General features: G+C 66.3%; 91 protein-coding genes and 2 tRNA genes. 38 read left to right on the forward strand and 55 right to left on the reverse strand.

Annotated elements, in window-relative coordinates:
• Positions 1 to 505: 505 nt before the first annotated feature.
• Positions 506 to 775 (forward strand): hypothetical protein, encoded by a 270-nt coding sequence (locus EPO41_RS04915; protein WP_296321261.1) that lies wholly within the window; start codon positions 506 to 508, stop codon positions 773 to 775.
• 20 nt (positions 776 to 795) lie between these two features.
• Here the strand turns inward: EPO41_RS04915 and EPO41_RS04920 are convergent, their stop codons facing one another.
• The gene (locus tag EPO41_RS04920; RefSeq protein WP_296321263.1) at positions 796 to 1029 is read right to left on the reverse strand and encodes a hypothetical protein; all 234 of its coding nucleotides are present in this window, start codon (positions 1027 to 1029) and stop codon (positions 796 to 798) included.
• An 86-nt stretch (positions 1030 to 1115) separates the two neighbouring features.
• On the opposite strand from EPO41_RS04920, the gene EPO41_RS04925 reads away from it, so the two are divergent.
• The 5 genes from EPO41_RS04925 to EPO41_RS04945 all read left to right on the forward strand — a co-directional run bounded on the left by EPO41_RS04925 (position 1116) and on the right by EPO41_RS04945 (position 4727).
• Positions 1116 to 1751, forward strand: coding sequence for a helix-turn-helix transcriptional regulator (locus tag EPO41_RS04925; RefSeq protein WP_296321265.1), 636 nt, complete (start codon positions 1116 to 1118; stop codon positions 1749 to 1751).
• Positions 1748 to 2527: an ImmA/IrrE family metallo-endopeptidase gene (locus EPO41_RS04930; RefSeq protein WP_296321266.1), complete on the forward strand. Its 780-nt coding sequence runs from the start codon at positions 1748 to 1750 to the stop codon at positions 2525 to 2527. The genes EPO41_RS04925 and EPO41_RS04930 overlap by 4 nt, the downstream gene beginning before the upstream one ends.
• Positions 2528 to 2628: 101 nt before the next feature.
• Positions 2629 to 3090 carry a hypothetical protein gene (locus EPO41_RS04935; protein ID WP_296321267.1) on the forward strand — a complete coding sequence of 154 codons (462 nt, stop codon included), beginning with the start codon at positions 2629 to 2631 and terminating at the stop codon, positions 3088 to 3090.
• A 23-nt stretch (positions 3091 to 3113) separates the two neighbouring features.
• Positions 3114 to 3830 (forward strand): hypothetical protein, encoded by a 717-nt coding sequence (locus EPO41_RS04940; protein WP_296321269.1) that lies wholly within the window; start codon positions 3114 to 3116, stop codon positions 3828 to 3830.
• A gap of 213 nt (positions 3831 to 4043) precedes the next feature.
• Complete coding sequence (locus EPO41_RS04945; protein WP_296321271.1) at positions 4044 to 4727, forward strand: hypothetical protein; 684 nt, start codon at positions 4044 to 4046, stop codon at positions 4725 to 4727.
• Between the two features lie 31 nt (positions 4728 to 4758).
• Here the strand turns inward: EPO41_RS04945 and EPO41_RS04950 are convergent, their stop codons facing one another.
• On the reverse strand, positions 4759 to 5067 hold the full coding sequence (locus EPO41_RS04950; RefSeq protein ID WP_296321273.1) for a hypothetical protein: 309 nt from the start codon (positions 5065 to 5067) through the stop codon (positions 4759 to 4761).
• 14 nt (positions 5068 to 5081) lie between these two features.
• Here EPO41_RS04950 and EPO41_RS04955 point away from each other — a divergent pair, with 14 nt between their 5' ends.
• Genes EPO41_RS04955 through EPO41_RS04965 form a run of 3 tightly spaced genes read left to right on the forward strand, consistent with a single transcriptional unit; the run spans position 5082 to position 6725 of the window.
• Positions 5082 to 5339, forward strand: a complete 258-nt coding sequence (locus tag EPO41_RS04955) for a hypothetical protein (RefSeq protein ID WP_296321275.1) — start codon at positions 5082 to 5084, stop codon at positions 5337 to 5339.
• Positions 5311 to 6465 (forward strand): tyrosine-type recombinase/integrase, encoded by a 1155-nt coding sequence (locus EPO41_RS04960; protein ID WP_296321278.1) that lies wholly within the window; start codon positions 5311 to 5313, stop codon positions 6463 to 6465. Before EPO41_RS04955 ends, EPO41_RS04960 begins: the two co-directional genes overlap by 29 nt.
• A complete protein-coding gene (locus EPO41_RS04965; protein WP_296321282.1) occupies positions 6462 to 6725 on the forward strand; it encodes a hypothetical protein in 264 nt (87 codons plus the stop codon). The genes EPO41_RS04960 and EPO41_RS04965 overlap by 4 nt, the downstream gene beginning before the upstream one ends.
• Positions 6726 to 6861: 136 nt before the next feature.
• Here EPO41_RS04965 and EPO41_RS04970 read toward each other — a convergent pair.
• From EPO41_RS04970 to infA, 5 genes are all read right to left on the reverse strand, one after another.
• Positions 6862 to 6937: transfer RNA gene (locus EPO41_RS04970), tRNA-Phe, on the reverse strand.
• A 35-nt stretch (positions 6938 to 6972) separates the two neighbouring features.
• Positions 6973 to 7197 (reverse strand): DNA gyrase inhibitor YacG, encoded by a 225-nt coding sequence (gene yacG, locus EPO41_RS04975; protein ID WP_296321285.1) that lies wholly within the window; start codon positions 7195 to 7197, stop codon positions 6973 to 6975.
• A complete protein-coding gene (locus EPO41_RS04980) occupies positions 7190 to 8374 on the reverse strand; it encodes a ribonuclease E/G (RefSeq protein ID WP_296321287.1) in 1185 nt (394 codons plus the stop codon). The genes yacG and EPO41_RS04980 overlap by 8 nt, the downstream gene beginning before the upstream one ends.
• Positions 8371 to 8952: a Maf family protein gene (locus EPO41_RS04985; RefSeq protein WP_296321290.1), complete on the reverse strand. Its 582-nt coding sequence runs from the start codon at positions 8950 to 8952 to the stop codon at positions 8371 to 8373. Before EPO41_RS04985 ends, EPO41_RS04980 begins: the two co-directional genes overlap by 4 nt.
• A gap of 3 nt (positions 8953 to 8955) precedes the next feature.
• Positions 8956 to 9174 carry a translation initiation factor IF-1 gene (gene infA / locus EPO41_RS04990; protein WP_296321292.1) on the reverse strand — a complete coding sequence of 73 codons (219 nt, stop codon included), beginning with the start codon at positions 9172 to 9174 and terminating at the stop codon, positions 8956 to 8958.
• Between the two features lie 190 nt (positions 9175 to 9364).
• Between infA and EPO41_RS04995 the strand changes: the two genes are divergently transcribed.
• From EPO41_RS04995 to EPO41_RS05005, 3 genes are all read left to right on the forward strand, one after another.
• The gene (locus EPO41_RS04995; RefSeq protein WP_296321295.1) at positions 9365 to 10138 is read left to right on the forward strand and encodes a hypothetical protein; all 774 of its coding nucleotides are present in this window, start codon (positions 9365 to 9367) and stop codon (positions 10136 to 10138) included.
• Positions 10139 to 10155: 17 nt separating this feature from the next.
• Positions 10156 to 10740 (forward strand): hypothetical protein, encoded by a 585-nt coding sequence (locus EPO41_RS05000; RefSeq protein ID WP_296321297.1) that lies wholly within the window; start codon positions 10156 to 10158, stop codon positions 10738 to 10740.
• Between the two features lie 150 nt (positions 10741 to 10890).
• On the forward strand, positions 10891 to 11205 hold the full coding sequence (locus tag EPO41_RS05005; RefSeq protein ID WP_295137451.1) for a hypothetical protein: 315 nt from the start codon (positions 10891 to 10893) through the stop codon (positions 11203 to 11205).
• Between the two features lie 10 nt (positions 11206 to 11215).
• Here the strand turns inward: EPO41_RS05005 and EPO41_RS05010 are convergent, their stop codons facing one another.
• From EPO41_RS05010 to EPO41_RS05075, 14 genes are all read right to left on the reverse strand, one after another.
• The gene (locus tag EPO41_RS05010; RefSeq protein WP_296321300.1) at positions 11216 to 11659 is read right to left on the reverse strand and encodes an arsenate reductase ArsC; all 444 of its coding nucleotides are present in this window, start codon (positions 11657 to 11659) and stop codon (positions 11216 to 11218) included.
• Positions 11660 to 11673: 14 nt separating this feature from the next.
• Complete coding sequence (locus tag EPO41_RS05015) at positions 11674 to 12162, reverse strand: UPF0262 family protein (RefSeq protein WP_296321303.1); 489 nt, start codon at positions 12160 to 12162, stop codon at positions 11674 to 11676.
• Positions 12163 to 12164: 2 nt separating this feature from the next.
• Positions 12165 to 13463, reverse strand: a complete 1299-nt coding sequence (gene hisD / locus EPO41_RS05020) for a histidinol dehydrogenase (protein ID WP_296321306.1) — start codon at positions 13461 to 13463, stop codon at positions 12165 to 12167.
• Complete coding sequence (gene hisG, locus EPO41_RS05025; protein ID WP_296321309.1) at positions 13453 to 14133, reverse strand: ATP phosphoribosyltransferase; 681 nt, start codon at positions 14131 to 14133, stop codon at positions 13453 to 13455. Before hisG ends, hisD begins: the two co-directional genes overlap by 11 nt.
• Positions 14134 to 14181: 48 nt before the next feature.
• Positions 14182 to 14607 carry a DUF2948 family protein gene (locus tag EPO41_RS05030; RefSeq protein WP_296321311.1) on the reverse strand — a complete coding sequence of 142 codons (426 nt, stop codon included), beginning with the start codon at positions 14605 to 14607 and terminating at the stop codon, positions 14182 to 14184.
• A 5-nt stretch (positions 14608 to 14612) separates the two neighbouring features.
• Positions 14613 to 15896: a UDP-N-acetylglucosamine 1-carboxyvinyltransferase gene (gene murA / locus EPO41_RS05035; protein WP_296321314.1), complete on the reverse strand. Its 1284-nt coding sequence runs from the start codon at positions 15894 to 15896 to the stop codon at positions 14613 to 14615.
• A 12-nt stretch (positions 15897 to 15908) separates the two neighbouring features.
• Positions 15909 to 16463: a dCTP deaminase gene (dcd, locus tag EPO41_RS05040; protein WP_295137439.1), complete on the reverse strand. Its 555-nt coding sequence runs from the start codon at positions 16461 to 16463 to the stop codon at positions 15909 to 15911.
• Positions 16464 to 16497: 34 nt separating this feature from the next.
• On the reverse strand, positions 16498 to 16674 hold the full coding sequence (locus EPO41_RS05045) for a hypothetical protein (RefSeq protein ID WP_296321318.1): 177 nt from the start codon (positions 16672 to 16674) through the stop codon (positions 16498 to 16500).
• A 69-nt stretch (positions 16675 to 16743) separates the two neighbouring features.
• The gene (locus tag EPO41_RS05050) at positions 16744 to 19842 is read right to left on the reverse strand and encodes an efflux RND transporter permease subunit (RefSeq protein WP_296321322.1); all 3099 of its coding nucleotides are present in this window, start codon (positions 19840 to 19842) and stop codon (positions 16744 to 16746) included.
• 23 nt (positions 19843 to 19865) lie between these two features.
• Positions 19866 to 20996 (reverse strand): efflux RND transporter periplasmic adaptor subunit, encoded by a 1131-nt coding sequence (locus tag EPO41_RS05055; RefSeq protein ID WP_296321325.1) that lies wholly within the window; start codon positions 20994 to 20996, stop codon positions 19866 to 19868.
• 58 nt (positions 20997 to 21054) lie between these two features.
• Complete coding sequence (locus tag EPO41_RS05060) at positions 21055 to 22590, reverse strand: efflux transporter outer membrane subunit (RefSeq protein WP_296321329.1); 1536 nt, start codon at positions 22588 to 22590, stop codon at positions 21055 to 21057.
• A gap of 22 nt (positions 22591 to 22612) precedes the next feature.
• Positions 22613 to 23299 carry a CerR family C-terminal domain-containing protein gene (locus EPO41_RS05065; RefSeq protein ID WP_296321332.1) on the reverse strand — a complete coding sequence of 229 codons (687 nt, stop codon included), beginning with the start codon at positions 23297 to 23299 and terminating at the stop codon, positions 22613 to 22615.
• A 245-nt stretch (positions 23300 to 23544) separates the two neighbouring features.
• A complete protein-coding gene (locus EPO41_RS05070; RefSeq protein WP_296321334.1) occupies positions 23545 to 25344 on the reverse strand; it encodes an acyclic terpene utilization AtuA family protein in 1800 nt (599 codons plus the stop codon).
• 21 nt (positions 25345 to 25365) lie between these two features.
• Positions 25366 to 26151 carry an enoyl-CoA hydratase gene (locus EPO41_RS05075; protein WP_296321337.1) on the reverse strand — a complete coding sequence of 262 codons (786 nt, stop codon included), beginning with the start codon at positions 26149 to 26151 and terminating at the stop codon, positions 25366 to 25368.
• Positions 26152 to 26229: 78 nt separating this feature from the next.
• On the opposite strand from EPO41_RS05075, the gene EPO41_RS05080 reads away from it, so the two are divergent.
• The gene (locus EPO41_RS05080) at positions 26230 to 27120 is read left to right on the forward strand and encodes a PaaI family thioesterase (protein ID WP_296321339.1); all 891 of its coding nucleotides are present in this window, start codon (positions 26230 to 26232) and stop codon (positions 27118 to 27120) included.
• 174 nt (positions 27121 to 27294) lie between these two features.
• Here EPO41_RS05080 and EPO41_RS05085 read toward each other — a convergent pair whose 3' ends face one another.
• Positions 27295 to 27618 (reverse strand): Hpt domain-containing protein, encoded by a 324-nt coding sequence (locus tag EPO41_RS05085; RefSeq protein ID WP_296321342.1) that lies wholly within the window; start codon positions 27616 to 27618, stop codon positions 27295 to 27297.
• The gene (locus tag EPO41_RS05090) at positions 27615 to 29690 is read right to left on the reverse strand and encodes an ATP-binding protein (protein WP_296321345.1); all 2076 of its coding nucleotides are present in this window, start codon (positions 29688 to 29690) and stop codon (positions 27615 to 27617) included. The genes EPO41_RS05085 and EPO41_RS05090 overlap by 4 nt, the downstream gene beginning before the upstream one ends.
• A gap of 155 nt (positions 29691 to 29845) precedes the next feature.
• On the opposite strand from EPO41_RS05090, the gene EPO41_RS05095 reads away from it, so the two are divergent.
• The 3 genes from EPO41_RS05095 (at position 29846) to EPO41_RS05105 (ending at position 31295) form a co-directional block, all read left to right on the forward strand.
• Positions 29846 to 30553: a response regulator gene (locus tag EPO41_RS05095; protein WP_296321348.1), complete on the forward strand. Its 708-nt coding sequence runs from the start codon at positions 29846 to 29848 to the stop codon at positions 30551 to 30553.
• A 65-nt stretch (positions 30554 to 30618) separates the two neighbouring features.
• A tRNA-Ile gene (locus EPO41_RS05100) sits at positions 30619 to 30694 on the forward strand.
• Positions 30695 to 30827: 133 nt separating this feature from the next.
• The gene (locus tag EPO41_RS05105; RefSeq protein ID WP_296321352.1) at positions 30828 to 31295 is read left to right on the forward strand and encodes a hypothetical protein; all 468 of its coding nucleotides are present in this window, start codon (positions 30828 to 30830) and stop codon (positions 31293 to 31295) included.
• Positions 31296 to 31401: 106 nt separating this feature from the next.
• On the opposite strand, the gene EPO41_RS05110 is transcribed toward EPO41_RS05105, so the two are convergent.
• Both EPO41_RS05110 and EPO41_RS05115 read right to left on the reverse strand, forming a co-directional pair.
• The gene (locus EPO41_RS05110) at positions 31402 to 32229 is read right to left on the reverse strand and encodes a DNA-binding domain-containing protein (protein WP_296321355.1); all 828 of its coding nucleotides are present in this window, start codon (positions 32227 to 32229) and stop codon (positions 31402 to 31404) included.
• Entirely contained in the window at positions 32213 to 33058 is an 846-nt protein-coding gene (locus tag EPO41_RS05115) for a DUF692 domain-containing protein (protein ID WP_296321358.1), read from the reverse strand. The genes EPO41_RS05110 and EPO41_RS05115 overlap by 17 nt, the downstream gene beginning before the upstream one ends.
• Positions 33059 to 33218: 160 nt before the next feature.
• On the opposite strand from EPO41_RS05115, the gene EPO41_RS05120 reads away from it, so the two are divergent.
• From EPO41_RS05120 to EPO41_RS05130, 3 genes are read left to right on the forward strand one after another with little or no spacing between them, the layout of a single operon-like run.
• Entirely contained in the window at positions 33219 to 33467 is a 249-nt protein-coding gene (locus EPO41_RS05120; protein ID WP_296321360.1) for a DUF2282 domain-containing protein, read from the forward strand.
• Positions 33468 to 33525: 58 nt separating this feature from the next.
• Positions 33526 to 34002: a DoxX family protein gene (locus tag EPO41_RS05125; RefSeq protein ID WP_296321363.1), complete on the forward strand. Its 477-nt coding sequence runs from the start codon at positions 33526 to 33528 to the stop codon at positions 34000 to 34002.
• Positions 34003 to 34019: 17 nt separating this feature from the next.
• Positions 34020 to 35270, forward strand: coding sequence for an NAD(P)/FAD-dependent oxidoreductase (locus EPO41_RS05130; protein WP_296321365.1), 1251 nt, complete (start codon positions 34020 to 34022; stop codon positions 35268 to 35270).
• On the opposite strand, the gene EPO41_RS05135 is transcribed toward EPO41_RS05130, so the two are convergent.
• From EPO41_RS05135 to EPO41_RS05145, 3 genes are all read right to left on the reverse strand, one after another.
• Positions 35248 to 36426 carry an MFS transporter gene (locus tag EPO41_RS05135; protein ID WP_296321369.1) on the reverse strand — a complete coding sequence of 393 codons (1179 nt, stop codon included), beginning with the start codon at positions 36424 to 36426 and terminating at the stop codon, positions 35248 to 35250. The genes EPO41_RS05130 and EPO41_RS05135 overlap by 23 nt on opposite strands.
• Before the next feature lie 30 nt (positions 36427 to 36456).
• A complete protein-coding gene (locus EPO41_RS05140; RefSeq protein ID WP_296321372.1) occupies positions 36457 to 36915 on the reverse strand; it encodes a cupin domain-containing protein in 459 nt (152 codons plus the stop codon).
• Between the two features lie 114 nt (positions 36916 to 37029).
• Positions 37030 to 37911, reverse strand: a complete 882-nt coding sequence (locus EPO41_RS05145) for a LysR family transcriptional regulator (protein WP_296321496.1) — start codon at positions 37909 to 37911, stop codon at positions 37030 to 37032.
• A 125-nt stretch (positions 37912 to 38036) separates the two neighbouring features.
• Between EPO41_RS05145 and EPO41_RS05150 the strand changes: the two genes are divergently transcribed.
• The 3 genes from EPO41_RS05150 (at position 38037) to EPO41_RS05160 (ending at position 40583) form a co-directional block, all read left to right on the forward strand.
• Complete coding sequence (locus EPO41_RS05150; protein ID WP_296321375.1) at positions 38037 to 38708, forward strand: peroxiredoxin-like family protein; 672 nt, start codon at positions 38037 to 38039, stop codon at positions 38706 to 38708.
• 68 nt (positions 38709 to 38776) lie between these two features.
• Complete coding sequence (locus EPO41_RS05155) at positions 38777 to 39559, forward strand: 3-hydroxybutyrate dehydrogenase (RefSeq protein ID WP_296321378.1); 783 nt, start codon at positions 38777 to 38779, stop codon at positions 39557 to 39559.
• Between the two features lie 10 nt (positions 39560 to 39569).
• On the forward strand, positions 39570 to 40583 hold the full coding sequence (locus tag EPO41_RS05160) for a patatin-like phospholipase family protein (RefSeq protein ID WP_296321380.1): 1014 nt from the start codon (positions 39570 to 39572) through the stop codon (positions 40581 to 40583).
• 67 nt (positions 40584 to 40650) lie between these two features.
• On the opposite strand, the gene EPO41_RS05165 is transcribed toward EPO41_RS05160, so the two are convergent.
• On the reverse strand, positions 40651 to 41388 hold the full coding sequence (locus EPO41_RS05165) for an alpha/beta family hydrolase (RefSeq protein WP_296321499.1): 738 nt from the start codon (positions 41386 to 41388) through the stop codon (positions 40651 to 40653).
• Positions 41389 to 41450: 62 nt separating this feature from the next.
• On the opposite strand from EPO41_RS05165, the gene EPO41_RS05170 reads away from it, so the two are divergent.
• Positions 41451 to 45029 (forward strand): autotransporter domain-containing protein, encoded by a 3579-nt coding sequence (locus EPO41_RS05170; protein WP_296321384.1) that lies wholly within the window; start codon positions 41451 to 41453, stop codon positions 45027 to 45029.
• Between the two features lie 40 nt (positions 45030 to 45069).
• On the opposite strand, the gene EPO41_RS05175 is transcribed toward EPO41_RS05170, so the two are convergent.
• From EPO41_RS05175 to groL, 3 genes are all read right to left on the reverse strand, one after another.
• On the reverse strand, positions 45070 to 45582 hold the full coding sequence (locus EPO41_RS05175) for a host attachment protein (RefSeq protein WP_296321386.1): 513 nt from the start codon (positions 45580 to 45582) through the stop codon (positions 45070 to 45072).
• A gap of 106 nt (positions 45583 to 45688) precedes the next feature.
• Positions 45689 to 46801 carry a hypothetical protein gene (locus EPO41_RS05180; protein WP_296321388.1) on the reverse strand — a complete coding sequence of 371 codons (1113 nt, stop codon included), beginning with the start codon at positions 46799 to 46801 and terminating at the stop codon, positions 45689 to 45691.
• 10 nt (positions 46802 to 46811) lie between these two features.
• Entirely contained in the window at positions 46812 to 48437 is a 1626-nt protein-coding gene (gene groL, locus EPO41_RS05185) for a chaperonin GroEL (protein WP_296321390.1), read from the reverse strand.
• Between the two features lie 168 nt (positions 48438 to 48605).
• Between groL and EPO41_RS05190 the strand changes: the two genes are divergently transcribed.
• Together EPO41_RS05190 and EPO41_RS05195 are read left to right on the forward strand one after the other, a co-directional pair.
• The gene (locus EPO41_RS05190; RefSeq protein WP_296321392.1) at positions 48606 to 49043 is read left to right on the forward strand and encodes a universal stress protein; all 438 of its coding nucleotides are present in this window, start codon (positions 48606 to 48608) and stop codon (positions 49041 to 49043) included.
• A gap of 49 nt (positions 49044 to 49092) precedes the next feature.
• Positions 49093 to 49782: a protein-L-isoaspartate(D-aspartate) O-methyltransferase gene (locus EPO41_RS05195; RefSeq protein ID WP_296321394.1), complete on the forward strand. Its 690-nt coding sequence runs from the start codon at positions 49093 to 49095 to the stop codon at positions 49780 to 49782.
• Between the two features lie 4 nt (positions 49783 to 49786).
• Here EPO41_RS05195 and EPO41_RS05200 read toward each other — a convergent pair whose 3' ends face one another.
• On the reverse strand, positions 49787 to 50380 hold the full coding sequence (locus tag EPO41_RS05200) for a hypothetical protein (protein WP_296321397.1): 594 nt from the start codon (positions 50378 to 50380) through the stop codon (positions 49787 to 49789).
• A gap of 222 nt (positions 50381 to 50602) precedes the next feature.
• On the opposite strand from EPO41_RS05200, the gene EPO41_RS05205 reads away from it, so the two are divergent.
• The gene (locus tag EPO41_RS05205; protein WP_296321399.1) at positions 50603 to 51313 is read left to right on the forward strand and encodes a YbaY family lipoprotein; all 711 of its coding nucleotides are present in this window, start codon (positions 50603 to 50605) and stop codon (positions 51311 to 51313) included.
• An 11-nt stretch (positions 51314 to 51324) separates the two neighbouring features.
• Here the strand turns inward: EPO41_RS05205 and EPO41_RS05210 are convergent, their stop codons facing one another.
• Positions 51325 to 52044: a CBS domain-containing protein gene (locus EPO41_RS05210; RefSeq protein WP_296321401.1), complete on the reverse strand. Its 720-nt coding sequence runs from the start codon at positions 52042 to 52044 to the stop codon at positions 51325 to 51327.
• Positions 52045 to 52200: 156 nt separating this feature from the next.
• On the opposite strand from EPO41_RS05210, the gene EPO41_RS05215 reads away from it, so the two are divergent.
• From EPO41_RS05215 to EPO41_RS05235, 5 genes are read left to right on the forward strand one after another with little or no spacing between them, the layout of a single operon-like run.
• A complete protein-coding gene (locus EPO41_RS05215; protein WP_296321402.1) occupies positions 52201 to 52827 on the forward strand; it encodes a TetR/AcrR family transcriptional regulator in 627 nt (208 codons plus the stop codon).
• Positions 52824 to 54566, forward strand: a complete 1743-nt coding sequence (locus EPO41_RS05220; protein WP_296321404.1) for an acyl-CoA dehydrogenase family protein — start codon at positions 52824 to 52826, stop codon at positions 54564 to 54566. Before EPO41_RS05215 ends, EPO41_RS05220 begins: the two co-directional genes overlap by 4 nt.
• Entirely contained in the window at positions 54553 to 55305 is a 753-nt protein-coding gene (locus EPO41_RS05225; RefSeq protein ID WP_296321407.1) for a glucose 1-dehydrogenase, read from the forward strand. Before EPO41_RS05220 ends, EPO41_RS05225 begins: the two co-directional genes overlap by 14 nt.
• A 17-nt stretch (positions 55306 to 55322) precedes the next feature.
• Complete coding sequence (locus EPO41_RS05230; protein WP_296321410.1) at positions 55323 to 56222, forward strand: hypothetical protein; 900 nt, start codon at positions 55323 to 55325, stop codon at positions 56220 to 56222.
• Positions 56223 to 56233: 11 nt separating this feature from the next.
• Complete coding sequence (locus EPO41_RS05235) at positions 56234 to 57853, forward strand: long-chain fatty acid--CoA ligase (protein ID WP_296321413.1); 1620 nt, start codon at positions 56234 to 56236, stop codon at positions 57851 to 57853.
• Between the two features lie 14 nt (positions 57854 to 57867).
• Here EPO41_RS05235 and EPO41_RS05240 read toward each other — a convergent pair whose 3' ends face one another.
• From EPO41_RS05240 to EPO41_RS05260, 5 genes are all read right to left on the reverse strand, one after another.
• Positions 57868 to 58851, reverse strand: coding sequence for a zinc-dependent alcohol dehydrogenase family protein (locus tag EPO41_RS05240; RefSeq protein ID WP_296321416.1), 984 nt, complete (start codon positions 58849 to 58851; stop codon positions 57868 to 57870).
• A gap of 34 nt (positions 58852 to 58885) precedes the next feature.
• Positions 58886 to 59365 (reverse strand): Hsp20/alpha crystallin family protein, encoded by a 480-nt coding sequence (locus EPO41_RS05245; protein ID WP_296321419.1) that lies wholly within the window; start codon positions 59363 to 59365, stop codon positions 58886 to 58888.
• Between the two features lie 171 nt (positions 59366 to 59536).
• Entirely contained in the window at positions 59537 to 60598 is a 1062-nt protein-coding gene (torT, locus tag EPO41_RS05250; protein WP_296321422.1) for a TMAO reductase system periplasmic protein TorT, read from the reverse strand.
• A 45-nt stretch (positions 60599 to 60643) separates the two neighbouring features.
• Entirely contained in the window at positions 60644 to 61426 is a 783-nt protein-coding gene (locus EPO41_RS05255) for an ATP-binding cassette domain-containing protein (RefSeq protein ID WP_296321424.1), read from the reverse strand.
• Position 61427: 1 nt separating this feature from the next.
• Entirely contained in the window at positions 61428 to 62471 is a 1044-nt protein-coding gene (locus EPO41_RS05260; protein WP_296321427.1) for an ABC transporter permease, read from the reverse strand.
• A 141-nt stretch (positions 62472 to 62612) separates the two neighbouring features.
• Between EPO41_RS05260 and EPO41_RS05265 the strand changes: the two genes are divergently transcribed.
• Positions 62613 to 63659, forward strand: coding sequence for a LysR family transcriptional regulator (locus EPO41_RS05265; RefSeq protein WP_296321429.1), 1047 nt, complete (start codon positions 62613 to 62615; stop codon positions 63657 to 63659).
• Here EPO41_RS05265 and EPO41_RS05270 read toward each other — a convergent pair.
• From EPO41_RS05270 to EPO41_RS05285, 4 genes are read right to left on the reverse strand one after another with little or no spacing between them, the layout of a single operon-like run.
• Positions 63641 to 64645, reverse strand: a complete 1005-nt coding sequence (locus tag EPO41_RS05270; protein ID WP_296321432.1) for an FAD-binding oxidoreductase — start codon at positions 64643 to 64645, stop codon at positions 63641 to 63643. The genes EPO41_RS05265 and EPO41_RS05270 overlap by 19 nt on opposite strands.
• Positions 64646 to 64653: 8 nt before the next feature.
• Entirely contained in the window at positions 64654 to 65691 is a 1038-nt protein-coding gene (locus EPO41_RS05275; RefSeq protein WP_296321436.1) for a hypothetical protein, read from the reverse strand.
• 24 nt (positions 65692 to 65715) lie between these two features.
• Positions 65716 to 66342, reverse strand: coding sequence for a flavin reductase family protein (locus EPO41_RS05280; protein ID WP_296321437.1), 627 nt, complete (start codon positions 66340 to 66342; stop codon positions 65716 to 65718).
• A 10-nt stretch (positions 66343 to 66352) separates the two neighbouring features.
• On the reverse strand, positions 66353 to 67522 hold the full coding sequence (locus EPO41_RS05285) for an aromatic ring-hydroxylating dioxygenase subunit alpha (protein WP_296321440.1): 1170 nt from the start codon (positions 67520 to 67522) through the stop codon (positions 66353 to 66355).
• A gap of 206 nt (positions 67523 to 67728) precedes the next feature.
• On the opposite strand from EPO41_RS05285, the gene EPO41_RS05290 reads away from it, so the two are divergent.
• Together EPO41_RS05290 and EPO41_RS05295 are read left to right on the forward strand one after the other, a co-directional pair.
• Positions 67729 to 68040: a non-heme iron oxygenase ferredoxin subunit gene (locus EPO41_RS05290; protein ID WP_296321443.1), complete on the forward strand. Its 312-nt coding sequence runs from the start codon at positions 67729 to 67731 to the stop codon at positions 68038 to 68040.
• A 41-nt stretch (positions 68041 to 68081) separates the two neighbouring features.
• On the forward strand, positions 68082 to 68879 hold the full coding sequence (locus EPO41_RS05295; RefSeq protein WP_296321446.1) for an alpha/beta fold hydrolase: 798 nt from the start codon (positions 68082 to 68084) through the stop codon (positions 68877 to 68879).
• A 7-nt stretch (positions 68880 to 68886) separates the two neighbouring features.
• On the opposite strand, the gene EPO41_RS05300 is transcribed toward EPO41_RS05295, so the two are convergent.
• The 7 genes from EPO41_RS05300 to EPO41_RS05330 form a co-directional block, all read right to left on the reverse strand.
• On the reverse strand, positions 68887 to 70191 hold the full coding sequence (locus EPO41_RS05300; protein ID WP_296321449.1) for an NtaA/DmoA family FMN-dependent monooxygenase: 1305 nt from the start codon (positions 70189 to 70191) through the stop codon (positions 68887 to 68889).
• Positions 70188 to 71006, reverse strand: coding sequence for a GntR family transcriptional regulator (locus EPO41_RS05305; protein WP_296321452.1), 819 nt, complete (start codon positions 71004 to 71006; stop codon positions 70188 to 70190). The genes EPO41_RS05300 and EPO41_RS05305 overlap by 4 nt, the downstream gene beginning before the upstream one ends.
• A 22-nt stretch (positions 71007 to 71028) precedes the next feature.
• Positions 71029 to 71871, reverse strand: a complete 843-nt coding sequence (locus tag EPO41_RS05310; RefSeq protein ID WP_296321455.1) for an ABC transporter permease — start codon at positions 71869 to 71871, stop codon at positions 71029 to 71031.
• Positions 71872 to 71876: 5 nt separating this feature from the next.
• Positions 71877 to 72791, reverse strand: coding sequence for an ABC transporter permease (locus EPO41_RS05315; protein ID WP_296321458.1), 915 nt, complete (start codon positions 72789 to 72791; stop codon positions 71877 to 71879).
• Between the two features lie 18 nt (positions 72792 to 72809).
• Positions 72810 to 74279: an ABC transporter substrate-binding protein gene (locus EPO41_RS05320; RefSeq protein ID WP_296321462.1), complete on the reverse strand. Its 1470-nt coding sequence runs from the start codon at positions 74277 to 74279 to the stop codon at positions 72810 to 72812.
• A gap of 79 nt (positions 74280 to 74358) precedes the next feature.
• Positions 74359 to 75039 (reverse strand): DUF1028 domain-containing protein, encoded by a 681-nt coding sequence (locus tag EPO41_RS05325; protein WP_296321465.1) that lies wholly within the window; start codon positions 75037 to 75039, stop codon positions 74359 to 74361.
• Positions 75036 to 75770 carry a DUF1028 domain-containing protein gene (locus EPO41_RS05330; protein WP_296321469.1) on the reverse strand — a complete coding sequence of 245 codons (735 nt, stop codon included), beginning with the start codon at positions 75768 to 75770 and terminating at the stop codon, positions 75036 to 75038. Before EPO41_RS05330 ends, EPO41_RS05325 begins: the two co-directional genes overlap by 4 nt.
• Positions 75771 to 75892: 122 nt before the next feature.
• Between EPO41_RS05330 and EPO41_RS05335 the strand changes: the two genes are divergently transcribed.
• Complete coding sequence (locus EPO41_RS05335) at positions 75893 to 76867, forward strand: ABC transporter ATP-binding protein (protein ID WP_296321472.1); 975 nt, start codon at positions 75893 to 75895, stop codon at positions 76865 to 76867.
• Positions 76864 to 77826: a dipeptide ABC transporter ATP-binding protein gene (locus EPO41_RS05340; protein WP_296321476.1), complete on the forward strand. Its 963-nt coding sequence runs from the start codon at positions 76864 to 76866 to the stop codon at positions 77824 to 77826. The genes EPO41_RS05335 and EPO41_RS05340 overlap by 4 nt, the downstream gene beginning before the upstream one ends.
• 3 nt (positions 77827 to 77829) lie before the next feature.
• Here EPO41_RS05340 and EPO41_RS05345 read toward each other — a convergent pair whose 3' ends face one another.
• Genes EPO41_RS05345 through EPO41_RS05360 form a run of 4 tightly spaced genes read right to left on the reverse strand, consistent with a single transcriptional unit; the run spans position 77830 to position 80243 of the window.
• Positions 77830 to 78375 carry a hypothetical protein gene (locus EPO41_RS05345; protein ID WP_296321479.1) on the reverse strand — a complete coding sequence of 182 codons (546 nt, stop codon included), beginning with the start codon at positions 78373 to 78375 and terminating at the stop codon, positions 77830 to 77832.
• Between the two features lie 52 nt (positions 78376 to 78427).
• On the reverse strand, positions 78428 to 79165 hold the full coding sequence (locus tag EPO41_RS05350) for a L,D-transpeptidase family protein (protein WP_296321481.1): 738 nt from the start codon (positions 79163 to 79165) through the stop codon (positions 78428 to 78430).
• Between the two features lie 5 nt (positions 79166 to 79170).
• A complete protein-coding gene (locus EPO41_RS05355; RefSeq protein ID WP_296321484.1) occupies positions 79171 to 79980 on the reverse strand; it encodes a universal stress protein in 810 nt (269 codons plus the stop codon).
• A 14-nt stretch (positions 79981 to 79994) separates the two neighbouring features.
• Positions 79995 to 80243 carry a ChaB family protein gene (locus EPO41_RS05360; RefSeq protein ID WP_296321488.1) on the reverse strand — a complete coding sequence of 83 codons (249 nt, stop codon included), beginning with the start codon at positions 80241 to 80243 and terminating at the stop codon, positions 79995 to 79997.
• 205 nt (positions 80244 to 80448) lie between these two features.
• Between EPO41_RS05360 and EPO41_RS05365 the strand changes: the two genes are divergently transcribed.
• Together EPO41_RS05365 and EPO41_RS05370 are read left to right on the forward strand one after the other, a co-directional pair.
• On the forward strand, positions 80449 to 80682 hold the full coding sequence (locus tag EPO41_RS05365; RefSeq protein WP_296321490.1) for a hypothetical protein: 234 nt from the start codon (positions 80449 to 80451) through the stop codon (positions 80680 to 80682).
• A 160-nt stretch (positions 80683 to 80842) separates the two neighbouring features.
• Entirely contained in the window at positions 80843 to 81031 is a 189-nt protein-coding gene (locus EPO41_RS05370; RefSeq protein ID WP_296321492.1) for a hypothetical protein, read from the forward strand.
• A gap of 73 nt (positions 81032 to 81104) precedes the next feature.
• On the opposite strand, the gene secD is transcribed toward EPO41_RS05370, so the two are convergent.
• Positions 81105 to 83115: protein translocase subunit SecD (gene secD, locus EPO41_RS05375; RefSeq protein WP_296321494.1), on the reverse strand; the 2011-nt coding region annotated here is incomplete at its 5' end.

The raw sequence follows: 83115 nt of genomic DNA on the forward strand, positions 1-83115 counted from the left end.
GCTCTTCCGATCTCGCTGTGGCGGACAGGCCCGCCACATCAGGTCAGGGATTTGGGCGTTAGATTCCACGGCCTTGGACTCCTGGTCCAACCTCTTGGACATGCATGCTCCTAGGTTCTGGTGCATGCACAGCAGTCACCCCGAAGGAGATCGCGAAGGTCGGTTCGTTTCCGTTGGAGAGATCGCGCGGCGCCTGGTTGGAAGCCTGAAAGCGCAGCGTGAAGAGACAGCGGCCCGATGGCCGCACGCGACCACCCGGCAAGGTGGCGCAAAATTCGAGACTGCGACGCCCGGCAATAGCTGCCACAGCGCGTCGCATACGGGAGGCGTCGCCGCCATTGGTCCCCGCCTTAAAGCCGCGGCGCCTCCCAACCCATCCGATGGCCGTTGATCGAGCCGCCTTGGCCAAGAGCCCGCGGCCCACCATCGGACCGTGCATGTGCCGCGGTCGTCTTACGGGATCCGAAGAGGCCTCCCGCTCCTGCAAACAAGTCGAGGCGTGATCATGCCGAGGAAGAAGAAAGACACGTCGGCCGAGTCCTTCGCCGTCGATTTTGCCGTCGGCTTGTGTGGGTGGCTGTTGATCGTCGAGATGATGGGGACGCTGGAGCGACGCGGCGTCCTCAAGGAGAAAGACTCGCTCCGGGTCATCGCCAACGCCACGACGGCATTGGAAGCTCTGGCCAGCGAGAACCCGAGCCATCCGACCTTCCGGATCGCCAAGGTGATCATGGATTCGCAGCTTGTCGGCTGGAATCGAGAAGACCTGAAGTAGAGGCGGCCGCCCGAACGCGCTCATGCAGCCAACTTCGGAAAGAGCTGCAACATGGCGCCTTCGGGAAGGTTGATTCGACCTTCGGCGGCTGCCCGGCGAATTTGATCTTCGCGGTAATGCGGGATTCGGCCGCTTGTCGACCAGTTTTTCACCAGATTGGGATGCTTCTCGCGTAGTGCGCGTTGCATCGCCCTTATTCCGCCGAAGGCTCCAATGATCTGATCGGCGGGCGACTGTCCGGTGTCGGTTTGCATAGGACAGATTTGTACACATCCCGCCGGATTTGTCAAAATTCATTGTGCAGCATTTGTACAGACCACAGACCGACAATGGTCGGGCCATGAGTCGATCAGAAAATGCCCGAAAATTGAAGACGATCCGCGAGCGCGCCGTCGGTTTGCGCGAACTCGCGCGGCTGATCGGCTGGGACGCCAGCAGGTACCAGTACTACGAAGATTCGTACAAAAAGCCCTACATGCCGGTCGAACTGATCGACCTTATCCGCCCCCATCTGGTCGGCCGGGGGGACCCCCCTATAACTCACGCGGAACTCGACGGCCTCCTGCCGCCCCAGCGAAAGCCCGCAATTGCTCCTCCGCCCACACGATCGGGCCACGTCGATGACGCAGCACGGCTCGGCGCGTACATTCGAGCCACGCGAGAGGCACGGGGCATAGACGTTGAAATTCTCGCCAAAATAGTAGGCCTCAAGGCCGCGCTGCTTTCTAAAGTGGAGAGCGATGATCACCGGCCAACAGACGATGTTCTACGCAAGATTGCTCGGACGCTAGGACTTGAAGGAGAGGATCTAGTAGCTCGCGCTCGCCGCGACGCCGAATGGTTTGCCCTAATTAGAAACCCCAATTCTCGACCTGTTGTGGAGGCGCTTTTGCGCACAACGCGTGACCTGCCACCCGAGAAGGTGGCGGAACGCCTAGAACAGATCGCGGAAGAGGTGGCAAAATCTAAGCCATGATCCAAGTACCATCACTCACCCTTCCACAGGTTGAGCAGCGAGCAAACGTGCTGTTGGGGGAGTATGCGGACACGATTGGATCGAATGTGCCATCACCGGTTCCCGTGACAGACATCGCGACAAATGAGCTGGGGCTTACCCTCGAATTCATGGATCTCCACGCCTACTTTAAGAGACCAAAATCAGGTGCCTCGTCGGAAATTCTTGGTGCGATGGAATTCTCGAACAATCGAATTCTAATTGACCACAGCCTTGATCCCAGCCTCTTCCCACATCGCCTCGGGCGCTTTAGGTACAGCGTGGCGCACGAGATTGGCCATTGGCGTCTACATCGCGGCAAGGTGCTTCAGAGCCAGAAAAAGAGCAAACAGCCGCCTATTATCTGCAGGGATCCTGGACGTCAGAAGATGCCCACCATAGAGCGTCAGGCTGAGTATTTTGCTTCTTTTCTTCTGCTCCCAGGAGATCGTGTGTCGGACGCTTGGGGATCGAAGCCTCCTTTCGTATTCGATGTTTTCGGGCACGGCTCACCAGAGCTGCGATCACTGTGGATGAGCACCAGAGCGGATTCGATCCTTACCCGAAGCCTTTTTGCCAGCGAATGCGAGAAGCGCTTCGAGGAAATTGCCGCGCCACTTGCCTGGAAGTTCGAGGTCTCGAAGCAGGCAATGTGCATTCGGCTTGAGGGCATGGGCTTGATCCGTCGCAGCGCCGCTGGATCTAAAATTCTCTCGACCAGCCGCGGTGATTTTTTACACAGCCCGATGAATTCGTAAGGCGACTGTACAAATTCCTTTGACACTACTGTACAGTATTTGTACAAGGGTTGCGAGACGGCGGGACGTTTGGCCCGCGGTCACTCTCTCGAGAGGCAACCATGCCCGACACGCTTTTCACCGCCCCGGCCACTTTCACAGTCGCCCAGCGCATCGCGCTTCACCGCCGCCCGCTGCCGTCTCACGAGCTGACCGGCCAGAACTTCCGGACATGGGCCGTCGCGGTCTGTCACGCCGAGGTCCAGCACCGCAGCCGTGACTTCGCCCGGATCGAGCGCGAGCTGAACATCTCCTTCGACCGCATCGAAGACCCAAGCTGCGAAGAGCGCGGCCAGTATCCCCACGAGGCGAAGGCAGCCACGGCGCTGATCTGGCTGTCCCACCTCCAGACCCATGAGAGCGAGAAGCGCGCGCCCTTCGACGCGAAGGCATGGCGTGACTGGCCGGCTGCCCGCCGCGCCGCATGGCTCGCCCGCCGCCGCTACCTCTGGGCCGGCTTTCTGAAAGCGGTCCGCGCCTATCGCGACGCCCGCGCCCTCATCGACCAGCCCCTCGCCGCCTAGTTCACAACCGAAGGAGAACCGCCGTGCCCGATTCATTGATCAGCCTGACCTCGCCTGCAGAGCCATCCAGCAAGGCTGGCTGCCGCAAGAAGACCCCGAAGCACGGCAGGCAGGCAGGCCCGTCCGCCACGATCGCGGCCCTCGCCAGCGCTGAAACGGCCCGCGTACTGCCCAGCATGATCTTTCACGAAGCCGACCAGATCGAGATCGGCATGCGCCGCGCCAAGACGTCCTGCGATTTGGTGTGGGGCTTGGTTGACGAACTGGACGTTATGGCCGAGGACGCCAAAAAGAGGAGCGGAGATATCCGCCTGGACGGCATCTCCTCCAAACTCTACCTGTTGCTCGGCATCGCCAGCGACGAGCTTGATGCCGCCCGTGGACGCGCCGACAAGATCACCGACGCCGCGCGCGAGCTGAAGCACCCCACGCACGCGCAGCCGCTTGGAACGGGCGAAGACCTGCTATCCCTTCGCCTTCAGCTCAAGGCCGCCGAGGATGCGGTGAACGAGGACGGCGCACCCGAGGATGGCCCCCTCGTCGACGCTTATCACGCGGCAAACGAACGGTTCCTCGAGGCCCCGGCGCGCACCCCGTCCGAGATGCTGCTGAAGCTCGAACGCCTCGCCGAAATCGAGGAGATCGAGGAGGACTCGCCGCGGGCTGCCGAGCAGATCGTCCTCAACCTGATCCGTGACCTGCGCGCAGGCTTGGGCATCGACAGGCAGGCAGCGGCGTGAAGAGCTGCCCCTTTTGCCAGCGCGCCGGCGGCCTTCGCCAGAAGTCCGCCCGCCAATACTTCGTCGAGTGCATCGCATGTGGCGCCGGCTCCGAGCCGAAGCCCACGCCCGTCGAGGCCGAGGCCGAATGGGTGCGCCGGGTCCGCGCGCCCGAGGCACGACCGAGTGAATGGACCCAATCCGCCAAACAAGCTGCCTAGCGAGGAGAGAACGATGCCCGATACCTTGACCGCCTTTCACCCGATCCCAGGCCAGTCCGTCGCCCAGCCGGCCCCGCTGCTCAGCGGCGCCCAGATGCGCGACCTCTGGACCGCCTACGAGGCCGCCCGCGCCGGCTACAACGAGGACGACGAAGAGCGCACGAGCGCGATCTACGCCGAGGCGGTGGACCGTATCCTGCAGGCCCGCACGGTCGAGCCCGAGGGCATCGCCATCAAGGTGAAGCTGCTCGACGAGCGCGGCGACTGTCCCAAGGGCCTGCTGCCGGACGTCTTCAAGGACGTGCTCAAGCCCCAGGACGCGCCCGCCCCCCAGCCGCGCCGCCGTGTCCAGTCGCGCCTGCGGCCCCTGTGGGAAGCTTACGTGAAGGGCTGGAAGGAGGTGTGCGATGCGGGCGACGCCGAGGATGCCGCAATGCTCGCGAGGCCCAAGGAGGCGCCTCGGGACAGCACCCAAGCCGAGAAGGACGCCGACGCCCGGATGGAGCGCGCAAAGCAGGCCTTCGATGCGGCATCCAACGCGCTCGTCGCCGCGCCGACGCGTACGGTCGACGATGCCCTTTGCCGGATCGAGCACGCGATCGACCTCGCCGACGAGAGCACGAACGCCGATCTCATCAGCTCGCTCAACAAGGCCCTTCGCGTGCTGCGCAAGGCCTACGCCACGGCGGCGAACTAAGCAGTCCGTGCCGACCCCGCCGTCCCTACAGTTAGCGAAGAGGCCTGTTCTCGGCCTCTTCGAAGCTCGCCCGCACCTCGGCAATCGTGACCGTCGGGCTACCACTGAAGGCGATTTCGGCCGCCTTGGTCCGATAGAGTTGCGGCCGGCAGGCCCTAAAGGCGGCATCGATGGCCAGCGCGTAGTTACCCGTCTGGAGGTAGGCCAAGGCTCGCGCGAGGGTATCCGACTGCCAGGCATCGAGCGGTTCTCCGATCTCATGGAGATGATCGATGCTGTCCCGGATTCGGTCTGCGGCCGAGTCGAAGGTCGTGGGAACCACTTTCTCATAGCCGGCCATGAAGCAAGCATACCATGAGCAAACCCGTCCGCGACTGGCCCGCCCTGATGAAGCCGCTGACGGCGCGCGCCTATCTGGACAACATGCCGGCCGCCAAGTTCGTGGCTCTGGTCGTGCCTCACCTCGACACCCGGACCACCGGGGGCGAGCTGAGGTTCACCCGCAAGTCCCTGGACGACTGGATTGACGCCAGCGGCGGCCCGCGGGAGGTTCAGACCCCGGAGGCGCTGGGAAGGCTGCTGGATGACGACGGTCCACATCTCGGGCATTAAGCGCTACGTCAGCAACGGCACGACGTACTACTACCTGCGCGCCAGCGGCGAGGCGATCACCGACGAGGCCGGGCACCGCCTCGATCCCAACAAGCAGCCGCAGGAGTTCGCCGCCCGCGTCGAGGCGATCAAGGCGAAGCTGGCGGCGCTTCCGAAGCCCAAGGCAAAGGCCGGCTCTCTCCTCGACCTGATCGAAGCGTGGCGCGGCATTCCCGGTACGGACGGCCGGCCGAAGCGCGATCCCTCCCCCGAATGGCTCCAGCTCTCCCCGGCCACCCGCAAAAGCTACGAGCGCATGATCGACCCGAAGCAGGGCTATCTGCGCCGGGCTCTCAAGCTCGACCTCGGGACGCTCATGCTGCCGGCGATCGACACGCCCAACGTGGTGAAGATCCGCAACAAGGTCGGCAAGGCGTTCGGCTTCTGGACGGGCAACTATGCGGTCACCGTCCTCTCGACGATGTTCTCGTGGGGCATCCTCTACGGCCACCTGACCGTGAACACCGCCAAGGGCGTGCCCGACCTGGAGCGACCTGAAGACCTCGAGGCGCAACACCGTCCCTGGGCGGATACCGAGTTCGCCGCGATGGTCGACGGCGCCCGGGAGCGCGGATGGCGCGGAATCGTCCTGGCGCTGGGGCTGGGGCGCTTCGCCGGCTGGCCGACGGGAGACATCACCCACCAGCCGCCTTCCGTCTGGCAGCGCCCGCGGCTGATCTACACGCGCCGCAAGACAAGGAAGGGCAGGAAGATCACCAACGTCCTCGCCCCGGACCCGCTCATCGCCCTGCTGGACGAAGTGGGCGTCAATCCCGAGGCCAAGACGCTGGTCGTGAACGAGGCCGGCGAGCCCTACACCGCGGACGGCCTACGGACGATGATCAACCGGCTATGTCGGGAGCTGGCCGAAGAGGGCAAGGTCAAGAAGGGCCTCAACATCCATGGGCTGCGCCACTCCCTCGGAAACGAACTCTACGACCTCGGAATCGAGCGCGAGGCCCGGAAGCGCATGATGGCCCATGAAAGCGACGCCGCGAGCCTAATCTATGAGCAGGGCGGCAATAAGAGCCGGCAGGCCGACAAGGCGACGCGGGCACTCAATCGGAAACATCGGAGCAAGCGATGAGCGACAACGAAGAGCGGAAGAAGCGACTCGAAGAGGCCTTTCCCTGGTGGGCAGAAGGCAAGGCGAAGCACGGTTGGACGATGAAGGTGGAACTCAGGCGGGGAGCAAAGGAGATCCGTCGCGGCGGCATCTTGCTTGCCCTCGAACACGATCCGGCAAAGGACGGCGTTTCGATCGATGTCGACATGCCGGGAGCGACCAAGGAGCAGGAAGACGCCGTCATCGCGTGGGCCAAAGCAGAATACGGTCCGCTGCTATAGAAGCCTCGGCAGGAACGTGAACAGAACAAGACCGATGTCTAAAACGGCGAGCGAAGGTGTCTAAAATGCAAAACCGCCCCTCAAGGGCGGCTTCGGAGATGAGACCTAAGTCTCTGATCTAACGGCACAAAACGAATGGTGCCCAGGGGCGGAGTCGAACCACCGACACTGCGATTTTCAGTCGCATGCTCTACCAACTGAGCTACCTGGGCACATCGTTCGTTGGCGGCCGGGCTTATAGGATGGGCTAGCTCCGCTGTCCAGACGCACCGCCGCCCCTCTCGTCGAGGTCTTCCTCGCCGGGCGCCTCGTCGGTCGGCACGCGGTAGCCTTCCTTCAGCCAGCGGCCGAGATCGATGTCGGCGCAGCGCTTGCGGCAGAACGGCTTGTACTTGGGGTCCGAGGGCTTTCCGCAGGTCGGGCATTTCGGTTCGATGCGCACGGCGCGCAGCGGCGGGGATCGGTCAGTCATCGCTCTTTTCCAGCGCTTCGAGCTGGGCCGCCAGGGTCGGGCCGCGCCGCGCGCGGGTCAACTCGAACAGGCCGAGCCGGGTGAAACCGTAGATCTGGGTGGGCACAGGGTCGCTCGCCAGATGCTCGGCCAGCACCGCCTGCACCTTGTCGCGGTCGTAGGCGCTGCGCATCGTCACGAAGTCGATCACCACCGCGCCCGCGATGTTGCGCAGCCTGAGCTGCTGGGCGATCGCCGGCGCCGCCTCCAGGTTGACGTCGACCGGCCGGCGCGGCGCGCGGCCCTGACGGCCGCCGGCACTGGCACTGTCGACGTCCACGGCGCACAGCGTCTCGCCCGGTTCGAACAGCACTTCAACGCCGCTCTGCAAGGCGATGCGCGGCGCCAGCGCGGTGTCGATCTGCCCTGCGACATCGTCGATGTCGAAGGCCGGCATGGTCCCGTTGTGCCAGCGCACGCGGATCTTCTCGCCCAGCCGGTCCATCCTGTCCTGCAGCGTGCGCGCCATGGCGCGGTCGTCGAGGATGACCTCCTCGAGGCCCGCGCCATGATCGCGCAAGGCCCGCGCAATCGGATCGCCCTCGCCCGGGATGCGCGACGACAGGTCGGCCGGCGGCTCGACGTCGAGGGCCAGGCGCCGGATCTTCTCCCACCGTTCGAGCACGCGCGTGGCGTCGGCCTGCAGCACGCCGGCGGTGGCACCCGCCGCGGCGGTGCGCAGCACGATCCCGCCGTCCAGCAGCCCCTCGACATGGCCACGCAGCCGGTCGCGCTCCAGTTCTCCCTCGATGCGGCGGGAGAAGGTCACGCCGGCACCATTGGGATGGTAGACGAGATAGCGACCGCTGATGGCGACGTTCATCGAAAGGCGCGGACCCTTGTCGCCGTCACCGTCATTGCGCACCTGCACGAGGATCGGCGCGCCGAGCGGCGGCCAGCCATCGATGCCGGAAAGGTCCTCGGCGCGCAGGAACCCCGCGCGATCGATGCCGATGTCGACGAAGGCCGCATCGAGATCGGGCATCACGCGCTCCAGGCGGCCGAGGAAGATGCTCTCGACCCTCGAAGGCCTGTCGCGGCGAGCGACCTGCAGCTCGACCAGGCGGCCCTCCGTCACCAGCGCCATCAGGAACGCCGTGGGCAGCACATGGCAGACAAGACGATCGACGCCGCTCACGGTAGAGCGACCTTGAGGAGCGCCACGGTTTCGAACAGCGGCAATCCGACGACGTTGCTGTAGGAGCCGGACAGGAAGGCGACGAAGGCCGCGGCCCGGCCCTGGATGGCATAGCCGCCGGCCTTGCCCTGCCACTCGCCGGTCGCAAGATAGGCATCGATCTCGGCCGCCTCGAGGCGCTTGAAGCGAACGATGGTCTCGACGAGGCGCGTGCGCACACGGCCGTCGGGACCGGCCGCGGCGACGCCGCCCAGCACGCGATGGCGGCGGCCCGACAGCCTCGCAAGGCAATCCCGTGCCTCGGCCTCTTCCTCCGTCTTCGGCAGGATGCGGCGACCGCAGACCACGACGCTGTCGGCCGCCAACACGAGGGCGCCGGCATGGCGCTCCCTCACAACCGCAAGCTTCGCCCGCGCCATGCGCAGCGCATAGGCGCGCGGCAGCTCGCCCGTCCCGGGCGTCTCGTCGATGTCGGCAGGGTCGATTATCGCAGGCTCGAGGCCGACCTGTCGCAACAGGTCGAGCCGTCGCGGAGACGCGGAGGCCAGTACGAGCGGGGGGATCGGCGAGGCGCGCAACGCCTACTTGAAGCGGAAGGTGATGCGGCCCTTGGTCAGGTCGTAGGGCGTCATCTCGACGGTGACGCGGTCGCCTGCCAGAACGCGGATGCGGTTCTTCCGCATCTTGCCCGAGGTGTGGGCGAGAATGACGTGGTCGTTGTCGAGCTTCACGCGGAACATCGCATTGGGCAGCAACTCTGACACGACGCCCGTAAATTCGATCAAGTCTTCTTTGGCCATCCGGCCTCCGGCTGGGGTGAAATTCTGGGAAAGCGGCCGGAAAATGGGCCGCAGGAAGGGCTAAGTCAATGGCGGCGCGGGTGGCGCGGCGGGGATGGCCGGCCTTCTCACGAGAGCCCTGCTCCCTTATACAGGGCGCGGCTGCGGACGCCCGGGAAAGAAGGACCAGCAAAAGATGAACTCAACGTGCATGTCGGGCCTTGTGGCCGCCCTGCTCCTGGCGCCGGCGCTGGCATTCGCCCAGACGTCGCCGGCTCCCGCGGCGGCGCCCAACGCGATCACCCATCCGGCCCAGAAGACGATCGGCAAGCCGGCCAAGCGGCAGTATTCGTCGGCCCTGATCGTCATCAATGCCCGCGCCGCGAAGCTCGACGGCCAGAAGCTGGTCCTCGACGGCGTGTTGCCCACCGCAACCCTGTTCACCAGCCGGCCGAAGCGCTCGGTCGGTCACATGGTGACACCCGACATGGCCGACATCTGGCGCACCGGCAGCTTCGCCAAGGATCCGCCGAACGCCACGGTCTCCGTCTTCAACAAGGACGGCGGAAGCGTGTCGGACCTGGTGGTGACCCTGAAGACCGCGAAGCTCGAGGGCGAGAAGCTCACCTTCGACGTCGAAGTGCTCGAGGGCAGCCTGGGCGCCGCGGACGGTCCCGCCTCGGTGTTCATCGACACGATCTGGTTCGGCATCGGCTCGCACGGCGCGCAGTACTACGGCCAGAGCCAGACGACCGGCGGCGAGACGCCGGCGATCGGTGATCCGAATGGCACGAGCACGTTCAGCGGCTGGTCGAATCCCTCGCCGACGGAACCCGTCAATCCCTATCCCTATGCCGGTGGCGGAGGCGGCGGTGGATACAACAGCGGCGCCGGCGCGCCCCCGCCGCCCGACATCGATCCGCGCTACCAGCAGCGCTACAATGCGCCGAGCTGCGGCAAGCCGCCTCTCCTGCCCTGCTACTGAGCCGCACGGTGATGATCATGCAATCTTTCCGTCTCTCCGTCGCTCTCGCGACCGTCGCCGCCACGCTCGGCCTCGCCTTCGGCGCCGCCGCGCAGACCCAACCGGCGGCGCCCGCCGCGTCGTCGGTGCAAGGCCTGCCCAAGGTCGTCGGCGCCGCGCGCCATCCGCGCCTCATCCCCTCGATGTTCGTGCTGAACGCACGGGGCGCCAAGCTGCAGGACAACAAGCTGATCCTCGACGGAATCGCGCCCAGCGTCATCGTGTTCGCCGACCGCCCCGTGCGTTCGGCCGGCCATGCGATGCTGGCGCACGTGCTCGAGGAGTGGACGCTCAAGGCGCCCAACTCGTTCGCGAAGGATCCGCCCAACGCCACTGTGTCGGTGCTGAACAAGGCGAAGGCCAGCGTCGTGGACGCCGTCGTCACGCTGAAGTCGCCGAAGCTCGAGGGTGACAAGCTCACTTTCGACGTCGACGTACTCGAGGGCGACCTCGCGGGCGCCGACGGCGGCGCGTCGGTGTTCATGGATCTCGTCAACCTGCCGGTGCCGCGTCACAGCTCGCATCGCGCTGCCTGGTACGCGGGTTCCGACAGCACCCGCTGACGCTGTCCTTACACGCGCTCGTGCACAGCGGGAGGCTCGCCTGCAGGCACGGGCGCGCCGCCGCCACAATCGGCCCACAATCCGGTCCGGAAATGATCCCGGGCGAAGGCGCTCCAGTGTGGCAGCGCTTCGCACCTGAGGAGAGACATCATGAACCGGACATTGCTTGCATTCTCACTGGTCGGCGCCGCGGTTCTCGCGACGAATGCGGTCCAGGCGCAAGGCATGCCCACCGGTCGCGAGCCCGGTACCGAGCCCAACAGGATCTTCACGCCGACGACCGCGCCCAACTGGACGCCGACCGCCGAAGGCGCCATCGCGCGACAGCAGATTCACGATGCCGGCTACAACGGCGTCACCATGCTGCTGCGCAACAAGGATGGAAGCTGGGAGGGCCAGGCCCTCAAGGGCGACACCTACTACCTGATCACCCTCGACCCGGCCGGGCACGTCACCCAGCGCTAAGCCGAGACGGTCAGACCGAGGGCGTGATCGGAATCCCGAAGCGCGCCTTCAGTCTGGCCAGGACCTGATCGCGGGTATGGCGGTAGGCATCGAGCCGCGTCTCCCGCGATCCCTCCACCGCGCTGGGGTCGGGCATCGGCCAGTACTCGACCTCGGCCGCCGTCCCGCGCGTGAATTCCAGCGCACTATGATGCGCTTCCGGCGACAGGGTGACGATCAGCTCGAACGACGCGGCATCGACGTCATCGAAGGTCTTGGCGTGGTGGCGGTGGACGTCGATGTCGATCTCGTCGAGGGCGGCGACCGCAAATCCGTCGACCTCGCTCGCGCGCACGCCGACCGAATCGATATAGACCATCTGCCCGTAGAGTCGCTTGGCCAGCGCCTCGGCCATCGGCGACCGGACGGAGTTCTCACTGCAGGCGAAGAGCAGGCTGGACGGCAATCCGGTCATCCACCCCTCCCCGCTCACGATTTGATGTGCAGGGCGCAGATCAGGGTGAACAGCCGCCGGGCCGTGTCGTGGTCGACCTCGATCTTGCCGTCGAGCCGCTCGCGCAGCAGTTCCGAGCCTTCGTCGTGCAGGCCGCGCCGGCCCATGTCGAGCGCTTCGATCTGCGCCGGCCCCAGCTTCTTGATGGCGGCGTAATAGCTCTCGCAGATCAGGAAGTAATCCTTCACGACTTTGCGGAACGGCGTCAGCGACAGCACGATGTCGCGCAGCTTTTCGTCGGACTCGTTGCGCACGTCGAACACCAGGCGCTGCTCGAAGATGCCGATTCTCAGGCGATAGGGCCCGGGCTGGCCGCCGACCAGATGGAAGTCGTTCTCCTCGATCAGGTCGAACAGCGCGACGGCTCTCTCGTGCTCCACCTCAGGCGTGCGGCGGGCGACCGATTCCTCGTCCAGCACGACGTCGACGATGCGCCGCGTCCTGTCGGTCGTCCCGGCCGTCATGGCTAGCGGCCCAGCCGGAGCGAAACCGACCGGCCATGGGCGCCGAGCCCTTCGGCATCGGCGAGCGCCACGGCGGACGGGCCGAGGGCGGCCAGCGACTGCGGCGTACAGGCGACCAGCGATGTCCGCTTCAGGAAGTCGGCGACGCCCAGGCCGCCGGAGAAACGCGCGGCGCGCGAGGTCGGCAGCACATGGTTGGTGCCGGCGACATAGTCGCCGATCGCCTCGGGCGTGTGGCGGCCGAGGAAGATCGCGCCGGCATGGCGCAGCTTCTGCGACAGCGCCTCGGCCTCCGCCATCTCCATGGCGAGCTCGACATGTTCGGCGGCGATGGCGTCGATGATGGCCGGCGCGGCCGAGAAATCGGGCACGAGGATCACGGCGCCATTGTCACGCCAGCTCGCCGAGGCGATTCCGGCACGCGCCAGCGTCTTCAGCTCGGCCTCGACGGCCCGCATGACGGCGTCGGCAAAGGCGGCATCGTCGGCGATCAGCACCGACTGCGAGGACGGATCGTGCTCGGCCTGCGACAGGAGATCGGCCGCGATCCACTGCGGATCGTTGTGCCGGTCGGCGACCACGAGGATCTCGGAGGGACCGGCGATGAGGTCGATACCGACCTGTCCGAACACACGTCGCTTGGCGGCGGCGACATAAGCGTTGCCCGGCCCGGTGATCTTGTCGACCGGCTTGATCGATTGCGTGCCGTAGGCGAGCGCCGCCACGGCCTGCGCGCCGCCGATACGCCAGATCTCGTCGGCGCCGGCGATGCCGGCTGCCAGCATGACCAGCGGATTGAGTGTCCCGCCGGGTGTCGGCACCACCATGACGATGCGGCGAACCCCTGCGACCTTGGCTGGCACGATGTTCATCAGCACCGAGGACGGGTAGGCCGCCGTGCCGCCCGGCACATAGACACCGGCCGCATCGACCGGGCGGTAGCGCGCACCGAGCCGCGTCCCCGTAGAGTCAGTGAAATCGACATCCTGGGGCATCAGCGCGCGGTGGAAAGCCTCGATGCGCCGGGCGGCGAAGGCCAGCGCCTCGCGCTGCGCGGCCGGCACCTGCGCCGCCGCGGCATCGCGCTCTGCGTCGGACACGCGCATGTTGGCCGCCGTGATGCCGGCCCAGTCGAACTTCGCCGTGTAGTCGACGACGGCGGCATCGCCGCGCGCGCGCACGTCGGCCACGATGCTGGCAGCGACGCGGTCGACATTCTCGTCGGTATCCCGATTGCGCCCGAGGAAAGCCGAAAATTCCTTCTCGAAGCCCGGCGCCGAAGCGTCGAGCCTAAGCGGCACGGGGCACCCCGAGGGCGACTTCGCGGAAACGGTCGATCCAGTGGCCGACCCGCTCGGGCCGCGTCTTGAGGGCGGCGCGGTTCACGATGAAACGCGAGGTGATGTCGGCGATGTGCTCGATCTCGACCAGCCCGTTCTCCTTCAGCGTGCGGCCGGAATCGACGAGGTCGACGATGCGGTGGCTGAGTCCGAGCGACGGCGCCAGCTCCATCGCGCCGGAAAGCTTGACGCACTCCGCTTGCACGCCGCGCGCAGCAAAGTGCCGGCGGGTCACCTCGGGATACTTGGTGGCGATGCGCACGTGGCTCCAGCGCCTCGGATCGTCCTTGCCGGCCATCTCGACTGGTTCGGCGACGGCGAGACGGCATTTGCCGATACCGAGGTCGATCGGGGCGTAGATCTCCGGATAGTCGAATTCCATCAGCACGTCGGCGCCGGCGATGCCGAGATGGGCGGCGCCGAAAGCTACGAAAGTGGCCACGTCGAAGGAGCGGACACGGATGATGTCGAGGTCGGGATGGTTGGTCGTGAAGCGGAGCTGGCGGGCATCGGGATCGGCGAAGGCCGCCTCCGGTTCGATGCCGGCACGCGCGAACACAGGGGCCGCTTCCTTGAGGATGCGACCCTTGGGCAGCGCCAGAATGAGCTTCTCGTTAGCCTCGCTCGACACGACAGGTTCTCCAGTAACGAATGCCCGCCCCTCGCCGGAGCCGAAAGGCTATTCGACCGGGTGGGCGGGCTTCCACGGGGTGGGCCAAGGCTCCCCGACATCTCCCAAATGGCATGCGAGACGGCCGATTTCCAGCCGTATGGCCCGGCCGGCCGAAAAGCGCAGCAGGACTGAATGCTCGTTTTCCAGCACCACCGCGAGCAGTTCCAGCATCCGGTCGGGCTCAGCCGTGGGGATGTCATGGTGCCGCACCGCCGTCACCTCGTTGAAAACGAGAGCGGAATGGGTCCTGGTATGACCGGTTCCCTGCTCCGGATCGGCTTCCCACCGGAACCGGTTGAGCAGCAGGACGAAGCGGCTTTCATCCTTCAGGTAGGCGCAGTCGCGAACCGCCACCAGCGCGTCCTGGACGGCGGCCGAAATGATGGCCAGGTCGTCGGCGTCGAGCGCGCTAAGTTTCAGCTTGGCCGTCACGCGCTTCAGCCCTTCAGCCGTTCGATGTCGGCACCGCAGGCGCTGAGCTTCTCCTCGAGGCGCTCGAAACCGCGGTCGAGGTGGTAGACGCGGTGGAGCATCGTGTCGCCCTCGGCCGACAGGGCGGCGATCGCCAGCGACACCGAGGCGCGCAGGTCGGTCGCCATCACCTCCGCACCGCGCAGTTTCGGCACGCCGCGGACCAGGGCCGACTGGTGATGGATGGTGACATTGGCTCCCATGCGCGCCAGTTCCGGCACATGCATGAAGCGGCTCTCGAAGATCGTCTCGGTGATCATCGAGGCGCCCTCGGCCCGCGTCATCAGCGCCATCATCTGCGCCTGGAGATCAGTCGGGAAGCCCGGGAAGGGCTCCGTCATCACGTCGACGCCGTGCAGCGCGCCGTTGGTCCGGTGCACGCGCATGCCCTTCTCGGTGTTCTCCAGCGTGACGCCGGCAGAACGCAGGCTGGCGGCCACCGTATCGATCAGGTCGACCCGGCCGCCGATCAGCTCGACGTCGCCCGCCGTCATGGCGACGGCCATGGCATAGGTGCCGGTCTCGATGCGATCGGGGATGACCGCGTGCTCGATGGCGTTGAACGAGGTCACGCCCTCGATGGTGAGTGTCTCCGTGCCGATGCCGGCCACCGGCACGCCCATCGCCGACAGGCATTCGGCGAGGTTGGCGATCTCGGGCTCGCGCGCGGCATTGTCGAGCACGGTCGTGCCCCTGGCGAGCGCGGCCGCGATCATCAGGTTCTCGGTGGCGCCGACCGACACTTTCGGGAAGGTGTAGCGCGCGCCCCTGAGGCCCTTCGGCGCCCGGGCGACCATGTAACCGCCGTCGATGTCGATCTCCGCGCCCATCTTCCGGAGGCCGGCAATGTGCAGATCCACGGGCCGCGCGCCGATCGCGCAGCCGCCCGGCAGCGAGACCTTGGCCTGGCCCTCGCGCGCCAGCAGCACGCCCAGCACCAGCATCGACGCGCGCATCTTGCGCACGATGTCGTAGGGCGCAGTGGTCGAGGTGATGTCCGACGCCTTCAGCACCATCGTGGTGCCGTGGCTGTGGCCGTTCTCCCCGGCGGTGGCAGTGATTTCCACGCCATGCTGCCGCAGCAGCTGGATCATGGTGGTGATGTCGGCAAGGCGCGGCACGTTGTGGAGGGTGAGCGGCTGGTCGCTCAGCATCGACGCCACCATCAGCGGCAGGGCCGCGTTCTTGGCGCCGGAAATGCGGATCTGGCCCTTGAGCTGGCGGCCGCCCCTGATGCGAATTCTGTCCATGGTCGCCTCCGCTCAGATTTTCGGCAGGGTGACGCCGCGCTGGCCCTGATACTTGCCGGCCTTGTCGCGATAGGAAACCTCGCAGGGCTCGTTGCCCTGGAGGAAGAGGAACTGGCAGGCGCCCTCGTTGGCGTAGATCTTCGCGGGCAGCGGCGTGGTGTTGGAGAATTCCAAGGTCACGTGCCCCTCCCACTCCGGCTCCAGCGGCGTCACGTTCACGATGATGCCGCAGCGTGCATAGGTCGACTTGCCGACGCAGATCACCAGCACGTCACGCGGGATGCGGAAATACTCGACTGTCCGGGCCAGCGCGAAGGAATTGGGCGGGATGATGCAGACTTCGGTGTTGCGGTCGACGAAGCTCTGCTGGTCGAAGTCCTTGGGATCGACCACCGACGAATTGACGTTGGTGAAGATCTTGAAGTCGGTGCCGACACGGGCATCGTAGCCATAGGACGACAGGCCGTATGAAATGACGCCTTCGCGCTTCTGGGCGTCGACGAAGGGCTCGATCATGCCCTTCTCCTGCGCCATGCGGCGAATCCAGCGGTCCGAGAGAATGCTCATGTGGGGGCGCTTCTAAACGAGGGAGGGGGTCGGCTCAACCGCCGGTCTTGCCGGCGGTCGGATCAATACCCTGGCCCGGACCCGGCGGTTTCGGGGCCTCCCCCTTGGCGCGCGCCTGCGCCTTGCGCCGCTTCAGGTTTTCGCGCAGGGCGGCGGCGAGCCGTTCGGCTCGTGCGTCCTTCTCCGGGACGAGTTTCGAGGGGGCCGTCATGGCCCGGAGGATACACTATCGGGGGCCTGTCGGGGCAGCCTTGTCTGCTGCCCCGGCCGCCCTGAACCTTCAGTCGCCCGCCGCCGGGACGGCCTCGACATGCTCGCCGGCGCCCCGCTTCCTCGAATGGTCGGCCGCGAGCATCAGGTAGACGGCCGGTACCACAAACAGGGTGAACAGGGTGCCGACAGCCAGGCCGCTGGCGATCACCAGGCCCATCGAGAAGCGCGACAGGGCGCCGGCGCCGGTGGCCACGATCAGCGGCACGACGCCGAGGACCATCGCCGCCGTGGTCATCAGGATCGGCCGCAGACGGATCGAAGCGGCCTCGACAATGGCCTCGCGCCGCGACTTGCCGGCCTCCTGCAGCTCGTTCGCCACCTCGACGATCAGGATGCCGTGCTTGCTGATCAGGCCCATTAGGGTCACCAGGCCGACCTGGGTATAGATGTTCAGCGTCGCCCCCGGCATGCCGACCGTGCTCAGCGCCATCAGGAAGATGAGCGCTCCTGCGATCGACATCGGCACCGAGAAGAGGATGATCAGCGGATCGCGAAAGCTCTCGAACAGCGCCGCGAGCGACAGGTAGATAATGATCAGCGCGAAGCCGAAGGTGACGATGAAGCCACCGCTTTCCTGCACGTACTGACGAGACGCGCCGCCATAGTCGATCGAGTAGCCTTGGGGCAGCGTGCGCTGCGCCAGCTCCTTCAGCGTCTGCAACGCCTCGGCCTGCGACACGCCCGGGAAGGCAACGCCCTGGATGGTGGCGCTGTTGAGCTGCTGGAAATGGTTGAGCGACTGCGGGATCGCCTTGGTGGCGATCGACGCGACCGTGGACAGCGGCACCGTCGTGCCGTCGGCGGCCTTGATGTGATAGTCGAGGATCTGGTCGATGTTCTGGCGCGACGACTGCTGGACCTGCGGGATCACCTTGTAGGAACGGCCGTCGAGGGCGAAGTAGTTGACGTAGCCGCCGCCCAGCATCGAGCCCAGGGCGCCGCCGATGTCGCTCATCTTCAGATCGAGCGCCGAGGCCTTGTCGCGATCGATCACGACCGTGGCCTGGGGCGCGTCGATCTTCAGGTCGGTGTTGAGGAAGATGAAGCGGCCGGTGGCGAGCGCTTCCTGCAGGAACTTCTGCGCCACGTCGTTCAGCGCCTCGAAGCCGCCCGTCGTGTTGATCACGAACTGGATCGGCAGGCCGGTGGAGCCCGGCAGCGGCGGCGGCTGGAAGGCCACGACCTGCGCACCGGCGATCCCCGCCAGCTCCTGCTGCACGATCGGCTGCAGCTGGTTCGAGGTCATGGTGCGCTTGTCCCACGGCTTCAGCACGTAGCCCGCGATCGACTGGCCCGGCACGTCGAGCTGGAAGACGTGATCGGTCTCCGGATGGCTGGCGCCGATCTTGTAGATCTCCCGCGAGTAGATCTGGCGCTGGTCGATCGTCGAGTTTGGCGCCGATGTCGCGAAGCCGATGATGATGCCCTGGTCCTCCTGCGGCGCCAGCTCGCTGCTGGTGGCCGTGTAGAGGAAGTAGATGCTGCCCAGTACCAGCACGGCGAAGGTCGCCGTGACCGGGAGATAGTTGAGACTTCCGGTCAGCCAGCGGGAATAGCCGCGCCGCAGGCCATCGAAGACGCGGTCGATACCACGGATCAGGCGCGCTTCCAGGCCACGGTCGTCGTGACCGTGCGGCTTCAGCATCAACGAGCACATCATGGGCGAGAGAGTCAGCGCCACGATCGCGGAGATCGTGACGGCGCCAACCAGGGTGAAGGCGAACTCGGTGAACAAGGCCCCCGTCAAGCCGCTCTGGAAGCCGATCGGCACGTAAACCGCGATCAGGACCACGGTCATGGCGATGATCGGCCCGCCCAGCTCGCGCGCCGCCTGGATCGCGGCCGGGAAAGGCTTCTGCCCCTCCTCGAGATGGCGGTTCACGTTCTCGACCACGATGATGGCGTCGTCGACCACCAGGCCGATCGCCAATACCAGCGCGAGCAGGGTCAGCAGATTGATGGAGAAGCCGAAGGCGGCCATCATGGCGAAGGTGCCGATCAGCGACAGCGGAATGGCGATCACCGGGATGATCACCGAGCGGACCGATCCCAGGAAGGCGAAGACCACCAGGGTCACGATCACCAGCGCCTCGACCAGCGTGCGGATCACCTCCTCGATCGAGCTGTTCACGAACTCCGTCGAATCGTAGATGATCTGCCCGTTCAGGCCCTGCGGAAGCTGCGCCTGGATCTCCGGGAAGACATCCTTCACGCCCTTGATCACGTCGAGCAGGTTGGCGGCCGGCGCGACCTGGATGCCGATATAGACCGCCTTCTGGCCGTCGAAGCTCACTTCCGATTCATAGTCGTCGGACCCCAGCGTCACGTTGGCCACGTCGCTCAGCCGGACGATCGCGCCCTTGTCCTGCTTCAGCACCAGGTTGCGGAACTCCTTCAGCGAGCTGAGCGCCGTCGAGGCCTTGAGGGTGACCTGCACCATCTGACCCTTGGTCGTGCCGAGGCCGGCGATGTAGTCGTTCGCCGTCAGCGCCTGGCCGACATCGGCCGCGGTCAGGCCATAGGCGGCGAGCTTCTGCGGGTCGAGCCAGGCCCGCAGCGCGAAGTTCTTGGCACCCAGCAACTCGGCCGTCTGCACACCTTCGACCGCCTGCAGCCTGGGCTGCACGACGCGGACCAGGTAGTCGGTGATCTGGTTGGGCGCCAGCTCCTTGCTGTTGAAGCCGATATACATCGCGTCGATCGTCTGGCCGACCTTCACCGTCAGCACGGGCTGCTGAGTCCCCGTCGGAAGCCGGTTCAATACCGAGTTCACCTTGGTGTTGATCTCCGTCAGCGCCTTGCTCGAATCGTAGTTGAGGCGCAGGTAGACTGTGATGGTGCTGACGCCGCTCTGGCTGGTCGACGTCATGTAGTCGATGCCATTGGCCTGGGCGACCGCCTGCTCGAGCGGCGTCGTGATGAAGCCGGCGATCACGTCGGGATCGGCGCCATAGTAGGTCGTGGTGATCGTCACGACGGCATTCTCGGTGCGCGGATACTGCAGCACCGGCAGGGCGCCGATGGCGCGCAGGCCGACGACCAGGATCAGCAGGCTCACGACGCTCGCCAGAACCGGACGGCGGATGAAGATGTCGGTGAACTTCATGGGACGATGTCCTGCGGGGCTGGCTACTTGTCGACGATCTTCGGGGCGGCGTCGTTGGTCGGCAGAGCGCTGTTGTTGACCACAACCGGCACCCCGTTGCGCAGCTTGATCTGGCCGGAGGTGACCACAGTGTCGCCCTCGGACACGCCCTTCAGGATCGCCACCTGGTCGCCGCGCGTGGCGCCCGTCGTGACGAAGACCTGTCGGGCAACGAGTTCGGGCTTCGCTTCGGCGCCCTTGCCCTTGTCGTCGACGACATAGACCAGCGAGCCGTAGGGATTGTAGCTCACCGCCGTCTGCGGCAGCGTGACCAGGCGCTGCGCCGCGCCGGTGTCCAGCTCGACCGCGGCGAACATGCCGGGCATCAGCTTCTGGTCCGCATTCGGCAAGGTGGCGCGCACCTGCACGTTGCGGCTGCCCGTCTCGATCTTCGGATTGATGGCGGTGATCTTGCCTTCGAACGTGTGACCCGGGAAGGCATCGATCCTGGCCCTCACCCTGTCGCCGACCGCGATCTGCGCCACGGCCTGCTGGGGCAGCAGGAAGTCGACGTAAATCGGATTCAGTGACTGCAGGGTGGCGATCATGGTGCCGGCCGCGAGGAACTGGCCGAGATCGACCTGGCGCAAGCCGAGCTTGCCGTCGAACGGTGCCCGCAGCGTCTTCTTGTCGAGGACCGCCTTCTGGACGGCGACCTGGGCGCGGGCATTGCGCAGGTTGGCCTCGTCGTTGTCGACGATGGCCTGGCTGATCGCCTGCGCCTTGAGCTGCTTCACGTCGCGGTCGTAGGTGATCTGCGCGAGCTGCGCCGTCGCCTCGAGCGACTGAAGCCGGGCCTCCTCGTCTTCCTTGCGCAGGGTCAGCAGCACCTGCCCCTCCTTCACCTCGTCGCCCGATTGGAAGGTGATCGTCTCGACCACGCCCGGCACTTCGAGCGACAGTTCCGCGCCGCGCACGGCGCGCAGCGTGCCGACCGCATCGATCTTCGGCTGCCAGTCGCTGGTCTCGGCCTTGGTAGCCGAAACGGTCTGGGGCATGTTGGCCATGCCGGCCATGGCTTCCTTGATCTTGCCGTTGACGAAGGTCTTGAAGCCGAACAATCCGCCGAGCACCGCACCGACGAGAATGAGCATGATGAGCATTCGCTTGATCATCGTATGCCTCTTGAGCTGATCAGGATGACTTGATTCGGATTGGAGGGAGCGCGGCTGGTCAGTGACCGGCGCGCGGCAGCTTGATGTCCTGGACGGGCGGCAGCGCGAAGCGCGTGGGCTTACCCATCGATTTCGGATCGACGTCCGTCCGGTTCCACCAACCACCGCCCAGCGCCTGGAACAGCGCGGCGGTGTCGGCATAGCGCGCAGCCTGCGCGCGCAGCCGGTTTATGATGGCGGTCTGGTAGGTCTGCTGCGCGTTGAGCAGGATCAGGTAGTTCACCGCGCCGAGCTGGTACTGCTGCTCGGAGAGCCTGAGGCTCGCCGCTGCAGTCTGCTCGGCGGCGACCTGGGCACGCAGCGTATCGGCATCGTACTGCACGGCACGCAGGGCGTTGGCGACATCCTGGAATGCCGACAGCACGACGCCGCGATACTGCGCGGCCGCGCGCTCATAGGCGGCGATCGCGGCCTGCCGCTGATGGTCGAGCTTGCCGCCGTCGAACACGGTCTGCGCGATGCCGAGACCGATGCTCCACACGCCCGAGCCCGGCACGATCAGCGAGCCGAGGCCCCCGGATGTGAAGCCCAGCAAGCCGGTGATGGTGAACTGCGGCATCTGGTTGGCGACGGCGACGCCGATATCGGCACTCGCGGCATGAAGCTGGGCCTCGGCCGCCTTCACGTCGGGCCGCTGCTCGACGAGTTGCGAGGGCAGGCTGAGCGGCAGCTCCTGCGGCAGCTTCAGCTTGGCGAGATCGAAGCTTTCGCCACGATCCTGGTCCGGCGAGCGGCCGACCAGCCGCATGAGCTGATTGCGCTGCTGCGCGAGCTGCTTCTGCAGCGGCGGCAGGGTCGCCTGGGTCTGCGTCAGCGCCGCCTCCTGGGCCAGCACGTCGGCGCGTGAGGCGCCGCCCAGGTCAAACTGGCGACGCACGACACCCAGCGAGTTGTTGAGGATGTTGATGATGTCCCGGGTCGCGCCGATCTGGGCCTGCAGCGACGCGAGGTTGATCGCGGCGACGACGACGTTGGAGGAGAGGGTTAGATAGGTCGCTTCGAGCTGGAAGCGCTGGTTCTCTGCGGCCGCCTCCCGGGATTCGACCTGACGCCGCACGCCGCCGAACACGTCGGGCGAATAGGAGATGCTGAGCGACGCCGAGGTGACGCCGAACATGGCCGCGGAGCCCGCCTGCCCCTGCGAAGCTGGAGAGGCGAGCTGCTGCTGGCCGGAGCCATTGGCGCCCAGGGTCGGGAACAGGCTGCCCTGCTGGGCGAAGTAGAGTTCCCGCGCCTGCCGCAGCGCCGCCTGCGCGGCATCGACGTCGGGATTGGCCTGCAGCGATTCCTTGATCAGCGCATCGAGCTGCGGCGACTGGAACAGAGCCCACCACTCGCCGGGGATGTCCTGCTCGGGCACGAAGGTCTGCGCGGCACCGCCGGGACCGGCCGCGGAACTGGTCTGCAGTGCGAGCGGCTCGGGCGTGTAACCGGTCGATGCCGGCTTGGCGGGCTTCACGAAATCCGGACCGGCGGTGCAGCCGGCGAGGAGGAAAGCCGTGAAGGCCAGGAGGAAGGGCGACCGCCTGTTCATGCTGGTACTCGCGAAACTGTTTTCAGGGCGCGACGGCGCGGCAGATGGCGAGCGTCTGTTCGCGCACGATCTGCTTCATCAACTGGACGTTCTCGCCGTCGAGACCGACCGCCTTGAGGATGGGGCGCTTGTGGTTGTTGCAGAAGATGACGACCTGCCCGATCAGCGCCATCGTGCGCATCGTCATCTCCGGGTCGCCCTCGGACTTTCCATGGATCCGGGCAAAGAGAGCGAGACAGGGATTGAAGACCTGCCGCATTCCGTTCTCGTGCATCCGGTCGAGGCCGGGTGTCTCTTCCACCTCGGCACGCGCGAAGATCAGGCGGCGGCTCTCGACCTGCGGGCCGCTCGTCACCACGGTGACGAAGGCTTCGAGCGTCTGGCACAGGAGTTCGGTCAGCTCGACCGGCGTGGCCTCCGGATCGTCGAGCGCCGCTCGGACGCGGGGCAGCACCGCAGACATGTGCCGCTCCGTGTCGGCCACGATATCCTCGATGATCGCTCGGTAGAGACCTTCCTTGTTGCCGAAATAGTACTGGATGGCCGGGAGATTCACGCCCGCGCCCTCGGCGATCTGCCGGGTGCTGGCGCCCTCGTATCCGTGGGCGGCAAAAAGATCGAGCGCCTTTTCCAGGATGCGCCGACGCGTATCCTCGCCCCTCGCCTGGGTCCCGGGACGGCCACGTCCAGTGGTCTGAATATTGATCATCGCTACCCTGAGCAGTGCGGACCCGAGCCAATTACTATCAGTCGATACACTGTGTCAATCGATAGATATTGTCCTGATGCACGCGAATTCAGGCATGCCGACAAGAGCAGGAAGGTGATGTCATGCACGCGCAGTCGCGCTGCCGCCGACGCCCGGGCGATCGACGGCGCGCCGCTCCAGACGGTCCGGGTCCACAAGCCGGCAACAGCCGGACTAATGCTCTTTCCCGCGACGCAGCGAGGAGCTTAAGAGCCTAACGTCGCTCCCAGTGACTTCGGCACGCGAACCGGCATGTCCAGCAGCATCTGCGCGAAGGCCTTGGCCAGCGGATCGGCCTTGAGAGAGGCCATGCCGCCGCCGCCCAGCGCCTTGCGCAGCAGGAAGTTGAAGCCCTTGATACCCGGCAGCCGCCAGCGCGTGACCGGTCCCTCGATGCGGTGGGCGAAATACTTCGCAACCGCCTCTTCCGTCACCTCGGCATCGAGGACGGGCTCGTACTCCGGCCGGCGCGCGAAGATGCCGATATTGGCATTGTCGCCCTTGTCGCCGGAGCGCCCATAGGCCAGCGCGATCAGCGGCACGGTCACCGTATCGCCGGCCGGCAAGGGTTGGGCCGCCGGCGCCTCGACAGGAAGCTGTGCCGAGGTGAAGCCGCCGCTCAGCGCACCTTCCTGCATCGCGATCTGGTGCCCTCCGACATCGACCGTGACCGGCACCATCGACTTAGGCACCAGGCAGGAGAACATGCGGATGACGGGCGACGGCGAGACGCGTCCGGCGCCGAAGCTGCCGGTCATGCCGACCACGCCGCCGGTCGACATCGGCGAGATCTCGCGGCCGAGCAGCGCCAGCGCCTCCTTCTGGTCGTGCTTGGCGGCGATCTTGACGACGACCTCGCGCGCATCGGGCACACGGCCGTGCGGCCCGTAGGTCGCCTCACTGCCGATCACCTCGATGCTGACGTCGCGATAGTCCGCCATGCCCTTCTCGGCGAACAGGCGGCGCGTCTTCTTGATGATCGACTCCGCGCTGTGGCGGCCCTTGGCCACCGCCTCGCGTCCTCCCATCATGAAGATCGAGCTGAACTTGTAGCCGTCGGGCCAGGTCGTCGAGACCTTGTAGGTGTCGGTGGGCGGCCGCCCGCGGGCACCGCTCACGCGCACGCGATCCTTGGCCAGCTGTTCGTAAGTCGCCTGCGTGAAGTCGCACACCACGTCCGGCACCATGTAGGCGCGCGGATCGCCGATCTCGTAGAGCATCTGCTCGGCGACGGTCGCGGTCGTGATCAGGCCGCCGGTATCGTCGGGCTTGGAGAGCACGAAGCTTCCGTCGTCCGACACCTCGGCAATCGGGAAGCCCATATTGTCGTAGTCCGGCACCAGCCGCCAATCGGTGAAGTTGCCGCCGTTGCACTGCGCGCCGCATTCGATGATGTGGCCGCACAGCGTGCCGGCGGCGAGACGATCGAACTCTTCCGGTGTCCACGAGAACGCGTGGATCAGGGCGCCGAGGGTGACGGCCGAATCGACGCAACGGCCGGTGATGACCACGTCGGCGCCCTCGGCCAGCGCCCGCGCGATCGGAAAGCCGCCGAGATAGGCATTCATGCTGGTGATCTTCGAGGGCAGTTCCGCGCCCGTATCCATCTCGCGGATGCCGGCGGCGCGGAATTCGTCGGCGCGCGGCAGGATGTCGTCGCCCAGCACGACCGCGACCGTGAGCGTCACGCCCGCGGCCTCACAGGCTTTCAGCACCGCGTCGCGGCAGGCCAGAGGATTGACGCCGCCGGCATTGGTCACGACCTTGATCTTCTTCTCGGCGATCTCACGCGCCAGCGGCGCCATGACGACCGAGACGAAGTCGATTGCATAGCCTGCCTGCGGATTGCGCAGCTTCTGCGCCGCCATGATCGACATGGTGACTTCGGCGAGATAGTCGCTCACCAGGTAGTCGACATTGCCGTGGCGCACGAGCTGCACCGCAGCGGTCTCGGTGTCGCCCCAGAAGCCGGAATGGCAGCCGATGCGGACCGTCTTCTTGCTCATCGCGCAGCCCCTCCCGTCGCCTTACTTCTTCTTGCGATTGACGAAGGCCGCCATGCGCTCGACGTGCTCGCCCTCGGCGACACTCTGGGCGAAGGAATCGATGCCGGCCTGGACGGCCTCGTCGAGCGGCAGCCGTTCCCAGCGCCGCATCAGCCGCTTCTGGGCGCGCACGGCGAGCGGCGTCGCATCGACGAGCGATTTCACGCAGCGCTCGACGGCCGCGTCGATCTTCGCCGTCTCGACGACTTCCTCGACCATGCCCCAGGCCTCGGCCTTGGCGGAATCGATGTTCTCGCCGGTGAGAAGCATCCACGACGTGCGGCCCCAGCCGATCAGGCGGGGCAGCAGCGCTGCCTCGACCACCGAGGGAATGCCGACCTTGACCTCGGGCATGCCGAAATGCGCCGTGTCGGTCGCGATGCGCAGGTCGCAGGCGGCCGCCACTTCGAGGCCGGCGCCCAGCGTGTAGCCTTCCAGGCGGCAGATCACCGGCACCGGACAGTCGCGGATCGACTGGCAGAGCTTGTGGACCATGGTGATGAAGGCGCGACCATCCTCGGAGGTGCGCATGCCAGCCATGTGGTTGATGTCGGCGCCGCCGATGAAGGCCCGGCCGCCCGCGCCCGAGAACACGACGACGCGCAGATCATCCTCGGCCGAGAGCGCGTGGAAGGTCGCGGCGAGATCGTGCAGGGCGGGCGGGTTCAGGACGTTGAGGCGCCGCGCATTGTCGAACACCAGATGAGCCACCGTGCCGGCATCTCGCTTGTCGCGACGGACCTCGATCCTGTGTGCGGACTCCGCCATGACGTTTCGCTCCGTGGCTCTTTGTGATTGCGCGATTCTCCCCTATTAGAACCCGCCTACGACGCTTCACAAGAGCCAATGCCCGATACGATCGACCTCTCCCGCTACACCGTGTTCGTGCCGCCGGATCCGTTCGAGGATCATGTCGGGCCGTTCTATTTCGACCTCCAGGGCGATGCCCGGAAGGCTGGCACGGTGCACTGCGTGCTGCCGACGCTCGCCCGACACGGCAACTACATGGGCGGCGTGCATGGCGGTGGCATCCTGACCTTCGCCGACTACGCCCTCTGCCTGGTGGCCGGCCGCGCGGCCGACGGCGGCACCAACACGTCCTTCGCCATGACGGTGAGCATCGCCGTCGAGTTCCTGAACGGCGCAGTCATCGGACCGCCGCTGGAAGCACGCGGCGAGCCGCTGCAGGTGACGGGCCGCCTCGCCTTCGCGCGCGGCTCGATCACCCAGGAAGGCCGCACGATCGCGCTGTGGTCCGGCGTCTGCCGGCACGTCGCGCGCGCCAAGGCGATGGCGCGCAAGGATGAGCAGGCACCGTCGCGGATCGACTTGCCGCCGCAGGTCGTGCCCGAGGGCTTCGAGGCCTTCAAGGCCAGCGCCTACTCCACGCATATCGGTCCGGCCTTCGTGCGCCGGGAGGCCGACGGCGCCTCGCTGATGCAGCCGACCCTGGCGCGCATGTGCAATTCCGGCGGCGCGCTGCATGGCGGCTACATGATGAGCTTCGCCGACACCGCCATCACGCGCGCCGCGGCGATGACGAGCGACCTCGCGCCGACCACCGTCTCCTTCGCGGCCGAGTTCCTCTCTGCCGGCGACATCTCCGCGCCGCTGGTCACGCGCGTGGAAGTGCCGAAGCAGGGCAAGTCGATCGCCTTCCTGCGCGGACTGCTGGAACAGAACGGCCGCGCCCTGCTCTCCTACTCCGCAACGGTGATGCTGAGGCCGCGACGTTAGAATTCGATAAGGAAAACCTCCGTCATCTCGACCGGAGCGCCCCTCGAGTACCTCGGGATAAACTCCGCGCGGAGTGGAGAGATCTTCTCTCCACGAATTTCCGGCTTTTGGTTGAGAGGAGGTCTCTCCGCTACGCACCTTCGGTGCTCCGGTCGAGACGACGGGGATTGGTTTTCAGGGGGCGTCAGCTTGAACAGCCACCCTCCTCACTTCTTCACTGAACGCCTGCTCCAGCCGGCGCACAGCCGGAAGATCCTGCGCCTTGGCCGCCTGCTCGACGGCGGCGGCGACGTGGCTCAAGGCGTTGGCGCCGATCATGCCCGACGCGCCTTTCACGCGATGCGCCGCCTGCGCGATCGTCTCCAGATCATCGGTGCCGCGAATCTCGCGCTCGGCGCCGCGCGCCGTGTCGAGGAACTCGCGTTCGATTTCGGCCAGCGTGGAAGGATCGTCGCCGAACAGCTCGGCCAGCCTGACGCGATCGTAGGCCAGGCTCATGCCGCACGCCTCCCGGCCGCATTCTTCAGCCAGACGCCGAGGGTCGCGCGCAATTGCTCGATGCCGACCGGCTTGGTGATGAAGCCGTCCATGCCGGCCGACCGGCTGCGCTCCTCCTCGCCCTCGAGCGCGCTGGCGGTGACGGCGAGAATCGGCAGGCGTGCCCGGCCCTGCCGGGCCTCGTCTTCGCGGATGCGCCGCGCCAGTTCGAACCCGTCCATGTCCGGCATCTGCAGGTCGGCCAGCATGAGGTCGTAGCCGCCTTTGCGCCAGAGACGCAGGGCCTCCTCGCCGCTCGCCGCCACGTCGGTCGAGGCGCCGGCCAGTTCGACTTGCCGCGCCAGGATCCTGCGGTTGACGGAATTGTCGTCGACGACGAGGACACGCCCGTTCAACCGCCCGACCGGCTCCGGCATTCCGGCGGACGCTGCCGGGCACTTGGTGCGGCCGGCGGCGCGCGCGATCGCCCGCACGAACAGATCGCGCCGCCACGGGCGCTTGAGGTCGGCCAGGGAAACCTGGTTCCTGGCGCCGTCGATGCTCACGGCCGCCAGGTTCGACACCACGACATCGACCTCGGCGCCGGCATCGCGCAGGTAGCGCGCGATCGCGGCGCTTTCCTCTGGATCGGGCAGTGACAGGACGAGCGACAGATCCTTCAGCGGCAGGTCGGCCGCAATCGGCTCGGCTGGCGCGGCGCCGAGCTGCACCGTGACGGTGAAGGTCGAGCCGACGCCCGGCTCGCTGTCGATCGCGACGCTGCCCTGCATCGCCTCGGCCAGGCGCCGCACGATGGAGAGGCCGAGGCCGGTACCGCCGAAACGGCGCGTCGTCGAGCTATCGGCCTGGACGAAGGGATTGAACAGCCGGTCGCACTGTTCGGCGGTGAGGCCGATGCCGGTGTCGACGACCCGGATGCGGAGCATGAGTCCCTGGCGAAGATCGGCCGGCGAGCGTTCGAGCACGAGGCGGACAGATCCCCTTTCGGTGAACTTGATGGCATTGCCCAGCAGGTTGAACAGGATCTGCTGCAGGCGCAGCGGATCGCCGATCACCCGGGCGGGCACGTCGGGCGCCACGAAGGCCGACAGGAGCAGTCGCTTCTCGGCCGCCTTCGCGGCCAGCGTCTCGGCCACGCCTTCGATCAGCTCGAACGTCGAGAGCTCCAGCCGCTCGAGATCGAGATGCCCCGCCTCGATCTTGGAGAAATCGAGGATGTCGTCGATGATCCGCAGCAGCGAGGCCGCCGAATGGCGCACGGTCCCCAGTTGGTCGCGCTGGTCGGGCGAAAGCTCGGTGCGCTCCAGAACGTCGATCATGCCCAGCACGCCATTCATCGGCGTGCGAATCTCGTGGCTCATCGTGGCGAGAAAGGTCGACTTGGCCTGGTTGGCTTCCTCAGCCTCGCGCTGAGCCACCAGCGCGGCGTCGTAAGCGACCTGCAGCCGGCGCGCGAGATCCTCCTTGTCGTAGGCCAGCGCGATATTATCGTACTGCCAGCGATGCACGTCGCGCACATAGGCCATCAAGTGGCCGACATAGGCGGCCCCCGCGATGCCCACGAGCTGATAGAACGGCCCGCCCGAGGTGATCAGCACCAGCAGCAACGGCGCCGTCGTGGCCACGGCGAAGGCGTAGAAGGTCGGCGGGTGGGCGGACCGGATCGGCACCGCCGTCGTGATCGTGGCCAGCAACACCAGGCCGAGCAGCATGCGCTGCAACTCGAAGTCCTTGGCAGCCAGCACGAAGCCCGCCCATCCCCAGCAGGCGCCGGTCAGGAAGGTGAAGCCTGCGAACCACCACCCCCAGCGCAGGGTCTGCTCGTCGCCCGGACGGGCCCGCGCGAAGTTGCGGCGCAGGACGTCGAAGCCCAGGGTCACGGCCAGGTAGGCCCCGAATGGTCCGGCCAGCTCGATCGGGTCGATCTGCCGCCAGTAGATCGCCGCGATCACCGGCCACAGGACGAAGGAGAAATAGCGCGAGGGCGAAGATCCCTCGAACAGGCGCCTGACCAGCTCGGCGCGGACAAAACGGTCCTGCTGGGCGGCCGGATCGGCAACGGCGAGCGACATTCAAATCCTGGAGGCTAGGGCTTGGGGCTCCGCCCATGAAACGCAGCTAGGAATTGCGCAAATCTAATCGTATCAAAAATATCAACAAAACAATATAATTCCTTGAGAAATAGTGTTATTTTGAAGGCATTAAAAGTCATTTATTAGGTTAAGTCATGCAGCTACCGTCCGTGTTGTTGGTCGAGGACGACGCATTTCAGCGCAAGGCCGCCGAGACCTATCTTTCCAACCACGAGCTCAAGGTGACCGCCGTCGAAAACGGTGCCCGGATGCGCCGCCAGATCGCTCGCGCCATGCCGGACCTCGTCCTGCTCGACGTCCAGCTCCCGGGTCCCGAAGACGGGTTCGCGCTGGCCCGCTGGCTGCGCGAGAGCAGCGCCCGCGTCGGCATCATCATGCTGACGGCGGCCAGCGACCCGGTCGACAAGGTGCTGGGCCTCGAGAGCGGCGCCGACGACTACGTCGCCAAGCCCTACGAGCCGCGCGAGCTGCTGGCCCGCTGCAAGAGCGTCCTGCGCCGGTCGGTGAACAAGGCCACCCCGTCGCGGCTGGAGCGGGTGAAGATGGGCGGGCACATGCTCGACCTGTCCAAGCGCCAGCTCCTGGACGGGGAGAACGGCGATGTGCCCCTGACTTCGGGCGAGTTCGATATCCTGAAGACCTTCGCCGAAAACCCCAACCGGCCCTTGTCCCGCGACTGGCTGCTGGAGACCACCAGCCACCGCGCCCGGGACCCGTTCGACCGCGCGATCGACCTGCGGATCACGCGCATCCGTCGCAAGATCGAGCCGGCGCCTGACAAGCCGACGGTGATCCGCACGGTGCGGGGCGTCGGCTATATGTTCGTGCCCCCCGCCGAATAGCCGGGCTATAAGGTCCGGCCCCGGCGAACCCGGGGCGCGGCCGTGCCGGCCAGTGTCGGTACTGGGGGCCCGTAGTTCAGCGGTTAGAACGAGCCGCTCATAACGGTTATGTCGCAGGTTCGAATCCTGCCGGGCCTACCAACCGCTCGCCGCCGCGAACACCGGCAGCGGGTAGTTGGTCCAGAGATCTTCGACATGCCGTGGCACTGTCGGCTACAGAAGCAACGCCGATGAAGGCCCAACATGTTGCAGAGCTTGCCTTGCGAGGGACAATATGGGCCTGAGATTTCTGAAGGCGGCGCTCGTCGCTCTCCTCGCACTGGTGGTCGGCTACGCCGCAGCGCTCGGGGTCGGCTTGGTCGCGCTGGATGTCTTCGAGGCCTCACAGCGCGAAGGCGCCAATGCGATGGCACTGGCGTTCGTCATCTGTCCGTCCGTAGCGGTACTGAGCGCCGTCGTCGCAACAATCTGGTATTGGATCGCTTCCGGCAGGCGCGCGGCGACCAGGCACCCCACCGCCGCGGTGGCACACCGCGGTAACGCCGCGCGTATTGCTGCCATCACCGTGTCTGTGGCCATCGGCTGGCTGGCCGGCGCTCTCCTGCAATGGATGTTGGCGGGTCGTTCCTACGAAGCATTCATCGTCGCGCTCGCGGTATCCACGGCGCCTTGGATCGGCGTGATCGTCCTTGGTGGCCTCACATGGCGGCTGACACGCCCGCGAAAGGCGCCAACGAGCTGATCCGCGCGGTCGTATGATGCGATGGCCGTCCCTGGAACAGCGGCGCTGAAGCCACCTACGCCTAACACCCCCATTTTCCACACACGGATCGACTGGAATTTCCCTGCTATTTCGCCTCCTGGCTGGGAATTCGCCCGAAGATTGGTTCGTATCCGACTGGTCCCACTACCGCCGACCCTGCAGCGAAGATCTGCCACTCGAGCAGGCGCCGAAATGACTGCGCCGGATCGAAGGCCGACCAGTTGGCCTGCGCCAGCTGCGCTGCCTCCCCGACCGGCACGCCGCGACCGATCGCACCGACGAAAGCCGCGCACCCCGGATCGAGATCTGCAAACACGGCATCGTCTCCCTGACGCATCACCAGCAGCGACACCCCACCGGCTGCGAGATCGACCTCGGCGTCGGGCGCGTCCGGTTGGCATGCCCGCCAGATGCGGCCCAGCGGGTACGCCGAAGTCAGCAGGGTCACGTCGGCCGCCAGGGTCAGGGTCAAGGCGGCCAGCCGTTCGGGCCTCACGCTCCCGAAATCGCCCGCTTCCCGTCGAGGGACGCGCGCGGCATAAAATGCCAGGTTGAGTGCCCAGTCGAGGCGCGCCGCGTCGGCGAGATAGGGCAGTCCATGTGCCGGCGCAAAGGCTTCGATGAAGACCGCAAGGTCCTCGCCATATTCGGCGAGCACGGGGCCTTCAGGCGGGCTGTCCGCCACGAACGCCTTCGCCATGCCATCGAAGAACGCGCCGCCGACCAGACTGGTCACCGTCGGGAAGGTCGTGGCGAGCGCCGCGGCGAGGCTTTGCCGGACGTGATTGCGATGTATCCGAACCCGTGCGTCGGCGGAGATTGAATCGCCGGCGATCATGTCGAGCAGGCGGTCGCAGCTCCTGCCGCCGAGGCCATCGGCAAAAGCCGCCTGCAGCTCAGGCAGCGTGAGCATGGGCCCTCCCCGCCTCGAGGACGCGCGCGGCACGACGCGCCTCGCCCAGCAGGACGTCGAGCGCCGGAACGTCGGTGTCCCATTCGACGAGAGTCGGCCGGCGGCCGTATCGATGCACCATCTCGCCGAACAGCTCGAACACGCGGTCGTCGATACGGCTGCCATGGTCGTCGATCAGCACCGGCTCGCCATCCGCGTCGTTCACGGCGTGGCCGGCCAGGTGATACTCGGTCACCGCATGGACCGGCAGGTGCTCGAGCCAGCCCGTCGGATCGAGCCGGAGATTGTGTGCCGTCACGACGACGTTGTTGGCATCGAGCAGGATGCCGCAACCGCTGCGCCGCACCACTTCAGCCAGGAACTCCGGCTCCGACAAGGTCGAATGCCGGAAGCCGAGATAGCAGGACGGATTCTCGATCGACACCCGGCGGCCCAATCGCTCCTGCAGACGCTGCACGTTACGCACGACGACCGCCAGCGCCTCCTCGGTGTAGGGCAAGGGCAGCAGATCGTTGTAGTAGCGGCCGCCGATGCTGCTCCACGACAGGTGATCGGACACGAGCATCGGCTCGACCCGTTCGACCAGCGCCACCACGCGGTCCAGATGGGCTTCGTCGAGACCGTCGACGGAACCGAGCGACAGGCCCACCGCGTGGACGGAGAGCGGATAGTCGCAACGCAAGCGCTCCACCGTGCAGAGCGCTTGTGTCGGCGCGAGATAGTTCTCGGCATGGATCTCGAGGAAGCCGATCGAGGGTCTGTCGTTCGAGATCTCGGTGAGATGCGGCGCGCGCAGCCCGATGCCGGTCGTGACTCGATTGCCGTTCATGGGTTCTCCCTTCCAAGACAGCATGAGCCTACTCCGAAGCCCTCCCGGTCCGCCCTCACACGCCGGCTATCGTTCCGATGTCCACTCGATATTTCAGACCGGAGCGGGCGAACGGCATGGTTCGCCATCCCGAGAGGGAAACCAACCGAAGGAGATGACCATGAAGTCCACACTCACTATCGCAGCCGCCCTCAGCACCGCCCTGCTGCTCGGCGTCGCGGCCCAGGCCCAGGGCAACGTCGAGAAATGCTACGGCGTCGCCAAGGCCGGCAAGAACGACTGCCAGACCGCCACTTCGTCGTGCGCCGGCACCTCCAAGAAGGACGCCGAGGCCAGCGCCTGGCTCGGCGTGCCGAAGGGCACCTGCGAGAAGATCGTCGGCGGCAAGCTGACGGCGGCAAAGAGCTGATCCCATCGGCCGCCGCCCGGGAAGCGGCGGCCGACCTTTTTCCGAGGAGAGAGCAACCGTGACGACTGACATCTTCACCCGCGGCACTGACGGGTTTCGCCCCATCGTCTCGCGGCTCGCCGCGCTACGCGCTGCCGGCAATCGCTTTCCGCTGTCGTTGCTGGAACTCGGCATGCGCGTGGCCGTCGGCGCGACGTTCTTCCGCTCGGGCATGAACAAGTTCGAGAGTTTTGACACCGCGGTCGAGCTGTTCCGTGAGGAATACCGCCTGCCCCTGTTGCCACCGGAGATCGCCGCCACGATGGGAACCGCCGTCGAGCTGGGCGCGCCCGTGCTGCTGGTCCTCGGCCTGTTCGCCCGGCTCGGCGCCGCGGCCCTGCTGACGATGACCCTGGTCATCCAGTTCCTGGTCTATCCCGGCAACTGGCCCGAGCACCTGATGTGGGCCTCGATTCTCGCCTATGTTCTGACACGCGGGCCGGGCGCCCTGTCGATCGACCGCATCATCGCGTTCAACTTGTTCGGACGCTCTTAACTCCGGGGAGGTTCGCCATGGCCCGTCCGCGTATCGTCATCGTCGGCGCGGGCTTCGGCGGCCTCAGCGCCGCGCACAACCTCGCCGGCGCCGACGCCGACGTCACCGTCATCGATCGGCGCAACTACCACCTCTTCCAGCCGCTGCTCTACCAGGTCGCGACCGCCGGCCTGTCGCCGGCCCAGATCGCCTCGCCCATTCGCGCAATCCTGCGCCGCGCGCCCAACGTGCGCGTGGTGCTGGGCAAGGTGTCCGGCGTCGACCGGCAGCGCCGGATCGTGCGGCTCGAGGACCGGGAGATCGCCTATGACCAGCTCGTGCTGGCAACCGGGTCGCGCCATTCCTATTTCGGCCACGACGAGTGGGAGAAGGCGGCGCCGGGCCTCAAGAAGATCGACGACGCCACCAGCATCCGCCGCCGCATCCTGACGGCCTTCGAGCATGCCGAGGCGGCTGACGATGCGGACTCGCGCCGGCGCCTGCTGACCTTCGTGGTGATCGGCGCCGGCCCGACCGGCGTCGAGATGGCAGGCGCCATCGCCGAGCTCGCCCATGTCGCGCTGCGTCACGATTTCCGCACCATCGATCCGCGCGATGCCCGTGTCATCCTGGTGGAAGCGGGTCCACGCGTGCTGGCCGCGTTCCCGCCCGTCCTCAGTGCCTCCGCCCGGGCGGCGCTCGAACGGCTGAAGGTCGAGGTACGCCTCGGCACACCCGTGTCGAATTGTGACGAGAGCGGCGTAACGGTCGGCGCGGATCACATTCCCGCCGCCACCATCGTGTGGGCCGCCGGGGTGGCGGCATCGCCGGCCGCGCGATGGCTGGGCATCGAGAGCGACCGCGTCGGCCGCGTGCCCGTCGGCCCGGACCTCACCCTGCCCGGTCATCCGGAAATCTTCGTCATCGGCGACACGGCGAGCGTCGCCCGCGGCGACGGCACACAACTGCCGGGGTTGGCGCCCGTCGCGAAGCAGCAGGGCGCGTATGTCGCGCGCGTCGTCCGGGCGCGCCTTGCCGGCCGGCAACCGCCGCCGCCCTTCCGCTATCGCGACTATGGCACCATGGCGACCATCGGCCGGCGCTCCGCGGTCGCGGATTTCGGCTGGCTGCGGCTCGACGGGACCCTCGCCTGGCTGATGTGGGGCCTGATCCATGTCTCCTTCCTGATCGGCTTTCGCAACCGCGCCATCGTGATGCTCGACTGGATCTGGTCCTACGTGACCTTCCAGTCCGGCGCGCGCCTGATCACCGGCTCGGAGCCGGACTGATCTCGCGATCCTCGACCAGCCAGGCCGCGAGCGACGCACCCAGGGCGAGCGACGCGCCGATGCCGATCACGCAGGCCGTCCAGCCCCATCGGTCGAAGACCTCTCCCAGGACAGCGCTGCCCGCAAGGCCGCCCAGGAAATAGCTGGCGAGATAAAGCCCGCTGGCCGCGCCGCGATCGATCGTGGCGGCGCGCCCCACGAAACCCGTGGCAGTCGCCTGCGCGAAGAACGTGCCCACCGCTATGAGGCCGAGACCGAGCAGCACCGAGGACAGGCCTGTACCCAGCAGGAACGGCAGTCCGGCCGCGGCCACGGCGAAGGACAGCCAGAGGGTGGACCGGGTCCCCAGGCGTCGCACGACCGTGCCGGCCAGCGGCGTGGTGATCACCGAAGGCAGGAACACGAAGTAGATCACCCCCAGCATCATCATGCCGACGGCGAAGGGCGGGCCGACCAGCACGAAGTTCACGTAGGTGAAGGTGCCGATGAAGGCGAACAGAATCGCGAAACCCGTGGCAAAGGCGGCCCGCAGCCCGGGATTGCCGAGGTGACGGCGCCAGCTCGAGAATGGAGAGCCGTGACTTATGTTCACCGCCCTCATGGGCGGTGTGCGTTCGACCGTGAACCAGACCAGCGCGGCGCCCGCGAGATTGAGGATCGCGAAGACCTGGAAGTTCGCGGCGAGCCCCAGGTGATCGACCACCCCCGCCGCCAGCAGGCGGCCGAACAGGTTGGAGGCGACGTTCCCCGTCACGTAGGCAGCGAAGGCGTTCGCCGTATCGGCGGGCCCCACATGCTCTCCGAGATACGCCAGCGTGAGGCCGAATGCCGTCGACATGAAGAGGCCCTGGACGACGCGCAATGCGGTGAACACCGGCAGCGACGGCATGGTGGCCAGCAGCGCGGTCGGCACGGCGAGCAGTGCGAGGCTGAGAAGGATTCCGCGCCGGCGGTCGAGCCGCCTTCCCAGCAGGGCAACGCCCAGCCCGCCAGCGGCCATGCCCATGGTGCTGGCGTTGACGGCCAGTCCCATGGCGGCGGGCGTGACGCCATAGGCGGTCGTCAGGGCCGGCAGGATGGCCTGCGTCGCGAACAGGTCGACGACGGTCAGGAAGGCGGTAAGGCCGATCGTGAACGCGCGCAGGACACCCGACATGATGCGATCCTTCGATTCAGCGCGATCCGGTCACATGTGGTTGTCGTTGGGGTCGCTCTGGATGTCGAACGACAGCAGGACGACGGTCGCCTTGCCGTTGTTCTGCCACCAGTGCGACGTGGCATGCGTCTCGCGGGCGACCTCGCCTGCCTTGTGAATGATCGGTACGGCGCAGTTGCTGGCATTCTCGACGATCTCGCCGGTCACGACGTAGATCAGCGCCGGCCGCTCGGCATGGCTGTGCCAGGGCACGATCCCGCCCGGTTGGATCTCGAGCTTGCGAACGCGCATCATGTGGCCGTTCAGCGAGACCTTCTCCTTCGAGAGGTCGATGGCGGCCAGCACCTTGTCGGTCACGCCCTTCGGGCCATGGGTCACCGGCTTGACGGCGTCGGCCTTCATCTTGTCGGCCGGGCATTCGCCGGCGAAGGCGGGGGCGGACAGGCCGGCCACGATCAGAGTGGAAGCAATCAGGGTTCGAGCGAACATCGGTATCTCCGTGCAGTTGAGCCGCGACGGAAATGCCGCGGCGATGCCGACAGCATCGGAGCGACGGGCTTCGTCTTGAAATGCCGAGTGAGGATCGATTCCATAGCCGCGCCGTCAGGCGCTGGCGTTCATCCACGCAAAAGCGAGGATCTCCCGGACGAAGGCGCCAACGGCGGGCACGTGCGGCCGTCCGCGAACGGTGACGACCTGGATGCTGCGTACGATCTCGGGCTCGATCAGCGGCCGCACGCGCAGGCCGGGCATGGTGACCGCGAACTCCGGGATGAAAGTGAAGCCCAGTCCCGCCATCGCCATGCTCTGCACCCAATCGTCACGATCGGAGCGGAATACGATGCGCGGCTTGCCGCCATGCTCACGGAAGATGCGACCGGCGTGTCCGAAGAACTCGCACTGGAGGCGATTGACGTAGGCCTGGTCGTGCAGGTCCCGGACCCTCACGGCATTGAGCTTGTCGAAGGAATGTCCTGGCCCGACACCGATCACGAACCTCTCGTCGTACAGTCGGCGGGCATGGAAACGCTCGTCGATCTCCTCGGGCTGTCCATAAACGGCGACATCCAACTCGCCCTGGACCAGCCGATCCTGCAGCATCGTGTTCGAACCATCCTGCACGATCAGCCGCACCTTCGGATGCCGCTCGCGGAACGCCTGCAGGAAGGGCACGAAGCGGCGCGGGCCGATGGTGCACATCATGCCGAGCTTCAGCTCGACATCGTCGAGCCTTGCGAAACTCTTGGCGCGCTCCTTGGCGGCGTCGGTCTCGATGAGGACTTGCGTGAGATGGGGGCGCATCATCTCACCGAGCCCGGTCAGGTGCGTGTTGTTGCGCTCGCGGCGAAACAGTGGGCCACCCAGCTCGTCCTCCAGACCCTTGATCGCACGGGTGAGCGACGGCTGGGAAACATTGCAGGACTCTGCGGCGCGCGTGAAGTTCAGCGTCTCGCACACCGCGAGGAAGTAGCGGATCTGATGCATTTCCACGGCAGCGGCCCCCCGGAATCGCAGCCATTATGCCTTGCACGACCATAGCCTGTGGCTATCGATTGCAAAACAGGAAGGCATTTCCGGGGTCTGGAGATACTCGCCACACTGCAGCCGGCATGAACCTCGTCCAGACTCTGCGCGACCTGAACGACCGCCATCGGGCGGCGCTTCCGGCTCGCGACCGGGCGGATTTCGAGGACGAACTCGACCGGCTGCGCATGGTCCGGCTGGTCGAGGAAGGGCTTGGCCTCGGCGATCATTTGCCTGACTTCAGCTTGTCCGATGGCGCCGGCCGGCTATGGACGTCGCAGGAACTGCTCGATGGCGGCCCCCTCGTGCTGGCGCTGTTCCGCGGCGGCTGGTGCCCCTACTGTGACCTAACCATGGCCGCACTCGAGGAAGCCCGCCCGGCGATCGAGGCTCTGGGCGCCCAGGCCATCGGCATCATGCCGGAACGGGTGGAGCACGTCGCCGCGACCGTCGAGAGACGCGGCATCGGCTATCTCATGCTGAGCGATCCCGCCAACGGCTTCGCGCGGACCTGCGGACTGGCCTACGATCTGTCGCCGGCGCACATCCGCATCCATCGCGACCGCGGCCGCGACTTCCCGGCGCTACACGGCGACACGCACTGGCGCCTGCCGGTGCCTGCCGTCTTCGTCGTGGCGCCCGATGCTCGCGTGGCGTTCGCCTTCGCCGACGTCGATCCAGCGTGCTGGCCCGATCCCGAGGCACTGCTGACGGCCCTTCAGGCGTTGCTCGATACGCACGCCCTATCGAATCGGTAGGGACACGGCATTTCATCGCCGCCCGCGCCGCGGCCAGAGTGGGATCGTCCATCAGGAGGAATGATCCCATGCTCAACGGCAAGACCGCCATCGTCACCGGCTCCACCAGCGGCATCGGCCTCGGCATCGCCGAGGCCTTCGCACGCGCCGGTGCGAACGTGGTGCTCAACGGCTTCGGCGACACGATAGAGATCGAGCGAACCCGCTCCGATCTCGCCCATCGCACCAATGCGATGATCGCCTATTCGCCGGCCGACATGAGCAAGCCCAGGGCGATCGAGCAGATGGTGCGGCAGACGACCGATGCCTTTGGCGCGGTCGACATCATGGTGAACAACGCCGGCGTCCAGCACGTCGCGCCGATCGACGAGTTTCCCGAAGAGAAGTGGGACGCCATCATGGCGATCAATCTTTCCTCGGCCTTCCATGCCACCAAGCTCGTGCTGCCGGCGATGCGCCGCACGGGCTGGGGCCGCGTGATCAACGTGGCGTCGGCGCACGCCCTGGTGGCCTCGCCCTACAAGGCGGCCTACGTGGCCGCCAAGCACGGCGTGCTCGGCCTCACCAAGGTGACGGCCCTGGAGACCGCCGAGGACGGCATCACCTGCAACGCCATCTGCCCCGGCTACGTGCGGACTCCGCTCGTCGAGCAGCAGATCGACGACCAGGCCAAGGCGCACGGTATCGACCGCGAGAAAGTGATTTCCGACGTGCTGCTGAAGAACCAGCCGAACAAGCGCTTCGTCGAAGTGGCGGAACTCGCAGCCCTGGCGCTGTTCCTGTGCAGTGACAACGGCGGCTCGGTGACGGGCGCCGCGTTGCCCATGGACGGCGGCTGGACCGCGCACTGAGGAGGCCGTGATGGAGATCAAGCGCATAAATCTCGCCCTTCAGGGCGGCGGCGCCCACGGCGCCTATACCTGGGGCGTGCTCGACCGCCTGCTCGACGAGGATCGCCTGGAGGTCGAGGCGATCTCCGGCACCTCGGCCGGCGCCATGAATGCCGCGGTATTCGCCGACGGCATGGGTCGCGGCGGACGCGAAGAGGCGCGCCGCGCCCTCGACAATTTCTGGACCAACATCAGCCGGGCCGCGCAGGCCGGTCCCCTGCAGCCCACGCCGTTCGATCGATATTCCAGCGGATGGAACCTCGACCATTCGGCGGCCTTCGTGGCGTTCGACATGCTGACGCGCATGCTGTCTCCCTACCAGCTCAATCCAATGAACCTGAACCCGCTGCGCGGCGTACTCGAGCGCTCGGTCGACTTCCGGCGACTCGAAGGTTGCCGGGCAGTGAAGCTCTTCCTCAGCGCAACCAACGTGAAGACCGGCAAGGTCCGGGTCTTCCAGTCGGGCGAGATCACGGCCGACGTGCTGCTGGCGTCGGCCTGCCTGCCCTTCCTCTTCCAGGCGGTCACGGTCGACGGCGATCCCTACTGGGATGGCGGCTACATGGGCAATCCGGCGATCTTCCCCTTGATCTACGGCACGCAAAGCCAGGACGTGGTGATCGTCCAGATCAATCCGCTGTGCTGCGACCGCGTCCCGACGACGGCGGCCGAGATCATGAATCGCGTCAACGAGATCTCGTTCAATTCGTCGCTGATGCGCGAGATGCGCGCCATCTCCTTCGTCACCGACCTGATCGACGAACAGAAGCTCGACTCCAACAGCTACAAACGCATCAACGTGCACTGGATCGAGGCGGAGAAGCAGATGCGCGGGCTGGGGGTGTCCAGCAAGCTCAACGCCAGAATGGATTTCCTGCTGCACCTCAAGGCGATCGGCCGGAAAGCGGCGGACGACTGGCTCGCCGGGCACTTCGACCATATCGGCCGCCGGTCGACGATCGATATCAGGGAGAAGTTCCTCTAGCAGGCCGTCGAAACGGCCGGAGTCGGCACGGATAAACGAAACAAACGAAATAAATGAAATAAACGAATCAGACGAACCGAAAAAACCTGTTTCGACAGCCTGCCAGCAGCGATTCCGCCGATTCCCGCCCCCTCATCCATTCCGCCACGACCCCGGCGATCTCGCGGACAACCTCCTCCTCAGGGCTTCGGCCCGACCGGACCAGGACCCCAAAGGAATGGTCGGCGTCTTTCACCGGCCGGAAAGTGGCCCGTTTCCCCAGGCTCTTCAGGACCTTTCGCAGGAGCGCGGGCCGGGCGAAGCCATCCCGTGTGCCCTGGATGAACAACAGGGGAATTCGGATGTCGAGCAGATGCGCGGCGCGGTCCACCGAGGGCTTTTCCGGCGGGTGCAGCGGGAACCCGAGGAACACCAGGCCACGGACGTTCGGGAGAGGCTCCAGCGCCTGGGCCTGGGAGGTCATGCGGCCACCGAACGACTTCCCGCCCGCGAACAGCGGCAGTCCCGGCGCCAGCGTCGCGGCTTTCCGGACAGCCGCCCGTATCGTGGCATGGGCCATGGCCGGCCGGTCGGGCCGCCTGGAGCCGGCCTCCATGTAGGGAAACTGGAACCTGAGGGTGCTCACACCCGCTTCCGCCAGCCGGTCGGCCACGGCCGCCATGAACGGATGCGTCATGCCGGCCCCTGCGCCATGCGCCAGCACGAGCAGCGCGACGGCGTGGGGCGCCTTCCTATAGCGGACCGAGACCTTGGTTCCCGGCAGGACAGGCAGGCTAAGTCGTCGCGCTCTCGTGGAAATTTTCATCGGCCGGGACCAAAAAAGCAGAAATCCAGATAGGATCAATCGGGGACGAGTCCGGGGGAAGTATGCGGAAGCACATCGCGTTGGTCTGTGGGCTGGCAATGCTGGTCTGCTGTGAATTCTCCTCGGCCTTCGGCCAGACGTCCGCCAATATCCCCCTGAGCTACGTCTTCGATGCCCAATCCGGCGCCGCGCGCCTCTCGATCAACATCGGCATCAACGGTGGCGCGCCGAGGCCCTATCTGTTCGACACCGGCTCCTCGCTGTTCAATGCGGCCTTCGATCCCAAGACGTGGGGTGGCTACTCCGAATATACTTCGTCTGTCCCAACCTCCACCGTCGCCAATGGCAACAACATCCAACTCTGCTATTCGGAAAGCGGCGGTTGCCGGGGCTATGTGGGCAACATCCTGCAGATACCGTTGCTCAGCTTCTATGCGGCGGCCGTAACCACGACGGAAACGGCACCGGCGGCGACGCTCACCACCCCCAGCGGGACCGGGATGGGTTTCCAGGTCAACGCCGCCAGCCAATACACCGATCCCTCGGTAGGCGCTCAGGACACCTTTCCGCAGTACTTCTTCGACCCGGCTACGAAGGACCTGCCGGTACAGGAAGGGCTGTTCTACGGCGTGTTCGGCTCCAGGATCTCCGTCGACCTGCTCAACAAGAATTCCTGCAGCGGCTCGAACTGCTACATTGCCGGCGGCGTGCTCGGGCAGGCCATCATGCCCGGCGCAGCGCGCCAGGGCTTCGTCGTCGCCGCCAACGGCCAGGGCGATCCGGCAAATCCATCCGTGACCCCGAATGCCAAGGTCTCGATCGGCGGCACGACCCGGAGCCTGACGTCGTGCAATCCTTGCGTGACGGTGGGCCTGACGCCGGAAATCATCGGCCAGTTCGCGCCGGTTGCGATGCCGACGCCGACTTCGGCTCCCGGCTTGATCCAGTGGGTGGCGCCGACGTCCTCCAACCCGGCGCCTCCCTTCCCCAATCCCTACGGTGGTTCGACCGGAAACAACTCGGCGCCGACGGATGCCATGTATTTCAAGGTGACCGTGTCGGACGACGGCAAGACGACGGCGAAGGCCTTCACGCTGCTGGATACCGGGACCAAGTATTATTCCCTGACCAAGGATTTCTCGGAAACGCTCAGAGGCACGATCTCGATCACGGGCCTTACGCCGGACGAGAAGCCGATCGCCGGCCTGCCGACAGTGACGGCCCCCCTCGTCGGCAAACCCAACTACTATGTCGACGGGAGTGGAAAGACCAACACGCTGGGCATCCCGTTCTTCATACAGAATTCGGTGTTGTTCGATCTGAGCGACCAGGTGACCGGCTACACGCCGTTCTTCGTCACGGCCACCAATCTCGAGACGACGGCCGGCGGCCCCCTCATCGTCACCAAGGACAACGTTCCGCTGGGGCTGGCCGGCGTCGTTTCCGGCGCCGGAGGCATCACCATCGACAAGGAAGGTGCCGTACAGCTGAGCGCCACCAACACCTATACCGGTGAGACGAAGATCAACGGCACTGGCGACAAACTGGGGATGCTGCTGATTTCCGGGCCGGGCAGCATCGCCGCCTCAAGCGGCGTGGAGAGCAACGGCGTGTTCGACATATCGCGCGCCTGGGCGCCGGTCAGCATCAAGGACTTGAGGGGCACCGGATCGGTCAATCTCGGCGGCCAGAATCTCAGGATCACCGACGGCAGCAGCACGTTCTCCGGCAACATTCTCGACGGCGGCGAGTATCCGGGAACTGGTGGCAGCGTAACCGTCGCCGGCGGCACACAGACCTTCGCCGGTGAGAATTTCTATACGGGCGGCACATCGGTCCTCGGCGGCAGTACCCTCAACCTGACAGGCACGATGATCGGCAACCTCACGGTCGCGTCTGGCGCGTCGTTCAACACGACCGGAGGCTATTCGGTCGCCCGCGGGTCGATGTTGAGCAACGCCGGCTCCTTCAAATCGTCAAGCGGCGTCGGATTCCTGAACCATGGCATCGCCATCAACACAGGCGCCATGAACAGCGACATACTCAACACCGGCTTTTTCCTGAACAATGGAACCCTTGCCGGCGCGTTCGCGAACCTGGGCACTCTGTCGGGAACCGGAAGTTTCACCGGCACACTTGCCAATACCGGCACTGTGGCGCCAGGCACGCCGTACGGCACGATGACGGTGAACGGCAAGTACACGCAGGCCTCGACCGGCGCGTTCCAGGTCGCGGTATCCCCCTCCGGCCAGGCGAGCCGGCTGAACGTCATCGGCGCAACGGGCACCGCCTCGCTGGCCGGCTCGGTCCTCGCCCAGATCCAGGAGGGCGGCGGCTTCGCGCCCCGCACGACCTATACGATCCTGCAGGCCACTGGCGGGCTGAGCGGCGGCTTCTCCAGCGTGACGAGCAACTCGCCTTTCCTGCTGCCGAGCCTGAGCTACGACGCCAACAACGTCTATCTCACCCTGCAGATCGGCGGCTTCGCCGCCGCGGCGCTCACTCCGCAACAGCAGGCGGTCGCGAGCGTGCTGGACAGCACGGCGGCCACCGCGACCGGTGACTATGCCACCGTGCTGAGCGCGCTGGCCGCGCTGTCGCCGGCGCAGGTCCAGCCGATCCTGACGGCGCTGTCGGGCACCAACTATGCGGGCTTCTCCTCCGCCATGGTGCAGGGTGCGCAGTTCTTCATGAACAATTTCGCCAGCCAGGCCACCGGCGGCGGTCCGTCGGGCAGCGCCCGCGTGGCGCTTGCCGAGGCTTGCGACGTCGCCTGCGATGCGTCGGCCACGCCGCGCTGGGGCGCCTGGGGCGGCGCGATCGGCGGCCTCGGCACGATTGGCGCGGGCACCCCGCAGGGCGCCGTCACCTACAATGCCGGCGGGTTCGCTGCCGGCCTCGACCGGGCCTTCACCGAGAATTTCCGCGCCGGCGTCACCGTGGGCTACAGCGGCGGCACACAATGGGTCTCGGGCTTCAGCGGCCAGGGCAACAGCGACACCGTCCAGGCCGGTCTCTACGGCAACTATGCCAGCGGACCGTTCTATGCCGACGGCCTGATCGGTTACGCCTACAGCAACAACCGCATGACGCGGCAAATCCTCATCCCGGGCCTGGCGGCGCGCACTGCCTTCGGCCAGGCAGGCGCCAATCAGTTCTTCGGCCAGCTAGAGACCGGCTACAGCTTCGACATCGACACCCGGGCCGATGCCTTCATCAAGCCATTCGCGCGGCTGCAGGCCTATACCGGCACCCAGAACGGCTTCAGCGAGACCGGAGCGCAGTCGTTGAACCTCTCGGTCGCACAGCAGACGACCAACTCGCTGCGCTCGGTGATCGGCGCGCAGTTGGGGGCGTCGATGGACATGGGCTGGCAGGATAGGCTGGCGATGCGGTTCCGGCTGGGCTGGAGCCACGAATATGCCGATGTCGGCCGGCCGGTGACGGCCGCGCTGGCCGGCGCGCCGGCATCGCCCTTCACGACCTTCGGCATCTCGCCGGTCCGCGACGGCGTGCTGCTGGGCCTCTCCGCCAGCACCGCCATCGCCGAGGCGACCTCGATCTACCTGCGCTACGAAGGCACGCTGGCCGGAACGGATGGCAGCCAAGGCCTCACGGCCGGTGTGCGCATGACCTGGTGAGTCGAGAGAATCGGACTCCGCCCGAACTTGCCGACGGGCGTCACCGTCGCTTCAGGTCGGCGGCGGTCATCCTGGGCGGGGAACCGAGCTTGCCGGTGAGCACAGGCTGCAGCCGGCGGCGCAGGCTGCTGGGCGGCTCGCCGGTGAGGTCCTTGGCCACTTCGTGGCTCATGCAGTCCAGGACCTGCCTCGCCAGGAGGCCGCGCAACTCACCGAGGCTGCGTCGGGGCGCCACCAGGATGAGATCGTCGAAGGCACCACGGCCGCGGGCCTCCTCCAGCACCCCCGCAAGTGTCGCCATGAACCTGTGTTTCTCGAGCTTGTGATAATCGTGCGGCGGCTCGAATGCGTGTCGGGCGCCGCTGCGCGCGGCATTGAAACCGCGGCCGGGCCGGTCGCTCTTGAGGTCGCGTGTCCGCTGCCGGCTCGCCGGCGCCACGAGATCTGAAGGGCCGGCCGGAACGAGCTTTCCCAATTTCCTGTCCGGACTGAAGATACGGGCGCGGGCGCCGTCGGCGACGACGATCCATGTCTTCGTGCTTCGCGTGGCCATGATCATTCGCCTATCAATGAGAATCGGGAAAGAGTGACTTCCTGCAAAAGACTATGCCAGCGCGGGCCGGTGTACTTGATCTGCGTCAACCATCCACGCGAGCAGATCACCACGGGCACCGACGGTCGGCACCGAACAGCGCGGCGAACTGCTGCGCCGAACAGGTCAACGGCCGATCGGCCGGCGGTCCGCCGACGGCACGCGAGAACTCGATCGTCCAGGCCGAGAAACCGGCCATGAAGAATCGGCCTACGCTTCCGACGATGGTATCCCCGTCCCCTTCCTCCAATCCGACGGCCTGCGGATACCAGGCGCCGCCCTGCACGATCTGCAGTGGCGGGCTCCAGGAGTCCGGATCCGCCGGATCGCGACTGAGGCTGACGTAGACGCCCTCCTGCACCAGGTCACCGGCGCCGCCGGCGGTGTGGTTGAGCAGCATGACGAAGGCGTCGAGCGTGCGATTGTAGTGCAGCGCCGGCCCCCAGAAGCCGTCGGGATCGGCATGGCACCAACCGCGCCGCATCGGCCAGATTGGCTTAGGCGGCAGCCTTTCGTCCGTCGACCAGCCTTCCCCGGTCCAGAGCGCGGGCGGTGCCGCGAGGTCCGAGATCGGCAGGCGCAGCACGGCTATTCCCTGCGCAAACTCGTCGGGATGGTAGCTGGAGAAGAAGACGTAGATCGACCGGCCGGCACGATCCGGCAGCGCGCTGAGGTCGCCATAGCCGCCGGCGAAGAATCCATTTCGCCAAGAGCGGTCGGCGAGCGCCGGTGGCAGGCGCAGGAGGTCGCCGCCGTAGCGCCACGTCAACCCGCCATCGTCCGATCGGGCTCGGCCCATATGAGGCATGAAGAGCTTCCCGGTGCCGCACGCCGGTGTTTCGGCGTGGAACCACCCATGGAGGGGGCCACCGGGCTCCTGCCAGATGGCTTCGATCCACTTGCCGATCAGGGGCTCGGGATCGTCACGGAACGTCACCGCAACTGGCGGCTCATCGAACACGAGATCCCGTCGCCCGACCCGCCTCAGCGTGTGCCCGATGGGGTCGTAACGGGAAAAGAAGGCCACCGCCGAATCCTGGCCGATCCTGACCGGGCTGTTGCCGTCGGTACGCCAGCATGTCCGATCGTGCAATGTGATGGGAGATGCCGCACGGAAGCGAACGTGCAGGTCGGCGTCACCCGCTGCGGCTACGCCCGTCTCGTCCACGAGTGACTTCACCCGCCGCACCTTACATCAGGCCCGGCTCGACCTCCCGCTCGTGTTCCTTCTTCGGTTCGGCGATCTCGGTCATGGTCGCCTCGCTCAGCAGCAGGATGCTGGCGACCGAGACGGCGTTCTCCAGCGCAATGCGCACGACCTTGGTGGGATCGATGATGCCGGCCTCGACGAGATCGACATACTGCTTGCGGGCCGCATCGAAACCCTGGTTGCCCTTCGATTCCAGCATCCGCGCGACCACGACACCGCCGTCCGCGGCCGAATTCTCCGCGATCTGGCGGGCGGGCGCCTCCAGGGCACGCCTCAGGATCTGGATGCCCGTCCGCTCGTCACCCTCCGCCTTGGCTTCCTCGGCCGCAACGGCCTCGGTGCAGCGCAGGAGGGCGAGGCCACCCCCGGGAACGATGCCTTCCGCCACCGCCGCCTTGGTGGCGCTGATGGCGTCGTCGAGAGCTTCCTTCTTGGCCTTCATCTCGGACTCGGCGGGCGCGCCGACCTTAATCACGGCGACGCCGCCCGACAGCTTGGCGAGCCGCTCGCGCAGCTTCTCCTTGTCGTAGTCGCTGGTCGACGACTCGATCTCACGCCGGATGGCCGCGACCCGCGCGTCGATCGCATCCCGGGCGCCGCCGCCGCCTACGATCGTCGTGCGGTCCTTGTCGATGACGACGCGCTTGGCCGTGCCGAGGTCGTCGATCGACGCGCCCTCCAGCTTGAGGCCGAGTTCCTCCGAAATGACCTTGCCGCCAGTCAGGACGGCAACGTCCTGGAGTATCGCCTTGCGCCGGTCGCCGAATCCCGGCGCCTTCACCGCGCAGCAGCGCAGGGCGCCACGCAGCCCATTGACGATCAGCGTGGCAAGCGCGTCGCCTTCGATGTCCTCCGCGATCACCAGGAGAGGACGCCCCGTCTTCACCATCTGGTCGAGAAGCGGGAGCATGTCCTTCAGTGCGGCGATCTTGTGGTCGCACAGAAGGATGCGGACATCCTCGAAGGCCGCCTCCATCCTCTCGGGATTGTTGATGAAGTAGGGCGACAGGAAACCGCGATCGAACTGCATGCCCTCGACGACCTCGAGCACCGTCTCCGTCGTCTTCGATTCCTCGACCGTGATGACGCCGTCATTGCCGACCTTTTCCATGGCGTCCGCGACCATCTCCCCGATAGCCACGTCGTTGTGGGCGGAAATGGTTGCGACCTGCGCCTTCTCCTTCCGTGTCGTCACGGGCCGCGACATAAGCTTCAGCGCGCCGACGGCCGCCCGGGCGGCGCGATCGAGGCCGCGCTTGATGTCGATGGCACTCGCGCCGGCCGTCACGTTGCGCACGCCGTCGGCAAGCAACGCGTGCGCCAGGATCGTGGAGCCCGACGTGCCGTCGCCGACCACTTCGGCGGTCCGCTCCGCCGCCTGCCGCAGCATCTGGGCGCCGAGGTTCTCTTCCGGATCCTTGAGCTGGATTTCCTTGGCGATGGTCACCCCGTCGTTGCAGACCAGCGGCGCGCCCCAGCTCTTCTGGATGAGCACCGATTTCGATTTGGGTCCGAGGGTGACGCGAACGGCATCGGCCAGTTGAGTGGCGCCGCGCAGAATCTTCTCGCGCGCGGCCGCACGGAACATCACATGCTTGAAGGCCATGACTGTCCTCCGATTCGAAGCTGCCTGTCGATGCAGGCTAGACTGGGTCGCCTCAGCCCGACCTGATCTATGTCAATCCGCGCCACCGCCGGAAGGATTGATCCATGTCAATAAGCGAGCATCCCTGCTGCGATATCATTCCAAGGTTGCAATCGGGAGGATCAGAACATGTTCAAGCATATCCTCATTCCCACGGATGGCTCGGCGCTTTCGACGATGGCCATTCAGAAAGCCCTGCAATTGGCTCGCGACGCCCAGGCAAAGGTTACCGTCATCACCGTCATGGAGCCATTCCACATCTTCTCCATGGACAGCACGCAGCTCGCGGACACGCGGTCCGCCTACGCGAAGCATGCCGGAGAAGCCGCCGAGCACTGCCTGGAGGGAGCGAAGCGGCAAGCCGAGGTGCTCGGCGTCCCGTGTGAGGCAATCCACGTCGAGCATGCCATGCCGTACAAGGCCATCATCGACACCGCGGTGGCGAAGGGCTGCGACCTGATCGCCATGGCTTCGCATGGTCGCCGCGGCGCCGCCGCCCTGATTCTCGGAAGCGAAACCGTGAAGGTGTTGACGCACAGTTCCATACCGGTCCTCGTCTATCGTTGAGGATCGGCTATCGATGCCGCTCAGGTTGCGGCGGGCGGAGGGTCGCGCGATGAAATGGATCAATCCGTATCTCGAGCCCCGCGAACGCATGGTTCGCGACCAGATTGCCGGCCGGGGCGTTCACGATAGGCGCGTTCTCGACGCCATGCTTCACGTTCCGCGGGAGGCCTTCGTGCCCGAGGAGTGCCGCCCGGCCGCCTATTCCGACCAACCACTCGCCATCGGCGAGGGTCAGACCATCTCGCAGCCCTACATCGTCGCCGCGATGCTCCAAGCCCTGGGACTGGAGGGAGGCGAGCGCGTGCTGGAAATCGGCACGGGCTCGGGCTACGGCGCCGCCGTCCTCGCCCACATCGCCCGCGCCGTGCATACGATCGAGCGCATTCCGGCCCTGGCCAGGGCAGCCCGCGAGACGCTCAGGCGGTTGGGATACGACAGCGTGGACGTGGTCGAAGGCGACGGCACGCTGGGCTGGGATCGCGCCGCCCCCTACGATGCGATCGTCGCAACCGCCCACGGGCCGGGCATCCCGCCCTCCCTACGGGCTCAGCTCCGCCCGGGCGGACGGCTGGTCATGCCCGTGGCCGACAAGGACAAGGGGCAGATGCTCGTCCGGGTGGTCAGGGCAGGCGACGGCCACGACCGGATGGATCACCTCGAGCCGGTGCGGTTCGTTCCGCTCGTTGGCGCACAGGGTTGGCCCGAAGGCGACGCGCGAGGCTCGATCGATCTCCCCTGAAGGGTCAGCGGCGCGGGCTCGCAAGCGCGACGTTCTGTGGCGCCGGCCCCGTGGCGCAGCGGCGCACCGCGGCAACGACCTTGCCGCGCGTTCCGGCAGGGCCGGCCTGAAGGTCGACCACCGCCCCGCCGTCGAAGGCCTCGGGCCGCCCCACCGGTTCGGCGACGAGGTCGAAGTTCAGCCGCATCGTCGTTCCCTGCTCGATTGCATCGAGCAGGTGCTCTGAAAGGCCCGGGAACATTTCCCGGGTTTCATCGCTCAGCACGACATGGTCTTCGGCGAACAGCAGACCGACCGGAAAGACATGGTCGTCGATGACGATCTCGGCACGCGGGTCGGCTTTGGCCCGTCCCGCCGCCACGCCGTCGGGCATCAAGGGGCCATCGTTCGTCAAATAGAGCTGGAGCTGCAGGACGCGGCCGTCATCCACCTGTTCGCAGGCGAGCACCACGACGTCGAGATTAAGATTGCGGCTGCGCGGTTCGATTACCGCGTAGCTCGGCGCGTCGACACCCTGCTCTGCGGTCCAGCCCGCGTTCACGTCCAAGCCACCCGCGAGAACCGGGACGAGGCACAGCCTGGTCACGAGGCCTGCCATCAGGGCCGTTCGCACAATCCGTCGCAAAGCCTGCATGATGGATGATCCTTCCCGCGTTCGACCTCACGCTAGCCGGGATTCGCGTGACCAGGGCTGATCCAGATCAAACCGGCGCCGGGTCGGCGGATCGCCTTCACCCGTTGATGCAGGTCAATGAAGTGGCACGAAAGGCAGGCAGGCTGAGCCATCGAAATCCGCCATTCGCCTGCTGAGGGCCGTCCCGTGTCCATCCATCGGCTTCTTCCCGCCCTGCTCGCCGCTTCCATCGTCCATCCCGCGCTGGCGGACCCTATTGGTGGCATCTCCACCCCGATGCTCTCCCGGTGCGCCGGGAAGGCCGGCCTGGAGACTCGGCAGTCGGACGCAGCTTTCGGGCTGCTCGCCCTCGACGGTGTTCCCTGGCTCTCGATCGAACGAACGGACGAGGCGGTGGGAATCCAGCCGATCATGACCACGGTGACGGGAACCGGATCGCGGCACCGCCGGAACGGCACCTCGGTCCCGTTCCGCTTCACCTGCGTACTCGACGTCAATGGGCAGGCCCTGATGTTCTACGCCAGCCACCTCATGCCCAACCTGGGGGATGCCCTGCCGCCGGCGACGGTCGTCAGCGGCACGGCCACACTGGCCGAGAAGACCCCGCTGCCACGGGGTGTGGAGCTGCAGATCCAGCTGTTCGACGTCGCCCGTTCGGCGGAGGGCGAACTGCTTGCCGAACAGGTGGTGCGCAGCGGCTGGCAGGTTCCGATTCCCTTCGCCCTGCGCCTGCCTGGGACGTTCTCATCCGAAGGACGCAAGCTGATCCTCACGGCGCGGCTACTGATGTCCCGTCAGGTCCAGTACCGGCTGCCAAGTCCTCGCGTCCTGACCGACCGGGAACTCCTTGCCCCGGTCGTCCTCGTGCTCGAAAAACCCGAAGCCAAAGGCCCCTGACAAACCCCGCCCTAGACGCCCATGCCGACAGCGGCGGGCATCGAGCGCAGGTGACTCTTGACCCTCTTCACGCCGGCAACATTCTCGGCCGCCACGCGGTAGGCCTTCCGGACTTCCTCGCCTTCGACGAAGCCCCAGAGATGGACCACGCCGTCGCTGACGACGACATTCACGGGCCACCGCGACTTCCAGGCCTGCTTGTCGAACACCTCGACGACGGCCTCGCGGAGCCGCTTGTCGTCGGGCAGTCCAACGGCCCCCTCCGGCTCGCGCGACAGGAGTGCGCCGAGCAGATTGGCGCGGCTCACGATGCCCACGAGCTTGTTATCCCGCACGATCGGGATGCGCTTCACGCGGTGCTTCTCGATCAGCTCGACGAGTTCGCCCAAGGTGGCTTCGTCGCTGGCCGTGACGACCTCGCGGGTCATGACGTCCGCGACCTTCCGGGCATGCGTGGAGACGAAATCCCTGGCGGCCGTCGCTTCACTGCCGAGCAGGCGCTGCAGCCAGGACTTCCGCGGGGCCGTTTCGATCTCGGCGCGATGGATGAGATCGGCTTCGCTCACGATTCCAAGGACGTTGCCCTGGTCATTGACGACCGGCGCCGCGCTCACCCCCGACCCGAGCAGGAGTTCGGCGGCGTCGAATACCGTTTCCTTGACGTTCACGCAGACGATGCTTTCGGTCATGATGTCCTTGGCGCGCATTTCCAGCTCCTTTTGGTGCTCCACGGGTCTGACAATCGCGTCGGTTGCAGCGGGTCGCATTGCGCCATGTCAAAAGGTCGCCGGTGAGGACGTCAACGGACGGTCGCTTGACATCAAGATATGAACTGAGGTTCACTACTAAAATAGTGAACCTATGTTCATCCTTTTGAGCGAGGGAATGTGGTCTACCGGCGAACGGAGAACGCCGCCCAACGGCTGGCGGACAAGCGCGCGCGCATCCTGAAGGCTGCGCGCGATCTCGTGGCCGAAGGCGGATGGGCCGCCGCCCAGATGGATCATGTCGCGGACAAGGCCGGCGTCGCGACCGGTACCGTCTATCGCTACTGGCCGTCGAAGACCGAGCTGTGTGTGGAGATCGTGGCGACCGTCTCCGCCCGGGAGGTCGGGATCGTGAAGGCCGTGGCCGACCGGAAGAGTCCGCCGATCGAGAAGCTGTCTGCAGCCATCCACACGTTTGCCAGCCGGGCCCTCCGCGGCCGTCGCCTGGCCTATGCCCTGATCGCCGAACCGGTGGATCCCGAAGTCGAGGCCGTGCGTCTCGAATACCGGGCGCAGCTCGCGCACTGCTTCGACCGCATCGTGCGCGAGGGCATCATGCGCGGCATCTTTCCGCGGCTCGATCCCGCGGTCGCCGCCGCGTGCATCGTCGGCGCCTTCATGGAGGCGCTGATCGGCCCGCTGGCGCCGGCCAAAGGCACAGGTTCGCGCGCGAACAAGCACCTGATCGAACAGATCACCCAGTTCTGCCTGCGCGCCAGCGTGGGCTCCCCGGCAGGAAAGCCATGAACGAACGTGCAGCAGCCATGACCGCCGACCCGTTCGGGCGCTTTCCCTCCCTGCCGTCGGAAGGCTACGCCACGCATGAGGTGATGAACCAGGCGACGCCGCTCACCGGCCACAACGCCTTCACCGGCGACCGCCTGCTGACCGAGATCGCCCGCCGCGAGAAGCTCGGCTGGGCGGACGGGCTGCTGACCGACGCCGGCGCAACGGTGGCGAGCGCACACGTGGCCAAACTGGCGCGCGACGCCAACCGCGTCCTGCCCGAACTCAGGAGCCACGACCGCTTCGGCAACCGCATCGATCAGATCGAATTCCATCCGGCATGGCACGAGCTGATGTCGCTGGCGATCGGCCACGGCACACATTCTCTGGCCTGGACGACCCGTCAACCCGGCGCCCACGTCGCCCGGGGCCTCCTGTCCTACCTCTGGAATCAAGGGGAGAACGGCATTTGCTGCCCGCTCGGCATGACCTACTCGGCGGTCCCGGCGCTGCGCCTGCAGCCCGAGCTCGCCTCGGTCTGGGAGCCTTTCATCCTCTCGACACGATACGACGCGACCCCCGCCCCCTTGCATGCCAAGACCGGCGGCACGGTGGGCATGACCTTGACCGAGAAGCAGGCAGGCTCGGACCTGCGCGCGACGCAAACCACCGCGCGCCCCGCCGGGCCACGACGCGGGCCGGGGGAGGCCTACCTGATCGACGGGCACAAGTGGTTCTTCTCGGTGCCCCACAGCGACGTCTTCGTCACCCTGGCGCAGACCGATCGCGGCCTCTCCTGTTTCCTCCTGCCGGGCTGGCTGTCCGACGGCTCGCGCAATCGCCTCATGATCCAGCGCCTCAAGGACAAGTGCGGCAACAAGTCGAACGCCTCGAGCGAGATCGAGTATCGTGGCGCGCTCGGCTGGCTGGTCGGCGAAGAAGGCCAGGGCGTGAAGGCGGCCCTGGCCATGACCCATCTGACGCGGCTTGATTTCGCCATCGGGTCGGCCGGCCTGATGCGCCGCGCCCTCTCCGAAGCCATCCACCACACGACGGGACGGCGCGCCTTCCAGCGCTCGCTGATCGACCAGCCACTGATGCAGAACGTGATCGCCGACATGGCGCTGGAAGTCGAGGCGGCCACCCTGCTCGCCTTCAGACTGGCGCGCGCGGTCGACGACGAACAGGCCGGCGATGCGGCGGCCGCCCTGCTGGTACGCATCGGCACGCCGGTCGGCAAATACTGGAACTGCAAGCGCGCCGTCGGCGTGGTGCACGAGGCCCTCGAGTGCCACGGCGGCAACGGCTTCGTCGAGGAGGGACCGATGGCGCGGCTCTATCGCGAGGCGCCGCTCAACGGCATCTGGGAAGGCAGTGGCAACATCATTGCGCTCGATGTCCTGCGCGCCGCCGCGAGGTCGCCGCAGAGCGTGCCCGCCTTCCTCGACGAGGTGCGACTGGCCGAGGGCGGCGACCGGCACCTCGACCGGACGATCGACCGCCTCGAGGCGGAGTTGCGTCGGCCGGAGGAGCACGAGGCGCGGGCGCGCCGCATCGTGGAAAAGATGGCGGTCGCGCTGCAGGCGAGCCTGCTCATCCGCTTTTCCCCCTCGGCCGTGGCCGACGCCTTCTGCGCGACGCGGCTGAACGACGATGGCGGCGCCGTCTATGGCAGCCTGCCAGCCGGTTTCGACCAGCGCGCCATCGTCGAACGCGCGCGGATGGCCCCATCGGCCGAGGCGGGCGATGCCGGACTTTAAGGACAAGGTCGTCCTGGTCACCGGCGGCGCGACCGGCATCGGACTGGCGACCGCCAATGCCTTTGGCCGCTGCGGCGCCCGGCTGGTGATCGCGGGACGCCGGCGCGATGAAGGCGAAAAGGCCGTGGCGGCGCTGGCCGGGACCGGTGCCGGCGCTCGATTCATTGCGACCGACGTCACCCGTCCGGACGAGCTGGAGAGCCTGCACCGCACGATCCTGGAGACCTACGGCCGCCTCGACGTCGCGTTCAACAATGCTGGCTACCAGGAGCCCCGCGCGCCCCTGGCCGAGCAGGACTCTGCGCTCTACGACCGCGTGTTCGACACCAATGTCAAGTCGGTCTACCTGTCGCTGCAGCACCAGATTCGCATCATGACGCAGCAGGGCGGCGGCGCCATCGTCGTCAATGCGTCGGTGAGCGGAATGCGCAATCCAAATCCCGGACTGGCGCTCTACTCGGCGTCGAAGGCGGCCGTGCTCTCGCTGACCCGGTCTGCCGCAATGGAGTACGCACAGGACGGCGTCCGGATCAATGCCGTGGCGCCGGGACGCGTCGTCACCGACATGATGCTTTCGTCGAAGATCATGGACATGGGCGCCGTCGCGGCCGGCCTGCCGCTGCGCCGTATGGGCCGGCCCGAGGAAGTCGCCGAAGCCGTCCTCTGGCTGGCTTCCGATGCCGCCTCGTTCGTCGTCGGGCACGTGCTGTGCACCGATGGCGGCTTCATGGCGCTGTGATTTCGGGAGGACCCGTAATGTCAGTTCACGCGCAGCGCGCCCGCTACCTGCCAGTCGAAAGAGGCTTCAACATCGAGCGGCCGCCGATCGAGCCGCAGGCCTTCGTTGCCGAGACGACCCGCGCCTTTGCCGACGATGCGCCGACCGGCTTCACGCCGCTCGACCTCTCCGCGGTGCTCGGCACGGCCTATGCCGCGACGACGCCGTTCATGCTGGCGCGCTACGCCCGCGTCCGCAGGGGGGAGCAACTGCCCTGCACGCTCCCGGCGAGCGGCGAGATGTGGGCCATCCTGCGCGGACGCGGAACCTTGCAGCGCGGCGGCGAAACGCTGGAATGGCGGGAGAGGGACATGTTCGCCCTGCCGGGCGGCGTGGTCTCGACATGGCGGGCCGAGGAGGATGCCGTTCTCTGGGTCGCAACGGACGAGCCGATCCTGGCCTTCGAAGGCGTGCGCCCCGAACGCGTCGAGCGCGCACCCATCGAATGCACGCACTACCGGGCCGATGACGTCGCCCGTGAGCTTCGTGCGCTCTACGACCGGCCCATCGGGCCGGATACGCCGGGACGCGCCCTGTTCATGACGACCGAGCGTACCGAAGCGCTCGGCACCTGCCTGCCGTCGATGACGCTCACCCTCAACGCGGTGCGGCCCGGCGAGGCCCAGCGCCGGCATCGCCACAACGCCGCCGCGATCGTGCTGGCCCTGAACGAGTCCCGATGCACGTCGACGATCGGCGGCAGGACGTTTCCCTGGACGCGACACGTCACGTTGCTGACGCCGGCCGGCGTCGAGCACGATCATCGCAATGCGGCAACCGACGGCATGGTGACGGACGACGACGTCGCGCTCGCCCTGATCGTCCAGGACGGCGGCCTCCACTATTACGGCCGCACCATGGGCTTTGCCTTCGCCTGAGGAGACGCGCCATGCTGGGACTGATGCAGGACGTGCCGCTTCTCATCAGCGGCCTGCTCGACTACGCCGAGCGCTATCACCCTGACGCCGAGATCGTCTCGCGCGAGGACGACGGATCGGAGCACCGTTACGGCTACGCCGAGGCCGCGCGCCGTGCGCGGCGGCTGGCCGCCGCCCTGAGCGCGGCCGGCGTGCGGCCGGGGGACCGTGTCGCCACCCTGGCCATGAACCACCACCGGCACTTCGAACTCTATTTCGGCGTGTCGGGCATGGGGGCGGTGCTGCACACCGTGAACCCGCGCCTCTTCGCTGCGCAGATCGAGTACATCGTGGATCATGGCGGCGCCCGGATCCTGTTCGTCGATCCGGCGTTCGTGCCGCTGATCACGCCGTTGGTCCCTGCCCTGCGCAAGGTGACGCGATACGTCGTGCTGGGCGGACGGGACGCCCTCGCCGGCGACGGCCTTCCCCAGGCCGTGGACTACGAGACCTTTCTGGCAGAAGGGACAGAAGCCTATGCTTGGCCGTCGTTCGACGAACGCACGGCATCGACCCTGTGCTACACGTCCGGCACGACGGGCAACCCCAAGGGCGTGCTTTATTCCCATCGCTCGACCGTGCTGCACGCGCTCTCCGCCTGCCAGCCGGGATCCTTCGGCCTCTCGGCGGAAAGCGTGCTGCTCGCCATCCCGCCGATGTTCCATGCCAATGCCTGGAGCTTTCCGTACCTGGCCGCGATGACCGGCGCCAAGCTGGTCCTGCCGGGTGCGAGGATCGACGGCGAAAGCCTGCAGGACCTGATCTCCAGGGAACGCGCGACCTTCACGGTGGGCGTGCCGACGATCTTCACCATGCTGCTCGAGCATCTTCGCCGGACCGGCAAGAGCATCGCCCCGCTGACGCGCGCCGGCATCGGCGGTTCGGCGGTGCCGCGCGCGATGATCGATGAGCTGGCGCGCCACGGCTGCACCGTGCTGCAGCTCTGGGGCATGACCGAGACCAGCCCGCTCGGCACGATCGCCACGCCAACCCCGCCGGTTGCCGCCCTCCCCGAGGCCGAACGCGCCGACGTGCTGGCGCAACAGGGTCGCGTGCGCTGGGGCCTCGATGTCCGCATCGTCGGCGAGGACGGCGTCCCGGCGCCGCACGACGGCAAGACCCAGGGCGCCTTGTGGGTGCGGGGTCCCTGGGTGGCGAAGGGCTATTTTGGCGCCGACGCCGATGTCCTCGACGATGCCGGATGGTTCCCGACCGGCGACGTGGCGACGCTCGACGGCCACGGCTATCTTCGCATCACCGATCGCACCAAGGACGTCATCAAGTCCGGTGGCGAGTGGATCAGCTCGCTCGAGATCGAGAATCTGGCCTGCGACGTGCCCGGCGTGCGCCAGGCGGCCGTGATCGCGGCCTACCATCCCAAGTGGGAGGAGCGGCCCCTGCTGATCATCGTCGCCGATCCGGAGCATCCGCCGACACGGCAGGAGGTTCTCGATCATCTGCAGCCGCGCATCGCCAAATGGTGGCTGCCCGACGATGTGGTGGCGGTCGATGCGCTGCCCATGACGGCGACCGGCAAGGTCTCGAAGATCGCCTTGCGCGACCGCTTCCGCAATCACCTGATCGGCGGCTAACGCAACCCGGTCGATCAGGGCATCAGCACCGCCGCGCCCTGGAAGGCGCCCGAACGCAGATCAGAGAGGGCTTCGTTGGCGGCCGCCAGCGGGTAGACGGTCGTCGTCGTCTTCACCGGCACCAGCGGTGCCAGCGCAAGAAACTCCCTGGCGTCCTGGCGCGTGAGGTTGGCGACCGAAAGGATCTGCCGCTCTTCCCAGAGCAGGCTGTAGGGAAAGGCCGGTATGTCGCTCATGTGAATGCCGCCGCAGACCACGCGTCCGCCCTTGCGAACGGCCTTCAGCGCTGCCGGCACCAGGTCGCCGACGGGCGCGAACAGGATGGCCGCGTCGATAGGCTGCGGCGGGGTCTGATCCGAGCCGCCGGCCCACGTCGCCCCGAGCGAACGTGCATGCGCTTGCGCCGAACAATCTCCCGGCCTGGTGAAGGCAAAGACCTCACGCCCCTGCCATCGGCAAACCTGGGCGATGATATGGGCGGCGGCGCCGAAGCCGTAGAGCCCGATCCGGTGCGCGTCGCCGCAGAGCTTGAGAGACCGCCAGCCGATCAGTCCGGCGCACAGCAGCGGCGCCGCGGCCACCGGGTCATCGAAGCCCTTCAGCGGAAAGGAGAAGTCCGCACTGGCCACGACATGGGTTGCGAACCCGCCATCTCTGCTGAAGCCGGTAAAGACCGGGCGATCGCACAAATTCTCTCTGTCCGACGCACAGTAGGGACAATGGCCGCAGGTCCCGCCCAGCCACGGCACGCCGACGCGCGTGCCCAACCGTATCGCCGGCACGCCCGTGCCCACGGCTTCGACGATGCCCACGATCTCATGCCCGGGCACGATCGGATGCCGGATTCCCGAGAGGTCGCCGTCGAGGATGTGGAGATCGGTGCGGCATACGCCGCAGGCCTCGACCCTGATCAGCAGGTCGCCGGGGCCGGGCCGCGGCTCGGGCCGCTCCTCGAGCCGGAGCGACCCGCCGGGGGAAGAGAGAACCATGGCCTTCAAGGAAGGACTCCCTCTTCCTTTGCGGTGACGGAGCCTAGGCGGCCTTGATGGCGACCTGCTTGACCTGGGCGGGCGGATTCGCTGTTTTGGCGATTTCCAGCTCCAGCACGCCCTTGGCGAACTTCGCGGAAATCCCGTCGCGATCGGCATCCGCCGGCAGCGTGAAGGCGCGCGTGAAGGAGCCGTAGCTGCGCTCCGTGTAGTGCGTCTTGTCGTCGGTCTGCTCGACCTTCTTCTCGCCGGAGATGGTGAGGACGTCGTCCTCGACCTGGACCTTGACGTCCTTCTCGTCGAGACCGGGCAGTTCGACCGTCACGGTGTAGGCCTTGCCGTTCTCCTTCACCTCGACCTTGGGAACGTGATCGAAGACCTGCAGCGCCTTGGGCGCCGAGCTGGGCGCCATTTCGGGCCAGCCGAACGGCCAGCCGCGCATCATGCGGTTGAAAACCTGGTCGAAATCGCCGCCGAACGGCAGTGCGCTACGCGGCGTCGTCAGGGACTTTGCATCTGTCATAGGAACCTCCTTCCCGGCTTGCTGTGATTGCAGGTCCCTGATACCGGCTTCCGCGCCGACGCGACTTGATCGAGATCAACCCTGCTCCGGCGTCACATTGGCGGAACGAATGAAAAAGGCCGCGAATGCGGCCCTTCCCATGCTTTGGATGACGCTGGGGCGTGCGGATCGCTACTTCTTGACGGCGTCGATCTTGAACACCGGCTTGAATCCGTCCGGCGCAATCAGCGTCGCCCGATCGTAGGTGTTCACGTTCTTGCCGTCGATGATGCTGAACTTGCGGCTCGCCACCTTGACCTCGAGCTTGCCTTCCAGAAGGCGCAGCGCCTGGTCGACGCTGATCCGCGAGCCCAGCAGGTTGTTGTCGTTGACGGTCGCCATGACGATGCCGTCGCGCACGGCCTGCTCGATCGGCGGCGTCGAGTAGAAGGCGATCAGCTTCTTGTCCTTGAGGCCCCGCTCCTTGACGATCTCCATCGCGCCCTCGATCGCCGGCGCCACGCCGCCGATGATGGTGAGATCGGGATAGGTCTGCAGGGCGTCTTCCAGCAGCTTCATCTGCGTGGCCTTGCCGGTGTCGCCGTAGATGACCTTGACCAGGTCGACGTCGGAGCCGGCGATCGCGGCCTTCATGCCCTTCACCGCGTCTTCGACCCACTGCGAGCCGGCGGGGCCCGCCAGCCAGACCATCTTCTTCTTGCCCGAGCCGGCCGGATAGGTTTCCGCGAGGTATTTCCCGGCCGTCGCGCCCGCGTAATAGTACTGGGCGAGCGCCGCCGCCGCGATCTTGTCCGTCGTGACGCCGTTGCCGAGATCCAGCACCGGCACGCCCTTGCGGGTGAGCTCCTCGATCATGCCGTTCAGGCCCGACTTGGAGACGGCGTTGACCAGCACGGCATTGCCGCCGGCGGCGACGCAATCCTCGATCTGCTGGATCTGGCCGGCGACGTCGTCATAGCCGTTGGCCGCCATGATGGTGGCCGAGACGTTCTGGCGCTTGGCCTCGATCATCACGCCATAGTCCTTGGCGACGTAATAGGCGTCCTTCATGTGCGGGAAGGCGACGCAGAGTTTCCACGGCTTGGTCAGTGCGCCGACCGGAAGCGGCTTGTAGACGGCCGTCGGATTCTTCTCGTCGACCATCAGCTCGGCCGTCCAGTCGTCGGCCGCGAGCGCCGCACCTGCCTGCATTGCCAGCACTGCCGAAAACGCAATTCCGGAGATCTTCCTCATGACACGGCTCCCACTGCTATATCCCGACTCGGGATAATGGCTCCCCTAGACCCGGCCATGGATGATCATCGACGTGATGTCCTGGCGGGTCGTTCTCTCCGTCGGCACCACGCCGACCAGATTTCCGTTCTTGAGCACGGCCACGCGATTGGAGATGCTCATGACATGCTCCATGTTGTGGCTGACGATGAGGAATGAGATGCCGCGCAGGGACAGGCGCTGGATGAGGTCGAGAACCTTCTGGCCCTCGTGAACGCCCAGCGCCGCCATCGGCTCGTCCATGATGATCAGCTTGATGTCGCCGAGCAGCAGCCGGCTGATGGCGACGGCCTGACGCTGCCCGCCCGACATGGTGCTGACCGGGCGGTCGAGATAAGGCATGCGGATGTCGAGCTCGCGCAGCAGCGCCTTGGTGCGCTCCACCATCTCGGCACGCCGCAGCAGCGGCAGCACGCCGAGGATCTTCGTCGACAGCTCGCGGCCGAGGAACACGTTCTGCGGGACGTCGAAGCAGTCCACGAGACCCAGGTTCTGGTGCAACGTGGCGATGCCGAGATCGTGCGCGTCGTGCGGGCTCTGGATGGCGGCAAGGCGTCCGCTCACGTGAATGGTTCCCTCGTCCGGCACTTCGGCGCCGGACAGGATCTTCACCAGGGTGGACTTGCCGGCGCCGTTGTCGCCGACCAGCGCCATGATCTCGTTCTCGTGCACGTCGAGCGAGACGCCGTTCAGGGCGCGGTTGCCGCCGAACGACTTGACGATGCCGGAGGCCTTGAGGAGCGACGTGCCGCCCGCAGCGGGGCGTGAGGGTGCGAGGACCTGATCCATGCTATTCCGCCCGAACCTGCTGCATCATCTTGATCCGCACCTGGTCGACCACCACCGCGAGGATGAGGAGGACGCCCAGCACGATGAGCTGCTGGTAGCTCGGCACGCGCAGCAGGTTCATTCCGTTGGTGACGAGTGTGACGAAGAAGGCGCCCAGCACGACGTTGCCGACCCGGCCGATGCCGCCGAAGAACGAGACGCCGGCAATGACCACCGCGGTGATCGATTCGAGCACATGCGTGCTGGCCAGTGTCGCCTCGCCCGTGCCGACCCGCGCCGTCAGCAGGACGCCGCCGACCGCGACGATGACCGAGCACATGACATAGGCCATCACCATGTGGAGCCGCGTGCTGATGCCCGCGAGCCGGCTGGCCACGATGTTGCCGCCGAGCGCGTAGATGCGGCGGCCGAACGGCGTCCAGTTGAGGATGTAGTACATGATCAGGAAGACGCCGCCGGCGACCCATACGGGCGCCGGGATGCCGAGCGGGGCGGCGTAGGCGAAGACCTCGCCGAACTGCTTGGGCATGCCGTACATCGGCATGCCGCCGCTGACCGTCAGCGCGATGCCCGACAGGATCGAGAGCATGCCCACGGTCATGATGAACGGGTTGACGTTGAAGACGGCGATGCCGATCCCGTTGATCGCACCGACCGCGGCGCCGATGGCCATCCCCGCGCCGATGCCGGCGGCGATGGCGAGCCAGGGCGCGTTCGGATCGCCGGCGAGCACCGTGGCCATGACCAGCGCGACGCACACGCTGACCAGCGCCTCGGTCGAGCCGATCGACATGTCGATGCCGCGCACCAGCAGGGTGAGCATCTGGCCCATGCTGACGACGACCAGGAAGCTGGACGCCCGGGCGACGTTGAAGAGATTGTTGTAGGTGAGGAACCGCGGCTCGGCGATGGCGAAGCCGACGATGGCGACGACGAGGACGATCGGCAGGATACCGCCTGCCAGGAAGATCCTGCGTGCGAGGCTGGAAAGACGTCCCAGCAGATCGGGCAGGAATTTCTGCTCCACGGCGATGCGCTCAGACATCGTCTTTTCTACAACTTACCACGGCCATCCCCTTGATCTTTTCCCGATTAGCCTACAGGCGGGCTGCATGAGGCAAATTGATATTTTCAATGACGAAAACAATAATATTGATACTCAGTTCCGATAGCGCACAGGAGTCAGATGTCCAAGCAACCCGCGCACCAAGTCCGCTCGATCGAGGGGCTCGCCAGGAAGATCAACTGGAACCTGCTGCACATGTTCGTCGTGGTGGCCGAGCAGCAAAGCCTCTCCCGCGCCGCCGACGTGCTGGGCCGCGGTCAGCCCGCAGTGAGTGCGGCCCTCAAGAAACTCGAGGAACGCCTCGGCTGCAAGCTGGCGACGCGCGGTCCGACCAACTTCGCCCTGACCCCGGCCGGCGAGGTCCTCTACCGGGAGGCCCGCGAGATCGCCAACGGCATCGACCGCATCTCGCTGCTCATCGCCGATCTCAGCGGGGAACTTACCGGCACCGTGCATCTCGCGATGGCCAGCCACATGACAAGCCCCCTGCTCAACCGGGCCTTCGCGGAGTTCCACCGACGGCACCCCAAGGCCACGTTTCTCACGACGGTCATGTCCAGTCCCGACATCATGAAGGCGATGGCGGCGAGCACGATCCATTTCGCCATCACGCCGCTCTATCAGACGCCCGACCAGTTCGAGTGCTTTCACCTGTTCCGCGAGCACTGCGCTTTCTATTGCGGGCCGACGCACCGGCTGTTCGGCCGCCGTGACGTCACCGCCGCCGAACTGCGCAACGAGGCTTCCGTCAGCTACTATCGTCCAACGACGATCGCCTACACGCTCCAGACGATCGCCGATGCCCATGCCGAAATGCAGCTCGCCGAACCCGCTGCCGCGGTCTCGAACCACATGGAGGAAGTCCGGCGCATGATCATCGCCGGCATCGGAATCGGCGTGATCCCCATCCACATCGCGGCGCGCGACGAAAAGGACGGGCTGCTGTGGCGGCTTCCCCCTTACAAGCCGATGATGCCCGTAGACGTTTTCATGATCACCAACCCACGCGTGCAGCCCAGCCGGGTCGAGCAGTCGCTGATCGACGTCGTGAAGGAACTGGTGGACGCCCGCCCGCTGAAGGAGCGGACCTACCCGCAGGCGCTCGGCCTGTCCTTTGCACCGCCCGCCGCAACACGCACACGCCAGGGTCAGAAGAACCGGTCGTAGTGAATCCGATCCGCCGGCACGGACCGGCCGCGGGCCAGCAGCGACACGACCGCCTCCGCCATTGGCGGCGGCCCCGCCAGATAGAAGTCGGCATGGCTGAAGGTCTCGTCCGGCAGGTCGGCCACCAGCTCGTGCACCATTCCCGTTCGGCCGGTCCATCGCGAATCCTCGTTCGAGACGATGGGATGGAAGCGCAGCCGGCCGCCGAGCCGCGGGAGGTCCCGCAACATCATCTCGCCGCAGATGTCGTCGGCGGATCTTCCGCCATAGAAAAAGTCGAGGCTGCCGCCATGCTGCGGGCCCAGCCGATCCAGGCCGCGCGCGATGCCGATCATCGGCGACAGGCCGGAGCCGCCGGCGATGCAAACGACGTGGCGCGCCGCGGCGGTCCGCAGGTAGGCGTGGCCATAGGGTCCATCGAGCGTGACACGGGCGCCCGGACGCAGGTCGAACAAAAGCGACGTCGCGACGCCATCGCGAACGCGCCGGATGATGAACTGCCATTCGCCGGTATCGTTGGCGACGTTCGACATCGAATAGGCGCGCGTCGATCCCAGGCCGGGCAGCGACAGCAACGCATACTGGCCGGGCAGGAAGTTTGCCGGCCGGTCGGTGCGGAAGCGGAACTCGCGCATGTCGTGCGTGAGATCCTCGACCGCTTCGAGGATGGCGCCCACCCGCTCCGGCGTTGGTGCCTCCGAGGCCTCGCCGCGGCCGATCATCCTGATGCGGCAATCCGAGGCGGGGCGAGACTGGCACGCCAGATGGCGATGGCGGCCGCGGTCGCGCTCCGACAGGCCGGGCGCCGCCGGCCAGGTGTCGAGGATCTCGCCGTCGAGCAGCTCGAACTTGCAGCTGCCGCAACCGCCGGCATTGCATTCATAGGCGAGCGGCAGTCTCGCGCGCAGACCCGCCCGCAACAGTGCGTCGTCGGCCGCGCAGTCGAAAGCGGCGCCGAGCCGATCTTCGTGGATCCGGTACGCCACGCGGCGTCCTAGTCGAGCCGCCGCGAGAGGGCGTCGTGGAGCTTGGCGAGCCGGCCCGGACCCACGAAATCGCCGTCCTTCACGAGCTGGACGTCACCGACCCAGAGCGACTGATCGAGGACGATGCCGTCGGGATGATTCTCGCCGCCACCCGGCTCCCACCAGGGGAGGCCCATGCCGATCGCGTTCGAACCCGGAACGCGGATGTCCTCGATGAACTGCCGCTGGGTGAGCATGGTGCCGGGATGGAAACCCAGGGTGAAATGGACGAAATAGCCATAGTCGCCCTTTCCGCCCGCCCGGCGCAGGGCACGTCCGAAGCTCGGCCGGTCCTCCGTGCCGCCGCCGGTGAAGCCCTTTATCTTGCCGTCGACCTCGATGGTGATCGGCTCACGCAGCGTCCGATAATACTCGTCGAACAGCGCTTGGATGACGATCCTGCCCTTCACGCTGTCCATCACCGGATAGAAGCTCTGCGTACCCGGCACGGTGTTCATGCCCGGGCTCTGGCAGACGCGCTGTCGGATCATCTTCAGCTTGTCGAGCGTCAGCGTGACGTCCGTGCCTTTGGGGCAGGTGAAGCGCACCTGCTGGCCCGCCGCCTCGGCGAAGAATTCAGCCAGGGCGACGTTGAAATCCATCATCGTCGCGAAATCGACGCAACCATAGAGGCGCTCGAAGCTGTCCGCCTCGGCGAGCGCCAGCAACGCATAGCGGCAGCGATTGGCGTCCATCGCGGCGGAGTGCGCGCCCGATCCTGCATGGTAGGGAAAGCAGAAGTCGAACCAGACGTCGCAGGCAATCGCCGCGGCCTTGAGGGCGTCGGAAACGTAGGGGTCCGACAGCCCGCCCTGGAAGGGCAGCTGCGGCGCCATGGCGATGAGCGGCTTGCCGCCGGCCTGGATCACCGTATCGGCGACGGCCTGGATCAGCCTGCCCTCGGTCGCCGTGTCGGCGGTGATGAGGACGGTCTCGCCATTGCCCACCGCGAAATGCTTGTTGACCAGATTGTCCGCCGCTCGCAGCAGCCGCTTCGACGTGAACATGGGCACTCCCTTGGCTTGCGGCACTCAGACGGCGACGCGCGTGGGTCTCGGCATGGTGAACGTCTCGCGCACGACGGCGTATTCTTGGTAGCCGAGCCGCGCGATCGGCTCGAGCCGGTCGATCTTCAGGAGCCCGTCCTGCAGGAGATCGTCGCGGATGTGGACGCCCAGCACCTCGCCCAGCACCATGCAGTTGGCGACGCCTCCGAACGAGCCGGGCATCGAGATCACCTGGACCAGCCGGCACTCCAGGTGGAGGGGCGATTCCTTCACGCGCGGCGGACGCACGAGCTGCGACGGCTCCTTGGTCAGTCCCGCCAGTTCGAATTCGTCGACGTCACGCCCCGCCGGCGCCGAGGACACGTTCAGCGCCTCGCGCAGGCCCCAGGTCGCGACGTTGACGACGAACTCGCCGACATCGCGCACCGCCCGCAGCGAATCCTTCTCGCCTCCTTCCGAATGGGCGCCGACCGGGCAATAGATCACCAGCGGCGGGCTCTCGCTCACGAGATTGAAGAAGCTGAACGGCGCCAGGTTCACCCGCCCCCTGCCGTCGACGGTCGACACCCAGCCGATGGGCCGCGGCACGACGCACTGCTTCAGCGGATTATGCGGCAATCCATGGTCGTTGCGCGCGCATTCGTAGAACATCGTCCGGGCCCTATTCGGCCGCGGTGGCCATCTGCCGTTCGCCGTAGATGCGGTCGAGATTGTGCAGGATGAAGTGCTGCACGCCCTTCTCGAGACGGCTCATGCGGCCGGGCACGAAATGCCTGGCGCGCGACGCGTTCTGCAGCGATTCGACCATGGCGAAGTCCTCGCCGAGGATCTTGTCGCTCATCTCGAGGAACTGGCGCTTCACCTCGGGGAAGCCCGGCGACTCCACGATATGCCTCGGGAAGACGATGAACTGCTTCATGATCATCGTGTTGGCATCGACCGGCCAGGACGAGTAGAGCATCACATAGTCGGGCCGCACGAAGAAGTTCACGTTGGGCGTGAGGACGCCGGCCTGCGAGAAGCGCGGCGGCTTGTCCTTCAGCGCCGGGATCGGCTCGACGAAGACTTCGCCCGACTTGGTGTGCGAGCCCGCATCATACTCGTTGATGAAGACCTGGCCGCGCTTGCGCGTCTCGTAGGGCACGTCGGTCGTCTTCATGTAGCGGCCGATCGTGTCCTTGTGCAGCACGCCGATGTGATAGAAGTCGATGAAGTTCTCGACCATCAGCTTCCAGTTGCAGTTGAGCGGGATGTCGCGCTGGATGCCGAGCCGCATCGGCTCCATGTCGAGATACCCGAACTTCTCGGCGAACTCGGCGATGAATGTCTCGAATTTCTCGGGTGTCTTGTTCAGGGAGACGAACACCCAGCCCTGGAACGTCTCGCACGGCAGCGCCGGCAGTTTACAGTTCTTGCGGTCGAAGCCTTCGGAGTCGCGCATGTAGGGCGCGCCGATCAACTGGCCGTCGAGATTGTAGAGCCAGCCGTGATACGGGCAGGTGAATTCCTTCGTGTTGCCGGCGCCGGTGGCGACTTCGACTCCACGATGGAGGCAGGTATTCGAATAGGCGGCGATCGTCCCGTCGGACTTGCGGCACAGGAGGACCGGCTGCTCGACGAGGCGGAACGTCTTGTAGTCGCCCGGATTGGCGATCTCCTCGGCGCGACCGATGCAGAGCCAGTCCTCGCCGAAGATCACCTGCTTCTCGCGCTCCAGCACGGCAGGATCGTGATACATCTCTCCGGTCGGGTGCGCAGCCTGCGTGACGGGCAGAAGGGTCTTGGCGTACGACGTTTCGATTCCACCCGCTGTCTTGGTCGTGCTGTCCATTGCTTGGCCCTCTTGCTACTCCGCCAAGCATGACGCCCCTGCTTTCTCCGCTCAAATCGATACGATCTATATCAATATCGTTTCCATTGATGACTGACGCCGAACGGAATTGACGGCGCACGGGGCGGAGTGGTCTATCTTCCTACCATACATCGAGACCATCGATATTAATCATATCGATATCACACCGATTGATGAGAGGAAGAATGGCGACCTGGCACAAGGCGGCGGAGACGAGCGCGCTGGCCGACAAGGACGTGATCGGCGTCGAGGTGGGCGGCGAGGAGATCGCCATCTTCCGCCTCGAGGACGGCTACTTCGCCACCGCCAACATATGCACCCACCAGTTCGCCTTCCTCTCGGAGGGATATATCGAGAAGGGGTGCGTGGAGTGCCCCCTCCACCAGGCGTTCTTCGACATCCGCACCGGCGCCGTCGTCGAAGGCCCGCCCGAAGTGCCGCTGAGAACCTTTCCGGTAAAGGTCGAGGGTACCGACATCTTCGTGGCCCTGAGCTGACGTTCGCGCCACACACTCCGTTCCCCGAGAAAGGTCCCTCCATGGTTCAGCCGGTTCGCGTCGACTATCAGATCACGGGAGAAGGTCCCGCCCTGTTCATGACGCATGGCGTCGGCGCCCGGCGCCAGGTGTGGGACGGCGTCATCGCCAGGCTCGCGCCACACTTCCGCTGCATCTCCTACGATCTCCGCGGACACGGCGCCTCGGAGGGCGCGACGGCACCGCTCGGCCTCGACGAATTCGCCGCGGACCTGGAGGCGTTGCGGGCGGAGCTCGGCATCGAGCAGGCGCATTTCGTCGGCCATTCGCTCGGCGGCATGATCGTGCCCACCTATGCCCGCACCCATCCGCAGCACGTCAAATCCCTCGGCCTGATCTGCACGGCCGCGTTCCGCAGCCCCGAGGCGAAGGCAAATGGCGCGAAATTCGTCGAGAAGCTCTATGCGGAAGGCATGCCGGGCATTCTCGACACGATGCTCGGCCGCTGGTTCACCGACGAATTCCGGCGCGATCACCCCGAGGTCGTCGAGATGAGAAAGCAGCAGATGCTGAACGCCGACCAGCGGGTCTACCGCGAGACCTACAAGGTGTTCGCCACCACGGACATGGGCCCCTGGCTGCACGAGATCACCGCGCCGACGCTGGTGACGACCGGCGAGTTCGACCCGGGCTGCAATCCTGCCCTCAACGAGAAGATCGCAGCGGCGCTACCCAGGTCCGAACTCGTCATTCTTCCTGCCCTTCGGCATTCGGTCCTCGTCGAGGCACCGGATCTCGTCGCTAGCCTGCTCCTGCGCTTCCTGCAGTCGGTCGAGGCGCGACCCGGTGTCCCCGCCTAGCAGCGGATCAGAACTCCAGCAGGTTATCCCGCAGGTGCTTGTGCGCGTACTGCTTGCGGGTCACGCCGCGGCGCTGCAGTTCCGGCACCAGTCCGTCGCAGACTTCCATGATGTAGCGGCGGTCGAAATAGCTGTTGAAGATCAGGAAGCCGTCGCCGCCCACCTCCTGCATGATCTCCTCCATCAGGCCGGCGACGTAGTCGGGCGTGCCCGTGAAGTCGATGCCGCCCTTGCGCGAATAGCTCTGCAGGATCGAGCGCGGCGTCTTGCCGATCCATTTGGCGAGCGACGACTGGTGGCCGTTGGTCGTGAGATGTGAAGGCAGCGGCTCGTCGAGGTCGAACTTCGAGAAATCGATACCGGTCAGCCGCGACATGCCCGACAGATGCAGGTCGAGATGCTTCTCGGCCTCGGCGGCTTCCATCCGTCCGCGGTCAAGGGCCGCCTCCATGCTGACATCGACGATCGGATGGGCCAAGAACAGCACCTTTATGTCGTCGGGATTGCGGCCATATTCGGCAGCCTGCCGGCGAACCTTGTCGCGATAGGCCTTCATGCTCTCAATGCTGCCGCCGCCTTCGGTGATGATGGTGTCGGCCCACTTCGACGCGAATTGCTGGCCGCGCGGCGAACCGCCGGCCTGGCAGATCGGCACCCGTCCCTGCGGCGAGCGCGGCGCGTTGATCGGCCCGCGCACCTTGAAGTACTTGCCCTCGTGATGGATGGCATGGACCTTCGAGCCGTCGGCAAACATCGGCTTCTCGCGGTCGAGCACGACCGCATCCGGTTCCCAGGCCTCCCACAGCTTCGTCACGACGTCGGCGAACTCGTCGGCCACGTCGTAACGCTCGTCGTGCGGCCGGTGCTTCTCGTGGCCGTAATTCTGCGCCGCGCCGTCGTTGCTGCCGGTCACGCAGTTCCAGCCGATGCGGCCCTCGGTCGTATGGTCGAGCGAGTTGACCAGGCGCGCCAGCAGGTACGGCGGATACTCCGACACCGACAGGGTGGGCACGATGCCGACCGTCTTGGTCGCCATCGCGAGATAGGGCACCAGCACGGCAGGATCGAGCTTGGGAGCACTCGCCGCATACTGGAGGTACGAATTGTGCGAGCCCTGATAGGTGTAGGGCACGTTCGAGCTGTCCTCGATGATCATGTAGTCGAAGCAGGCGCGGTCCATGCCTTTCGCCAGGTCGACGAAGATATCCGGCATCATCCAGCGATCGACGTCGCTGCCGGGAAACTCGCTGCGCCAACTCTTCGGTCCATAGCCCTGCGACAGGAACCACGCCAGATGGAACGGCTTCTTCATGACTGAGACCTCACGCTACGATGATTGGGGATCGCGGCCTCCGGGCCGGCCGGCACGGGGCGCGCCAAATCGACCTGCCGGCGATGGCGGAAGAGCTCGATCTTCGGAACCAGGCGATCGGAGCGGACATAGAGATCCGAGTAGTAGATCGCCACGCCCTCGATATCGAAGTAGGTACGCTGCAGCAGCAGGAGCGGGCCACCCGGCTCGACCGCGAGACGCTTGGCCAGTTCGGCGTCGGCGGCGACCGCCGAGGAGGCCTGCTGCACGCGGAATGCCTGGACGCCACAGTATTTCTCGATCAGCGGGATGACCCGCGCCGACCGCATCTGTTCGGCAATGTCGGACGGCAGTCGCGCCGCCAGATCCTGGGGCAGATACGCCCTGCAGAAGGCGATTGGGCCGGTTGGCCGCACGCGACTCCAGGAAACACGCAGGATGCGCTCGTTCGACGGCACCTGCAGCAGCGCTGCCACCCGCTCGTCGGCGTGCGGCGGCAGGCGGTCGATCCCGTGCAGGTCGAATTTCGCGTCGGGATCGTGGATCCTGAGATCCTCCAGCGCGCGCGCGCTCCAGTCGCGGCTCTCGGGGTCGCTTTCCAGTACGAAGGTACCGCGACCGGGAAAGCGGCGCGCCAGCTTGCGCGACACCAGCTCCTCCACCGCCGAACGCGCGGTGTGACGGCTGACGCCGAATTCGGCCATCAGCTCGGCATCGGTCGGAAGCTGGGAGCCCAGCCTGTAGACGCGCGTGGCGATGCGCTCACTCAGTACCTGATAGATCCTGTAGTAGGCTGGAACCGGATCTCGACGCATTTCCTCTCCATCACTTCATTTTTCATCGCCGGTCCGCGCGCCGCGGATCGAGCGTCTCACGCAGGCCATTGCCCAGCAGGTTCACGCCCAGCACCAGCAGCACGATGGCGATGCCGGCGAGGTTGGCGATCCACGGTGCGACCAGCAGCCGGTCGCGACCTTCGGCCAGGATATTGCCCCACGTGGCGGTCGGCGGCGGCAGGCCGAGGCCGAGGAAGCTCAGCGCCGTCTCCTGCAGGATGAGCTGGCCCACCTGCAGCGTGGCGATCACCGTCAGCACTGGCGACATCTGCGGCAGGATGTGGCGCCACATCACGTAGCGTCCGCCCGCTCCCGACGCCACCGCCGCCTCGACGAACGGCCGCTCGCGCAGCGAGCGCGTCAGGTTGAAGGCGACCCGCGTATAGCTCTCCCAGCCGGCGAATCCCAACACCAGCACCAGCACGACGACACCGCCGCCGAATACCGCGACCACCACGATCGCCAGCAGGATCTCGGGGATCGCCTGATAGCCGTCGGCGAAGCGCATGATGACCTGCTCGGTGCGACCGCCGAGATAGCCCGCGACCAGTCCCAGCGTCGTGCCGAAGGAGAGCGCCACCAGCATCGCCATCAGGCCGACGGCGATGGAAAGCCGCGAACCGTAGATCAGGCGCGACAGCAGGTCCCGGCCGAAATTGTCGGTGCCCAGCGGGTAGGTCCAGCTCCCCTTCGCCTCCCAGACCGGCGGGCGCAGCCGCAGCATGAGGTTCTGTGCGTAGGGATCGTGCGGCGCCAGCAACGGCGCGAAGACCGCCATCACGCACATGGCGAGAACCAGCGCGATGCCGATCTGGATCTTCAATCTGGGACCAAACCACTTCATTCTCGTCACCGCAGCCGGATGCGAGGGTCGATGGCGGCCTGCGCCAAATCGACCAGGAGGTTCGCGAACACGATGGTGACGGCGACGATGAACACCGCGGCGATCACGATCGGTACGTCGCGCTGGAAGATGGCACTCACCATCAGGCGACCGACCCCCGGCCAGGCGAAGATCGATTCGGTGACCACGGCGCCGCCCATCAGGCGGCCGAGCTGCAGGCCGACCAGACTCACCACCGGATTGAGGGCGTTGGGCAGGATGTGCAGCCAGAGCGCCCGTGCCGGCCCCGAACCACGAGCGCGTGCCGTGACGACGAACTGCTCGCGCATGGTCTCCAATACGCTCACCCTCGTCACCAGGATGAAATTGGGCACCAGGAACGTCGCGAGCGTCACCACGGGCAGGACCATATGTTCCCAACCGCCCTGCCCGGACGTCGGCAGCCACTGCAGATCAAGCGCGAACAACTGGATCAGCAGGATGCCCAGCCAGAAGCTCGGCATCGACTGTCCCACGACGGCCAGCACCGAGATGACGAAATCCGGAACCTTGTCTTTCCACACCGCGCAGGCGACGCCGCCCAGCACGCCGAGCCCGATGGCCAGCAACAGACCGAGGGAGAGGAGCTGCAGCGTCGAACCCAGCCGCTCGAGCACGATCTCCATGGCGGGCCGCTTGAACTGGATCGAGGTACCGAAGTCTCCCTGCAGCAGATCGATCAGGAAGTAGCCGAACTGCACCGGCAGGGGCTTGTCGAGATGCAACTCGGCCCGCAGCACCGCCTCCTGCTCGGGCGTCGCATCGAGCCCGAGATAGATCGCCACCGGATCGCCGGTCAGTCTCAGCACGACGAACACGAAGGCGATGACGAAGACCAGCGGGACCGGCACCAGCAGGAGACGCCGCAGGAGGTAGCGCATGTCAGCTTCCTGCGGACATCACGGCTTCACGCTCACCTTGTGAAGACGCAGCAGCGAATCGCGCGAAGGCTGCCAGCCGGAGACCTTCTCGTTGCGGCCGGAAATGCGCGGAAGCCCGAGTAAGAAGATCGACGGCAGCTCCTCGTGCATGATCTCCATCATGCGGTTGTAGGCCTTCAGCCGGGCGGCCTCGTCCATGGTCGAGCGCGCCTCGAGCCAGAGCCTGTCGAACTCCGCGTTCGTCCAGTAATTGCGCTTGCTCGCCTCGGTGTACCAGACGGTGTTGAAGTCGGCGTCGCCGACGCTGAACCAGCCGACCTGGTACATCGGCCCCTGCTCGCGCGAGCGGTCGAGCTGGGACCACACACCGCCCTCGACGACGTTGACGCTGGTCTTCACGCCAACCGCCGTCATCATCCCCGCGACGGCATTGGCGATGTCGACGTCGGAGAGATAGCGACCCGACAGCGTGTTGATCTTGTTCTCGAAGCCCTTGGGAAAACCCGCCTCCGCCAGCAGCGCCTTGGCCTTGGCGGGATCGTAGGGTCTTGACTTGAGGTTGGGGTTGTAGCCGAACGTGGCCTTGGTCACGAGTTGGCCGTCCAGCACCGAGCCGTAGCCCCCCAGCATCTGCTTCAGCAGAGCCTGCTTGTCGATGGCATAGTCGAGCGCGAGTCTCACGCGGACGTCGTTGAACGGCGGCTTGCGGGTGTCGAAGGTATGTACGAGGCTCACCGAGGATTCGACGGCGTCGATCTTCAGGTTCCTGCGCTTCTCGACCGACGGCAGGAGGTCGACGGGAATCTCCTCGATGATGTCGGTCTCGCCCGCGACCAGCGAAGCCACGCGCGTTGCGCCTTCGGGAATAGCGCGGATGCGCAGCTTCTTCATCGCTGGCGCGCCACCCCAATAGTCCTCGTTGGCTGCCAGGTCGTAGCGGTCGCCCGCCACCCAGCTCACGTATTTCCACGGGCCGGTGCCCATCGGCTTCTTGTGGGCTTCGGCCTGGCCGACCTTCTCCGTATGGGCCTTGGATTCGATCGGGATGTCTGCGAGACCACGCAACAACAGCGGTGCCGGCGAGGCGGTCTTGATGTCGACCGTGTAGTCGTCAACGACCTCGGCGCCGGTGACGCCCGCGATGCGCGTCTTGCGCGCATAGACCTGCTTGGGATCGATGACGTAGTCGATCGTGAACTTGACGTCGGCGGCGGTGAAGGGCGTGCCGTCGTGCCACTTCACGCCCTTGCGCAGGAAGAAGCGCCAGTGCGTCGGGCTGATCGCCTCCCACTTCTCGGCCAGAGCGGGCACCAGCTTGTCGTCGCTATCGCGCGCGACCAGCGGCTCCCAGGTCTGGTAGCAGAGGCTCAGCGTGATGTAGGCGCCGCCCGTGGGCGCGATGGAATCGGTGAAGAGCGACGCGCCCACCACCAGCATATCCTTGTCCTTCTGTGCCTGCGCGGACGATGCGCCGACGACGACGGCCAAGGCCGCCGCTAGAGCCGTTCTCAGGAACTCACGCATAGAACCCCCTCTTCGATGACACTCCCGCTCTGATTTCCCCCGGCTATTTTTTCTGCTGGTCGCGCCAGCGATCGTCCCGCGGCAGGCGCGGGTTGTAGGGTCGCTCGCTGTAATAGGGCAGCAAGGGACGGAACCATTCGAAGATCCGGCGCAGCTCGCCGATCGGCTCTTCATGCACGTCGACGCGCAGGTCGACATAGGCGAAGGGCTCGTCGCCGTAGACCAGGATCGACGAGGAGACATGCCCGTCGGCCTGGCCGCCGGCGCGTCCGCCCGCTTCGACCGCGCGCACCAGCCGCTCCTCGAGCAGTTCCTCGCCGGTCGTTTCCATCGACCGCGCCATCGCCTCGGTGACCTGCGGGCCGACGATGCCGTTGCCCATCACCAGCCAGCCCTTGCCGATGATGTGGCCGGCATAGGCGCCGTTCTCGGTGCCGGTCATGGCGGCGGCGTTGCCCCAGGCGTCGACGACGCCGACCTGGCGCAGCGGCGCGTTGGGGTCGCTGCTTTCGAGTTCGTGGATGATCTTGCCGGCGTGGTACCCGAGCCCCATCAGCTTGGTGCAGAGCAGGGTGAGCCGGGGATCGGCGATCGCCTGCACCGAGGCCGCCGCCATGCGCGGGATGACCACGGGACAGCGATTGCCGACGGCTGGCGCATGCGTCGCCATGGCAACACCCAGCATCCTCGTCCGGGGGCAGCGGCCGACGACCGTGAAGGTCATGGCTTCACCCCCGCCGCCTTGGCCTTGGCCCGAGCTTCGACCCAGTCCTCCACGACACCCAGCGCCGTCGGTTGCCAGGGTCGCGTCTCGTAGTATTCGATCTGCGGACGATACAGGTCGAAGAGGCGGCGCAGTTCGCCGATCGGCTCGTCATGCTCGTCGACCCGCAGGTCGACCAGCGGATACTCCTGGGCGCGATAGACGACCAGCGCGGCCGAGTGCTGGCCCCCATGCTGCCCGCCGGCATCACGCCCGACCTCCAGCGCCGCCATCAGCCGCGCTTCGAGATCGTCACCCTTCATCGCCTTGAAGGTGTCGGCCATTGCCGAGGCCGTCCGCTCAGAGATCAGGCCATTGCCCATGGCCACCATGCCGGGCTCGCAGAAGTGGCCCGACCAGTCGTGATTTTGCGCGCCGGTGCGCGCGACCGCATTGCCGTCCCGATCGATCACGGAAATCTGGCGGTACTCGATATGGGGGTCGCTGACGGCGATCTCGTCGAGCGTCTTGGCCGCCGAATAGCCGAGGCCGAGCAGACGCAGGCCGAGCGGGCCGAGCCGCGGATCGGTGACCGCCATCGTCACCACGACACCGACTCCCGGCTTCACGAAGGGGCAGCGCGTGCCGACCGCCATGGGCCGCGTGGAAATCGCGACGCCGAACTTTCCGGTCTCCGCACAACGGGCGGAAATCGCGAAGGTCGAGAACTCTTCGCCCAGTGGCCCCAACATTGCTTTCTCCTGCTCGTGCCTTGCTCCAAGCCTAAAGCGCTCTATTGTACGACTCAATGTCTAATTGTCCGGTCATTTAGGCATTCTGACTTGTAGATCCGCGAAGGGAGCCCTTCTTCTTCATGGCGCTGCTGGAAATCGAAGACCTCGCCGTCGCCTTCGGGCCTGCGGCCAACGCGACCATGGTCGTCGAGAGCGTCGGCTTCACCGTCGATGCGCATGAGACCGTCGCCCTCGTGGGCGAGAGCGGCAGCGGCAAGAGCGTCACGGCATTGGCCGTCATGCGTCTGCTGCAGGAACCGGGCCGGGTGGCGCGCGGCGCCATCCGCTTCGAGGGTCGCGACCTTGCCCGTCTCAGCGAGCGCGAGATGGCCGCGATCCGCGGCAATCGCATCGCCATGATCTTCCAGGAGCCGATGTCCTCGCTCAATCCGCTGCTGTCGATCGGGGCGCATGTGGCCGAGCCGCTTCGGCTCCATCGTGGCCTCTCGAAGCGCGACGCGCGAACACGAGCCATCGCCCTGCTCGACCGGGTGGGTATCCCTTCCGCGGCACGACGCTACGACGACTATCCGCACCGCATGTCCGGCGGCATGCGCCAGCGCGTGATGATCGCGGCGGCACTCGCCTGCGATCCCGCTCTGCTGATCGCCGACGAACCGACGACCGCGCTCGACGTGACCATCCAGGCGCAGATCACGGACCTTCTCGCGGACCTTCAGGCCGAGTTCGGCATGGGCGTCCTGTTCATCACCCACGATCTCGGCGTCGTCGCCGAGCAGGCCCATCGCGTGGTCGTCATGTACGCAGGCAGGGTGGTGGAGCGTGCCGAGACCACGAAGCTGTTCGGCGCGGCAGCGCACCCCTACTCCGCCGCTCTGCTGCGCTGCATGCCGAGCGACGATGAGAGCGCAGGCGACCGGCTGGCCGTCATCGAGGGTTCGGTGCCCACGCCAGCGACGTCACTCGGCGGCTGCCGCTTCGAGCCGCGCTGTCCGCAGGCCATTACGGCCTGCCGCGCCCAGGAACCTCCACTGCTTTCGCTTGCGCCCGGTCATGCCGCCGCCTGTCTCAAGCCCCTGGCAGTCGCACGATGACCGAACTCCTGGCGGCCCGTGGTCTCACCAAGCATTTTCCCGTCCTGGGCGGACCGCTGGGCATCGCCCGGGTCGGCACGGTGCGGGCGGTCGAGAACGTCGATCTCTCGGTGGCGCGCGGCGAAGTGCTGGGCCTGGTGGGTGAAAGCGGCTGCGGCAAGTCGACGTTGGGCCGCCTGCTGATCCGGCTGCTGGAGCCGACGGCGGGCTCGGTCGTGTTCGACGGCACGGATGTCGCCGCGGCCGAAGGCGCCGAGCTTCAGGCACTGCGACGGCGCTTCCAGATGATCTTCCAGGATCCCTACGGGTCGCTCAACCCGCGCATGCAGGTCCAGGAGATCGTCACCGAACCGCTCCGGCTGGCCGGCATCCCGCGCAAGGAATGCCGCGAGCGTGCACCGTCACTCCTTGCCATGGTCGGGCTCGCTCCCGAACATGGCGCCCGCTACGCGCACCAGTTCTCCGGCGGCCAGCGCCAGCGTATCGGCATCGCCCGCGCGCTCGCCCTCGATCCGGCGCTGATCGTCTGTGACGAGCCGGTGTCGGCGCTCGACGTCTCCGTCCAGGGCCAGGTCGTGAACTTGCTGCGCGACCTGCAGCGGGAGCGCGGCTTGAGCTACGTCTTCGTCTCGCACGATCTCAGGATCGTACGGCACATCGCCGATCGCGTCGCCGTCATGTATCTCGGCCGCATCGTGGAGATCGGCGACAAGGAGACCATCTACCGCCGCCCGCTGCATCCCTACACGCAGGCGCTTCTCGCCGCCGTGCCGGTTCCTCGCCCGGGTCGCCCGCGCCGCCGCGCTGCCGTTCAGGGCGAGATCCCGAGCCCCATGAACCCGCCGGCCGGTTGCGCCTTCCATCCGCGCTGCCCCATGGCCACCGACCGCTGCCGGGTCGAAATGCCGGTCCTGCGCCCGGTCGACGATCGCAACGTCGCCTGCCATCTGGCTTCCTAGCCTCTAGATGGCAAGGACATCCACCTTCATCGTGGCGAGCTTCCGATAGAGCCGGCCATGGTGGCGGACCGGCCACCAGTCGTAGAGGAAGATCTGCAGCGGACGCCACATCGCCACCCAGCCCAGAATCAGCAGCCCTTCCTGGAACACCTGCTGGACGGGCGCCGGCGTGATCGAGCCGGCGAGCTGGCGAAGCAGGATGCAGGTCGCCAGGAACGCGAGGCCGATCAGGAGGGCGAAGCGACCTTCGCGAAGCTGGAACCGGATGCGCCGCGCGCTCGCGACCGCGCGGTAGGAGAAATAATTGTGAACCGCCTGCTGGATGTTCGATTGCCGCGCCTGGTCGAGCTGCTCCCGCGGCACGCGGATGACGAGCTCTAGGGGACTTTGGAGCGGATACTCGTCCGCCCATCCCACGATGAACTCTTCCGCCTCGCGGTCGAGATCCCTTTCATGAAAGGGGGATGGATCGAGGGAATTGAAGAGCTGCCGGATGTCGCTGATCCGGATGTCGATGATCTTTGAATCGGGGATCTTTGAATCGGGCATGGCTCTCTCCGGCGGTGCATCGGGACAGCACTCGATGAATACCGCGATCAGCCTATAGCGGGCCCAGGCACGCCCCCGGAAGGCTTTCGTCCGGCGCGCCGGCGGCGGCTGTTTGCTGACGGTAGACGTCGGGGTAATCGGCCAGGCGGCCATCATCGTCCGGAAATCGCGTGCGATAGACTAGCGCTACCGGAACGATGGCCGCCAGAGGCTCGCGGTGAGTCCCGCCATGTGCGATCAACCGGTCGATCTCGGCCTCCGTGACGCCGAGCGCCCAGGCGGCCAGAGCGCGCGCCTTTTCCACGCGCACACAACCGTGACTGAATGCCCGCACTGGGCGCTCGAAGTACCTTCGGTCATTGGTGTCGTGCAGGAAGATCAGTTGATCGTTGTCGAGTTCGAACAGGATTCGACCGAGCGGGTTCTGCGGCCCGGGCGGCATGTGACGTGCGCCTTCCCAGCGCACCATGGCCGGCGTGGGCGTCCAGGACGGGTTGAACGTGACCGCCCAGATCGCCGTCGCAAGCTCGGGCGTCGGGGTGGACGGCCGACCGACGACGACGCGACTGCGCAGGACGGGCTTCCCATCTTCGAGTGCCACGAGTTCGAACGACGGAATGTTGACCACGACCAGCTTGCCGCGCGGCGGCACCGCGATCCCGATCCCCTGAAGCGCCGCCGCGAGTTCCGAGACCGCTGGCACCGCTGGAGACGGCGCCACGGAAGAGGATGCCGGCGGCGGACTGGTGGCGCAGCCTGCGATCAGCGACAGGGTGAGGACGGCGACCAACCTCGCTAGTGCGAGAGAAAAACGCATCGACTGCCCGAGAGGAGCTCGCTGGTGATTCCGCCAAGCGTCCATCGCCCCTGGCGGTTGTGGCCGTAAGCGCCGGCCACGATCAGGTCGGCGCCGTATTCCCGCGCCAGCCCCGTGAGCTGGGAAGCATTTGCCATTTCGGCGGCGACCACCTTCTGCTCCGCGGCGATACCGTGACGGGCGAGCCAGCCCGCCACACGCGTCACGCCCTCGCGCGCCACGGCCTCATCGTCCGGCGAGAAGATCTCGGTGACGAGGACGTTCCGGGCCTTGACCAGGAGAGGCAAGGCATCGGCGACAGCACGCCGGGCCTCCCGCGTATCCTTCCAGGCAACGATTATCCGATCGAACTTCGCCGTCTGGCACGACTCCGGCACCAGCAACACCGGACGCCCCGCTTGCATCACCAGCTCGCACAGGTCGGGTTGCCTCGTTGCGTCGGCCGGCTCGCCGGCCTTGGGCACACCCGCGACGACGATGTCGGCTGCGGCGGCCTCGCGGGCGAAACGCTCCGGCAACGCTTCGATGCTGCTCTCGCCTTTCCAATCGACGGGCTTGTCATACGTTGCCACCGCCGACCGGAACTCCGCTTCCGCCTCCCGGAGATGGCGCTCGATCTGCTTGCGGTCTTCCTGGAACAGCGCCGCGGGAACCGAATAGTCTCCACAGATGCAGTGGATCGGCCGGCAGAACGCGCGGCCCAGGAGGACGGAACCGAACCGCCGGCCGAACTCCATCGCCGCGCCGGTCACACCCCGACAATCCCGACCGGGCGCGAGCGACACCATGACGGTCCTGTACGTCACAGGCTTCCCTCCGCTTGAGCGGGAGCAGCCGGGGAAGGAATCGGGTGCCATTGGCCACCCGGTACGAGGTGGTAGAGCTGCTTCACCGCCGCCCAGGCGACGCGGCTGGCATGCTCTTCGCGGCCCACGTCGCCGGCATGGAGTGCCCATGTTTCGTTGAAGGCTTCGCGATAGAAATCCTGGGCTCGCGGCGGAAGCTGCTGGCGAACCGAGATCGGCAGAGTGGCGTTGCTGGTGTAGAGCATGGCGGTCTCGACCAGATAGGAAAACGTATCGCAACCATGACGGCGCCAGCGTCGCGCCGCTTTGACCTATCTCAACGGCCCTCGACCGCAAAATGCAGTGCTGGTCAATGACCGATTCCTTTATGGAATCTCTATTTTCGGCGGCATTCCCTCATCTGGAACCCTTATGCCTTGGCAGCCATATGGTTCGCGAGGAAGGTGCGCTGTGGACATCACCCTGCATATCGCTCATCTGCGCTGCCGGACGTCGAGGACCCCTTCGACTCTCGCCGGCCCTGAACGTCACAAGGTTTCGCGTCTCGGAGAGAGCGTCGGCGGCATGAGCCATGCCGTCGTTGGCTGGCTGCGCGCCCTGGACAAGCGAATGACGGAAAACCTCGATCGCCGGGCGCGTTACATGCTCCATGGCGACGATCCCGGTCAGAACAAGCGACGCTAGTGTTAGCCGGGCACGCGTCAATAAAGTGGGCGATCGGGCGCTTGCGGGCCGAGGCGACTGGGAGACGTCACCCGGACTCACCTCCGCTCCTATGCCGCGACTATGACGGCACATCGCGACCTGTCTCGATTCCCTATGCCGTTTCGAGTTAGCGAACGGCATGAAATCCGAAACCCATGACCCGTCGAGGCCCGACGACATGTCCGTCGTCGTTCGACGCGCGGCGCTGACGCTGGTCTGCGTCGCACTGTTTGCAATCTTCGGCCTGGCTGCACCCTACAAGATCTACAAGCACTACAAGTCGCAGCCGGACGCCGCGAGTGCGCTCACGACGTTGGGGCGGCCTTGATCGTCGTGGCCACCGGTTCACGGCGGCTGCCGGTGCACAAGCGCAACGCGGCGACGACCTCGGCCCCTCCCACCTAGGCCTTCGCCTTCTCGGCCGGCACTTCCCCGGTGCGGACCTGCTCCGGCCGGAGCTTCATGTAGACCAGTCCCGCGCAGGCGATCCAGATCGAGGAGTAGGTGCCGACGAAAACGCCCCACAGCATGGCGATCGAGAAGCTGTAGAGTACAGGTCCGGCGAACAGAACCAGCGCCGCCACGGCGACGAACACGGTACTTGCCGTCATTAGGGTGCGGGCCAGCGCCTCGTTGATGCTGAGGTTCAACAGTTCGACCAGGTTCATCTTCTTGTAGCGGCGCATGTTCTCGCGCACGCGGTCGAAGATCACAACCTTGTCGTTGATCGAATAGCCCGCGATGGTCAGAACCGCAGCAAGCGCCGTGAGGCTGAAATCGAGCTGGAAGATCACGAAGATGCCCAATGTCGTAATGATGTCATGCAGCATGGCGATCAGGGCCCCGACGCCAAACTGCCACTCGTACCTGAACCAGATATAGACGACGATCGCCGCCATGGTCGCGAGCGCGGCGAGGATTCCGCCGTTCATGAGCTCCTCACCGACCTTGGGCCCGACCGACTCGGTGCTGCGCAGCTCGTAATTGCTGCCGATCGCATCCTCGACCAGCTTGATGGCGACCTGCTGGCACCATTCCGCCTGGCTCTCGGGCGACATGTCGACAGTAGCCGTATTGGTCGAGCCGCGCGGGAGCTGCCGCTCCTGCAGGGTGAGACCGGCGCGGCTTACCGCCTCGCGCCAGGCGGCGGAATCGAGCGCCACCGGCGACGTGAAATCGACTTTGGCGGTGCCGGCCGCACCAGGCTTGACCTGCCAGCCGGGGCCGGCACGCTTCTGCATGATCCTCTGGGCACCCGCGACGCAGTGCGACCCGCCTTCCTGGCGTTGGATGCGGATCAACGCCGTGCTGGGATCGCCGAATTCCTGGAGCGCGACCTCGCCGACACCCAGCGCACCCACCGTTGAGCGCAGCTCGTCGAGTTGTGCCACGCCCTGCTTGGCGCGAACCTGCATAGCGATTCCGCCCTTGAAATCGATGCCGAAGTTGAGGCCGACGAAGGCCACCGCCAGCAGCGCCAGGAGGTTGACAACCGTCGACAGCGCGAGAGCCAGGCGGCGTTTGCCCAGGAAATCGAAGCTCGTGTGTGCCGGCACGAGACGCAGCGGCCGCCAGAGCATGTTGCCGCCCGACAGCGGCAGCTCGGTCGGCCGCCGCCAGTGGACCCAAACCGCCAGTAGCATGCGGGTGAAGACGGTGGCGGTGAAAAGGTGGGTAAGCAGGCCGAGTGTCAGCGTCGTGGCGAAGCCGCGGATCGGGCCCGAACCGAAGCCGAACAGCAGGACGCCGGCGATCAGCGCCGTGATGTTGGAGTCCAGCACGGCCGACAATGCCCGCTCGTAGCCGATGGCGAGCGCGCCGAAGGGCGATCGTCCGTTGGCTCGCTCCTCGCGCACGCGTTCGTAGATCAGCACGTTGGAGTCGACTGACATGCCGACGGTGAGGACAAGGCCCGCGATGCCGGGCAGGGTCAGCGACGCCCCGAGCAGTGACATACCGGCGAGGACCAGCAACAGGTTGACCAGCATGGCGAGGTTGGCAAAACCGCCGAAGGTCGGCCCATAGGCGGCGAAGACGAAGATTGCGACGAGCAGCGTGCCGAAGGCGGCAGCCAGCATGCCGCCATGGATGGCATCGGCACCGAGATCGGCGCCTACTGTGCGCTCTTCGACGATGGTGAGCGTTGCAGGCAGCGCGCCGGAGCGCAGCAGCAGCGACTGCTCCTGCGTCTGCTGGGTCGTGAAGCTGCCGGTGATGATGCCGCTGCCGCCGCAGATCGCGCTCTGCACGACCGGGGCGCTGATGATCTCGCCGTCGAGCTGGATGGCCAGGCGCTTGCCGATGTTGGCGCGGGTGGCGGCGCAGAAGGCGCGGCCGCCGGCCGAATTGAAGGTGAAGCTGATGATCGGCCGGCCGCCCTGCTGCTGCTCGAACGTGGCCTTCGAATCGTCG

Origin of the sequence: Reyranella sp. (assembly GCF_004297265.1) — a bacterium.
Taxonomy (GTDB): domain Bacteria; phylum Pseudomonadota; class Alphaproteobacteria; order Reyranellales; family Reyranellaceae; genus Reyranella.

Excerpts from the sequence above, each read along its gene's own strand:
- EPO41_RS05105 (WP_296321352.1), top strand. The coding sequence starts at position 30,828 with ATGGGCCTGAGATTTCTGAAGGCGGCGCTCGTCGCTCTCCTCGCACTG.
- yacG (WP_296321285.1), bottom strand. The coding sequence starts at position 7,197 with ATGACTGACCGATCCCCGCCGCTGCGCGCCGTGCGCATCGAACCGAAA.
- EPO41_RS05345 (WP_296321479.1), bottom strand. The coding sequence starts at position 78,375 with ATGCCCGATTCAAAGATCCCCGATTCAAAGATCATCGACATCCGGATC.
- EPO41_RS05360 (WP_296321488.1), bottom strand. The coding sequence starts at position 80,243 with ATGCTCTACACCAGCAACGCCACTCTGCCGATCTCGGTTCGCCAGCAG.
- EPO41_RS05010 (WP_296321300.1), bottom strand. The coding sequence starts at position 11,659 with ATGACCGGATTGCCGTCCAGCCTGCTCTTCGCCTGCAGTGAGAACTCC.
- EPO41_RS05300 (WP_296321449.1), bottom strand. The coding sequence starts at position 70,191 with ATGAAGAAGCCGTTCCATCTGGCGTGGTTCCTGTCGCAGGGCTATGGA.
- EPO41_RS05135 (WP_296321369.1), bottom strand. The coding sequence starts at position 36,426 with ATGTCGGGTGTCCTGCGCGCGTTCACGATCGGCCTTACCGCCTTCCTG.
- EPO41_RS05305 (WP_296321452.1), bottom strand. The coding sequence starts at position 71,006 with ATGCGTCGAGATCCGGTTCCAGCCTACTACAGGATCTATCAGGTACTG.
- EPO41_RS05145 (WP_296321496.1), bottom strand. The coding sequence starts at position 37,911 with ATGCATCAGATCCGCTACTTCCTCGCGGTGTGCGAGACGCTGAACTTC.
- EPO41_RS04930 (WP_296321266.1), top strand. The coding sequence starts at position 1,748 with ATGATCCAAGTACCATCACTCACCCTTCCACAGGTTGAGCAGCGAGCA.
- EPO41_RS05140 (WP_296321372.1), bottom strand. The coding sequence starts at position 36,915 with ATGTTCGCTCGAACCCTGATTGCTTCCACTCTGATCGTGGCCGGCCTG.
- EPO41_RS05290 (WP_296321443.1), top strand. The coding sequence starts at position 67,729 with ATGGCGACCTGGCACAAGGCGGCGGAGACGAGCGCGCTGGCCGACAAG.
- EPO41_RS05130 (WP_296321365.1), top strand. The coding sequence starts at position 34,020 with ATGGCCCGTCCGCGTATCGTCATCGTCGGCGCGGGCTTCGGCGGCCTC.
- EPO41_RS05045 (WP_296321318.1), bottom strand. The coding sequence starts at position 16,674 with ATGACGGCCCCCTCGAAACTCGTCCCGGAGAAGGACGCACGAGCCGAA.
- EPO41_RS04920 (WP_296321263.1), bottom strand. The coding sequence starts at position 1,029 with ATGCAAACCGACACCGGACAGTCGCCCGCCGATCAGATCATTGGAGCC.
- EPO41_RS05285 (WP_296321440.1), bottom strand. The coding sequence starts at position 67,522 with ATGGACAGCACGACCAAGACAGCGGGTGGAATCGAAACGTCGTACGCC.
- EPO41_RS05325 (WP_296321465.1), bottom strand. The coding sequence starts at position 75,039 with ATGACCTTCACGGTCGTCGGCCGCTGCCCCCGGACGAGGATGCTGGGT.
- torT (WP_296321422.1), bottom strand. The coding sequence starts at position 60,598 with ATGAGGAAGATCTCCGGAATTGCGTTTTCGGCAGTGCTGGCAATGCAG.
- EPO41_RS05275 (WP_296321436.1), bottom strand. The coding sequence starts at position 65,691 with ATGTTCACGTCGAAGCGGCTGCTGCGAGCGGCGGACAATCTGGTCAAC.
- EPO41_RS05330 (WP_296321469.1), bottom strand. The coding sequence starts at position 75,770 with ATGTTGGGGCCACTGGGCGAAGAGTTCTCGACCTTCGCGATTTCCGCC.
- EPO41_RS04995 (WP_296321295.1), top strand. The coding sequence starts at position 9,365 with ATGTCGGGCCTTGTGGCCGCCCTGCTCCTGGCGCCGGCGCTGGCATTC.
- EPO41_RS04950 (WP_296321273.1), bottom strand. The coding sequence starts at position 5,067 with ATGGCCGGCTATGAGAAAGTGGTTCCCACGACCTTCGACTCGGCCGCA.
- EPO41_RS05335 (WP_296321472.1), top strand. The coding sequence starts at position 75,893 with ATGGCGCTGCTGGAAATCGAAGACCTCGCCGTCGCCTTCGGGCCTGCG.
- EPO41_RS05245 (WP_296321419.1), bottom strand. The coding sequence starts at position 59,365 with ATGACAGATGCAAAGTCCCTGACGACGCCGCGTAGCGCACTGCCGTTC.
- EPO41_RS05255 (WP_296321424.1), bottom strand. The coding sequence starts at position 61,426 with ATGGATCAGGTCCTCGCACCCTCACGCCCCGCTGCGGGCGGCACGTCG.
- EPO41_RS05150 (WP_296321375.1), top strand. The coding sequence starts at position 38,037 with ATGAACCTCGTCCAGACTCTGCGCGACCTGAACGACCGCCATCGGGCG.
- EPO41_RS05155 (WP_296321378.1), top strand. The coding sequence starts at position 38,777 with ATGCTCAACGGCAAGACCGCCATCGTCACCGGCTCCACCAGCGGCATC.
- EPO41_RS05080 (WP_296321339.1), top strand. The coding sequence starts at position 26,230 with ATGCCCGATACGATCGACCTCTCCCGCTACACCGTGTTCGTGCCGCCG.
- EPO41_RS05115 (WP_296321358.1), bottom strand. The coding sequence starts at position 33,058 with ATGAACGGCAATCGAGTCACGACCGGCATCGGGCTGCGCGCGCCGCAT.
- EPO41_RS05015 (WP_296321303.1), bottom strand. The coding sequence starts at position 12,162 with ATGACGGCCGGGACGACCGACAGGACGCGGCGCATCGTCGACGTCGTG.
- EPO41_RS05310 (WP_296321455.1), bottom strand. The coding sequence starts at position 71,871 with ATGAAGTGGTTTGGTCCCAGATTGAAGATCCAGATCGGCATCGCGCTG.
- EPO41_RS04955 (WP_296321275.1), top strand. The coding sequence starts at position 5,082 with ATGAGCAAACCCGTCCGCGACTGGCCCGCCCTGATGAAGCCGCTGACG.
- EPO41_RS05175 (WP_296321386.1), bottom strand. The coding sequence starts at position 45,582 with ATGGCCACGCGAAGCACGAAGACATGGATCGTCGTCGCCGACGGCGCC.
- EPO41_RS05085 (WP_296321342.1), bottom strand. The coding sequence starts at position 27,618 with ATGAGCCTGGCCTACGATCGCGTCAGGCTGGCCGAGCTGTTCGGCGAC.
- EPO41_RS05000 (WP_296321297.1), top strand. The coding sequence starts at position 10,156 with ATGCAATCTTTCCGTCTCTCCGTCGCTCTCGCGACCGTCGCCGCCACG.
- EPO41_RS05190 (WP_296321392.1), top strand. The coding sequence starts at position 48,606 with ATGTTCAAGCATATCCTCATTCCCACGGATGGCTCGGCGCTTTCGACG.
- infA (WP_296321292.1), bottom strand. The coding sequence starts at position 9,174 with ATGGCCAAAGAAGACTTGATCGAATTTACGGGCGTCGTGTCAGAGTTG.
- EPO41_RS05050 (WP_296321322.1), bottom strand. The coding sequence starts at position 19,842 with ATGAAGTTCACCGACATCTTCATCCGCCGTCCGGTTCTGGCGAGCGTC.
- EPO41_RS05355 (WP_296321484.1), bottom strand. The coding sequence starts at position 79,980 with ATGGTGTCGCTCGCGCCCGGTCGGGATTGTCGGGGTGTGACCGGCGCG.
- EPO41_RS05070 (WP_296321334.1), bottom strand. The coding sequence starts at position 25,344 with ATGAGCAAGAAGACGGTCCGCATCGGCTGCCATTCCGGCTTCTGGGGC.
- EPO41_RS05265 (WP_296321429.1), top strand. The coding sequence starts at position 62,613 with ATGTCCAAGCAACCCGCGCACCAAGTCCGCTCGATCGAGGGGCTCGCC.
- EPO41_RS05160 (WP_296321380.1), top strand. The coding sequence starts at position 39,570 with ATGGAGATCAAGCGCATAAATCTCGCCCTTCAGGGCGGCGGCGCCCAC.
- EPO41_RS05060 (WP_296321329.1), bottom strand. The coding sequence starts at position 22,590 with ATGAACAGGCGGTCGCCCTTCCTCCTGGCCTTCACGGCTTTCCTCCTC.
- EPO41_RS05280 (WP_296321437.1), bottom strand. The coding sequence starts at position 66,342 with ATGTTCTACGAATGCGCGCGCAACGACCATGGATTGCCGCATAATCCG.
- EPO41_RS05055 (WP_296321325.1), bottom strand. The coding sequence starts at position 20,996 with ATGATCAAGCGAATGCTCATCATGCTCATTCTCGTCGGTGCGGTGCTC.
- EPO41_RS05075 (WP_296321337.1), bottom strand. The coding sequence starts at position 26,151 with ATGGCGGAGTCCGCACACAGGATCGAGGTCCGTCGCGACAAGCGAGAT.
- murA (WP_296321314.1), bottom strand. The coding sequence starts at position 15,896 with ATGGACAGAATTCGCATCAGGGGCGGCCGCCAGCTCAAGGGCCAGATC.
- EPO41_RS05235 (WP_296321413.1), top strand. The coding sequence starts at position 56,234 with ATGCTGGGACTGATGCAGGACGTGCCGCTTCTCATCAGCGGCCTGCTC.
- EPO41_RS05195 (WP_296321394.1), top strand. The coding sequence starts at position 49,093 with ATGAAATGGATCAATCCGTATCTCGAGCCCCGCGAACGCATGGTTCGC.
- EPO41_RS05120 (WP_296321360.1), top strand. The coding sequence starts at position 33,219 with ATGAAGTCCACACTCACTATCGCAGCCGCCCTCAGCACCGCCCTGCTG.
- groL (WP_296321390.1), bottom strand. The coding sequence starts at position 48,437 with ATGGCCTTCAAGCATGTGATGTTCCGTGCGGCCGCGCGCGAGAAGATT.
- EPO41_RS04945 (WP_296321271.1), top strand. The coding sequence starts at position 4,044 with ATGCCCGATACCTTGACCGCCTTTCACCCGATCCCAGGCCAGTCCGTC.
- EPO41_RS05095 (WP_296321348.1), top strand. The coding sequence starts at position 29,846 with ATGCAGCTACCGTCCGTGTTGTTGGTCGAGGACGACGCATTTCAGCGC.
- EPO41_RS05340 (WP_296321476.1), top strand. The coding sequence starts at position 76,864 with ATGACCGAACTCCTGGCGGCCCGTGGTCTCACCAAGCATTTTCCCGTC.
- EPO41_RS05065 (WP_296321332.1), bottom strand. The coding sequence starts at position 23,299 with ATGATCAATATTCAGACCACTGGACGTGGCCGTCCCGGGACCCAGGCG.
- EPO41_RS04935 (WP_296321267.1), top strand. The coding sequence starts at position 2,629 with ATGCCCGACACGCTTTTCACCGCCCCGGCCACTTTCACAGTCGCCCAG.
- EPO41_RS05165 (WP_296321499.1), bottom strand. The coding sequence starts at position 41,388 with ATGAAAATTTCCACGAGAGCGCGACGACTTAGCCTGCCTGTCCTGCCG.
- EPO41_RS05220 (WP_296321404.1), top strand. The coding sequence starts at position 52,824 with ATGAACGAACGTGCAGCAGCCATGACCGCCGACCCGTTCGGGCGCTTT.
- EPO41_RS05200 (WP_296321397.1), bottom strand. The coding sequence starts at position 50,380 with ATGGCAGGCCTCGTGACCAGGCTGTGCCTCGTCCCGGTTCTCGCGGGT.
- EPO41_RS05170 (WP_296321384.1), top strand. The coding sequence starts at position 41,451 with ATGCGGAAGCACATCGCGTTGGTCTGTGGGCTGGCAATGCTGGTCTGC.
- EPO41_RS04915 (WP_296321261.1), top strand. The coding sequence starts at position 506 with ATGCCGAGGAAGAAGAAAGACACGTCGGCCGAGTCCTTCGCCGTCGAT.
- EPO41_RS05260 (WP_296321427.1), bottom strand. The coding sequence starts at position 62,471 with ATGTCTGAGCGCATCGCCGTGGAGCAGAAATTCCTGCCCGATCTGCTG.
- EPO41_RS05295 (WP_296321446.1), top strand. The coding sequence starts at position 68,082 with ATGGTTCAGCCGGTTCGCGTCGACTATCAGATCACGGGAGAAGGTCCC.
- EPO41_RS05370 (WP_296321492.1), top strand. The coding sequence starts at position 80,843 with ATGAAATCCGAAACCCATGACCCGTCGAGGCCCGACGACATGTCCGTC.
- EPO41_RS05090 (WP_296321345.1), bottom strand. The coding sequence starts at position 29,690 with ATGTCGCTCGCCGTTGCCGATCCGGCCGCCCAGCAGGACCGTTTTGTC.
- EPO41_RS05225 (WP_296321407.1), top strand. The coding sequence starts at position 54,553 with ATGCCGGACTTTAAGGACAAGGTCGTCCTGGTCACCGGCGGCGCGACC.
- EPO41_RS05230 (WP_296321410.1), top strand. The coding sequence starts at position 55,323 with ATGTCAGTTCACGCGCAGCGCGCCCGCTACCTGCCAGTCGAAAGAGGC.
- EPO41_RS04925 (WP_296321265.1), top strand. The coding sequence starts at position 1,116 with ATGAGTCGATCAGAAAATGCCCGAAAATTGAAGACGATCCGCGAGCGC.
- EPO41_RS04960 (WP_296321278.1), top strand. The coding sequence starts at position 5,311 with ATGACGACGGTCCACATCTCGGGCATTAAGCGCTACGTCAGCAACGGC.
- dcd (WP_295137439.1), bottom strand. The coding sequence starts at position 16,463 with ATGAGCATTCTCTCGGACCGCTGGATTCGCCGCATGGCGCAGGAGAAG.
- EPO41_RS05315 (WP_296321458.1), bottom strand. The coding sequence starts at position 72,791 with ATGCGCTACCTCCTGCGGCGTCTCCTGCTGGTGCCGGTCCCGCTGGTC.
- EPO41_RS05005 (WP_295137451.1), top strand. The coding sequence starts at position 10,891 with ATGAACCGGACATTGCTTGCATTCTCACTGGTCGGCGCCGCGGTTCTC.
- EPO41_RS05110 (WP_296321355.1), bottom strand. The coding sequence starts at position 32,229 with ATGCTCACGCTGCCTGAGCTGCAGGCGGCTTTTGCCGATGGCCTCGGC.
- EPO41_RS04965 (WP_296321282.1), top strand. The coding sequence starts at position 6,462 with ATGAGCGACAACGAAGAGCGGAAGAAGCGACTCGAAGAGGCCTTTCCC.